The sequence below is a fragment of the Microbacterium azadirachtae genome (assembly GCF_000956505.1).
GTDB classification, from domain to species: domain Bacteria; phylum Actinomycetota; class Actinomycetes; order Actinomycetales; family Microbacteriaceae; genus Microbacterium; species Microbacterium azadirachtae_A.
The window spans coordinates 1-112,679 of the sequence record NZ_JYIX01000036.1; the positions used below are offsets into that span (position 1 = coordinate 1).

Genomic DNA, 112,679 nt, shown 5'->3' on the forward strand with positions numbered 1-112,679 from the left:
ACATTCCGAACCCGGAAGCTAAGCCTCACAGCGCCGATGGTACTGCAGGGGGGACCCTGTGGGAGAGTAGGACACCGCCGGACTTCCTTTAACAGAAAGGCCACCCAACGCAGGGTGGCCTTTCTGCGTTAACATGCTCAAACGGAAGGAGTCCCGACATGGCCGAAGATGGCAAGCCCGCGCGCGACCGCAAGGATGATGGCGCGAGGCAGCCTCGACGCTATGTCGACGGCGACCGTTCCGAGCGTTCTTTCCGTAACGACTCCGCGCGTGGAGATCGTCCGCAGCGCAATGACGGCGATCGTCCGCGTCGTGAGGGCGATCGTCCTTATCGCGGGTCTGCCGAGCGCACGGATCGCCCTCGCCGTGAGGGTGACCGTCCGTTCCGGAGCGGAGACGACCGTCCCCGCCGCGATGGTGACCGTCCGTTCCGGAGCGGCGACGATCGCCCTCGTCGTGATGGTGACCGTCCGTTCCGTGGATCGTCGGACCGCACGGATCGTCCCCGCCGCGAAGGCGACCGCCCGTTCCGGAGTGGCGATGACCGTCCGCGTCGTGATGGTGACCGTCCGTACCGCGCTGCTGACGACCGTCCGCGACGCGAGGGTGACCGTCCCTACCGTGGATCTTCGGATCGCACGGATCGTCCCCGCCGGGATGGCGACCGTCCATTCCGGAGCGGAGACGACCGTCCGCGTCGGGATGGCGACCGCCCTTACCGTGGATCGTCGGACCGCACGGACCGCCCCCGTCGCGATGGCGACCGCCCGTTCCGGAGCGGTGACGATCGTCCTCGTCGCGAAGGCGACCGCCCGTTCCGGAGTGGCGATGACCGTCCTCGTCGCGAAGGCGACCGCCCGTTCCGCAGTGGCGATGACCGTCCGCGTCGGGATGGCGATCGTCCTTACCGTGGGTCTTCGGATCGCACGGACCGTCCGCGTCGCGAAGGTGACCGCCCGTACCGTGGTGGCGACGACCGTCCGCGTCGCGAAGGTGACCGCCCGTACCATGGTGGCGACGACCGTCCGCGTCGCGATGGTGACCGTCCGTACCGTGGTGGCGATGACCGTCCGCATCGCGTCAGCGATCGCCCGCGTCGCGACACGTTCGCGGCGGATCGGCCGCGTGATCCCGAGCTTCCGGATGACATCACGGCCCGTGATCTGCATCCTTCTGCGCGCAACGAGCTGAAGACCCTCAGCAAGGAGAACGCCGAGCAGGTCGCGCGTCATCTCGCGATGGCCGCCCAGCTCATCGACGAGGATCCGGAGCTCGCTCATCAGCATGCGCTTGCGGCTTCGCGTCGCGCCGGCCGCGTCGCGGTCGTCCGCGAGTCCGTGGCCATCACCGCCTACGCCATGGGCGACTTCGCCCTGGCGCTGCGTGAGCTTCGCACCTACCGCCGGATCTCCGGGAGCGACGACCAGATCGCGCTGATCGTCGACAGCGAGCGAGGCATGGGACGTCCCGACCGCGCGCTGGAAGAGGCCCGCTCTGTCGATCGGGCGGCGCTGCCGACCGCGACGCGCGTGGCTCTTGCGATCGCGATGTCGGGTGCCCGTCTGGATCGTGGCGAGACCGAACTGGCGCTCGGCGAGCTCGAGATCCCCGAGCTCAACCCCGATCTCGCGTTCGACTGGAGCCCCGCTCTGTTCTCCGCTCGTGCCGCGGTGCTCGAAGACCTCGGTCGCGAGGAGGAGGCGGCGTTCTGGCAGGAGCGCGCGGAAGTGGCTTCTGCAGCGCTGGGCCATGGCGATGACGAGGAACTGATCATCGAGGACGCCTACGAGGACCTGGCCGAAGAGCCGGAGGGCATCGAGATCGCTGAGTCGGAGATCGCCGAGCCGGACAACACCGAGTCGGAGGACGCGGAGAAGTCCGAGTGAGCCTGTTCTCCCGGGACAAGAGCACGCCGCTGACCGATGTCGATGTCGTGCTCGCCGACCTCGACGGCGTCGTGTACGCCGGAGCCGGCGCGATCCCGCACGCGATCGACAGCCTGAAGAAGGTCGAGGCGTCGCGTCGCCTCGGCTACATCACCAACAACGCCTCCCGCACCGATGCCTCGGTGGCGGCGCACCTGACGGAGCTCGGCCTCACGGTCGCTCCCGACGAGGTCGTCACAAGTCCGCAGGCCGCGATGCGTCTCGTCAGCAGCCTGATCCCCGCCGGATCCACGATCCTGGTCGTCGGTGGGGAGGGTCTCGTCGACGAGGTGCACAAGGCAGGGTTCCGGGTGACGCGCAGCGCCGACGACGCTCCCGCAGCCGTCGTTCAGGGATTCGCGCCCGAGGTGGGCTGGACGGATCTGGCCGAGGCCGCGTTCGCCCTGAAGCTCCCCGAGGACGAGGGCGGGATCCCCTGGATCGCGACGAACACCGACTGGACGATTCCGCAGTCGCGGGGCGTCGCCCCCGGCAACGGAACCCTGGTCTCCGCCGTGCACACGGCGATCGGGCGTCTCGCGACCGTCGCAGGCAAGCCCGAGACGCCGATCTTCGAGGAGGCCGTCGCGCGGTTCGGTGCGAAGCACCCGCTGTTCATCGGCGACCGGCTCGACACGGATATCGCCGGGGCGTCCCGCGCGGGCATCGAGTCGGTCCTGGTGCTCACAGGCATCGATCGACCCAAGCACCTTCTCGCCGCCGCGGAGGGATCGCGTCCGACGTACATCCTCGGCGACCTTCGTGAGCTGGATGAGCCGTACCCGCAGACGCAGATCAAGGGTGACACGGTCACGGTACGTGGCGCTTCCGTCCGCGTGGACGGTCCCGACGTCACGATCCTCAGCGAAGGCGATCGGCCGATCGACCTGGTGCGCGCCGGTTCCGCCGCGATCTGGCGCACCGGCCGACAGATCTTCGGCTTCCGTGTGCCGGAGCGCCTGTACGCGGATCCGTTCCACCGGCCGTAATCCGTCGGAACCGCGCCTCTCGCCGTAGGCTGAGCAGGTGAGCGAGAACACGGAACCGGATCCTTCGGACGGGCTCTGGAGTCGGCTGCGCCTGATCGAGGGGCAGCCGCTCGACTCGCGCGCCGCCGCATATCAGGCCCTGCACGACGACCTGGCACGTCGGCTGGAGAGCGCTCCGCGCGACGCGTCCGCGCAGCCGGGTACCGATCGCGGATGACGGCCCGCCTGGACGCCGCTCTCGCGGAACGCGGCCTCGCACGCTCGCGCACACATGCGGCGACCCTCATCGATGGCGGTCTCGTCACGGTCAACGGGAAGCCCGTGGTCAAGGCCTCCACCAAGGTCGAGGACGGCGATGCGATCGATGTGGCCGGCGCCGACCACTACGTCAGCCGCGGCGCGCACAAGCTCATCGCCGCGCTGGACGGATTCGGCCTCGACCCTGCGGGCCGGCTGGCCCTGGACATGGGCGCGTCCACAGGCGGCTTCACCCAGGTGCTCCTCGAGCGCGGGGCGCGTCGCGTGCTCGCGGTGGACGTCGGGCATGATCAGCTCGCCCCGTCGCTACGCCTGGATCCCGCTGTCGTGGCCGTGGAGGGATTCAACGTCCGGCACATGGACGCGGAGATCCTTGCCGCGGCGACGGGGGAGGGCGCTCGGCCGTCGCTCGTGGTCGGTGACCTGTCTTTCATCTCCCTGACGCTCGTGCTTCCCGCGATCGCGACGACGGCGGAGGCGGACGCCGACGTGGTGCTGCTCGTCAAACCGCAGTTCGAAGTGGGCCGCACCGCGGTGCGGGGCGGTCTCGTGACCAACCCCGCGATCCGTGCCGACGCGGTCGCCCGCGTGCTGTGGAGCGCGTGGGATCAGGGGTTCGGCGTGCGCGGTCTCCTCCCGTCGCCGATCCTCGGAACACATGGCAACGCCGAGTACCTGGTGAATCTGCGGGCGGGGGATCGTTCCCGCGGCGGCGGAGGCAATCCGACAGAATGGATGAGCAGGATCGACGAGATGGCAGGAGGCCGATGAACGAGCGCAGGATCCTCGTCGTCGCACATGCGCGCCGGGACGAGACCGTGCAGGCCGCCAGACGCGTCGTCACGGCCCTCCGCGTCGCCGGCGCCTGGCCCGTCCTCTCGGCGGACGACCGTGCGGACCTGACGGCGGAGGACGAGTTCTTCGCCGACGTCGATGTGCTGGGAACGGACATCCCGGTCGAGGACATCGAGCTCGCCATCGTGCTCGGCGGCGATGGCACCATCCTGCGCGCGGCGGAGCTCGTCCGCGAAGGGACGGCGCCGATCCTCGGCATCAACATGGGGCATGTGGGCTTCCTCGCCGAGATCGAGCGCGACGACATGGACGCCGCGGTGGCGCGCGTCATCGATCGCGACTACTCCGTGGAGGAGCGCATGGCGCTCGCCGTGCGGGTCAAGGACGCCGACGGCTCCGTCGTCTACAGCACGTGGGCGCTGAACGAGGCGACGGTCGAGAAGGCCAGCCGCGAGCGCATGATCGAGGTGGTCGTCGAGATCGACGGGCGCCCGCTGACGAGCTTCGGCTGCGACGGCATGGTGGTGTCCACGCCCACCGGCGCGACCGCCTACAACTTCTCCGCGGGCGGACCGGTGATCTGGCCGGGTGTCGAAGCCATCGCCGTGGTGCCGTTGTCGGCCCATGCCCTGTTCGCCCGGCCGCTCGTGGTCGCGCCGGGCGCTCCCGTCGCGATCGAGCTGCTGGACCGCAACGACGGCACCGCGATCCTCTGGTGCGACGGGCGGCGCTCGCACGAGCTTCCGCGCGGCGCGAGAGTCATCGTGCGGCGCTCCTCGCGCCCCGTGCGCCTCGCGCGGCTGCACCCGAGCGTGTTCACCGACCGGCTGGTGCGCAAGTTCCAGCTGCCGGTCTCGGGCTGGCGGGGGGCCGAAGCATGATCGAGGAGATGCGCCTGCGCGACCTCGGCGTCATCGCGGAGGCCGTCCTGCCGATCGGCCCTGGGTTCACCGCGATCACCGGCGAGACCGGTGCCGGCAAGACCATGGTCGTCACGGGTCTCGGACTCCTGCTGGGGGCGAGGGCGGACTCCGGCGCCGTGCGCGCCGGTGCCGCACAGGCCTCGGTCGCGGGCGTGTGGATCGTGCCGAGCGCGGGATCCGTCGCCGACACCGTCGCCGACGTGGGCGGTGAGCTCGAGCCCTACGACGACGAGCGCGGCGAGCTGTACGTCTCCCGCACGCTCACTGCCGAGGGGCGCAGCCGTGCGAGCGTCGGCGGACGGGCCGCCCCGGCCGGCGTGCTGGCCGACCTCGCAGACGACCTGGTCGTCGTGCACGGACAGTCCGAGCAGCTGCGCCTGCGGTCCGCGGCCGCGCAGCGCGAGGCCCTCGACCGCTTCGGCGGTTCCACCATCGCGCTCCTGCGTGCCGACTACGAGGGCGCATGGGAGCGCTGGCGCGCCCTGTCCGCTCAGCTCGAGGAGATCAGCGGCAACCAGGAACGGCGCCGGCGAGAGGCCGACGACCTGCGTGAGGCGCTGGGGCTCATCGAGGCGACCGATCCGCAGCCGGGGGAGGACGACGCTCTCACCGAGCGCGCCGAGCGCCTCGCGAACGCCGAGGAGCTGCGCCAGTCCGCGGCGATCGCCCGGGCGGCGCTCTCCGATGAGGACGGCGACAACGACGTCACGACGCTTGCCGCAGAGGCACGGCGCGCCCTGGAGCGCGCGGGCGACCCGGAGCTGACGGCGATCGCCGAGAGCATCGCGGAGATCGGCTACCGCGCCACCGACATCGCCGCGCAACTGAGCGGCTATCTCGCCGATCTCGACGAGTCCGGACCGCACGAGCTGGCCGCCGTCGAGGAGCGCCGAGCGGCTCTCGCCGCCCTCGTGCGCGCCCACGGCACGCTCGACGCCGCTCTCGAGCTCTGGAACACCGGATCCGCGCGCCTCGCCGAGCTGGATGACGACTCCGACCACATCGAACGACTCAATATCGAACTCGATGCCGCACGCGCGACTCTGGACGAGGCCGCCGCCGCACTCACCGCCATCCGCACCGAGGCAGCGGGCCGGCTCAGCACCGCGGTCACGGAGGAGCTGCACGCCCTCGCGATGCCGGATGCCCGCCTGGTCGTCGCGGTCACAGAGGGGGCCGAGAGCGCCTACGGGCGCGATAACGTCGCGATCCTCCTCGCTCCGCATCCGGGCGCAGATCCGCGATCCGTCGCGAAGGGCGCGTCGGGCGGTGAGCTGTCGCGGGTGATGCTCGCGATCGAGGTCGTCATCGCAGGCACGGATCCGGTCCCGACCTTTGTCTTCGACGAGGTCGACGCCGGCATCGGTGGCGCGGCGGCGATCGAGGTCGGGCGGCGGCTCGCCCGCCTGGCACGCACCTCCCAGGTGATCGCCGTCACGCACCTCGCCCAGGTGGCCGCGTTCGCGAACAACCACCTCAGCGTCGTGAAGGCGAACGACGGGCAGGTCACCGCGTCCAGTGTCCGCCGCCTCGCGGGGGAGGAGCGCGAGGCCGAGATGGCGCGGCTGCTCTCCGGGCTCGCCGATTCCGGCGCGGCCCTCGAGCACGCTCGCGAGCTGCTCGCCCTGCGCGAGGACTGAGCCGGGCCGAGCCGGGCGGCTCAGCGCAGGTCGCGGACCGAATCGCGCACGATGAGCGGCATCGGGATCCGCTCATGGGCGAGTTCTCGCTCACCGACGAGCATCTCGATGCCGCGACGCGCCATCTCCTCATAAGGCAGGCGAGCGGTCGTGAGACCTGGTCGCTGGAAGCCCGCGAGCTCCTCGTCGTCGAAGGAGATCACCGACACGTCGCGTCCCACCTGAAGGCCGCGCTCGGCCATGGCCTGGTAGACGCCGAAGGCGACGTTGTCGTTGCCGGCGATGATCGCGGTGCGGTCGGGGTGCGCGTCGAGCAGGTGGTGCAGGTGCGTGTAGCCGACGTCGGGGGTCCAGCCCTCGACCTGCTCGCGGACCACGTCCGCTCCCGCGCGGGCGAGCACAGCCTCGATGCCTGCGAAGCGTTCCCCGATCGTGGCGGAGCGGCGCAGATCGCCCGCGACGTGGGGGATGGTGCCGATGATGCCGATGCGGTGGTGCCCGCGAGCGAGGAGATGCTCCGCGACGGCGGCGCCTGCCGCCTGCTCATCGGGGAGGACGCTCGGATGCCCGGCTGCGGAGCGGCCGTTGACGAGCACGACCGGGATGTCGTTGCGGATCTTCGGAACGTCGATCACCCGTGCCGCCATGAGACCGATGATCAGTCCGTCGACCCGGCGGTCGGTCATCTCCTGGACGGCGTCCCCGAGGTCATCGCTGCCGCCGGTCTCGGTCATGAGGATGGTGCGACCCCGTGCGCGAGCGGCGTCGAGCACGCCGCGGATCATCCCCGACGCGTACCGGGTGATCGTCACCTGGTCCGAGATGAAGCCGATCGTCCCGGTCTTGCCGAGGCGCAGGCTCTGCGCGGCAGGATTGGGGCGGTAACCGAGCTCGGCGGCGGCCGCGCGTACCCGCTCGGCCGCGTCCGCGGACAGCCGGGATCCCGGCCTGTCGTTCAGGATCATGCTGACGGCGGACTTGGACATCCCCGAACGTGCGGCGACATCCGACAGCGTGGGCCGTCGCCCGGTGCGTGTCTCCGGCATCGTGCCTCCCGTTCCGTCGCCGCGGTGTGCGATCCGACGTCCCCTCCACGATAGCGAGCGGTTCGCGCCCTGCGCGCACCTGCTGAATTAATTCAGCAAAACTCTTGCACCGACCTCGCACGCATTGTTAGCATGCCGTTGCTGAATCAATTCAGCACCAAAGCAGAGGAGCAACGACGTGGTTGACATCTCACGACGGGCAATGCTCGGAGCGCTCGGGCTGGGCATCGTCGGCACGGCGATCTCCTGGCCCCGGCTCACCGGCGCAGACATCCCGGGACGGGGCAGCGACGCCCTGACGGTGGCGCTGCTCGGAACGGCGCAGGACGCGGCCGCCAGGCAGGGCCTGGTCGACGGCTTCCAGCGCCGGCATCCGGATATCCCTGTGCGGATCGTCGCGATCCAAGGCACCGACTGGGGCGACTACTTCGCGAAGATCCTGACCATGGTCGCGGCCGGTACCTCGCCCGACGTCGTGACGGTCGCGACCGAGGGCGCTCAGCTGTTCGCCTCGCGGATGGCGCACCCCCTCGACTCCTACGTGCGCCGCGACGCCGCGGAGATGAAGGGCTACTTCGACGACGTTCATCCGTCGCTCGTCGAGTCCTTCCTCTACCAGGGGAGCCTGTTCCAGCTGCCGGACAACTTCAATGCCGCCAACGTGTACTACAGCACCAAAGCGCTCGGCCGGGCGGGCCTCGACCGCCCGGCGGACGACTGGAGCGTCGACGACTTCTTCCGCGTGGCGCAGGCGATGAAGAAGTCTGGGCAGCCGCCCTTCCTGCCCTATTTCTGGAACAACCGGCTCTGGGGCGGTGTCGTGCCCTGGCTGTACATCAACGACGCCAGCATTCTCACCGAGGAGAAGGCCACCGGCGGCGACTGGTTCTGGAAGCAGTTCTACCCGGACGAGAAGCCGCGCGGTGGTGGCTTCCTGTGGCAGAACGCGGATGCCCTCAACGACCGCACGATCGAGAGCTTCGAAGTGCTGCAGCGCATGGTCTCCGAGGGTCTCGCGGCCAACCCGGCGCAGGGCGGCGGCAATGAGCTCGTCGCGCTGTTCTCCCGCGGATCCGTGGGGATGACCCCTGCGGGCGGCTTCTGGGTGAAGGGGCTCAAGGAAGCCGGATTCGCGAACGACGACTACGACGTCTCGTTCTTCCCGAAGATGCGCAGCCAGCGCCATCAGTTCGGCGCCGCCGGCTACGCGATCATGGAGACCTCGCGTCGCAAAGACGAGGCTTGGGAGTGGCTTAAGTACTGTGTGTCGGTCGAAGGGATGCGCATCGCGCATCCGCAGCCGGACTCCTCGCTCACCCGCCGCTCCCTCAACGACGAGCTCTACGGCGCAGGTGTCGGGCCCGCGCACTGGAAGGTGTTCTACGACACCCTCGACCGGTTCCCGACCACCGGCCCGATCCCCGCCCCGCCGCAGCAGGCCGCGGTCGAGCAGGCCCTCATCAAGAACGTCGTCGGCACCATCACCAACGGCCGCAGCGGAGTCCGCGCGGGTCTGGAGACGATGCAGCGCGACCTCGAACTCGCCCTGAAGGGACGCTGATGTCCACGACCGCCCCCACCACTGCACCCACGACGTCCGCGATCACGGCACCGGGAGCCGCACGCCCCGGAGCCCCCAAACGCGGGGGTGGACGCGCCCTCATCGCCGTGTTCCTCGCCCCCACCGTCATCGGCCTCGGACTCTTCAGCTTCCTGCCGATCATCGCCTCTGTGGTCCTCGCCTTCTTCCGCTGGGACATCATCACGCCGCCCGAGTTCGTCGGGGTCGACAACTTCGTGCGGGCCGCCACCAACCCGACGATCCGGGTGTCGTTCCTGAACACGATCGGCTTCGTGATCGTCGCGGTGGCGCTCCAGCTCGCGGTCGCGCTGCTGCTCGCGGTGCTCGTGCAATCGAAGATGCCGCGCTGGCTGCGCGGATTCTTCCGCTCCACGCTGTTCTTCCCGCTGATCCTCTCCGCCGCCTCGGTCTCGCTCGTCATGGCCTACCTGTTCAACCAGGAGTTCGGCCTGGTGAACCAGTTCCTCGGGCTCCTCGGCATCGACAAGGTCGGCTGGCTCACGACAGGCCTCGGTGCGAAGGTCGTCGTGCTCCTCGTCTACGTGTGGCAGAACTTCGGCTTCACCTTCCTGCTCTTCCTCGGCGGTCTCGCCGCAGTGCCGCAGGAGGTCTACGAGGCATCCTCGATCGACGGCGCGACCGGATGGGCGCAGTTCCGGCAGATCACGCTGCCGCTGATCAGCCCCACGATGCTGGTGGCCACGGTCATGGCGATCATCAACGCCCTGCAGATCTTCGACCAGCCGTACGTGCTCACGCGCGGCGGCCCCGGGGACGACACGCGCACCGCGGTCATGGTCATCTACGAGTCGGCCTTCCGCCAGCTCGACTTCGGCGGCGCATCCGCGATCGGCATCGTCCTGACGCTGCTGATCATGCTCGTCACGGGCATCCAGTTCCAGCTCAGCAAGCGTTTCGTCTTCTACGGGTGAGGTCAGACATGTCGACTCAAGCAGTTCTCCCACGCGGACGCGGGTTCGCCCTCGGCCGCCTCGGCACCTTCGTGATCCTGGTCGCCGCCGCGGCGTTGACCCTCGGCCCTGTGGTCTGGACTGTGATCACGGCGCTCACGCCCACCGACGCCGTCACCCACACGACCTCGTTCGGCTTCTCTGCCTTCACCGACGTGTTCGCGAAGATCCCGGTGTGGCTGTACATCTGGAACAGCGTGCTGGTGACGCTCCTCATCGCCGCAGGGCAGATGCTCAGCGCGGCGATGGCCGGCTACGTGTTCGCCCGCTACGAGTTCCGCGCCAAGAAGCTCCTGTTCGGGATGATCCTGGCGACGATGATGGTGCCGCTGCAGGTGATCATCGTGCCCGTGTTCATGCTCGTGCGCGGCATGGGCCTCGCGGACACGCTCCTGGCGCTCATCATCCCCGCGCTGCCGACCGCGTTCGGCACGTTCCTGATGCGTCAGTACTTCATGGGCTTGCCCGCAGAACTCGGCGAGGCGGCGCAGCTCGACGGCGCGGGACCGTGGCGCACGTTCTTCCGCGTCTATCTGCCCCTGGCGACCCCGGGTCTCGCGATCGTGGGGATCCTCGCGTTCAACTACCACTGGAACGAGTTCTTCCGCCCGCTCATCCTGACCATCAGCGAGCAGAACTTCACACTGCCGCTCGGACTCGTCACGCTGCAGGGCAATCTCGGCACCGGAAGCGTCTCCACGGTGCTCGCCGGTGTCGTCATCTCGATGATCCCCGCGCTGATCGTGTTCATCTTCGGGCAGAAGCCGCTGCGCGAGGGGCTGACCGCCGGATCCGGGAAATGAGTTCGATGCACTTCCGTCCCGCACGCAACTGGATGAACGACCCGAACGGGCTCGTGTTCCACGACGGCCGGTATCGCCTCTACTTCCAGTACAACCCCGAGGGCGCGACCCACGGCTTCATGAGCTGGGGCCATGCGTCCAGTACCGATCTCGTGCGGTGGGAGGAGCATCCGGTCGCGATCCGCTACACGGAGGAGCATGAGATCTTCTCGGGTTCCGTCGTGCTCGACGAGCCCGACACCAGCGGGCTGGGCGCGCCGGAGAAGTCGCCCCTCGTGGCGGTGTTCACGCTCGCCGACCAGGTCGGACGCCATCAGGCGCAGGGCATCGCATCGAGTCTCGACGGCGGCCTGACCTGGCGGCTGTACGACGGCAACCCCGTGCTCGACCGCGGCTCGGCCGATTTCCGGGACCCGAAGGTTTTCCGCTACAGCGGGCCGGCGGGCGCGTACTGGGTGATGGTCGCGGTCGAGGCGGTCGAGCGCCGTGTCCTGCTGTATCGCTCGGACGACCTGAAGACGTGGACGTACCTGTCGGACTACGGACCGCGCGGGGCGACGGGCGGCGTGTGGGAGTGCCCCGACCTGTTCCCGCTCGCGGTCGACGGTGATCCGTCCGAGGTGCGCTGGGTGCTGCTGATCAGCCTCAACCCGGGTGGGATCGCCGGCGGATCCGGGACGCAGTACGTGATCGGCTCCTTCGACGGGGTGCGGTTCACCCCGGACGAGCCGATGCCTCCGGCGGTGCCGCTCGAGGCGTGCGACTGGGTGGACCACGGACGGGACTGCTACGCCGGGGTCACGTTCTCCGGCCTTCCTGACGACGAGCGGATCCTCATCGCCTGGATGAGCAACTGGGATTACGCGGGCCGTCTGCCCGTCGATGCCGAGACCCCGCAGCGCGGCGCGATGACGCTCGCGCGCCGGCTCACCCTGGTCCGCACCGAGGGACGGGTGCGCCTTCGCCAGGAGCCGATCGGGCCGCAGACGACCACGATCGCCGAGCTCGCGGATGTGCGTGCGGGCGCGCCCTCGACGCTGATCGAGGAGCTGTCTGAGCGGTGCCGTATCGAGCTGAGCGTCCGCCTCGACGGCGCGGACGGATTCGCGCTGGACCTGGGCGGCGCCGCGATCCTGGACTACTCGGCGGACAGCGGGTCGTTGCGCCTGGATCGGCGCCCCGCCGCCGGCGCGATGCCGGACGGATTCGGCAGTATCGAGGAGGTGCGCCTCGGTGCGCGCGAGCGCGTCGAGCTGGTCATCTGGCTGGACCGCGACTCGATCGAGGTGTTCGCATCCGGCGGCACGTGCACGATCACCGACCTGCTGCCGGAGCGCGACGGCGCCGGCGCTTCGATCGCGGGGCGAGGCGGTAGCGTTCTCATCGAGCGATTCGTAGTGGGCGCCGTGAGCGCGACAGAGGTGAAGGGGCGGACGGCGTGACGGACCAGATCCAGGTGATCGGCGAGGCCCTCGTCGACGTCGTCGAGGGCGGCGAGACGCACCCAGGGGGATCCCCGATGAACATCGCGGTCGGGCTCTCTCGGCTGGGGCATCCCACGACCCTGCACGCGCGGATCGGCGCCGACGCCTACGGCGACCTGATCCGCGCGCACCTGGACGAGGCGGGCGTGACGCTCGGGCCCGGCACTCTCGTCACGGGCTCCACGTCGACGGCGATCGCGCGCGTGGACGCCGAGGGCAAGGCCAGCTACGAGTTCGACATCGACTGGGACATCCCCGCGCCGGACGTGACCGGCGCCCGCCTGGTGCACACCGGGTCGATCGGCGCGCTGCGGGAACCGGGCGCGTCGGCGGTCCGAGCGGCGCTGGGATCTGCCGGGGGCGGGACGCTCCTGACGCTCGATCCCAACATCCGCCCCGACGTGATCGGCACGCGCGACGAGGTGCTGCGTCGAGTCGCCGACCTCGCGGCGCTGTGCCACGTGGTCAAGCTGAGCGACGAGGACGCGGCCTGGCTCGCCCCGGACGCGACGCTCGAGGAGGTCCTCGCCGACCTCGCCGCGCACGGTGCGCGGTTCGTCGTCGTCACGCGCGGATCCGAGGGGTGCCTGGCGCTGGTGGACGGCGCGTGGTTCTCCCTGCCGGCACGGCCGGTCGTCGTCGCGGACACGATCGGCGCGGGCGATGCGTTCATGTCCGGGCTGCTGCACGCTCTGCTGCGCGATGGGACGGACCGTCTGCTCGTGGCGGGGGAGCCTCTGCCGGACGACGCGGTGCTCGCGGCCCTGGAGACGGCCCTCACCAGCGCTGCGCTGACCGTGGCCCGCGCGGGAGCCAACCCTCCGGCGTCGGCGGAACTGGAAGAGGCGCTCCGCGCGTCGCGAGAGTGACGCAGGGCGATCGCGCTGATAGGATTAAAGCCCGTGATGCAGAACTCAGCCGCGCGGACAGACAACGACACCACCAAGCACATCTTCGTGACGGGCGGTGTCGTTTCCTCGTTGGGCAAGGGCCTGACGGCAGCCAGCCTCGGCAACCTGCTCACCGCCCGGGGACTGCGCGTGGTGATGCAGAAGCTGGATCCGTATCTGAACGTGGATCCCGGCACCATGAACCCGTTCCAGCACGGCGAGGTCTTCGTCACGGACGACGGCGCCGAGACCGACCTCGACATCGGGCACTACGAGCGCTTCCTCGACATCGAGCTCAGCCAGGCCGCGAACGTCACCACCGGTCAGATCTACTCGCAGGTCATCGCCAAGGAGCGCCGCGGCGAGTACCTCGGCGACACCGTGCAGGTCATCCCGCACATCACGGATGAGATCAAGCGCCGCATGCGCCTGCAGGCCGACGAGACGCCCCGCCCCGACGTCATCATCACCGAGATCGGCGGCACGGTCGGAGACATCGAGTCGCAGCCGTTCATCGAGTCGGCGCGTCAGATCCGCCACGAGCTCGGCCGCAAGAACGTGTTCTTCGTGCACGTGTCGCTGGTGCCGTTCATGGGCGCCTCCGGCGAGCAGAAGACCAAGCCGACGCAGCACTCCGTCGCGACCCTGCGCTCGATCGGCATCCAGCCGGACGCCCTCGTGCTGCGCAGCGACCGCCCCGTCACCGAGTCCAACAAGCGCAAGATCGCGCTCATGTGCGACGTCGACGAGGACGCGGTCGTGAACGCGATCGACGTGCCCAGCATCTACGACATCCCGACGATGCTGCACGACCAGCGCCTGGACGACTACATCGTCGACGTGCTCGGTCTGGACAAGGCCGCCGACGTGGACTGGTCGCGCTGGCAGAAGGTCCTGCAGGCCGTGCACAACCCGAAGCACGAGGTCACGATCGGCCTCGTCGGCAAGTACATCGACCTGCCCGACGCCTACCTCTCGGTCACCGAAGCCCTCAAGGCCGGTGGCTTCGCGCACGAGGTCGCCGTCAAGATCCGCTGGATCCCGTCGGACTCCTGCGAGACGCCCGAGGGAGCGGCCAAGGCGCTGAGTGACGTCGACGGCATCTGCGTGCCGGGCGGCTTCGGCATCCGCGGCATCGAGGGCAAGCTGGGCGCTCTCCGGTTCGCGCGCGAGCAGGGCATCCCCACCCTCGGCCTGTGCCTCGGGCTGCAGTGCATGGTGATCGAGTACGCGCGCAACGTCGCCGACATCTCCGGCGCGTCGTCGAGCGAGTTCGACCCCGACACCGCGGAGCCGGTCATCGCGACCATGGCCGAGCAGGTCGAGATCCTCGACGGCGGCGACCTGGGCGGCACCATGCGCCTGGGGCTGTACAAGGCGGCGCTCGGCGAGGGGTCGCTCGCGGCCGAGCTCTACGGCGCGTCCGAGGCGTCAGAGCGCCACCGCCACCGGTACGAGGTGAACAACGCCTACCGCGGCCGTCTCGCCGATGCCGGGCTCTCGTTCTCCGGTCTCAACCCCGAACTCGACCTCGTCGAGTACGTCGAGCTGCCGCGCGAGGTGCACCCGTTCTACATCGCCACCCAGGCGCACCCCGAGCTGCGCTCGCGCCCGACCGACCCGCACCCGCTGTTCCGCGGTCTCGTGGGAGCCGCGATCGAGCGGCACCGCTCCAGCGAGCTGTTCGACGACGAGGACTGACGTGACCGACTCCACCACCGCGCCGCGCGACGAGGCGTTCGACCCCGAGGTGCTCTCCAGCGCCGAGGTGTATCGCGGCGCGGTGTGGGGGATCCGCGAGGACCACGTCCGCTACGGGGACGGCGAGATCGTGCGTCAGTACATCGCCCACTCCGGCGCGGCCGCGGTCGTCGCGATGGACGAGGACGGCCGTGTGCTGCTGATCCAGCAGTACCGGCATCCCATCAGGCAGCGCGACTGGGAGCTGCCCGCGGGGTTGCTCGACGTGGCGGGGGAGGACCCGATGGACGCCGCGCGGCGGGAGCTCGCCGAGGAGGCGGATCTCGTCGCGAGCGCCTGGGAGCCGCTGATCTCGACCTACACGACGCCCGGCAGCAACTCGGAGATCGTCCACATCTATCTCGCGACCGGACTGAGTCCCGCTGACGCGGCCTTCGCGCGGACGGATGAGGAGGCCGACATCCGCCTCGCCTGGGTGCCGCTGTCCGAGGCCGCCGACGGCGTGCTGGCCGGGCGGCTGCGCAACGGGATCCTCGCCGCCGGGGTGCTCGCGGCCGAACGGCGCCTGTCGCCGACGGGGCGGCAGGGCCGCGGGGCCTGAGGTGCAGCTCGACCGCGCGCTCGACGCGTACCTCCGGCACGTGACGATCGAGCGAGGGCTGGCCGATCACACCCTCTCCGCCTATCGCCGCGACCTCGGCGGGTACGTGGCGTGGCTGGGGGAGCAGGGCATCGCCGACACCGACGCGATCTCCGCGGAGATCGTTGCCGCATTCGCCGCCGAGCGGGCGGGCGCCGAGCCGCCGCCCGCCGCGTCGAGCCTCGCGCGACTGCAGTCCTCGGTGCGCGGCTGGCATCGCTTCCTCGCCAGAGAGGGCATCGCCGAGGCCGATCCGAGCGCGCGGCTGCGTCCGCCGAAGCAGCCGCAGCGCCTGCCGAAGGCGCTCACGATCGATCAGGTCGAGCACCTGCTCGGTGCGCCGTCCGCCGAGGATCCGATCGGGATCAGGGATCGGGCGCTCCTCGAGCTGCTGTACGCCACGGGCGCCCGCGTCTCGGAAGCGGTATCGCTCGACGTCGACGACCTCGCGCACGGTGACGTGCTGCGGCTGCGCGGAAAGGGATCCAAGGAGCGCATCGTCCCCGTGGGGTCTTACGCGCGCGCGGCGGTCGACGCCTACCTCACCCGGGTGCGTCCCGCGCTCGCGGCGAAGGGGCACGCGTCGGCGAGGCTCTTCCTGGGAGCGCGCGGCGCACCGCTCAGCAGGCAGAGCGCGTGGCTGATCATCCGCGCGGCCGCCGAAGGAGCGAAGATCACGGCGGAGGTGTCTCCGCACACGCTGAGGCACTCCTTCGCGACGCATCTGCTGCAGGGCGGCGCGGATGTCCGCGTCGTGCAGGAGCTGCTGGGACACGCGTCGGTCGCGACCACCCAGATCTACACGCACGTCTCGGTGGACACGCTGCGCGACGTCTACGCGACCGCGCATCCTCGGGCGCGTTGACGGTGGTTATCTCTCCCGAGGAGGCACTGGGCGGATTCGACCTGTAGGGTCTGGCGAAAAGGGTTTCTCGAAAACTGAAGGAGCAACGATGCCGACCGTCGAGTCTCGTCTTCCCCTCGCCCTCGCGATCGTGGCGCTGTCGACGATCGCGTTGACCGCCTGCGCGCAGGGTGGAGGAAGCCTGAAGCCGGAGGATTCTCCGCTGTCCGAGTACCTGAGCGCGGGCTACGACCGCGACGCCTCTCCGAAGGAGCAGGAGCGCCGGGCCAAGGAGCAGCAGAAGAAGCAGGAGGCGCTGACCGCGGAGTGCATGGCGAAGGAGGGCTTCGAGTACAAGCCGTTCACCGGCAACATGTCGTTCGCCTCGTCCGAAGACGTGAAGTGGGAACCGGAGGAGCGGTCCTGGGTCGAGAAATACGGGTACGGCGCCGTCGACAATCCGATGTCGCAGCAGATGAAGGGCAAGGAGCCCGAGCAGCCGGTCGAGGATCCGAACCAGGAGTATCAGCAGAGCCTCTCCGAAGCGGAGCGACAGGCCTATCAGGAGACCCTCTACGGAAAGATGGCGGATCCCGACCCGCAGGAGGACGGACCCGTCGAGTGGAAGTGGGAGGACGCCGGCTGCCAGGGGTGGGCGCAGCACGAGGTGTCCGCCGATCAGCCGTGGCAGAGCGACGAGTTCAAGCCGCTCGTGGACCGCATTCAGAAGTTCTACGAGAAGATGCAGGACGGTTCGGAGCTGAAGAAGCTCGACGGGGCCTGGGCCGCGTGCATGGGCGATGCCGGTGAGAGCGGATTCCGCAAGCAGCAGGAGGCTCAGCAGTCGATCTACGACGCGATGAACAAGCTGTACGAGCAGCAGGCTCCGATGGATCCGGAGCAGGACCCCAGCGCGTATCAGGATCCCGCAGACAGCGCGGAGATGAAGAAGCTCGGCGAGACGGAGCGCGCGCTGGCGCTCAAGGATCTCACCTGCCGGGAGAAGACCTCGTACCGTGACGCGCAGCTGAAGATCCAGTTCGCGAGCGAGGAGAAATTCGTCGCGGACAACAAGAAGGAACTCGAGGCGTTCAAGGTGGCGGGGGAGAAGGCTCTGGCGCAGGAGAAGAAGAAGTAGTGCCGGGCGACACGGAGGATGCGGGCTTCGACGTTCTCGTCGCAGAGGGGGAGGAGGCGCCGCGCACCGGCACCTCGCAGGTGGCCGGCTGGGGGCGCGTGTTCCGGCGCAATCGTGCGCTCTGGATCGGCGCCGTGGTGGCGCTCGCCGCGCTCATCGGCGGGCTTCTCGTCGGGACGTTCGTGCTGGCGCCAGCCAGTGCCGGCGGAAAAGCGCCCAAACCCGGCCTGATCACGGCGCCGGTCGAGTTCGGACCGTTGAGCAATGACGTGACGTTGCGTGCCGACGTCGGCTACGCGGATGCCGTGGACGTCACGATCGATACCAGCACCGTCTCCGGGGCGGCGGTCGTCACAGGGCAGGTCCCCGCAGAGGGGGCGAACCTCTCGTCGCTGTCGATCGCTCTCGAGGTCGTCGGACGACCCGTGATCGTGCTGCCGGGTGAGCTGCCGGCCTACCGGAGCCTGCGCCATGGCGTCTCGGGCCCCGACGTGCTGCAGCTCAAGCAGGCGCTGTCCGCCGTGGGGATCGATCCGGGGGACATGGCCTCGAACATCCTCGACGAGGATGCGACGGCCGCCATCGCCCAGCTCTACGCACAGGCCGGCTACCCTGCACCGAGTCCGGGCGAGGGCGTCGAGGAGTCCTATCGTGGGGCGCAGGAGTCGGTGCGCTCGGCCGAGACGGCACTGCGCAGCGCACGTCGGCAGCTCGAGGCCGCCGCGCAGACGCCGGATGCGGACCAGGGTGCTCTCGAGGACGCCGTCGACGCCGCGCGGAGCCAGCTCGGCTCCGCGGAGAACACAGCCGAGCGCGCGCGTCTGCAGACGCTGCCGTACCTGCCGTCGAGCGAGGTGCTGTTCCTCACGGCGCTGCCCCGACGGGTCGACGCGGTGAAGGCCAAGCGCGGGAGCGTGCTGCAGGGGACGGCGATGACCGTGTCGGGGGCGACCGTCCGCCTGACCGGGAGCGCGGCGGAAGCCGATGCGCGCCTGCTCAAGGCCGGTACCACCGGCACCTTCTCCCTTCCGGACGGCACCGCGCACACGGCGACCATCACCGAGGTCACGAACGCCCCCGCCGCCGGTGGCGCGGGATCTCCCGGGGGCAAGGGCGGCACGAAACCGGCGGCCGGAGGACGCTGGCAGGTGCTGTTCGAGCCCCAGCCGCTCACGCCGGAACAGGTGGCGGCGCTGCAGGGCTCGAATGTGCGGGTGTCCGTCGCGGTCGGCGCCACGGAGGGCGATGTGCTCTCCGTCCCGCTCGCCGCACTGACTGCGGGGCCGGGCGGGGAGAGCCGGGTGCAGGTCGTGGAGTCGGATCCGCGCGAGGGCGACAGCGCGAAGACCCGCACGGTCGTCGTGAAGACCGGGCTGGCGGCCCGCGGCGCGGTCGAGGTCACCGCGGTCGAGGGGAAGCTGGAGAAGGGCGACCTCGTGGTGGTCGGCCGATGACGCTGATCGAGCTTCGCGACGTCACGCGGTCGTTTCCGGGACCGCCGGAGGTGCAGGCGCTGAAGGGCGTCTCGCTGACCGTCGAGCCGGGCGACTACCTCTCGATCGTCGGCCCCTCGGGATCCGGCAAATCCACGATGCTGAACATCCTCGGACTGCTGGACCGTCCCAGCGTCGGGACGTATCGACTCGCCGGATCCCTCACCGGGGACCTCGGCGAGGATGAACGGGCCGCGATGAGAGCGAGGTTCATCGGCTTCGTGTTCCAGTCCTTCCACCTGATGGCGCGTCGTTCGGTGCTGCAGAACGTACTCATGCCGATGCTCTACAGCGGCGTGCCGCGCGCGGAGCGCGAGGAACGGGCCGTCGCGGCGCTGGAACGCGTCGGGCTCGGCGCCCGGATGTCGTTCCTGCCGACCGAGCTCTCCGGCGGGGAACGGCAGCGCGTCGCGGTCGCGCGCGCGGTGGTCTCCGGGCCGCAGCTCCTGCTCGCGGACGAGCCGACGGGCAACCTCGACCAGCACACCACCGGCGAGGTGATGCGGCTGTTCGAAGACCTCGGCGAGGATGGGCTCACGCTCGTCGTGATCACCCACGACGCCGAGGTCGCGCAGCGTGCGCGGCGGTGCATCCGGATCGCGGACGGGCGGGTGAGCGAGCGATGATCCCTCCGGTGCCGCGGGCGGACCGCTTCACGGTGCAGGATCTCGTGGCCGAGGCCACGAGCGACCTGGGATCCCGGCCGGCGCGCCTGCTGGCGACGATCCTGGGCACCGTGCTCGGGATCGGCGCCCTGGTCGCGACCGTCGGCTTCGCGCAGACGGCCTCGGCCCAGATCGCGCGGCAGTTCGACACCGCCGCCGGCACCCAGATGGTGGTGTCTCCCGCGCAGGCTCAGACCGGCGGCTCGCAGAGCAAGAGCGTGGCGACAGGGCGCATCCCGTGGGACGGCGCGGAGCGCGTCGATCGCCTGGCGGGTGTTCTCGCCTCCGCGCTCATCGCCGAGGTGGCGCTGGGGGATTCGGATTCGATCACGGCCGTGCCGGTGAACGACCCCTCGGCGGCGCCGGTCTCCTCGCCGGCTCTGTTCGCCGCATCGGCGGGGCTCCCGGATGCGCTCGAGGCCAGGGTCGTCTCGGGCCGGTTCTTCGATGATGGGCACGACGCGAGGGGAGACCGGGTCGCCGTGCTCGGGGACGAGGCGGCGAAGCGGCTGGGGATCGCCGAGGTCGGCGCCCGGCCCTCACTGTTCATCGACGGGGTCGCCTATGCGGTCATCGGCGTGCTGGGCTCGATGCAGCGGTCGGATCTCGCCGATGCCGTGCTGATCCCCGTGGGGACGGCGCGGAGCGACTTCCGCCTGGCGGCGCCCAGCGAACTCGACATCAGGATCGTGCCGGGAGCAGGCCCCCAGCTCGCCAAGCAGGCGGTCGTCGCGCTTCAGCCCGATGCCCCGGACGGACTGCAGGCGCAGGCGCCGTCCGGCAGGGGAGATCTCAGCCGCAACGTGCAGGGCGACGTCAACCTGGTGCTCCTGCTGCTCGGCGGCGTGGTCCTGCTCGCGGGCGGCTTCGGCATCGCGAACGTGACCCTGCTGGGGGTCATGGAGCGCACAGGCGAGATCGGGTTGCGCCGGGCGCTCGGGGCGACCAGCCGGCAGGTCGGGCGGCAGTTCCTCGTCGAGTCCCTGGTGATCGGGCTGGTGGGCGGCGTGATCGGCGCGGCGGTCGGCGTCAACGCCGTCGTGCTCGTCGCGGCGCTGCAGGGCTGGGCGCCGGTCGTGGATCCGCTGATCGCGATCGCCGGAGTCGGCGTCGGGGTGTTGGTCGGCGCGCTGTCGGGCTGGTATCCCGCGCGGCGGGCATCGCGCATCGAGCCGGTGGAGGCGCTGCGCGGCTAATGGTTTGAAGTCAGACCATTGACAGTTGAGGGGCGGGGCAGTCAGAATCGCTGCACACGCTCCCTCCACTGAAAGCAGGCAGCATTCCATGAGCGAAACGACAAAGGCGCCGGACTCGCACCCGATCGACGACGACGCCGCAGCCCTGGCCGCCCTGGGCTACAAACAGGAACTGCATCGGGGGATGTCGGGGTTCAGCAACTTCGCCGTCTCCTTCTCGATCATCTCGATCCTCGCGGGGTGCATCACCTCCTACGCCATCGCCCTGAACTCGGGCGGCCCTTCGGCGATCACGATCGGCTGGCCGGTCGTCGGCGTCTTCGTGCTCATGGTCGCCCTCGCCATGGCGGAGGTCTGCTCGAAGTATCCGACCGCCGGCGGTCTGTACTTCTGGGCCGGCCGCCTCGCCAAGCGGAACAAGCGCCAGTGGGCGTGGACCGTGGGGTGGTTCAACTTCCTCGGCGAGGTGGCGGTGACCGCGGCCATCGACTTCGGCGCGGCGACCACGATGATGGCGTTCGCGAACCTCGTCTGGGGCATCGAGCCGACGCCGCAGACCACCTTCGCCCTCTTCGTCGTGCTGATCGTGGTGCACGGGCTGCTGAACACCTTCGGCGTCAACATCGTGAGCCTGCTCTCGAACGTGTCCGCCTGGTGGCACATCGTCGGCGTGCTCGTCATCGTCGGCGCCCTGTGGATCATGCCCACCCAGCACCAGGACGTGGGGTGGACCTTCACGCACTGGTACAACGGCACCGGCTGGTCGTTCGGTCCGTACGTGTTCCTCATGGGTCTGCTCATGGCGCAGTACACGTACACCGGCTACGACGCCTCCGCCCACGTCGCCGAGGAGACCAAGAACGCCTCGATCGCTGCGCCCAGGGGCATCGTGATGAGCGTCGTGATCTCGATCATCGGCGGCTGGATCCTGCTCTTCTCGATCACGGCGGCCATCCAGGACGGCAGCGACAAGGGGATCCAGGGTCTGCTCGGATCCGGGACGGGCCTGCCTCCCGCGCAGATCTTCCTGGACGCGCTGAACAACCCGACGATGGCGAAGTTCCTGCTGTTCATCGTCTGCGGCGCGCAGTTCTTCTGCGGCATGGCCTCGGTCACGGCGAACTCCCGGATGAGCTACGCCTTCTCGCGGGACAACGCGATCCCGGGATCGCGGATCTGGGCGAAGGTCAACAAGCGCACCGGCACGCCGACCAACTCGATCTGGCTGTGCGTCGTGCTGTCGATCATCCTGACCACGCCGGCACTGTTCAACACCACCGCCTACCTGGCAGTGACGTCGGTGGCGGTCATCGGCCTCTACATCGCCTACGTGACACCGGTGTTCCTGCGCCGACTGGACAAGGGCTTCGTCCCCGGACCTTGGAACCTGGGCAGATGGAGCGCGATCGTCGGCTGGATCGCCGTCGTCTGGGTGGTGCTCATCATCATCCTGTTCGTGCTCCCGCCGGTGAACCCGATCACGATCGACACGTTCAACTACGCGCCCGTCGCGGTCGTCGTGGTCGCCCTCCTCTCGATCGTGCTGTGGTTCGCGTACGGCAAGCGCGACTTCATGGCGTCCAGCGTCGAGGCCGAGCATCTCACCATGTCGCCGGACAAGCTCCTGGAGGAATGATCACGATATGACCGACGCGATGGACTCTCCTCTGGTGGATGCGGCGCTGCATCCGGTCCGCGGCCACATGGCCTTCGAGAGCTGCGTGGAGCAGCTCGGATCGGCCATCAGGCTCGGGATCTTCCGGGTGGGGACGAAGCTGCCCGGCGAGCGCGAGCTCGCAGAGAAGCTCAGCGTCTCCCGCGCCACCCTGAGAGAGGCCATCAGCGCCCTCCGTGCCGCCGGGCTCGTCACGACGACCCGGGGGCGCGGAGGGGGCACCGTCGTCCTGCCGGCCGCAGAGCGGTGGCCGGCCGACCAGACCCCGCCGCGCCGTGCGGAGATCGACGACGTGATCGTGTTCCGCTCCGTCATCGAGCCGGGCGCCGCCTACCGGGCGGCGCAGACTCCGCTGGACGAGGCGCAGCGCACGCTCCTCACCGACAGCCTCGCCGACCTCGCCGCCGCCGAGACGCCTGCCGACTACCGGCAGGCGGACGCCCGGCTGCACCTCGCCATCGCGACGGTCTGCGGATCCGACGAACTGTCCCGCTCCTGCAGTGCGGTGCAGGTGCGGATCCATCAGCTGCTCGCCGAGATCCCCTTCCTCAAGACCAACATCGACCATTCCGAGACCGAGCACCGCGCGATCGTCGCCGCCATTCTGGCCGGCGCCGCCGACCGGGCCCGCGACATCATGACCGCGCACTGCGACGCCACCGCCGCACTCCTCAAGGGACTTCTGAAATGACCCGCAACCCACTCGACCTCCCCGCTCGCAACGACCGCATGCTCACCGTCGACCAGCTGCGCGGGCGCATCCTCGACGGCTCGCTCGACACCGTGATCCTCGCGTTCACCGACATGCAGGGGAGACTGCAGGGCAAGCTCCTGCACGCGCGCTTCTTCCTCGACTCGGTGCTCGGCCACGGCACCGAGGGATGCAACTACCTGCTCGCGGTCGACGTCGAGATGAACACGGTCGACGGCTATGCGCACGCGTCGTGGGCGGACGGCTACGGCGACATGGAGTTCGTGCTGGACCTCGCGACGATCCGTCTCCTGCCGCACCGGCCGGGAACCGTGATGATCCAGTGCGACCTCGCGGGGACCAACGGAGTCTCCGTGCGGGTCTCGCCGCGGGAGATCCTGCGCGCGCAGACAGAGCGCGCCGCCTCCCACGGCTGGAAGGCGCTCGCCGGGACCGAGCTCGAGTTCGTGATCTTCAACACCCCCTACGACCAGGCCTGGGACACCGGCTATCGCGACCTGGAGCCGGCCAACCGCTACAACATCGACTACTCGATCCTCGGATCCACGCTCGTCGAGCCGCTGCTGCGCGAGATCCGCAACACGATGTACGCCTCGGGGCTCAACGTGGAGTCGGCGAAGGGGGAGTGCAACTTCGGTCAGCACGAGATCGCCTTCCTCTACGACGAGGTCATCGCCACGGCGGACAACCACACGTACTACAAGACCGCCTCGAAGGACATCGCGCGGCAGCACGGACAGTCGATCACCTTCATGGCGAAGCCGAACCAGCGCGAGGGGAACTCCTGCCACGTGCACATGTCGCTGCGCGGCAAGGACGACGACGCCCTGGTGTTCTGGGACGCGGAGCGCGGGGCCCGCACGGCGCTGTACGACCACTTCATCGCCGGCGTGCTCGCGACCATGCGCGACTTCACGCTCTTCTACGCCCCCAACATCAACTCGTACAAGCGGTTCGTGAAGGGATCCTTCGCGCCGACCGCGGTGGCCTGGGGCATCGACAACCGCACGAGCTCGGTGCGCCTGGTCGGACAGGGCAAGGGAGCACGCATGGAGAACCGCCTGCCCGGCGGGGACATGAACCCGTACCTGGGACTCGCCGCCATGCTCGCAGGCGGTCTATACGGCATCGAGCACGAGCTGACGCTGGAGCCGGAGACGAAGGGCAACGCGTACGAGTCCGGCGCCCCGACGGTGCCGTCCACGATGCACGAGGCGCGCGAGACGCTCGCGCAGTCCGCCATCGCGAACGAGGTCTTCGGCGAGGACGTGGTGCGCCACTACGTCAACTACGCCGACGTCGAGATCGCGGCCTTCGACGCGGCGGTGACCGATTGGGAGCTGCGCCGCGGCTTCGAGCGGCTGTGAACGGGTTCATCGGAGATTTCGAAAGGCTGAGCGCATGAGGATCCCTTCTTCCCGCCACGGCGCCGCCGGCGTCTTCACCGTCCTGAACCCCGCGACCGGACAGCCGGTGGGGGAGGTCGGACTCGCGGACCTCGCCGAGACCGACGCGGCCATCGATCGGGCCCACCGCGCCTACCCCGCGTGGCGGGCGATCGCTCCCGGCGATCGCGCCCGGCTGCTGCGGTCGTTCGCGAGCGTCGTCGAGGCGCACATCGACGAGCTCGCCGCCCTCGAGGTCGCGAACGCCGGCCACACGATCGGCAATGCGCGCTGGGAGGCCGGCAACGTCCGTGACGTGCTGAACTACTACAGCGCGAGCCCCGAGCGGCATTTCGGCAAGCAGATCCCCGTGGCAGGCGGGATCGACGTCACGTTCCACGAACCGCTCGGTGTCGTCGGCATCATCGTGCCGTGGAACTTCCCGATGCCGATCGCCGGCTGGGGGTTCGCTCCCGCGCTCGCCGCAGGCAACACGGTGGTGCTCAAGCCCGCCGAGCTCACCCCGCTGACCGCGATGCGCCTCGGTGAGCTCGCCCTGGAGGCCGGACTCCCGGAGGGCGTCTTCACGGTCATCACCGGCAAGGGCAGCGTGGTGGGGGACCGCTTCGTCACGAATCCGCTCGTGCGCAAGGTGTGCTTCACCGGATCCACCGAGGTGGGCAAGGGGATCATGCGCGGCTGCGCCGATCAGATCAAGCGCGTGACGCTCGAACTCGGCGGCAAGAACGCGAACATCGTGTTCGACGACGCGGACCTCGAGGCGGCGGCCGCGGCGGCCCCGGGCGGAGGACTCGACAACGCGGGCCAGGACTGCTGCGCCCGCTCCAGGATCCTCGTGCAGGAGAACGTGTACGACCGGTTCCTCGAGCTGCTTCAGCCCGCGGTCGAGGCGTTCCGGGTCAAGGATCCGTCCGCGGAGGATGCGGAGATGGGGCCGATGGTCTCGGCGCGGCAGCGCGACGCGGTCGCGGCGCACCTGGACGGCGCCGACATCGCGTTCCGCGGACAGAGCGCCGCGGGCGCGGACTGGGACGGGGGGTTCTGGCTCGCCCCCGCGGTCGTGCTGCCGCGGAGCGCGAGCGATCCGGTGTGGGCGCAGGAGCTCTTCGGCCCGGTGCTCGCCGTGATGCCGTTCCGCGACGAGGCCGACGCGATCGCGAAGGCCAACGACACCGAGTACGGGCTCTCCGGATCCATCTTCAGCCGCGATGTCGGCCGCGCCCTGCGCGTCGCCCGCGGCGTCGAGAGCGGCAATCTCTCGATCAACTCGCACTCGTCCGTGCGCTACTGGACCCCCTTCGGCGGGTTCAAGCAGTCGGGGCTCGGGCGCGAGCTCGGGCCGGACGCACCGGACTCCTTCTCCGAGGTGAAGAACGTGTTCATCTCCACGACGTACTGAACCAAGACGTACGGAACCAAGACGTACGGATCCAAAACGTACGGATCCAAAACGTACTGAACCCTCCCCACACAGCGAAAGGCAACACAGGAATGGGAAAGCTCGAAGGCAAGGTCGGCGTCATCACCGGCGGCTGCAGCGGTATCGGACTGGCGACGGCGAAGAAGTTCGTGGCGGAGGGGGCGAAGGTCGTGATCGGCGACCTCGATGAGGCGAACGGCCCCCGCATCGCGGAGGAGCTCGGCGGGGTGTTCGTGTCCGTGAACGTCACGGATCAGGCCCAGGTGGAGAACCTCTTCAAGGTCGCGCACGACACCTACGGTCGCATCGACATCGCCTTCAACAACGCCGGGATCTCGCCGGCGTCGGACGACTCGATCCTCAAGACCGGGATCGACGCGTGGAACCTGGTGCAGGACGTCAACCTCACCAGCGTCTACTACTGCTGCAAGGCCGTGCTGCCGTACATGCTCGAGCAGGGGAGCGGATCCATCATCAACACGGCCTCGTTCGTGGCGATCATGGGCGCGGCGACCTCGCAGATCTCCTATACGGCGTCCAAGGGCGGCGTGCTCGCGATGACGCGCGAACTCGGCGTGCAGTTCGCCCGCAAGGGCATCCGCGTCAACGCGCTCTGCCCCGGTCCGGTGAACACCCCGCTGCTGCAGGAGCTCTTCGCGAAGGACCCCGAGCGCGCCGCGCGCCGGCTCGTGCACGTCCCGATGGGGCGCTTCGCCGAGCCGGAGGAGATCGCGAACGCGGTGGCGTTCCTCGGCAGCGACGAGTCGAGCTTCATCACGGCGATGGACTTCCTCGTCGACGGCGGCCTCTCGAACGCGTACGTGACGCCGCTGGATTCGGACTTTGACTGAGCAGCGCCCTGTCGTCGGGCTCACGACCTACCGCCAGGAGGCCTCTTGGGGCACCTGGCGGCAGGTCGAGGCCGACCTCCTGCCGAGCGACTATGCGCGCTCGATCGAGCGGGCCGGCGGCGTGCCGATGCTGCTGCCGCCTGTGGCGGCTCCGGGGGCGGCGGGCGATGTGCTCGCGCGCGTGGACGGGCTCCTCATCGCGGGCGGAGCGGACGTGAACCCCGCCCGCTACGGGCAGGAACCCGACCCGAGCGTGGTGCGCTGGTACGACGATCGTGACGCGTGGGAGCTCGCGCTGCTCGCCGAAGCGGAGCGGATCCGTCTGCCTCTCCTCGGGATCTGCCGCGGAATGCAGCTCATGGCGGTCGCGGCCGGGGGGACACTCGTGCAGCATCTTCCCGACGTGGTCGGCCACGACCAGCACGGGGGAGGACCGACGTCCTACGGCTCGGCCTCGGTGCGCGTCGATGCAGAGGGACGGGTCGCGGGGCTGGTGGCGCCCGAGATCGCGGTCCCCGTGCACCACCACCAGGCGGTCGCGCAGCATCCCGGTTACCGCCCTGTCGCGCACGACGCGGACGGCGTGCTGCAGGCCATGGAGGCCGAGGGGGATCGGTTCGCCGTCGGCGTGCAGTGGCATCCGGAGACCGATGACGATCCCGGTCTGTTCGACGGGCTGGTCGCGGCGGCACGCGAGCGCGCCGCCGCGCGCCGCTAGTCCGCGAAGACTCCGGCGACGGCATCGGCGATCTCGCGATCGCGTCGGGCTCCCGCGATGCCGTCGCGCTCGGCTCCGCTGATCAGGAACGCGAACGAGTAGCCGTGGTCGGGATCGGCGAAACCGAGCTGCCCGCCGAATCCGGGGTGGCCGAAGGTGCGCGCCGAGGTGCACGTTCCGTGGTGGCGCACGGGAAGACGGAGCCCGAGCGCGGGCAGCTCCGCGTAGGGTACGCCGTCGCCCGCGATCGTCAGACATCCGACCGTCCTGTTCGCAGGGGCGCCACCGCGTCCCTCATCGGCCAGGACGTTGCGGCTCTCCCGCGTCGCGCTGTTCAGGACGTCGTCGTCCCACAGCGCGGGGCGACCGTGCAGGAGCGCCTGGTAGAAGAGCGCCAGCGAGGATGCGTCGGAGATCACCCCTCCGCCGGGCACGCCCGCCGCGATGAGGGCAGGATCCCGCCCGATCCCGAGGGCGAGGGCGTTCACCGCGTCCAGCTGGGCGGAGGTGAGCGGCTGACCGAGCGTCGCCTCCGCGAACGCGAGGTCATACGCCCCCACCAGCTCGGCCGGCTCGATGCCGTGCTGCGCAGAGAGAGGCACCCCGAGCTGCATGCGATCGAGCCCCAGGGGATCGAGGATGAAGTGGCGCAGGGCTTCGCGATGGTCGAGTCCCGTCGTGCGTCGCACGATCTCCGCGAGCACCCAATGGGCGGAGACGGGGTGATAGGCGTAGGCCGTGCCCGGCGCGGTCTCGAGGGATGCCGCGGCGAGCTCTGCTGCGCGACGTGCCGGGTCGATCGCGCTGTCGCGGGCCGGCCAGCAGGACGGGATGCCCGCCGTGAACAGGAGCAGCTGCTCGATCGTCACGTCGTGCTTCCCGCCCGCGGCGAACTCCGGCCACAGATCGGCGACGCGGGAACCGAGATCGAGCGTCCCTGCGCTCGAGAGATGCAGGATGAGCGAGGCGAAGACGGGCTTGCTCGCCGAGAAGATGCAGAAACGCGAGTCCGCGTCGGCGTGACCCAGGGCGCCCGCGTGCACGACGCCGCCGTTCATGGCCAACGCGTACTGCGCGGCAGGGGCTCCGCTCTCCTCGACCACGCGGGCGAGGGTGGCATCGAGCTCGGAGATTCTCTTCTCGGTGATCACCATGCGGTGCTCCTTTCGGATCGGCTGCGGATCGCGGCGGTGCGCACATGGGTGCCGGCGCCGACGTGTTCGGGGGCGGCGCCGGGGAGGTCCAGCAGCGCGCGGGTGCCGACCGGCACCTGCACCTCGACGGTGAGGACGCCGTCGGCCGCCCGCCAGGACACGGCGATCCGCCCGTGCGGACTCAGGTGTGCCGTGGCGCCCTCGGTGAGGTCCTCGTGCGGCCTCGGCGCGACGACGAACTCCGACCAACCAGGGGCGGTGCGACGGAGGCCGCCGATGTGCTGATGCATCCAGTCCGCCACCGCTCCGAATGCATAGTGATTGAACGACGTCATCTCGCCGGGATGGATGCGTCCGTCGGGCAGCATGCTGTCCCAGCGCTCCCAGATCGTGGTCGCTCCCATCCGAACGGCGTACAGCCAGGACGGGGCTTCGGTCTGGCGCAGCAGGGAATACGCGTCGTCGTGCGCTCCGACCGCGCTCAGCGCGTGGAGCACGACCGGGGTGCCGACGAAGCCGGTGCCGATCCGATGGCCGTCTGCGCGCACGAGCCGCACCAGTTCGGCTCCTGCCCGCGCCCGCAGGCGGCTCGGGAGCAGATCGAAGTGGAGCGCCAGTGCATACGCGGTCTGCGAGGGGTGCAGAAGCAGCCCTGATCGGTCGTCGAGGAAGCGCCGCCGGAGCGCCCTGACCACCTCATCGGCCAGGGCGGCCCAACGGCGTGCGTCCTCGTGCCGTCCCAGCACCTCTGCGGCCTCGGCGAGGAGCCGGGCCGAACGGGCGAAGTAGGCCGTCGCGACGAAGGCGGGGTCGGTGCGCCCGGCGGCCGGGTCATCCGCGGGCGCGCTCGGGTCGAGCCAGTCGCCGAACTGGAAGCCGGTGTCCCACACCCGCTCAGCACCGGCGAGCCGCTGCACCTGTTCGCCCCATGCGCACATGCTCGGATACTGGCGTTCCAGGAGTCCCGCGTCCGCGGTGGCCTCGTAGAGCGCCATCGGCACGATCACGGCCGCGTCGCCCCAGACCGCGGCCGGCTGCGGATCGAGCCCTGGCAGGTGCCGCACGTGGTCGGGGATCGGCAGTTCCGGCACGAAGTACGGAACCGTGCCATCCTCCTTCTGCTCCGCGGAGAGGTCTTCGAGCCAGGAACCGAGCAGGCCGGCGCAGTCGTAGAGATAGGTCGCGGTGGGTGCGAACACCGCGATGTCACCCGTCCAACCGAGGCGCTCGTCGCGCTGGGGGCAGTCCGTGGGGATGTCCACGAAGTTGCCGCGCATGGCCCACACGACGTTCTCGTGCAGCCGGTTCAGCAGCGGATCGGAGCAGGAGAACCACCCGGTCCTCGTCATGTCGGAGTGGACCACGACGGCTTCTAGCGCCTCGGCATCCGGTCCCTCGCCCGGCCAGCCCGTCACTTCGACGTACCGGAAGCCGTGGTAGGTGAAGCGGGGCTCCCAGGTGGTGGCGCCGCGGCCGTCGAGCACGAGAGAGTCCTCCGCCGACGCCGTGCGCAGCGGACGCGTCCCCAGTTCCCCGTCCTCGAGGACCTCGGCGTGACGCAGCCCGATGCGCGTGCCGGCCGGTCCGTCGACCTGCACCCGGACCCAGCCCACGAGATTCTGTCCGAAGTCCACGAGGGTCCGCCCTGCCGGGGACGTCCAGATCCGCCGGGCGGGGAGCGTCTCCGTGGCCCGGACGGGGGGTGCGCTGGGAGCGACCAGGCGTGCGGAAGGGGCCTCGTGCACCGTCACCGGCCGCCAGCCGTCGGCGGAGGTCCAGTCCACATCGAGGCGCGCGTCCCAGGTCTCGCCGTCGTAGAGCCCTGCGGTGCGGACGGGACCCGAGCGCCATTCCCAGGAACCGTCGGTGCCGTGCACTTCGCGGCGGCCGTCCGAGAAGTCGAGCTCGAGCTGAGCGAGGAATCCGATCCGGGAGCCGTACACCTCTTCGCGGGCGATCAGCGGAAAGCCCAGTCTGCCGCGGTACCAGCCGTCGGCGAGGAGCGCGCCGATCGTCAGACGGCCCTCCCGTGCGTAGCGGGTCAGGTCGTGGGTCCGGTAGCGCAGCCGGTGGTGGTAGCTCTGCCACCCGGGCTCCAGGAGGGCGTCGTCGATGGGCGCCCCGTCGACGGTCACGGTGTAGAGGCCGTGGGCGCTCGAGCGCAGCCGGGCGCGGACGACCTCGCCGTCGACCTCGTAGATGCGCCGCACGACGGGAGGGGGCTCGGTCGAGGACGTGGTCGGAGCGCCGACGAAGGATCCGACCCATTCGGCCGCTTCGAGCAGGCCCACCTCCACGAACGACGGCGGGCTCCATCCCGAGACCGTGCCGTCGTCGAAGACGACGCGCACCTGGAGGGAGCGGCGCTCGCCCGAAGTCAGGTCCTGCGCCGGCCACGGCTCCAGGACACCGGCAGAGCCGGCGAGCACGAAGACCGCCTCCTCCCCGGCATCCGCCACACGCAGCTCGCACGAGACGGCCGCAGCTCGGTCGGGGCGGATCGGCCGCGTCCAGGACAGTCGAGGCCGGCGCTCGCCGATGCCCAGCACGTTCGGTCCGAGGTGCTCGAAGCCGACGGGCGACGGCGCGAGATCGTCGCGGACCCGCGCGGTCATCCCTTCACCCCGCCTTCGGTGAGCCCGGCGAGGACGCGGCGCTGGGCGACCAGGTAGACGACGATGAGGGGCAGGCTGGTCATGATCACATGCGCGAACACGAGGTTCCAGTTCAGCGTGGTGGTCGACGCCGATGCGAACGAGAACAGCGTGAGGGGCAGGGTCGCGTTCGCAGAGGTCTTCAGCAGGAGCAGCGCGAAGAAGAAGTCGTTCCACACCTGGATCACCAGGAGCACGCCGCCCACGAACAGCGTCGGCCGCAGCAGCGGCAGCATCACGGAGACGAAGATGCGCAGGCGGTGGGCGCCGTCGATCGCGGCAGCCTCCTCGAGCTCGACCGGGATGCTGCGCACGAAGCCCGTCGTCAGGAAGACGATCAGCCCCATCCTGGTGCCCATCATCATGAGGGCGTATCCGGCGATCGACCCGTCCAGGTGAAGGGTGGAGAGCAGGAAGAGCGTCGGGATCACCGCGGGAGGCAGAAGGATCGAGAGCGAGGTGATGTAGAAGAAGACCTGGAACGAGCGACGGGTGCTGCGCGCATAGCCCCAGGCGGCCATGGCCCCCATCAGCAGGACGACGACGATCGTCGGCACGGCCACGAGTGCGCTGTTGCGCAGACCGACGAGATAGTGCCCCTTCGTGAAGACCGCGGCGTAGTTCTCCACGAGAGCCCACTGCTCGGGCAGCGCGAGAGACAGGTCCGCCGCCTCCGCCGGCGACTTGAACGAGTTCACCACGAGGAGCCAGAACGGGATCACGATCCACGGAACCGCGAAGAGCGAGATCGCGGTGTATTTCAGGACGCGGCGGAGCCGGATCATGCGATCTCCCGTCGACGGAGCCAGGCCACCAGGGGCAGGGCGATCAGCACCACCAGGATCGTGACGGTCAGGCTCAGCGTGCTCGCCGTCCCGAAGTACGACTGCCCGAACTGCTGCTGGACGGCCACGTTGAGAGTCTGCGTCGAGACGCCGGGACCGCCGGAGGTCGTCGACGCGATGATGTCGTACGCGCTCAGGGCTCCGATCAGCGTCGTGACCACGTTGAAGGTGAAGGCCGGTGCGAGAAGCGGGAACACGATGCGCCAGAACCGCTGCGACGGAGAGGCGCCGTCGATCTCCGCAGCCTCGAGCAGGGACGCGGGGATGCTGTTGAGCCCTGCGATGTACACGAGAGTCGCGATACCGGACCATTTCCAGGCGTCGATGAAGGCGACCGTGACGAGAGCGGCGACCGGATCGCCGAGCCAGGCGAGGTCGAACCCGGGGACGAACACGCCGATCGCATCGTTGAGCGCCCCGTTCGGTGCGACGATCGCGCGCCAGATGTATCCGGCGGCGAGGGGCGAGATGAGCACCGGCAAGAAGAACAGCGAGCGGAAGAAGGCGTTGGCGCGCGTCGTCTCGCGCAGTGCGTTGGCGAGGGAGAGCGCCACGACGTTCTGGATCACCATCGCGATGACGGCGTACACCAGCGTGATGATGATCGCGTTGCTCAGAGTTCCGGATCGCCACAGCAGGATCCAGTTGGCGAATCCGGTGAAGCGGATGTCGTTCGAATAGCCGCTCCAGGACGAGAACGCGAACGGCAGGTTCAGCACGAACGGGATGAGGAAGAACAGCACGACCAGGACGAGAGAGGGGAGTGCGAACCACATCCAGCCTGCTCGGCGGCGAGTGCTGCCCGCCGCCGAGCGGGGCGCCGAGGCGATCACCATCCGGGCAGACCAGCCGCCGTCGACGCCTGCTCGACCGCGGCCTGCACGGTGCGGGCGGCGTCCTCCGGCGTCGTCTGGCGGGCCAGGAGCTTGGAGGTCTCGGTCGCCAGCGCGCCGAATCCCGCGACATTCGAGTTGAAGGCGATGCTGGAGTCGCCTTGATAGGCCGACTGGTAGCTCAGCTGGAGCTCGGAGAAGCCCTTCGGCGTCTTCGCGGTGTCGATCACGGGGAACGAATTCCCGTTGTCGACGAGCTTCTGGTAGCCCGCCCCCGTCGCGTACTCGATGAAGGAGAGCGCGGCCTTCTCCTTGGCGGCGTCGCCGGTCTTGGGTGCGTAGTAGGTGCCCAGAGGTCCGCCCGCCCAGGAGGCCACAGGCGACGACGACGACACGGGGACGAAGCCGACGGCCGCCGAGAGGGCGTCAGGGGATCCGCCGGCATCGGCGAGGAGCGACGCATAGGTGTCGGAGTGCAGCGCGGTCATCGCCGCCTTGCCCTCGAGGACCGCCTTCAGGCCGTCCTCGAACGTCGCGGAGGTGGCGTCCGCATTGAAGCAGCCGCGGTCACGGAGTCCGGCGTACGCCGTCAGGCCCGCGAGGAACGGGCTGCCCGCGGCGTCCAGCGCCTCCTTGTTGCCTCCGATGGCCGCGCCGTACTCGTTGCCGGAGTTGTGGTCGGCGACGTAGAGCAGGGGCAGGACCTGGGTAGGCCACACGCTCCCGCCGGATTCCCAGATCGGTGCCACTCCAGCCGGCTTCAGCGCCGTGCAGAGCGTACTGAGATCGTCGAAGCTCCGTGGCGGCTGGAGGCCGTGATCGGCGAGCACGGCCTTGTTGTAGTAGATCCCGAAGACCGAAGGGAAGCCGGTGACGGCCGCGTACACCGTGCCGTCCAGGGATCCCATGGAGGCGTACAGGTCTCCCGATGCCTTGACGAACTCCATCTGGGTCAGGTCCTGCATGTTCTTCGCAGGATTGAGCGTGAGCAGGTTGGCGACGGTCGGATGGAACTCGAGCAGGTCGGGTCGATCTCCGGTGGCCCACTTGGTGAGGATGGTCGTCTCGAACGAGTCGGAGGGGACGTCCACCAGCTCGATCGCGATGCCCGTCTTGGCTTCGAAATCCTTGTACAGCTGGAGGAGGGCGGGGGAGTCCGCGGAGTTGTGCCACATCGTCAGCGATGTCGGCTCCGTGCCGCCGTCAGCGGGCGCGGTGCACCCGGCGAGCACGAGGGAGGCGCCGGCGGCTACGGCCCCGGCGAGCAGTACGCGAGTCTTCATTGGTCACTCCGTTGGGTCCAGCGGTCGGGTTTCAAAGATTGACTAGAACGTTCTTCTAGACCGTTCTAGTGGCATAATCTAGGGAAGCCGCCGACTCGCTGTCAAGCATTCGATCCATCGAGTACCGGGGAGGATGAAGAGGGAGCATGACCGACACCAAGCCCGCTGAGCGCAGGCCGACCATCCGCGACGTCGCCGCGCGGGCCCAGGTCTCCACGGCGAGCGCCTCGCTGGTGCTGCGCAAGGCGCCGGGCATCAGCGATGAGACCCGGCAGCGCGTCGAGGCGGCGATGAAGGAACTCGGGTACCGCCCGATGGCATCGGCGCGAGGGATGCGCGGCAAGACGTTCACGCTCGGCGTGCTCGTCTCCGACATCCAGAACCCGTTCTTCGGCATGCTCCTCGACGGCGTCGCGGCCGCCGTGGCCGGATCCGGCTACGAGCCGCTCGTCGGCCCCGCCGGTCCGACGCGCGCGACGCAGAGCAGGATGCTGGAGGCGATGCGGGACCGGCAGATGGACGGACTCGTGCTCATCGCGCCCCATCTGCGGGAGGACGACCTCGAGGACGTGGCCAGGCACATCCCGACCGTCGTGATCGGTCGCCATGGTCCGGCCGACTCCTTCGACACCGTGGCGGGGGACGACGCCCTGGGCTCGCGTCTCATCGTGGACCATCTGGTGGCGCAGGGGCACCAGCGCATCACGTATGTGACGCACTCCGGACCGGATCCGGATGACCACAGGCGCCCCGAACTCGTCCGAGAGCGCGGGTACCTCGATGCCATGCGCGCCCACGGGCTGGACGAGTTCATCGATGTGGTCCCGGCCGAGTGGAGCCTGGAGGGAGGCAGACGGGCCGGGGAGCTGCTGCGCGGCAGGGACCGACAGCCCACGGCGATCCATGCCGGAGCGGACATCGCGGCCTTCGGCCTCATGGCCGAGCTGTGGACCGACGCCGGCGACCGGAGGCCCGCACTCGTCGGGTACGACAACACGCCCACGGCGGCACTGCCGCCGGTGGGGTTGAGCTCCGTCGACCAGTCGGGCTTCGAGATGGGACGTCGTGCCGCCGAGCTGCTTCTTGAGCGGCTCGACGGGCGCGCCGAGGCCCGCCATCTGGTGACGACACCGCGGCTCGTCGTCCGTGCGTCGTCCCAGCGCGACGCCCGCTGATCCGGCGGTCCGGCGTGTGAGGCCGGGGCCGGAACCTCCTCGGCGGCTATGATCGATCGAGCACGACGAGCAGGAGAAACGTGGCGAAGAAGACGAAGGACGACACCCCGATCGGGCCGACCGGGCGTCCCTACCAGGGCTTCCCCATCCCTGCTCCGCTGAAGGCGCACGGTCCCGCGCGGATCATCGCCCTCTGCAACCAGAAGGGCGGCGTCGGCAAGACCACGACGTCGATCAACCTCGCGGCCGCCTTCGCCGAGTACGGGCGGAAGGTTCTCGCCGTCGACTTCGACCCGCAGGGCGCGCTCTCGGCGGGCCTCGGGATCCCCACCCACGAGATCCCCACGGTCTACGACCTGCTGCTGGACACCAAGCGCGACGTGCATGAGGCGATCGTCCACACGCACGTCGAGGGGCTGGATCTGATCCCCGCGAACATCGACCTGTCGGCCGCCGAGGTGCACCTCGTCAACGAGGTCGCCCGCGAGACGATCCTCTCCCGCGTGCTGCGCCAGGTGGCGGGGGAGTACGACGTCATCCTCATCGACTGCCAGCCCTCGCTGGGCCTGCTCACGGTGAACGCCCTCACGGCGGCGCATGGCGTGCTCATCCCGCTGGAGTGCGAATTCTTCGCCCTGCGCGGTGTCGCGCTGCTCATCGAGACGATCGACAAGGTGCGCGACCGCCTCAACCCCTCGATCACCCTCGACGGCCTGCTCGCCACGATGTACGACGCGCGGACCCTGCACTCCCGCGAGGTGCTGGAGCGCGTGGTCGAGGCGTTCGGCGACGACGTGCTGGAGACCGTGATCGGGCGCACCGTCAAGTTCCCCGACGCCTCGGTGTCGGGCGTGCCGATCACCGAGTTCGCGCCGGAGCATCCCGCCGCACAGGCGTACCTGCGACTGGCCCGGGAGCTGGTCGCTCGTGGCGCCGTCGCCTGACGCGATCCCCGAGGACGCCCCGATCCCTGAACCCGAGTCCGGGTTCCGTGTGTCCCTGTCGAACTTCGACGGGCCGTTCGACCTCCTGCTGAATCTCATCTCGAAGCACGAGATGGACATCACAGAGGTGTCGTTGAGCAGGGTCACCGACGATTTCATCGCGTACCTGCGCGAGCTCGGACCGGATGAGGACCTCGACGAGACGAGCGAGTTCCTCGTCGTCGCGGCGACGCTGCTGGACATGAAGGTCGCAGGGCTCCTGCCGCAGGGGGAGCTCGTGGACGCCGAGTCCGTCGCGCTCCTGGAGGCCAGGGATCTGCTGTTCGCGCGGCTGCTGCAGTACCGGGCGTTCAAGGAGGTGTCGACCTGGTTCGCACGCAGCCTGCAGTACGAGGACCGGCGTCACGCCCGCGCGGTGCGGCTGGACGAGAAGCACCGCGCGCGCACGCCGGAGCTGGTGTGGACGCTCAGCGCGGCCGACTTCGGCACGCTCGCCCTGCTCGCGTTCGCGCCGAAGGAGATCCCCACGGTCGGCCTCGACCACCTGCACGCGCCGCTCGTCAGCATCCGGGAACAGGCCGCGATCGTGGTCACGCTGCTGCGCAGCCGGGAATCCGTGACTTTCCGTGAGATCGTGGCAGGGGCCCTGGAGCCAGGAGTCGTGGTGGCGCGCTTCCTCTCCGTGCTGGAGCTGTACCGGCACGCGGCGCTCTCCTTCGAGCAGCTGGAGCCGCTCGGGGAGCTGACCCTGCGATGGTCGGCCGAGCAGTGGACCGACGAGATGCTGGCGACGTTGGGAGCCGATTATGACCGATGACACCATGACCGATGACGCCGTGACCGTCGAGCAGCCGCTCACGGAGAAGCTCGAGGCGATCCTGCTCATCATCGACGAGCCGCACAGCCTCGTCTCCCTCGCCGCCGCCGTCGGCGCCCCCGTGCCTGCAGTGCGGCAGGCGATCGAGTCCCTCGTCGACGAGTACGACGGCCGGGGGCAGGGCCCGCGGCGCGGCTTCGAGCTGCGCGAGGTCGGCGGAGGCTGGCGGCTCTACGTGCGCGAGGACTACGACGACCTCGTCGCGGAATTCGTCGGCGGGCAGGCTCCGGCACGACTGTCGCAGGCGGCGCTCGAGACCCTCGCGGTGATCGCGTACAAGCAGCCGGTCACCCGCAGCCAGGTCGCCTCGATCCGCGCCGTCAACGTCGACTCCGTGGTGCGCACGCTCGTGGGGCGCGGGCTCATCACCGAACTCTTCCAGGACTCGGAGACCGGTGCGATCAACTACGGCACGACGGACGCGCTGCTGCAGAACCTCGGCATCAACTCGCTCGACGAGCTGCCGCCGATCTCGCCGCTGCTCGACGACGGCTCAGAAGGATTCAGCGAAAGGGCATGATGTCGACCGAAACACCCCCTGCCGGTTTCTCGGAGAACGGCGTGCGCCTGCAGAAGGTGCTCGCGAACGCGGGCGTCGCATCGCGGCGCGTGATCGAGCAGTACATCGTCGAGGGACGGATCCGCGTGAACGGATCCGTCGTCACCGAACTCGGCCGACGGATCGACCCGGAGAACGACCTGGTCGATGTGGACGGCACGGCCGTGCAGCTCGACACCGGCAAGCGCTACGTCATGCTGAACAAGCCCACCGGCGTGGTCTCCTCGATGAAGGACGAGAAGGGGCGCGCGGATCTGCGCCGCTTCACGAAGGACTACGAGGAGCGTCTCTACAACGTCGGGCGCCTGGACGCCGAGACCAGCGGGCTGCTCATCCTCACGAACGACGGCGACCTCGCACACGTGCTCGCACACCCCTCCTTCGGCGTGACCAAGGTCTACATCGCCAAGGTCGAGGGCGTCGTCACCGCGCAGACGATCGCGAAGCTCACGAAGGGCATCGAGCTCGAGGACGGGCTGATCGTCGCCGACAAGGCGCGCCTGCTGGACTCGTCCGCGGGATCCAGCCTCGTCGAGCTCACCCTGCACTCCGGGCGCAATCGCATCGTGCGCCGGATGCTCGCGGCGGTCGGGCATCCCGTCACCGAACTCGTGCGGCGTCAGTTCGGCCCGCTGCACCTGGGAACCCTCCCTGCGGGGAAGTCCAGGGAACTGACTAAAATCGAACTCGGCGCGCTTCTGACCCTGTCGCGCCAGGATTCCCCTGCGGAGGGCGCCTCGGATGCGCCGGCGGCCGACCGGGGAGACGCGCAGGAGAACGAGTGAGCGACACGAGCAGGACGCCGAACGAGCGTGCCGCGCGGCTGTCCGGAACCATCCGGATCGTCGGCGCGGGGCTTCTCGGCGCCAGCATCGGGCACGCCCTGACCGCGAAGGGCGTCGACGTCGCCCTCGCCGACACCTCGCCCGCACAGCTGCGGCTCGCGATCGACTACGGCGCGGGCCGCGCCGCTCGCGAGGACGACGCCCCGTCCCTTGTAGTCGTCGCCGTGCCACCGGACGTGACGGCGGACGTCATCGAGGCAGAGCTGGCGCGGTTCCCGGACGCCGTGATCACCGATGTCGCGAGCGTCAAGCTCGAGCCGCTGCGCGTGCTCCGCGAGCGCGGCGTCGATCTGACCCGGTACATCGGATCCCATCCGCTGGCCGGTCGCGAGCGCGGGGGAGCGATCTCGGCGCGCGCCGACATCTTCATCGGCCGCCCCTGGGTGGTCTGCCGCGACGAGGAGACCCGCGCGGCGGATCTCGCGCTCGTCGAAGGCCTGGCTCTCGACCTCGAGGCGATGCCGCTCGAGATGACTCCGGAGGAGCACGACCGCGCGGTCGCCCTGACCTCGCACGTTCCGCAGGTCGTCGCGAGCCTGCTCGCCGCCCGCCTCGCCGACGCCGAGGACGGCTCGCTCCGCCTCGCCGGACAGGGCGTGCGCGACACCACGCGCATCGCCGCCTCCGCCCCCGAGCTGTGGGTGCAGATCCTCGGCGCGAATGCGGCGCCGGTCGTCTCGGTGCTCGATGCGCTCGCGGCGGAGCTCGCCGAGGTCGCCGACGCGCTCCGGGACCCCGACCGCACCGGATCCCGGCGCACGGTCGCCGAGGCGATCCGGCACGGGAACGAGGGCGTCGAGCGGCTGCCGGGCAAGCACGGCCAGAACCGCCGGTTCGAGTCGTTCGTCGTGATGATCGACGACACCGCCGGCCAGCTCGGCCGCCTCTTCGGCGAGCTCGGCGAGCTCGAGGTGAACGTCGAGGACCTGCGCCTGGAGCACTCGCCCGGCGCGCAGTTCGGCCTGGCGGAGATCAGCGTGACGCCGGCTGCCCTCCGCGGCGCGGTCGAGGGTCTCGAGGCCAGGGGATGGCGGATTGCGAGCATGCCCGATGACTGAGTCGTTCATCGTCGCGATCGACGGCCCTGCCGGATCCGGCAAGTCCAGCGTGTCCAAGGCCGTCGCACGACGCCTCGGCTACGGCTTCCTGGACACGGGCGCCGCGTACCGCGCGCTGGCCTGGCACGTCCTGGACCGCGGCGACGACACCGCCGACGAGGCTGCGGTGCTGGCCGCCGCCGCCGACTTCCCGTTCGCGCAGGGGCTCGACCCCGACGACCGTCTCGTGCACGTCGGAGCGACGGACGTGACGGACGCGATCCGCGAACCGAGGGTATCGGGCGCCGTGAGCGGCGTGGCACGCGTGCCCGCCGTGCGCGAGCAGGTGAACGACGCGTTCCGCCGGATCGCGCGAGAGGCCGAATACCCCGCCGTGGTGGTGGAGGGGCGCGACATCACGACCGTGGTCGCCCCGGACGCCCCCGTGCGGATCCTGCTCACCGCGGCTCCCGAGGTGCGCGCAGCGCGCCGGGCCGCGGAGCTCGACGCGGAGGATGCGGGCGCAGTCGCTGCCGCTCTGCATCACCGCGACGCCAAGGACAGCGCGGTGGTGGACTTCCTCACCGCCGCGGAAGGAGTCGAGGTCGTGGATTCGACCGACCTCGACTTCGAGGAGACCATCGATGCCGTGATCGCGGTGATCGAGCGACGTGCGCCTGGAGCGCAGCGAGGAGCCGACAATGGCTGACGAAGAAGAATACGAGGGCGGCGAAGACCGCCTCGCGGAGAAGCTGGACGCGATGGACGAGGAGCTCGTCGAGTCGCGCGCCGCGACCCTGCGTGCGGGCCTCGAGGACTACGACCTGGACGACGAGGACGCCGAGCTGCTCGCAGGCCTCGTCGAGGGCGAGGACGGGATCCAGTTCCTGCCCGCCCTGCCCGTCGTCGCGATCGTGGGACGGCCGAACGTCGGCAAGTCCGCGCTCGTGAACCGGATCCTGGGCCGTCGCGAGGCCGTCGTGGAGGACACCCCCGGTGTCACGCGCGACCGCGTCACGTACAAGGCGGAGTGGATGGACCGGCGTTTCACGGTGGTCGACACCGGTGGCTGGGAGCCCGACGCGAAGGGCATCGACCGTTCGGTCGCCGCGCAGGCAGAGGTCGCGATCGACCTCTGCGACGTGGTGCTGTTCGTCGTCGACGCGAGGGTCGGGGCCACCTCGACCGACGAGCACGTCGTCAAGCTGCTGCGCAAGAGCGGCAAGCCGGTCTTCCTGGTCGCGAACAAGATCGACGACGCCCGGCAGGAGCCGGAGGCCGCCGCGCTGTGGAACCTGGGTCTCGGCGAGCCGTACCCGGTGTCCGCGATCCACGGTCGCGGTGTCGCAGACTTGCTCGACGCCATCATGGAGAAGCTGCCGGAGGTCTCCGCCGTCGCCAAGGGCGAGATCGGCGGACCCCGCCGCGTAGCGATCCTGGGCCGGCCGAACGTGGGCAAGTCCTCGCTGCTGAACAAGGCCGCGGGGGAGGAGCGCGTCGTCGTCAACGAGCTCGCGGGCACCACTCGCGACCCCGTGGACGAGGTCGTGGAGCTGGGCGGCAAGCTGTGGCGCCTCGTCGACACCGCCGGCATCCGCCGCCGCGTGCACCTGCAGCAGGGTGCGGACTTCTACGCGTCGCTGCGCACGTCGACGGCGCTGGAGAAGGCCGAAGTGGCCGTGGTCGTGCTCGACGTGAGCCAGTCGATCAGCGTGCAGGATCTGAACATCATCGACATGGTGCTGGAGTCGGGCCGCGCGCTCGTGCTCGCGTTCAACAAGTGGGACCGCCTGTTCGACGACGACATGGAGAATCAGGACCGCCGCCGGTACCTGGAGCGAGAGATCGAGCAGGACCTGGCGCACGTCGCCTGGGCCCCGCGCGTGAACATCTCGGCGAAGACCGGCCGCCACCTGGACAAGCTCGTCCCGGCGCTGGAGACCGCGCTGGAGAACTGGGACCGCCGGATCCCGACCGGCAAGTTCAACGCCTTCCTCTCCGAGCTCGTCGCCGCCAACCCGCACCCGCTGCGGGGCGGCAAGCAGCCCAGGATCCTGTTCGGCACGCAGGCGACCACACGTCCGCCGACATTCGTGCTGTTCACGACCGGCTTCCTCGACCCCGGCTATCGCCGGTTCATCCAGCGGCGCCTGCGCGAGCTGTACGCCTTCGAGGGCACCCCGATCGTGATCAACATGCGGGTGCGCGAGCGCCGGCAGCGCTGACGGTCACGGCGCCGACCTCAGGGTCGGCGCCGTTCCTGTTCCGTCAGCCCTGGCGTGCCGCGCGCACCATCGCCGTACGGTCGGGTTCGGTGAACCCGAACTGCCGGTAGAGGCCGTGCGCGTCGCTCGTGAACAGCGTCCAGCGCATGTCGGCGCCAGGGCCGTCATCGATCATGAGCTGCATCATGCGCTTGCCGAGGCCGTGGCCGCGGTGCGCGTGATCCACGTAGACGTCGGCGAGGTAGGCGAACCCGATGCCGTCCGAGACCGCACGAGCGAAACCCACCTGCTCGCCGGTGCCGGCGCGATAGACGCCGACGACGCGCCAGGCGTTCGCGAGCTGGGCCTCGACGTCGGCGCGCGTGCGCCAGCGGCCCCAGTAGACCTCGGTCGAGAGCCAGGTCCACACCGCGTCGGGCTGGATCCGGGAGGGATCGTCGTCCAGTTCGTAGGCATCGTTCATGCACACCATTCTTGCAACGGTGACGGCGTGCAACGATCCGTCGCACGGAGCCACCCATCGACGGCGTGTGAAAGGGTGGAGGGGTGACGATCGTTCCCCCGGAACCCGGTGAACCTCGGCGCCCCCAGGGGCCGCTGAGCAGCGGCGATGCCTGGGTGGTGGCGCCGACGGGGGAGCGGTACTGGGGCCGTTATGGCGCGGCGGGGCTGCTCGCCCACGACCGGGAGCGCGGCGTGCTGCTGCAGCACCGGGTCGCCTGGAGCCACCACGGCGGCACCTGGGCGCTGCCCGGCGGTGCGCTGCACGAGGGCGAGTCTGCCCGTGAGGGCGCGATCCGCGAGGCGCAGGAGGAGGCCGGCGTGCCGGACGGCGCCGTCAGGGCGCAGTTCGAGAGCGTGCTGGACCTCGGGATCTGGAGCTACACGACCGTGGTCGCCGACGTGGTCACGCCGTTCGAGCCCGTGATCAGCGATCCGGAGAGCCTGGCGCTGCAGTGGGTCCCGGTCGACGAGGTGGACCACCGTGCGCTGCACCCCGGCTTCGCCGAGGCGTGGCCCGAGTTGCGTGCGCTGCTGGACGTACGGCCGGTGGTCGTGGTGGACGCCGCGAACGTGGTCGGATCCGTGGCGGACGGCTGGTGGAAGGACCGCGCGGGAGCGACCGCGCGCCTTCGCGACCGGCTGGACGCGTGGGCTCGGCGTGGAGTATCGGCGGAACGGGTCGCGCTGGATTCGACGCGCTGGCATCCGCGGGTGGTCCTCGTCGCCGAAGGCGCGGCGCGGGAGGTCGCAGACCCCGCCGACAGCGCCGATGTGGCATGCGCGGTAGAGATCGTGCGTGCCCCCGCGGCGGGCGACGACGCGATCGTCGACGTCGCGGGCGAGCGCGTGGCGGCGGGCGATCGGGTTTTCGTCGTCACGAGCGACCGCGGCCTGACTGCGCGGATCGAGACGCTGACGGGCGACGGCGGTCCGGCCGAGGTGCAGCCCGTGCGCTGGCTCCTCGATCAGCTCGATGAGGTCCCGCTGCCCGCGGAGTAGCACCGGCAGAACTCAGACGAACATGACGCGTCGTGGCGCACGGTCGTCGTAGGCGCGACCGATCGGACTCGTCCAGCGCAGCGTTCCATCGGGAAGCTGATGCGCTGTCCAGCGATGACCCGCATCGATATCGGGATGCTTGAGCGCGTGATGCCCTGGACAGAAGTCGCTCAGGTTGGTGATCTCGGTCTGCCCGCCCAGAGCGAAGTCCTCGTTGTGATCGATGTCGCAGCGGCGGGCGGGCGTGTGGCATCCCGGGAAGCGGCAGCGCTGATCCCTCGCCCTCAGGAACCGCTTCATCGCGGTGGTCGGCGTGTAGCGGTCGACCTTCGTGACCATTCCGGCGTCATCCAGGAACAGCCGATTCCATCCGCTGGCGCGACGGGCGAGATCCCGGGCGATGTCGGGATGCAGCGGACCGTGTCCATCCAGCTCGGCGAGCCGATCGTCCTCCCCGGCGAGGGTGCTGCCGGCGATGGTCACCTGTACCGTCGCGGTGATCCGATCCAGGCCGGTGCCGAGCGCTTCGGAGGGCGTCGCGGCGAGCAGCAGGTCGATGAAGGTGTCGGCCTCGATCTCGCGACGAGTCCGGCCGTCCGCCGCGACGAACTCGGGCCGGGCGTCGGGCCCGACCGTGGCGGCGACGGCGGTCGCGAGGCTGCGGAGGCGATCCATGATCGCCACGGCGTAGACCTCTGGCAGCACGGCCGTCAGCAGTGCCAGTCCGTCGTCGAGGGGGCGGATCGTGATCTGACGCTCGGACGCCGCCCTGGCGTGGCGCTCCCGGATGCTCTCCCCGGCGAGGGCGGCCGTGATCTGCCGAGCGTGCGGCCGGGTGCGCGCCGGCGTCTCGTGTTCGGCGATCGTGAGGGCGGCGGTTTCGTACACCGCGAGCGTCTCGGCGTCGAGGTTGCCGTTGAGTACCGCCTCGCGAACGGGAGCGGCCGCGGCGACCAGCACGCGGACGTGCTGCGCCGTGATATCACCCTGGCGCAGGGCGCGACGCAGCGCGGGGAAGAACTCGCTCAGAGCCGCTGCATCGTTGAATCCGAGCTCGGCGGCGGTCTTGGAGATGTGCCCGGCGGCCGAGTACTCCGCGATCATCGACCGGCGGATCATGTCGCGGTGCTGGGGGTCGGCGCGGACATCCGCGTCGAAGAGGTCCGCCCTGGCGGCCAGCAGCTCGGAGGCCTCGCCCTCGAGTCGTGCGATCTCAGCCCGCTTCGCCACCCACGCATCCAGCAGCGCGCCGCGAGCTGCGGCGGGAGGGAGCGGGGCTTCGTTCATGCTCCCAGTATAGAACAGAGCTTCGATCACAGGAGGGGGTGTGGAAAACTTTTCTCCCTGATCGCGTGCGAATTCTTGGTCATCGGTCGCTGTGCTCCCCGCCCTGATCGCGCCCGCGCAGCCGGTCGATGTCGCGGCGTTCGCGTTTGGTCGGACGGCCTGCTCCCCGGTCCCGCAGACCGGCGGCGGCCATCGGATCCCGCGGTGGCGTGCGATCCTCGGCGGCGACGGCCGCGAGGGGAGCGCCGACGCGCTTGACCAGCGTCTGGCGGACGATGAGGATCCGATCGAATCCGCTGATCCTGATCCGCAGCTCGTCGCCGATCTTCACGGTCTGCGCGGCCTTGACCCGATCGCCGTTGAGTCGCACGTGGCCGGCGCGGCACGCGGTCGTTGCGGCGGAGCGGGTCTTGAACACCCGCACGGCCCAGAGCCAGCTGTCGATGCGGACGGGACCACGGGCCCAGGGGTCCGTGTTCATGCGAGCGACTCCGTGCCACGTTCGACGGCGTCGGCGCGAGCGTCGGCCGGTGCCGGGCCGTTCTCGCCGCGGCGCAGGGCCAGGAGCGCGCCGGCGACGATCAGCCCTTGCCCGATCGTGTACGTGGCCATGACGGCGGGGCTCGTCCAGCCGGGCATCGCGCCGGGAAGGAACAGGCGGAAAGCCAGGATCGAGTCGCTCGAGAGGAAGAAGACTCCACCCCAGGCGATCATCGTGCGGCAGCGCGCCGAGGTCGCGGCCGTCCCGGCGAGCACGATGCCGTACGCGGCGACCGCCGCGAACAGGGAACCGGTGTGCGGCCCGAGCACCGCGATCATGAGCAGCCACCACAGCACGTAGACGACGGTCCACAGTGGCAGCCGGCGCACGCGCAGGTGGCGGAGGAACAGCAGGATGTAGGCGACGTGCGCGAGGGCGAAGAAGCCCAGCATGAGCGGCAGCTCCGGCACGAACGGGAAGAACAGCCCCGCCTCGTCGCCGAGCCAGGAGAAGAGCAGCGCGATCGCCAGGAGCACAGCAGCGCCCCGCGGCGCCAGAGTCTTCCAGGCGAGCACCACGGGGATCGCGAGCAGGGGCATCAGCAGCGCCTTCGTCGGAACCGCGAGCGGGCTCCGGGTGGCGAGCGCGATCACATGGACCAGGGCGACGACGATGTACGGCGCGAACGGCCACAGGGCGCGAAGTCGGGTGCGGCTCTGCATCCCTCCATCGTAGGAGCGAGAGGACGCCCGGCTCGCCGCGGCATCGGCGGTCACCGCTATCCCGCGAGGTCGAGGCTGACCAGGGGGCGTCCTGACCGCAGCTCGCCGACGACCGAGAACCCCGCGGCGAGGAAGGTCGACAGTGCTCCGTGGAACAGCTCGTTCGGCGACACCTTCACTGCAGCCGTGTCGACGGGGTAGCCCTCGACGACGCGGGCGCCGGACTCGCGGGCGTAGTCGACGGCGGCCGCGAGGAGGGCGGCGTTCAAACCCTGCCCGCGATGGTCGCGTCGCACGGAGAAGCACGTCACCGCCCACACGCCGCCATCCTCGAGCGGTTCCTGCGTGGCGGCCACGATCGCTCGCGTGTAGGCGAGCCTGGCTTGCCCCGGGCGCGGGCCGATGCGGATCCAGCCCGCGGCCTCCCCGTCCCGGTATGCGACGATGCCCGGCGGGGGACCGGTCGTGATCTCCTCCCGGAGGATCCCGACCCGCTGGTCCTTCGTCGTGGCGTTCCAGTCCTTGTTGCGCAGCACCGGCCATACGCACTGGCACGAGGCGCCGTCGCCGCCTCCGGTGAGCGTGCGCTGCACGTCCTCCCACTCCGTGAGCGTCGCTGCCTTCGTCGTGATCGCTGACATGGTCCGACCCTACGCGGCGGTTCGGACAGGGGCGCGGAACCGCGGGACTTCACCCGCCCAGCGCGGTGGTCGGGTCGGTGCGGGCGGCTCGGACGGCGGGGTAGAGGCCGGCGACGGCGCCGATGAGGAGCGTGGCCCCGATCGCGATGGCGAGGGTGACGGGAGGGATGGCGACTGGCCATCCTCTGAGAAGCGCGAAGCCTGCGGTCACCGCCACACCGAGGGCGGCGCCGAGGACTCCGCCCAGTGCCGAGAGCAGCAGCGCCTCGGAGAGGAACTGCGTGCGGATGTGGCCCCGAGTAGCGCCGAGCGCGCGTCGCAGGCCGATCTCGCGGCGGCGTTCCAGCACGGAGATGATCATCGTGTTCGCCACGCCGATGCCGCCGACGAGCAGTGCGACGGAGCCGAGACCGACGAGAAGACCGGTGAACGCCTGGTCCGCGGCCTTCTTCGCGGCGAGGGCATCGGAGGGACGGGACACGGTGACCTGGTCGGGTGTCTGCGGGCTGACGGTCCGACCGAGACGGGTGCGCACCGACTCCACGGCCGCGTCCGATGATCGTTCGTAGACCATGGTCGGGCTTCCGTCGTAGCCGAACTGCGCGTGGGCGATCGGGATGCCGATCAGGGCGGACGTGTCCAGTTCGGGCGCGAGAGGGACGGCCTCGAGAATGCCGACCACCGTGAAGTAGCGGCCGCCGAGCCACACCTGTGCTCCGGGAGAGGCCACTCCCAGTCTTTCGGCCGCCTTCGCGCCCAGCACCACGGCCGGGAAGTTCGCGGTGGCGGCGTTCAGCCATGATCCGGCCGCGAGTCTCGCTCCGGTGGTGCCTGGCAGCCGCAGGTCGGCCGCCCGCACTGTGATTCCGCCGGTCTCGGACGGATCCGTCAGATGGCTGCGATAGACGCTCACGGACAGGTCGCCGTAGCCGCTGGCGCTCTCGACGCCGTCGAGCATCCCGACCTTCGCGATCGTGTCGGGAGGGAGCTTCGTGTCCTGACCGAAGACGCTCTTCCCTGCCTGGGCGGTCAGCAGGTTGGTCCCGAGGCTCGCCAACTGGGCGTTGAGCTTCGCCTGGCTCGATGCGGAGATGCCGACGACGGCGATCATCGCGGCGATCCCGATGGCGATGCCCAGCGCCGACAGGATCGCGCGAGCAGGCCGGGTGCGAAGGCCCACGGTGCCCAGGCGCACGGCGTCCCTCGCGAGCAGTCGCGAGCGGGGACGCGGTGGGGGCGCTGAGGGGTTCGCCGCCGAGGTCGTGGCGAAGTCCGCCGGTGCCGTTGTGATGCTCATGCGACCGACCTGCTCGCCGAATCGGAGAGCACGCGGCCATCGCGGATCGCGATCCGTCGAGGCAGTCGCTCCGCCAGCTCCGCATCGTGGGTGATGACCACGACGGTGGTTCCCCGGGCGTTGATCTCGTGCAGCAGTTCGATGATCCTCGCCCCGGCCATCGAGTCGAGGTTGCCGGTCGGTTCGTCGGCCAGCAGCAGAGGCGGTTCGCCGATCATCGCGCGGGCGATGGCGACGCGCTGCCGCTCTCCGCCGGAGAGCTGGTGCGGACGATGGCCATGCCGATGGCCGAGCCCCACGCGGTCGAGCACGGCGCGCGCCCGCTCCCGCCGCTCCGGTCGCGGGATTCCTGCATAGAGCAGCCCGTCCGCCACATTGTCGAGAGCGGTCACGCCCTCCGCCAGGTGGAATTGCTGGAAGATGAAACCGATTCGATGGGCGCGCAGCGCCGAGAGGGCACGATCCGAGAGGCTCCTCACATCCACTCCTTCGATGAGTGCCGTGCCGGCGGTGGGCCTGTCGAGCGTGCCGATCAGATTGAGGAGGGTCGACTTGCCGGAGCCGCTCGGGCCGACGATCGCGACGAACTCGCCCTCGCGGATGGTCAGGTTCACTCCGGCGCAGGCGAGCGCGGGGGGTTCGCCGTAGCCCCGCTCGACGTCACGGAGCACGATGATGTCGCTCATGATCCTGGCACCACGACTTTCTGTCCTTCGTCGATCCCCGGTCCGGTGATCTCGACGCGCCCTCCGGCGAACAGGCCGGTCGTCACAGGGACGCGTGTGGTCTTGCCGGACCGGGGATCGACGATCTCGACTCCGAAACGGTTCCCGTCGAGCGCCTGGAGGGCTCCGACGGGGACGGAGAGCACGTTCTCGCGCGCCTCCGACGGGAAGTTCACGGTCACGCTCGCCTGCTGCAGGGGGCCGACCGAGGCCGGGTCGGAGAGGGCGACCACCACCGGGATGACCACCGTCTTGCCTGCGCCGCTCTCCTTCTCGGTCGGTACTCCCACCGAGGCGATCGTGCCGTCTGTGGATTTTCCCGACGGCAGATCGATGGTGACCTTGCCGCCGACCGTCGCGAGCTGCTGGTCGGCCAGTTTGAGGTCGACATCCACCTTCTTGTCGAGCGCTGTGACCCCGAGCACGGGTGAGCCAGGGCCGAGCTGCGCGCCGACCGGTGCTTTCACCGCGGCGACCCGGACATCACCGACGGAGAACACGACGCGGCCGAGGTCGATGACGCCGGTCCTCTCCTGACCGGTGGCCTTCTGCCAGGCCCGGATGGCCTCGGCGGTGCGCGCGGTGAACTCCTCGTCCGGTTCGCGGGAGAAGTAGCCGAGTGCGGCAAGGCTGCGCTCGAGCTGTGCGACATCCGGACCGTTCGACATCCCCTCCTCGAAGGCCCGCCACGCCGGGAGATCGCCGTGGAACAGGAACACGGGGACGTTGTCGACGGCGAAGAGCGCCTGGCCGAGGGCGATCTGCGTGCCGGGCGCCGGCAGCGAGGTGATGACTCCGCCGACCCCGCTCATGATGTCTCGGGCGCCCGCGTAGGCGAGAGTGCCGGTCGACTTCGTCGTACCGGTGAGCGTGCCCCGCTCGATCGGCGCTGATTCGACGTGCAGGGTCTTCTTGACGGGCGGCGGGGAGGAAGGCGTCGCGCCGAAGGCATAGGCCCCGGCACCGGCGCCGAGGAGAACAGCCACTCCGGCGGCAGCGCCGACGATCACCCGCCGACGCCGCCGCTTCCTGCGTGCGAGGTCGACCTGGGTCCCCGGTGCGGGCGCCGAATCGTGCTCCGCGGCTTCGGCCGCTGAGGTCGTCTCAGCCATTGGGTCGCGCGCTTCCACCGTCGGCGTCGCCCGCGCCGGGCAGACACTTCTTGAGCACCTCCGGGGGGACGTCCATCGGCATGGCCGCAGTGCTTCCGTTCTTCGGGTCCGGCATGTCGATGCCGTTCTCGCGGAAGCACTTCGCGCTCTTCAGCGCCTCTTCCTGCAGCTGCTCTTCCGTCTTGCCCTCGTCGCCGGGGGCGGCGGGAGGATTGCCGAGCTTCTCCCGGCACTTGGTGCTCGCCTTGTCGAAGGCGGCGGCGTTCGATTGATCGATCGTGACGCCGAGACCGCCCTTGCTGGGATCAGGGAAATCGAGACCCTCGCCGCGCATGCACTGGGCGAACGCGAGTTGCCAGTCGTCGAAGCTCTTGGCTTCGGCTGAGGGCCTCTCGGCTCCGTCGCTGCTCGGCTGGCCGCCGCCTCCGGCGCTGCATCCCGACAGGATGGCGATCGTCAGGGGCACAGCAGCCAGGGCGGCCAGCGCGCCACGCGACCTCTTCGTGAGGAACATGGTCTCTCCTTTCGGAGCAACTCCCGTTGGCGTTGCTCTTCTGGAACCAGTTCAGCGAACTGCCCGTTGTGACGGCGTTAAGGCGCTTCTTTAGGTTTTGCTGACGTCGCGGGCGGGACAAGGGTGAAGGTCACGGTGAGCCCGCCCTTCGGGTTCGCGACGATGGCGAGTCCGGCGCTGTGGACCTCGGCGACGCTGGCGACGATCGCCAGTCCGAGCCCGTGGTGCCGATGCCCGCCCGTGCGGCCCGTGCCGCGCACGAACGGTTCGGTGAGCGAAGCGACGGTGCTCGTCGTCACGACGGGACCCGTATTCGCGACCTGCACCTGCGCGCCGTTCGAGCGATGGCCCGTTGTCAGCCGGAGAGTGCCGTCCTCGATGTTGTGACGGAGGGCGTTCTGGACCAGGTTCGCCACCGCCCGATGCAGGAGCACCGGATCTCCCAGGGCTTCCGCCGGTTCGAGATCCGTCTCCACCCGCACACCGGAGGAGGCGATCTCCTCACGGAGGTCCTGCAGCACGTCCGCCGCGATCCGCGCGAGGTCGATCTTCTCGTTCCGAGTTCCCCTTGCGCCGATCTCAGCGAGGGTGAGCAGCGAATCGACGGTCTCGATGTTGCGCCTGTTCGTCTGATAGACCCGTTCGGCAACCCTCCGAAGCGACTCCGTGTCGAGGTCGGGATCGGCCAGCGCGACTTCCAGCATCGTCTGGTTGGTCGCGAGCGGGGTGCGCAGCTCATGGGAGGCGTTCGCAGCGAACCTGCGGTGGGACTGGAACGCTCCGTCGAGCTTCTCCAGCATGTCGTCGAAGGTGTCGGCGAGGTCGTGCACCTCGTCGCCTGGCCCCCGCATTCCGATGCGGTGATCGAGCGCTCCCGTCGCCGCGAGCTTCGCGGCGGAGTTGATCTCGGTGAGCGGACGCAGCACCCGTCCTGCGATCACCCAGCCGAGGACCGCGCCGATCACGGCGAGCACCACGAGGGCCAGGATCGAGATGGTGAGCAGGGTGTTCAGGATGTCGGAGGCGCTCGTGAGCTCAAGCGCGGCAGTGGAATCGACGCCGGTCGGCAGTGGCGTCGCCGGGGCCGCGTTGAGTGGCGGAGAGGACGGATACGAGGCTTCCAGCGTGTCCGCGGGCAGGATCGCATACGTCGGCACGTAGCGCATGAAGACGTAGATCGTTCCGAGCATCACCGCGCCGCTCGCCGTCAGGAGAGTCGCGTACGTGAGGGTCAGCCGGGCACGGATCGTCATCCGCGGCCGCCACAGAGGCACGCTCCGCGACACGGACCGGTCAGTCACGGGAGCCATCGAACCGGTAGCCGCAGCCCGGCACGGTCTGGATCATCCACGGTTCGCCCAGCTTCTTGCGAAGCGTCGAGATGGTCACCCTGATCGTGTTGGTGAACGGGTCGGCATTCATGTCCCACGCCTTCTCGAGCAGCCGTTCGGCGCTGAGCACCCCGCCGTCCGCCCGCATGAGCAGCTCGAGCACGGCGAACTCCTTCCGACTCAGCCGCACGCGCCTGCCGTTCCTCGTCACCTCGCGCCGGAACGAATCGAGTCGCACTCCGCCGTCGGCAAGGGTCGGGGGTGCGGCCGGCTGATTGCGGCGCTCCAGAGCTCGCAATCGTGCAACGAGCTCGGGGAAGTCGAACGGCTTCGCCACGTAGTCGTCAGCGCCCAGCTCGAACCCCAGGACCTTGTCGTCGAGGGTCCGCGCTGCGGTCAGCATCAGCACGCGCACCTGAGGGTGCTCGGCCACGATGCGCCCGCACACCTGGTCGCCATGCACGCCCGGGATATCCCGGTCGAGAACGATGACGTCGTAGTCGTTGATCGTGACGTACTCCAGAGCGGCGTCGCCGTCGTGCACGACATCGACCGCGATGCCCTCCCGGCGCAGCCCGGTCTGGATCGCGTCGGCGAGAAACGGCTCGTCTTCGACGATCAATACACGCACCGCTCCTCCAAAGTTCGCGCCGGTCGGCTCCTGCAAAGCCAAGCACGGCGACCATAACGTTGGCGTAAAGCACTTCGGCGCGGGGATCCGCCCGGAGACTCAGCGAAGCCTAGCTCCAGTCCACGAGTGCGGAGCGGTAGAAGCCGATGCCGCGGGCGCTCCAGATGCGCGGGTGCAGGGACAGACGATCGCGATACTCATCCCAGACGCCCTCCTCAGCCGGAGACCAGGCGCGCTCCGCGAAGCCGGGGAGCCGGGTGGTCAGCAGCAGCTGCATCTCCTCCGTTTCGGTGATCGTGTCCGCCCACATGGTCGCCTCGACCCCGGCGATGCGTTCCGGTCGCAGTCCTGCGAAAGCCGTCGCCGGATCCCACTCATAGAACTCGCGCAGGGTGCGGGGCGAGTACACGTCGAGACCGAGATGGGGGCGGCGCACGGTCTGCGCCTCGTCGAGCGAGGGCTCGGCATGCGGGGTGTCGAAATAGGCGACCCGCGTGGGGGACACGAGGATACCGGCGCCCTGCTCCTGAGCCCGCGCCAGATCGCCTGCAGCCGTGCCGTAGAAGGGCAGGATCCGTGCCGGCATCCCCGCAGGCAGGGGCTGCCCCGCGGCGGCGAGCGCCTCGAGCTTGTCGAGATCGCCTCCCGGGCCGGCGAAGTCGATCCATACCTGCGCGACGTCGTCGGGGCCGAATCCGGCACGCGATCCCTCCTGGAACGCGATCGGGCGCACATCGAAGTCCCGCACGAGCTGCAGTGCACGGCGGACGAAGACTCCGTACAGGTCGTCCGGCATGCGGAACGCCTCATCGCCGCCGACATGGATCACCGGGCTTGCGGTGATGTCCAGAAGCTGTCGATAGATCTCCCGCAGAAGGTCCCAGAGGCCGTCGGCGTCCGGGTCGGCGTATGCGACGTCGCGCTCGCCGGTGTGCACCAGCACACCCAGGTCGGGGCGCGCGCGGATGAAGGCGGCGCAGTGCCCAGGAAGGTCGATGTCGGGGATGATCTGGATGTGCCGAAGCGCGGCGTGCGCGACGATCGCGGCGAGATCGTCGCGGGTGTATCGCTCGGGAGTCGCTGCCGTGAGCTCGGGATGGCCGTCGACCTCGATCCGCCATGCCTCGTTGTCGACCAGGTGGAGTTGCATCGCGTTGAACTTGTAGAGCGCGAGGAGGTCGATCACCTCGCAGACCTCCGCAACGGAATAGTAGTGCCGCGCGACATCGAGCAGGAGCGACCGCCAGGCGAAGCGAGGCCGGTCCTCGATCTCCACCGCCTCGAGCAGGATCGATCCGTCGGCTCCCGGGGAGGCGAGCGCCAAGAGCTGTCGCAACGTGGTGAGACCGCGGAACGCGCCGACGTCGGTGGCGGCGAGGATCCTGATCCCTTCCGGGCGCACCGTGAGCCGGTACCCCTCGTCGGTGCCCTCGGCGCCGAGTCGCAGACCCGCCGCCGGTTCCTCGCGGGCGCGAGCAGGATCCACGATCGCCTCGATCGCGCCGCCGTCATCGAGGCGCAGGGCAGGGCCGCCGTCGCGGACGAGGTCGTGGAGGAGTGCGGATGCCGCGGCGCGGAGCGAGGAAGGCACGGTGAGTGCGGCGCCGGGGCGCACCTCGTGTCCGTGCGGTCCGCCGGTGCGGAGTGAGGTCGGCTGCGGGATCAGGGCGACGGGCACAGGGGCTCCTCCTGCTCGGGGCTCATATCTTACGCTTGTAAGATAGCAGGAGGTCGCCGGGGCGAAGGGCGACTAGGGCGTTTCGGACGCCTTGTCGGGCAGTGGTGTGAAGCCGGCGAAGACGGTGTCGCGGATGCGCACCCAGTCGCCCCAGAGATCGGCGTTCTCCGGCAGGAGCACCCAGCGCTTGCGCAGTCCGTCCACGACCACCTTGAGCACGGCGATGACGGTCTCCGGGTCTTCGTACTCCTCGCGGGCGAGGGTGAGCCCGAGCCCCCTGGTGTGCGAGTCGATCGCGGCGAAGTAGGCGTGCGCCGGATGTGCGGGCGACATCGCCTCCGCCTCCAGGGTGTCGAAATGCCGGGTCTCCTCGGGGCGCTCGACGTAGTACTGCACCGAGGCATCGGCGAGACGCCGGAGGGTGAGGTGGTCGTCGTCGGCGCGGGCGAGCGCCTGGATCCCGCGGAGGTCCTCTGCGTCGCGCTGTGCGAGGACTTCGTCCATCAGGTCGCGAAGGGTGGGGAAGTGGTGCGTGAGCCCTGGTGCGGACATGTCGCACCAGCGCGCCACCTCGCGCAGGCTGAGGCCGGCGGCGCCTTCCTCCGCGATCCGTCGCCGCGTGATCTCGATGATCTCGGCGCGCCGCGCCTCGACCGTCAGTCGTCGCTTCATCCGTCCCTCTTCCCCTGCGTCCTTCATCCTTGCATCCGTTCAGGACGGTCGCCCGCGGACGCGGACGGGTGGTGGCGTGGCGGCCACGACATCCGCTACCTTTCATGTGGAAGATAAGCCAAGGAGCCCCATGACCAGCCCCCTCCCCGCGACCGACGCCTCCACTGTCGATCGTCCGCCCCGTGCCGGCCTCGTGCTCACCGCGCTGCTCGTCGCCGCGGTCGTCTGCAACATCAACATCGCCGCCGCGACCGTCGCACTTCCCGCGATCGGCGCGAGCTTCGACGCCTCGCAGACCCAGCTCAACCTCGTCGGCCTCGGTGCGGGGCTCGGGCTGGCCATGTCAGTCCTCTACTTCGGAGCCGTCGCCGATCGCTACGGGCGCAAGCAGCTGCTCATGCTCGGGCTCGTGCTCACCATCGTCGCGAGCCTGATGTCGGCACTCGCCCCCTCGGTGGAGTTCCTGATCGTCGCCCGGGTCGCGACCGGGCTCGCGGCGGGCATGGCCTATCCGACCACGCTCTCCCTCATCACGGCGCTCTGGCGGGAGGGCACGGCGCGCACCGGCGCGATCGCGCTCTGGTCGGGCGTGAGCGGCATGGCGAGCGTGGCGGGATCCATCGTCGCCGGCGTGATCCTCACTGTCGCGACCTGGAACGGCGTGTTCCTGCTCAGCGTGCCTGTCGCAGTCATCGGCGTGGTGCTGGTGTGGCTCTTCGTGCCTTCGCACGTCGACGAGTCGAGCGAGCCGGTGGATCATCTCGGCGGGATACTCTCCACGGTCGGCATCGCGGCGTTCGTGCTGGGGATCGGAATCGTCTTCGCGCCGGGCGCGACGGCGACGGGGATCGTGCTGCTGGTCGCGGGAGCGGTGGTCCTCGCCGGATTCGCCCTGCGGCAGCGCACGGCGCGCGCCCCCCTCTACGACCTCGGTGTCGCGCGCCGCCGCCTCTTCTGGGTGCCGGCCGTCGCCGGGACCATCGCCTTCGGTGCGCTCATCGGCGCGATGTTCGTCGGCGAGCAGTTCATGCAGAACATCCTCGGCTACACGCCGCTGCTCGCCGGAGTGGCTGTCATCCCCGCTGCGGTCGGACTGATCATCATGGCGCCGATCTCGGCGCGCGTCGTCACGCGGTCGGGGACCCGGCCGACGATGCTGACGGGCTACGCGCTCGTGTTCGTGGCCTTCGCCACCATGCTGATCTGGCGCGAGGGGACCCCCTATGTCCTCATCGGCGTCGGATTCCTCGCCGTCGGCGCGGGCGCATCGTTCGTGATGACCGCGTCGTCGCGGTCGCTGACCGGGAGCACTCCTGTGCGCCGGGTCGGAATGGCATCGGCGACCTCGGATCTGCAGAACGACCTCGGCGGATCCGTCATGCAGGCGCTGCTCGGGGCCATTCTCGCCGCCGGCTTCTCGGCCCGGTTCCTGGAGCTCATCGACGGCAGCAGCGAAGCGGGGCACGTCAGTACCGAGGTCACCAAGGCGCTGCAGTCGTCCTTCGCCTCCGCCGCTCACGTCGCCGAACAGCATCCGGACCTCTCCGGGGACATCCTCGCGGCGGCGCGGGAGAGCCTGCTCGCCGGGGCATGGGGGGCGTATCTCATCGGCGCCGTCGCGATCGTGCTCGGCGGGCTGATCGTCTGGTTCGGCCTCCCGAAGAAGGAGCACGAGGAGGAGCTGCGGGAGCGCTACCGCGCGGAAGACGCCTGAGGCTCTGCGGTAGGCTGGTCGCGATGGAAACGATCGAGGTCGACAGAGCCTAGCCACCGAACTGCCGGTGGCTTTCGCGCGTGCGGTGATCAGCCGCATCAGTGATCGATCGTTTTTTCGCGCACAGAGTCCGTCTCCTTCCGGGACGTCGACGCTGCGTGGTCCTCACCGGCATGTTCGCATCGCACCGACCTCGGTCTCGGGTGCACGAATGCGAACGCGTGGCCCCGCCCGGGTTCGCATCCGGCGTGACTTCTCACAGCAAGGCACTCGCATCCGCGGTCGGTTGACTTGCCGGCTCCGCCGGCGTTCCCGACACGGAACTGCTTTCGTCGCGCCCTCCGGTGCGCGACGGCAGAGAAGAGAGAACTACGCAATGTCTACGAAATCCGCCATCACCCTGCGTGATCTGACCCTGGAATGGCCGGATGGCACGGTCGCACTCGACCGCGTCAACGGCACGTTCGGCACCGGCCGGACCGGACTGATCGGCCGCAACGGTGCCGGCAAATCCACGCTGCTCCGCCTCATCACGGGTGAGCTGCGCCCCACCTCAGGGCACGTCGACACCAGCGGCGAGGTCGGTCACCTGCCGCAGACGCTCACGCTGCGACAAGACACGACGATCGCGGAGCTGCTCGGCATCCGGTCGATCCTCGACGCGATCACGGCGATCGAGTCCGGCGACGTCGACCAGCGCCATTTCGATGAGATCGGAGACGACTGGGACATCGAGTCCCGCGCGGCGGAGGCACTGGATCAGATCGGGTTCTCGGCCGCCCATCTCGATCGCCGGATCGCCGAGGTCTCCGGGGGAGAGGGGATGCTCATCGCGATCACCGGGCTGCGCATCCGCCGCACCCCGATCACCGTCCTCGATGAGCCCACCAACAATCTCGATCGCCCCACACGCGCGAGACTGGCTGAGCTCGTCGACCAGTGGCCTGGCGCGCTCGTCGTCGTCAGCCACGACCTCGAGCTGCTCGAGCACATGGATGACACCGCCGAGCTGTACAGCGGGAGGCTGGAGACGTTCGGCGGTCCGTACAGCGCGTGGAAAGAGCAGCAGCTGCAGGAGCAGGCCGCCGCGGTGCAGGCCGCACGTTCGGCGCAGCAGACGCTGAAGGTCGAGAAGAAGCAGCGCGTCGAGGCGGAGACGAAGCTGGCGCGCCGCGAGCGGACGGGGAAGAAGACGCAGAAGGACGGCGGCATCCCGAAGATCCTCGCCGGCAACCGCGCGAGCAAGGCGCAGGCGTCGGCGGGCTCGATGCGCTCGACGCTCGACGAAAAGGTGCAGGCCGCGCAGGCTGCGGTCGATGCGGCCGACGCCCGAGTCCGGGATGAGGAGCACATCCACCTCGTTCTGCCGGATCCCGATGTGCCCCGCGGCAGACGGCTCGCCGAACTGGAGGATGAGGGCCGGACGATCGTGATCCAGGGGCCGGAGCGCGTCGCGCTCATCGGCGCGAACGGGTCAGGGAAGTCGACCCTGATCGAACAGCTCCTGGGGCGGACCGAGCCGGTCGCCGGGCGGCCCCATGGCCGACTCGTGACCGAGGTCGTCGGATTCCTTCCGCAGCGTCTGGACGGACTCGACGACGACGCCAGTGCGATCGACAACGTGCAGGCCGTCGCTCCCGGCACGCCGGCCGGAGCCATCCGCAACCAGCTCGCGCGCTTGCTCCTTCGAGGCGACAGCATGGATCGCCCTGTGCGCACGCTCTCCGGCGGCGAGCGGTTCCGTGTCTCGCTCGCTCGGCTGCTTCTCGCCGAGCCGCCCGCCCAGCTGCTGATCCTGGACGAGCCGACCAACAACCTCGACATCTCCAGCGTCGAACAGCTGGCAGAGGCCCTCGATGCGTACCGCGGAGCGCTGCTGATCGTGAGTCACGACTTCGCATTCCTGGAGCGAATCGGCATCGACACGATCATCGAACTCGATGCCGACGGACGGATGCGTCAGCGTCGGGAGCTGGACGACTGAGCGGGGTCTCTCCTGTACCACTGCTCTGATTCCCTTTGTCCGCAGCCCAAGCGGCCGGGGCTTGTGAGCCAGACGACGGCAGTGACGTCCCTCGGTCCGCTCCTCACTGAACGTACGCCCACTGCGATCCAAACGCTGTCTTCAAAGCCGCCACTCCCTGGCCGGCACCTTGCCCGGCACCACGCACACGTGTCGCGAGGTCTCCGGACTGCCCCTGCGAATCGACCCGCCCTGCCTTCTGTTGACGACTTGGTTGCCCACCGGTTGGGCTACGAGTCCAACTCGGACCGTGGCGCCTCGACGTGCGGAGCCAGTTGCAATAATGGGCTGTGCCTTCAGCGCCAGACATCGACTTCGCACGTATCCGAGCGCACGGACAGCCGGCATCCCGTGCGAACGCGTTCGAGGAAATCGCCTCGCTGCTCATCCGCGACGATGTCGTGCAGTGGCCAGAAGGCACGCGCTTTCACAAGTTCGGCAATCCCGATGGTGGTCGAGAAGGAAAGGGGGTCCTCCCCAGCGGCGACGTGTGGGCTTGGCAAGCTAAGTACCTGACATCGTTCGATTCATCAGCCGCGGCCCAGGTGAAGAAGTCCTTCCTGCGCACTCTGGCGACCGAGCCGAAGCTCCGCAGATACTTCGTGACCATGCCCATCGATCTCCCCGCTGGAGACACCGACAGGTCCAAATCTGCCTTCACACTCTGGAGTGAGGAAGTGATCAAATGGGAAACTGCGGCAGCCGAACAGGGGCGGACAGTCACCGTGGAGTTCCTAGGAGCGCACGAGCTGATTGCCGCGCTCACGTTCGACCACAACGCTGGACGGGTGCGCTACTGGTTCGACGCAAGTGTTCTCACGCGGAATCAGCAACAAGCACGAATCGACGACATCGCAGCCAAGCTCGGCCGTCGATATAGCCCTCAGCTTCATGTAGGTGTCGAGGCAGTACAGCTAGTCGACGGCGCAGGACGTACGACGGCTTACATTGCGCGGTGGCGGCAGCTCTTGGCTGATCTGAGGTCGGCTCGCAGATGGTCATGGAGAGCACCTGACGGAGACGAGGACGCGTTTCACGACGCGCTTCTGCGCTGCAACGTCTTGCTGAACGAGGTGGACGCTCTGCTCGGACGGGTCATCGCGCAGATGCGCACCTTCGACGCCGTCGACCTTTCGACTGCGCAAGTGGAATCAGCATTGTCTGCACTCGACAGCTTGCACACGTTGTTGCGTCACCGGTCGCTCACCGATGATGGGTTCTACGTCGGCGAGGCTGGGTCCCTGTACGGGAACGTACGCGACGCCATCGCTGCGCTGGGAAGGGCGCGTCAGCTTTGCGCGTCGCCAGCGACGGCCTCGGCCAGCCGCGGTGAGCTCCTGCTGACGGGGCGCGCGGGCGTAGGTAAGACACATCTCCTCTGCGATGTCTCCAAGAATCGAATCGCCGCAGGACTCCCGACGGTGATGATTCTGGGCCAGGACTTCGACCTGCGGAATCTCCTGACGCAGCTGCCTGAACTCGCGGAGTTGCCCGGGAGCGTCGACGAACTTCTCGCACTTCTCAGCGCCGCTGCTGAAGCCTCCGGGCACAAAGCTCTCCTGATCATCGATGCCATCAATGAGAGCGAGCAGCCGGATCGGTGGAAGGCCGTCCTTCAAGCAATGGTGTCAAAGGCGTCGCGCTATCCCGCAGTCAGCCTCGTGATCTCATGCAGAACAGAGTTCGTCGACGCTGTGGTGGGCGATCATGACCTGCCGGCTGCCGAGCACTTTGGGTTCGAGGAGTCGACCGAGACCGCCGTAAGGCGCTTCGCGGCCGAATACGGACTCGACGTCCCGACCTTCCCCGTGTTCAACCCCGAGTTCGCCAACCCGTTGTTCCTACGATTGACCTGCGAGGCGCTTAGCACGTTGGGCACCGGCCGGTTCACGTTGGGCTCAGCGGGGCTGACGACCGTGTGCGGAGCATTCATCGAAGCAGCGAACGTTCGCCTGTCCGCGGCTGGCCGATGCGACTTCGATCCGCGCACGGACCTCGTGGACGCGGCCATACAGCAGCTTGCGACTATCGAAGGTGACCGCGTTCCACGCGCCGCCGCGAACGAAATTTGCTCAACTCTGCTCCCGAATCGGTCGTGGTCGAAAAGCCTGCTGAAGGGGATGCTCGACGAGGGAGTCCTCGTCGAAGTGGGAACAGATCACGTCAGCTTCGGGTACCAACGCCTCGGCGACGTCGCACGTGGGAAGACCATTGCCGAAATGACACCCACCGCAGTCGCGGAATGGATGCAGTCGCTGGGCAGTCGGCTGTGGGCCGAGCGTGGTGTCCTCGGCGCACTGGCGGTGCTGATGCCCGAACGACACGGCGTGGAGCTGATGGACTGCGCCGACCTCACTAAGCCCGTCCAGTACGACGTGATCGATGCATTCCTCGAGAGCATCTCGCTACGCGATCCAGCCGCAGCAAGTGCAAGGTCCGAGGAATTCGTGCGAGCACTGCTGAATGCAGATCAGCACAGGGACGAGGTGTGGAGGCAACTCTTGCGAGTGGCGTGCATACCGGGCCACCCCCTGAACGCACAGTGGCTTCACGAACACCTCACGTCGCTCGACCTTCCCACCCGTGACACGTCATGGTCCCTATTCCTCATCGGTGCGCTCGACCCAGAAGAGCATTCGCCCATCCGAACTCTCATCGAGTGGGCCTGGCCCACCGACCAGAGCGCCCCGGTACGCACCGACGGCGATACCGTCGAGCTCGCATTGCTTCTGCTGGGATGGTGCACTAGCAGCAACGACCGACGAGTCAGAGACAGCGCCACTAAGGCGCTCGTTGCCCTCGGCGAGCGCGAGGTGGATGCGTTCGCCTCCGCACTTCCTCCCCTGATGAGCGTCGACGACCCTTACATCGTGGAGCGCATGGCCGCAGCAGCGTGCGGGATCGCTCTACGCCACGAGTCCCGAGCGTCGCAACTAGCGGTTCCGCTCGCCGCCTGGGTGGCCCGTGGCTGGCCGCGTCACCTCCTCACCCGCGACTACATTCGCCGAGTGTTCGAGACAGCGAAAGCCCACGGTTGGGATGGCCTCGACGGGCACCCTCCATACGGGGCGCCCTGGCCCTTCCAGACGACATCGCGCGAAGAGATCGAGCAGCTAACCGCGCGGCCGGCCTATAAGTACAGCTCGATCTGGTATTCCCTTACGAACATGGGCGACTTCGGGCGATACATCATCGAACCGGCCCTGCGAACCTTCGTCACGGAGGATCGCAGTACTCTGCAAGCCGCCGTCGAGGAGGCGATCTTCGACCGCGTGCAAGCGCTCGGGTGGACACCCGAATCGTTCGACGAGATCGACAACCGCCTGTCCCGCGGCCGTTCAGGCGCACCGATCGAACGGTTTGGGAAGAAGTATCAGTGGATCGGGTTCCATGAGGTGCTCGGGGCAGTGGCCGACAACCTGCTCCTCGACGAGCGCTGGTCCTCTGGCGACCCCTACCCCTACGCGTACGCCGAGCAACTGATCTGGCGCGACATCGACGTGACGGTGCTCGTCCGCGAACCAAAGCGCGAGTCCCTCGATGTCCACGCTCCGTGGTCTTCGCCAAAGAGGGCAACGTTTCCGCGAGAGGTCGTGGACGACTATCCGGACGATCTTGACGGCGTGCCGGATCCGCTCGATCTACTCGCTGTCACCGCCCCCGACGGCGTGCAATGGCTCACGCTCCTGAGCTTCCCGAGTTGGAAGCAGCAACACACGCCAGAGATAGTCGCACTTCGACCACCCACACGCGACTCGTGGATGCACTTACACGCCTACCTCGTCCCTCTTGGTGCGGCGGACACTTGGTCGGCTTGGGCACAGGACAAGGACTGGTATGGCCGGTGGATGCCGGATTCGGTTGACCTGGCAAACGCTCTGCTAGGCGCGCACCCGACGGCGCCGGAATGGGCGGCCGCCAGTGGGGACATCGACGACTGGAACTCCTACTCCGGTGGCGAGCAACCGGCTGAGCTTCTGCAGAGCGGTGCTTGGTATGCTGGTACAGGGTCCGACAGTGACGCCTCGGCTAACGAGGAAACACGGGCTTTCGTGCCTTCTCGCAAGCTGTTCGAGCTCCTGGAGCTTCGCCCGGGCGTCGATTTCGTGTGGTGCGACAAGGAGGGCGTTGCAGTGTTTGATCCGGCGCCCAGCTCAGGAAGTCCGAACGTGCTTCTGATGCGCCGAGACCTCCTGCACAAGATCCGTGAAGCAGGCCACGACCTGTTCTGGACCGTGCTCGTGGGTCATGAACACTCCACCGCTGGCTATGGCCCCCCAAAGGGCGATTACCGCTGGATCACCGCGAGCGCGTCCTACCGTGTGTCCGAGGATCAGATCGAACTCGTCCACTCGATCGCTAGCTTGTTCAAAGCGGGCCCCGAGCTGGTATCGAATCTCTCGTGGTCGATCAGGACCCGAGAATTCTCGCGCTAAAGAAGAACACTCAGGGCCGGCGCCGATCTACCGTGATGAAACCTATCGGCTTCCCGGCGTGGCGCGAGCGTTCGGCGCCGCTTCCAGCGTTTCTAGCCCATCTGCCTCAACACGCATAGCAAGTCAAGGAGCCGAGGCGCGTCTGCGAGGGGCCGCGATTTCGGCTGCTCTTCGGATGCTCGTGGCAGATGATCGATGACGTGTTGCCGGCTGGGTCGAGGCACTCGAATGCGCGGCCATGTTTGAGGGCACCATCTACCGGTACCGGTACGGGCACCGGTGCGGATCGCGTGGCGTAGCCTCTGGCGGTTACTCGGCGGGGTTCTCCTGTGCTTAGCCTGGATCGGACTGGTGTAGGGGGGCTTTGAGGTGCCCGCGATCGCTGACCTCCTCACCGCAACCTCGCGCTTCAGCCTGCGAGGGTAGTGGGCGATCAAACTGATGGATTGGCGACGACGGGATCAAATCTCACCAACCAAAAGGCGAACAGGCTGGGCCGGACCAACATGACAATCCCGAACCCGTCCACACCTTCTCGCCAATAAAGCACTCGGGAACAACGAAAGGGACCGGCCTTCGGCCGATCCCTTTCGTTGTTCTGGTCGGGCTGACAGGATTTGAACCTGCGACCCCTTGACCCCCAGTCAAGTGCGCTACCAAGCTGCGCCACAGCCCGTTGACCGCACCGGAGCGCGGGCAACTCCACAATCCTAACCGACTCCCGGGGCCACCGCGAACGCGGACGCGCCCGGGCGCGGCGAGGGGCGGCGCCGCACCCGGCGTCAGCATTCACGTCAGCGCCCGTCGCGAATGAACGCGGCCAGCCGTGCACTCATCGCCGCCGGATCCCAGCTGTGCCACGCGCCGGTGAGGCACTCGCTCGTCCCTACGGCCGCTGCCTCGGCGATCGCGTCCGCGGCCTCGGCCATCCCGGGGAAGGTCTCGGTGCCCACCACGGCGAGGACGGGCGCGGTGATCCCGTGCAGTCGGGCGGCGACGCCGTCCTCCTCGATGCCGGCCAGAGCAGTGCCGTCCGGGATCCAGGAGTGGATCAGTGCGGGATACGCCGGCGAGCGCCGCAGCTCGTCGAGCCACTCCGGCGGCATGCCGACCATGTAGGCGGCCACGGCGTCCTGCAAGCGGCCGGCAGCGATGTGCGCCGCGACACCTGCCCACCACGCTGGCGCCCCTTCGGGGAACTGGCCCAGGGGCGCCTCCCACAGGACGAGACCGCCGAGGTGCGCCACCTCGCGTGCGGCGATCATGGCGATCGCGCATCCGGACGAGTGCCCGACGAGCACCACGGGGCCCGGCATCGTCGCGGCGAGCGCGGTGATCGCCGCGAGCTCGCGCTCGAGGGGGATCGGACCCGCAGCGGGGGAGTCGCCGCGCCCGACCCTGTCGTGCATGACGGCTTGCACGCCGCTCTCACCGAGCAAGCGCGCCGTCTCCGTGGTCACGGGGTCGTCGGCGCGCGTGGGACCGGCGCCCTGGATGAACAGCACGCCGGGAGCATCGGCCGGTCCGTAGTGGTCGTAGGTGACGGTGTCGCCTACGGCCGTGGTCAGCGTGCTCATGATGCCCTCCCGTCGAGCCGGATGCGGACCGCATCGCCGGCGGCCTTGCCGATGGTCTTGCGCAGCTCCGCTTTGACGGGGCCCACGTGCGCGCCGTTGCGGGTCGGCATGAGCGTGATCGCCATGGGGTGCCCGTCGATGGCTCCGGTGACCTTGACCGGGTTGCCGGTGCCGAAGATCTCGCGGGAGTCGGGGACGTCGAAGACGGTCCAGGATCCGGTCTCGGGGGCGATCCGCAGAGTCGCGTCGAACTCCACGGGGATGTCGGGTTGGGTCAGCATCGCATTCCTCCAGTTATTAGACTCATTGGTCTTGTTTGGACAATAGACTCTTCGGTATGATTTCGGCAAGGGGGTGAGCGGATGCGACCGAGTTCGAAGCTCAAACGCGAAGCCGCGCTGGACGCCGCGGAGAAGCAGTTCCTGGCGACCGGATACGAGTCGGTGACGATGGAGTCGATCGCCCACGAGTCAGGGGTCGCGAAACAGACGCTCTACAGCTACTTCGGCAGCAAGAGAGCGCTGTTCCTCGAACTCGTCACGACGAGCACGACCGGCGCCAGAGGGGCGGCCTTCGCCGCATCTCCCGGCATGGACGAGACAGCGGATCCGCGCGAGCTGCTGCGCGAGCGTCTGATCGTCCAACTCGCGCAGGTCCTGGATCCCCGGGTGCTCGCCCTCCGTCGCCTTGTGATCGGCGAGCTCACGCGATCTCCTGAACTGGCCGAGGCGATGTACCGCAACGGCCCGGCGTACGCGATCGAGGTCCTCGCCGACCTTCTCGCGGGCATCGCGGCGACAGGCGCGCTGGACATCGCGGACCCGGTAGTGGCCGCGACGCAGTTGAACTGGCTCGTCATGGGGGAGCCGATCAACCGGGCGATGCTGCTCGGCGACGACGCGATCCTCACTCGTGCCGAAGTCGAGAAGCACGTCGAGGATGCCGTCGAAGTGTTCTTCCGCGCATACACGGTCAAGGGCTCATCGCAGAGCTGAGAGGGTTGTCGCGGCTCGTGTTCTCCGTCAGGCTCGGGGCATGTGGATCTCCGGAGTCCTGCCTCCCGATGCTCCCGACCCGAGGATCAAAGGCGCGGAGATGGTGCGCGCACTCCCATTCGCGATCTACGGCCTGGTGCCGCAGCCGTCGCTCGAGGACCTGAACAGCTTCGGGGTCATGGCCGCGCGCGGAAGTGACGGAACGACCCAGACGACGGTTGCCCTCAACTACACGCTGTGGCGCAACCCGAACGACCACGACGACCCGGCGAACCTCGCCGAACTCGATGAGGTCACCCGCGAGTCCCTTGACCAGGATTCTCCCTGGCCGCGTCCCCGATGGCTCATCGAGCAGGTCGAACGCATGCGATACCCCATGCTCTGGGAGGTGGTCCGCACGACGTGGACGCGCGTTCCCGACGAGTACCAGTCGCTCCCGAACCAGCTCGTGCAGCACGTGAACCACATCCTGATGAACCGCTTCCGCGCGGAGCTCGGCATCCCCGACGGCCCGCCGAGCGGCCCGCCGGGAGGCGAGCCCTGGCACGCGCGGCTGTCGGCGGTGAATCCGATGGCGCACCTCGAGGTCGACGGCCACGAGGTCGATGCCGTCGAGATCGACACGGATCCTTTCGTGTACGGGATCGGAGCTCAGCTCTCGGGCGAGATCGTGGTGACGGTCGTGATCCCGCGCGCGGACCTGCCCCTGATCCGGCTTGCGCTCGCCACCCGCGCCCACCGGGAGTCGCCGTCGGCCCCGGCCTGAACGGCCTCCTCACTCTTCCACCAGCCCCGGCCCGGTGGGACCATGGATCATGGCGACGGATGCCGGCGATGGCGCCACCGACGCGGCACTCGCGCGTCGGCTGCAGATCCTCGCGACCGAGCACTGGGGGCTGCTCGCTGCGCGCAGTACGGCGCAGAGCGAAGTGCTCACCCGCATCACGATCCACCTCACCCTCGTCTCCGCAGGGCTGGTCACGATCGGGCTCCTCGGTCAGGCCTCGCATTTCGCCGACTGGTTCCCGCCGGCGGCGCTCGGAATTCTCGGATTCCTCTCTGCGGTCGGCCTGCTGACGCTGATGCGCGTGCTCGCGGTCTCAGAGGAGGACTTCATGTACGTGACCGCGATGAACCGTATCCGCGGCGCCTACGCGGAGGTGGACCCGGAGGTCGCCGAGTACTTCCTCGCCTCGACGCACGACGACGAACTGGGCATGCGGGTGACGTACTCGTTCTTCCGGCACCGGAGCGGCGCCGAGCAGGTGCTGGGCTCATCGATGATGCTGAGCATCCTCGTGAACGCGACCGTGACGGGGATGTTCGTGGGTGGGTTCTGCGCGACGATCGGCGTGCCGGTGGCGGCGGCGGTCGTCGTCGGTGTGCTGATAGGTCTCGGCATCGTGGCGGGGGCCGTCTGGTCTGCGGCCCGTCGCTTCATGGCGGCCTGGCGCACCTATGTCCCGCGGAGCCCCAGCGAGGGTCCGCCGCCCTACTGGGGCCCCTGGACGCGGGGCGACGCCGCCTGATACCGCCGCACCACCGACAGGCATAGTGTTCTCGCATGACCGACGTCGCACTGATCACCGGAACCTCCTCGGGCATGGGCCTGCATGCCGCTGTCGAACTCGCCCGCCGCGGGTTGCACGTCGTCGCGACGATGCGCGATGTGGGCCGTGCCGCACCTCTGCGCGAGGCCGCGGCTGCCGCCGGCGTCGAGATCGACGTGCGCGCGCTCGACGTCGTCGACCATGCCGCCGCGGCACGCCTGGTCGCCGAGATCGAGGCCGAGCTGGGCGGGATCCACGTCCTCGTCAACAACGCGGGGCAGGGGAGCGTCGCCACCGCGGAGCAGCTGAGCATGCAGCAGATCCAGGATCAGCTGGACATCAACTACCTGGCGCCGGTCAACCTGACCAAGCTCGTGCTTCCCGGCATGCGCGAGCGCGGCAACGGCCGGATCCTGACCGTCACGAGCGTCGGCGGAACCGTCGGCCAGCCCTTCGCGGACGCCTACTGCGGAGCGAAGTTCGCGGTGGAGGGGTTCATGCAGTCGCTCGCGGTGGTCGCCGAGCGCTTCGGAATCCGCGTCGGCGTGATCGAGCCTGCGGCGGTGGCGAGCTCGTTCGTCGCGAACGTGGTCCGACCGGAGGAGGGCGGCCCCTATGCATCGCTCCTCAACGCTTACGTGAGCCGCACCGCCGGCGCCTTCGCGAACGCCCAGACGGCGGAGTCCGCCGGAGCGGCGATCGCGGCGGCGGTGATGGCGGACGAATACCGCTTCCGCCGGCAGAGCTCCGAAGGCGCGACGGCCTTCGTGGGCGTCTCGCTCGCCGACCTCGACGGCGAGCGCGTGCTGGGCTTCACCCGGCCCTGGATCGCGGCCGGCTGACGGCGCGGCCAGGCCGCTCGTTCAGCGTGCCTTCGCGACCACGTCGAGGATCGCCCTGGTCACGATCGCGGGGTTGTCGAGCGGGATGTCGTGACCGCTGTGCGTCTCGGTGATGTGCACGGCGCCAGGGACGAGGTGGGCCTGGTAGTCCTGCGAGACCTCCTGCGCCCGGTCGACCGCGGCGCCGAGGTCGCTCGGGGTTCCCGGCGACAGCTGCCCGGAGTCGATCATCGCCTGCCACTGCGGCGCGAGGAGCCGATCGGCCGACAGCACTGTGAGCGGCATGGGCCGGATCGGCGGCGCGGTGCGGAGCTGCGCGTTCACTGCGTCCGTGTCGAGGCGCTCGATCCCGGGGTATGCGGTGATGTCCTCGGCGGGCACCTGCTGGGACGTCTGCAGCTGCGCATACTGCTCGGGCGACATCGCGTCGGCGACCGCCTCGGAGAGCGCGTCGACCAGCACCATCCCGTCCACCTGATCGGGGTAGGTCGAGGCGTACAGCCGCGCGATGCAGCCGCCGTACGAATGGCCGACCAGCACGAACGGGCCGTGCACGTCTGCAGCGGCGAGGAGCGCGTGCAGGTCGGCGACCGCGGAGCGCTCGCTGGAGGGCTGGGGGATCGGATCCGAACGGCCGAACGCGTTCCCCTCCCGCACGGTGCCCGGACGGTCGTAGGAGCACACCGGTGCGCTCTCACCGACGCCCTGCATCACCGTGGTCGGCTTCGTGTCCGTGCGGTTCCAGTAGTCCGCGGCGGCGCGCAGCCCGCCGAGCAGGAGAACGGTCGCCGGTCCGTTCCCACGGCACTCGAGATAGATCCTGCGTCCGCCGCCGACGTCGAAGAGGCCCTCGATCGGGGCCCGCGGCGTCACGGTGGCGGTGGGCGTCGAGATCGGCCCCGGTCGGTCTCCGCCGGCGGAGCACGCCGTCAGCAGAAGCGCGACAACGGCCAGCGCCCCGAGGCCGCGCCCGCGGAAGCGGACTCGCGGAGCGGGATTGCTGCCCATGACGACGTCCCCTCGTCCAGCCCCCGTACGCCGCATTCTGGCACCCGCGGGTCATGCTGTCGATGCGCCTCGGCAGCCGGAGCGAGGCCCACAGGGACAGGACTCGATAGGGTGGCGCGGTGATGAGCGCTCAGGATCAGGGTGACGCGGTGCGGATCGCGAAACCCGCGGGCCCGCCGTGGCGCGAGCCCGGCATGCCCGCGCTGCTGGCGATGACGACGTTCGCCTTCGCGGGATTCGCGGTCATGCTGCCGGTCGCGCCCATGCATATGGTCGCGCTCGGCGGGGACGAGCTTCTCGCCGGGCTCGTCAACGCGGTGCTCATGGCTGCCACGATCCTCACCCAGCTCGTCGTGGAACGAATGCGCTCGTGGATGGGCTGGCGGGTCAGCCTGGCGCTCGCCTGCCTGCTGCTCGGTCTGCCGGCGCTCGGCGAGATCTTCGCGACGACGCCGGGACAGGTCCTGGCCCTGGCGGCCGTGCGCGGGATCGGGTTCGGCATCGTCACGGTGAGCGGGTCCTCCGCGGTCGGCGCGCTGTTCCCACCCGAGCGGCGCGGGCGCGCGATCGGCGCCTACGGGCTTGCGGTCGCCGGCGCCCAGCTCGTGCTCACCCCGATCTCGCCCTGGATCGCCGATCAGGCGGGGCTTCCGGTCGCGCTGGCCGTCGCGGCGCTGCCGCTCCTGGGGATCCCGTTCGCGCTCGCCGCGGGCGCCTCGATCGCAAAGCATGCGCGCGCCGCGGCGGCCGCCGCCATCGCGAACGGCGCCGCAGCCGCGCCTGTTGCGCACGAGAGCCCGCGCGAGGCACGCCATGCGCTCACCCGGCTCTGGCCGCCCATCCTGGCGCTCACCGCGGTCACGTGCGCGGGCGGCGCCATCACCACGTTCACGCCGCAATTCGTGCCCGATGCGGTGCTCACCGTCGTCGCCCTGTTCCTCTACACCGCCGCCGCCGCGTTCGCGCGCTGGGCGGTCGGGGGTCCCGCCGACCGGGTCGGCGCGGAGCGGTTCGTCCTGCCCGGGCTCGCGATCGCGGCGCTCGGCCTCGGAGCCATCGCCACCGGCATCTCGGGGCTCGTCGGGTCCGCAAGCCCGATCCTGCTCATCGGCGGCGCGATCCTCGTCGGCACGGCGTTCGGCACCATGCAGAACGTGACCCTGGTGCGCGCGTTCGAGGTCGCGGGGGAGCACGCGAAGGGCGTCGCCAGCACCGCGTGGAACGTCGCCTTCGACGCAGGAACGGGAATCGGCGCGCTCGCGATCGGCGCCCTCGCGGCAGGGACGTCCTTCACGCTGTCGTTCGTCGCGCTCACCTTGCTGTGCCTCGTCGTCGCGGCGGTGCTGGCCGTCGTCCGCAGGGCGACGCGACCCGCCTGACGCTGAGCTCCGGCGATCCAGCTCGACGCGCCGCGTGAACGGAGAAGGCCCCGGCGGATCCGCTGATCCTCCGGGGCCTTCTCCGTCCGCGCTCACATGCCGGGGACGGCCTGCGCCTCGTGGACCTCGATGCTGCAACCGCCGGGCATGCTCAGGTGCGGGTGCACCTTGGCGAGCTCGAGGGCGGCGTCGGCGCTCTCGGCCTCGATGATCGTGTAGCCGGCCACTTCGTTGGTGCTCGGCGTGACGCCCTGCGGGGTGACGCGCACGCCTCCGGCCAGCGGGGTGCCGAAGTCGACCATGCCCGGACCCACCTTCTCGGCCCACTGCATCCAGGCGCCCATCATCTGCTGAACCTCTTCGGGGCTCGGGGGCGTGGCCTCGGCGGGCGTCTGCGGGGCGTGGTAAACGAGGACGAACTTGGTCATGATGGATTCCTTTCGGGTGGTGGTGGTCAGTACAGGACGGCGATCGACTGCAGGCAGCCGATCCAGCCCTCGGCGTGGCGGTCGGCGTCGGCCTGATCCACGAGCTTGGTGTGCACGATCGAGACGGCGGTGCCGTCGCCGACCGAGGTGAACGTCACCTCGACGAGCGTGTCGTTGTCGGATCCCTCCCAGAGCCAGGTGAACAGGAGCCGGTTCGGGCGGTCCACCTCGACATAGGTGCCGCCGACCGCGTGCAGATCGCCATTCGGATCCAGCATCTCCAGGCGGTACGCGCCTCCGACTCTGGCATCGACGCTCGCGACCGTCGGGCCGAACTCGAGCGACGGCCGATGCCAGGCGCTGAGATGCTCAGCGGTGGTCCAGAGCTCCCACATGGTCTCGATGTCGAGGGGGAAGGTGCGTGCGACGTTCGCGGTGAACACGGATCAGTTCCTGCCTTCTTCGTTCTTGCGGTGGAGGGACTCGATGTACTGCTGCAGCGAGTCGAGCTGGGTGTTCCAGTAGTCGGTCATGGCCACGATCCAGTCGCGCGTCGAGTCGAGCACCTCGGGATTGGCCTGGGCGCTCGTCGCCCTGCCCTGCTTGACCCGGGTGATCAACCTGGCGCGCTCGAGTGTCGTGAGGTGCTTGTTCAGCGCTTGCGGCGAGAGGTCCAGCCGCTCGGCGAGCTCCGTCATGGCCTCGGGGCGATCGGGGCTCGCCACCTCGTGCAGCACCGCACGGCGGACCGGGTGCGCGAGCGCGCCGAAGACCGCGTCCAGCTCCGGTTCGGAGAGCGGACGGTGCGGAGCCGCACTCGATTGATAAACCATGTGGTTTATCGTAGGTCATCGGCTGTGCGCCGCCGGACCGTCCTCGAAACTCACAGTCGGCCCATAGCTTCGCGGGACCAAATCCGGCTCGTCCCTCGTTCTCTCTGATGACGCCGCAGCCAGCGGCGGCAGCAGAGGAGCATCACGATGAACCCCACCGACTACCGCAGGACCACCGAGGCGCTGAACGCGCTCACCGCGCACCAGTACACGGTGACGCAGGAGGGCGGCACCGAGCCGCCGTTCCGCAACGCGTACTGGGACAACCACGATCCGGGCATCTATGTCGACGTGGTCTCCGGCCAGCCGCTGTTCTCGTCCACGGACAAGTTCGACAGCGGAACCGGCTGGCCGAGCTTCACCCGGCCGATCGACCCCGACGCCGTCACCACGACGACGGATCGCACCTTCGGGATGGTCCGCACCGAGGCCATCTCCGCCGGAGCCGGCAGCCACCTCGGCCACGTGTTCGACGACGGCCCGCGGGCCGCCGGCGGACTGAGATACTGCATGAACTCGGCCGCGCTGCGCTTCATCCCGGCCGCCGCGCTCGAGGAGCAGGGCTACGGCGCGTACCGTGGACTGTTCGAGACCACCACCCCGCAGAATCCAGAGGAGAACGCATCATGACCAGCGGACCCGCCGACACCGGATCCATCGCCCAGGTTCCCGGCGCCGAGACCGCCGTCCTCGCCGGCGGCTGCTTCTGGGGGATGGAAGATCTCATCCGCCGTCAGCCCGGTGTGCTCGGTACGCGCGTCGGCTACACCGGCGGCAGCAACGACCACGCCACCTACCGGAACCACCCGGGCCATGCGGAGGCCGTTGAGATCGTCTTCGATCCGTCGAAGACCACCTACCGCGACATCCTCGCGTTCTTCTTCCAGATCCACGACCCGTCGACCATGAACCGCCAGGGCAACGACATCGGAACGAGCTACCGCTCGGCGATCTTCCCGCTCAGCACCGAGCAGGAGCAGGTCGCCCGCGACACGATCGCCGACGTCGACGCCTCGGGCCTGTGGCCCGGCAAGGCGGTCACCACGATCGAGCAGGAGGGCCCGTTCTGGGAGGCCGAGCCCGAGCACCAGGACTACCTGGAGCGCTACCCGGACGGCTATACCTGCCACTTCCCGCGCGCGGGCTGGGTGCTGCCGCGCCGGAACGAGGCGGTCGCGCCGTAGAGACACTCGCCTTCGGGCCCGTCGGATACCTCCGGCGGGCCCGAAGTCGTCCCGGTTTGCCGTCGAGCCTCACCGGGCCGCAGGATGGAGCGGTGCGAGTGAGCGGAACCGAAGCGTGAGAGAGGTCTCCCGCCGCGGGATGACGCTGTCCCTCGCGCTCAGCGCTGTGGCGGGATACGTCGACGCCGTCGGGTTCATTGAGACCGGAGGATTCTTCGTCTCGTTCATGAGCGGGAATTCCACCCAGGCGGGCGTGGAGGTCTGGACCGACGGCCCTGGGCGTGCGCTGCTCCCGCTCGCGCTCGTCGGGGCCTTCGTGATCGGCGTCGCCGCAGGCGGCGTCGTCGTCGGCGCGCACGCACGGCGGCGCAGCGCCGTGGTCGCCGGCAGTGCGGTCGCCGTCGCCGCGAGCGCGCTCGTCGGATTCGCGCTGCCGCACGCCGAATGGCGGTTCGCTCTGCTGGCCTGCGCGATGGGTGCCCTCAACACCCTGTACCTCGCCGACGGGAGGGCGCGGATCGCGATCACCTACGCCACGGGCACGCTCGTGAGTCTCGGCCTCGCGCTCGCGGACCTGGTCACCGGCCGGTCCTCGACCGCCTGGCGGCGTCCGCTGCTGCTCTGGGCCGCGCTCGCGGCGGGTGCCGTGGCCGGTGCGGCGGCGCATCGATGGCTGGGCGGAGGCGCGCTGCTCGCCGCAGGCGTCATCCTCGCCGCCCTCGCGGTGGCGATCGGCGCAGGAACTCGGCGCGGGGCCGCTGCCGAGCCGTCCTGAACGCCCGCCCCGGTCAGCCGGCGCGGCCTTCGCGGTCCGCTCTGGCGCGGAGGATCCGATCCTGCCAGTCCGCCGGGACGCGCTCGGCCGGGCCCGGCACGGTCTGGTCCTCCGGATGGCTCCGCGGCGGGGCGAGCTCCGGGCCGTCGGTCATCTGCGCCGTGCGGTAATCCCAGAACCAGTCCTCACCCGGTTCGTAGCTCTGGATGAACCGGTGGCCCGTCTCGGTGAAGTGCGCCGTGGCGTGCTGCCCGAGCGAGTCGTCGCAGCATCCGACATGTCCGCACTCCGCGCAGCGGCGCAGATGGAACCACCAGCCTCCGTCGCGCTCGCAGTCGGCGCATCCCGGCCCTGAGGGCGGTCGCCGCGTATCGGTTCCCTGGATCATCTGCCACCTCCTGGCGTCGAACGACGGATCACGTCGATCAGCGGATCAGATCGCCCTCGGCATTGCGCGGGCGTACCGGATGCTCGCTGAGGATCGAGATCCGGTTGAACATGTTGATCGTCAGTGTGACCCATTCCGCCGCGGCGAAGATCTCATCGCCGAGCAGTCCGCGTGACGCGGCGAGGTCAGCCTTGGCCTCCTCGCCGAGCGGCATGCGGGTGGCGGCCTCGGCGATCGCCAGCATCGCCTTCTCGCGCTCCGTGTACAGCGAGGATTCGCGCCAGGCCGGGAGCACGTCCAGCTGCTGCTGCGTGATGCCCGCGGCACGGGCCTCGCGCATGTGCAGGTCGAGGCAGAACGCGCAGGCGTTGAGCTGGGAGGCGCGCACCTTGATGAACTCGGCCTCGGCGGTGCTGAGGCCGCGTGCGGCGGTGGCCGCGGACACCGCTTCGGAGTACGCGGAGGCGGCCTTCCAGGCCTCGGGGATCGCCTTGTCCAGGTAGGGGCGCATGCTGTTCCTCTCGAGCGCGTTCTGTTCGACGAGTTCAACGTACCGCGGCGTGCGCTGTTCCCAGGGCGCGGTCCGCAACGATGCCGGGCTCGACGTAGGATCCGAACATGCCCGCCTATTTCGAGCGCATCGACGCGTCCTCCTTCCGTCCGACCTCGGCCGTCGAGGGGGCATGGAGCACGGAGGAGCAGCACATCGCGCCGTCGCTGGGGCTCATCGCGCACGCGGTCGAGAAGGAGCACGCCGAGCGCCGTGGCGGGGATCTGCAACTCGGACGGATCTCGTACGACATCCTCGGCACGATCCCGATCGAGCGCGTGGACCTCGACATCCGGATCCTCCGCCCCGGGCGCACGATCGAGCTCGTCGAAGCGGTGCTGAGCCAGGCCGGCCGGGCGGCTGTGATCGCCAGGGCCTGGTTCATGCAGACCGCGGACACCCGGGCGCTGGCCGGCAGCGCGCTACCGGCGATGCCGGGTCGCGATGAGCTCGATCCTTGGGCGATGGGCGATCACTGGCCCGGCGGCGCCGTGCGCAGTGTGGACTTCCATCGCGGGCAGCGGCAGCCGGGGCACGCGTGGGGCTGGCTGCGGCCGCGAGTCCCGCTGCTGGAGGGGGAGCGGATCGGGCCGATCGCGCGGCTGCTCGGCATGGTCGACTTCGCCAACGGGCTGACGCTGCGCCTGGCTCCGACCGAAGTCGCGTTCCCGAACGTCGATCTCACCTGTCACCTGTTCGCGGTTCCCGCAGGCGAATGGATCGGTTTCGACACCACGGTCTCGATCGGCCCGACCGGGCTCGGGCTCACGGACACGGTGCTGCACGACGAACGCGGACCGGTGGGGACGGTGCAGCAGATCCTCACCGTGCGACCCCTGCACCCTTGAGGCGACCGGGTCGGGAACAGGTCAGGGCAGGAGGCCGGCGGTGCGGGCCAGCGTCACGGCTTCGGTCCGCCGGTGGGCGCCGAGCTTGCGCATCGCCGCGCGCAGGTAGCTCTTCACCGTCTCTGCGCCGAGATCGAGGCGCGCGCCGATCTCGGCGTTGGTGCAGCCGATCGCGACCAGGGCCAGCACGTCGATCTCGCGAGCGGTCAGCGCGGGCCGCTCGCGGGCGGGCTCGGTCGCGGTGAGTCGGGCGGCGATGTCGTCGATGCGGCGGCGCAGCCCTTCGTCTCCGACGCTGCCGGCCAGGGCCCGCAGTTCCGCGTGGGCGATCCGCACCTCCTCCCATTCCGGACGTGTCGGCCCCGTGCGAGCCTCGCGCATGAGCGCTGCCGTCTCCACGGCGCGCAGCCGCCGGACGGTCGCCTCGGACACCGCGATCTCGAACGCCAGCCGCTGCGCGGACTGCTGCATCGCGTCGAGCGTGCGCGCGCCGAGCTGCGCCGAAGTCCGCAGGGCGCCGTACAGCACAGCGCGCACCGAGCCGTCGACGACCACCGGCGCTCCCACGATCGAACGCAGCCGCTCCTGCGACACCGGCCCGTCGTACTGGTGGCTGATGCCGTCGTCGTGGAGGTAGTCCGTGACGGTCTGGATCCGCGCACCGGCGAGCACACGGCCGCCGAGCCCGTTGCCGGAGCGGATCACCAGCCCGTCCAGCACGGAGGTCAGGCACCCGGCGGTCGCGGTGATCGGGTACAGCCGTCCGCTCCGATCCACCGCGCCGGCGAAGGCGACGGGCAGCCCGGTGTCGCGCCGCACCGTGGCGACGGCCGTCTTCAGCGAAGGCTCCACATCGACTCCTTGCGTCGATCACACTGTGCCACCACCGGCCGCACGGGTCCACCCCCGTTCGGGGGTGCCGATCGGGACAGCAGCACCGGATCCTGTGCTCATGCGCAATGAAGCACAGATCTCGTACTCGTCCGGAATCGCATCCACCCCTCTGCTCGGGCAGACCATCGGTGAGATGCTCGATCGGATCGCCGACCTGCATCCCGACCGGGAGGCGCTCGTGGAGTCCGCCAGCGGGCGGCGCTGGACCTTCGCCCAGCTGCGCGGCGAGATCGACCGACTGGCGCTCGGCCTGCGCGCCAGAGGTGTCGAGAAGGGCGACCGCGTCGGCATCTGGTCGCCGAATTGCGCCGAGTGGGTGCTGACGCAGTATGCGACCGCGCGCCTCGGGGCGATCCTGGTCAACATCAATCCGGCCTATCGGACGAGCGAGGTCGAGTACGTGATCGGGCAGTCCGGGTTGCGGCTCATGGTGAGTGCAGCCTCGTTCCGGACCACGGACTATGCGGCGATGCTCGCGGAGGTCGGGTTCGACGACGTGCTGTTCATCGGGACGCCCGCCTGGGACGAGACGCTCGCCGTCGGCGCGGCAGCGGATCCGGCGGCGCTCGCCGCGAGCGCCGCCGCTCTGACCTTCGACCAGCCCATCAACATCCAGTACACGTCGGGCACGACCGGATTCCCCAAGGGCGCCACGCTTTCGCACCACAACATCCTCAACAACGGCTTCTTCGTGGGGGAGGGCGTGCACTACACCGAGGAGGACCGCGTGTGCGTGCCGGTGCCGCTGTACCACTGCTTCGGCATGGTGATGGGGGTGCTCGGCGCGCATTCGCACGGCGCGTGCGTCGTGCTGCCCGCGCCGGTCTTCGATCCCGAGAAGACGCTCGAGGCCGTGCACGCCGAACGCTGCACGTCGCTGTACGGCGTGCCGACGATGTTCATCGCCGAGCTCGCGCACCCGCGCTTCGCCGAGTTCGATCTGACGTCGCTCCGCACCGGGATCATGGCCGGATCCCCGTGCCCCGTCGAGGTCATGGAACGGGTTGTCGCCGAGATGCACATGCCGGAGGTGGCGATCTGCTACGGCATGACGGAGACCTCCCCGGTGTCCACGATGACCTCGCGCGAGGACGATCTCGCCGCGCGCACGCAGACCATCGGCGCCGTCATGCCGTTCATCGAGGTGAAGGTCGTCGACGAGGACGGACTCGTCGTTCCGCGCGGGATGCCGGGGGAGTTCTGCACGCGCGGGTACTCGGTCATGCTCGGCTACTGGAACGAACCGGACAAGACCATGGAGGCGATCGACGCCGGACGCTGGATGCACACCGGCGACATCGCGACCATGGACCTGGACGGTCGGCTCAACATCGTCGGCCGGATCAAGGACATGATCCTGCGCGGTGGCGAGAACATCTACCCGCGCGAGATCGAGGAGTTCCTCTACCGCCACCCCGACGTCGGCGACGTGCAGGTGATCGGCGTGCCCGACGCGAAGTACGGCGAGGAGGTCATGGCCTGGATCGTGATGCGGCCCGACGCGGAGCCGCTCACGGCGGACGCCGTCCGGGAGTTCGCCACAGGCCGGCTCGCGCACTTCAAGATCCCGAGGTATGTGCACCTCGTCGACGCGTTCCCGATGACCGTGACCGGTAAGGTGCGCAAGGTCGAGATGCGCGAGATGGCCGTGGAGATCCTGGGGCTGTAGCGGGATCGAAACCGTCCTCTAGGATCGGGCCGTGGCGACGTGGGATCAGGTGGGCAGGCGAAGGCCCGTCGTGCTCCCGCCACGGATCTTCTTTGCTCTGCGCCGTCTCTCGCCCTGGGTGATGCTCCTCGGAATGAGCGCCTGGGGCGTCCTCCTGATGCTCCTGACTCCTGTACTCGGCGTTTCTCACCCTCAGGAGGTCTGGGGAATCGAGCTCCCGATCGCCCTGGCCGCGATCGGACTCTGGCTGATCGTGACGCTGCTCCTGCTCTGCGCTCGCCCCGGCTCCGTGCTCGCTCACCAAGACGATCCGGACAGGAGTCGAATCGTGATCGTCCGGGGGCCGGGCGATCGGTGGCGTGTTCTGTTCGCTTTCTCAGCCCCGGTCTGTGGATTGCTCGGAGTAGCGCTCTTGGGCAGCGTGGCGGAGACCATCGATTCGTTCGTGCGCGATGAGCCGCTCCCGCTCTGGAAGATTGCCGCGTATGGCGGGATGCTGCTCGTCGGCGCCACGGCGATCATCCCGGCGATGCGAGTCTTTCTCCATGGAATCGAGTTGATGCCGGAGCGAGTGGTCGCAGGCGGCTACTTCCGCACGCGCGCATTCGATCGAGCGGACATCCGGAAGGTCCGTATCACCGACGTGCCCTGGTGGTCGTCTCTGATGTTCACCGCAGTCAAGATGGACGTGCTGAACACCCTGGCGATCGTGCGGACGGACGGGACTCAGGTCATACTCCCCGCGAGCAACTGCCGTTTCGAGGACCTGCACCCCGCCCGCGATGTCATTCAGGCCTGGATCGACCGTTCGGGAAGCCGGTGAGTCAGGCGGGCGCCACCGGCTGGCGCAGGATCGTACGGCGCTTCTCCGGAGCCACCCGACGGGCGTCGCTCAGGTAGATCTCGTGGTGCAGGCCCGCCAGGCGCAGACCCTGCTCCGGGATCATCTCGTCGTGCAGGCGCTCGAGGAGCGGTGCCTCGTCGTCGAAGGAGCCGACGTGCAGCGTCTGCATGCAGAGCCCCTCCGACAGGGACAGTATCCGCAGGTCGTCGAGCCGCGGCGGCGTCTTCTTCGCACGGACGGTCGCGACCACGGCGTCCGCGAACGCATCGTCGATCCACTCCGGGACGAGGATCAGCATCGTCCAGTCCCAGCGCGACTTGTCGCGCGCCGTCGTGAACGCGTCCATGTCCTCCGCCCACCACAGCCCCTCCAGTGGCGGGACGACGTAGTCCCTGTCGAGCTCGCGCTTGCTGGCGAACTTCAGCGCGTAGGCGACCGGGTACAGCGTCTCGAGGGCCTCGGCGTAGGCGGGAGCCGAGTTCGGATCGCCGTGCCCGTCGATCGCGAGGTAGCGGTTCGCGGGCAGGTCGACGAGGCGGAACTCGCCGGTGCGCGCACGGTAGCCGTCCAGGCTCTTGGTGAGGTCGATCTTGGTCCCCGTCGTCATGGGTCCATTCCAGCACGGGGGTCCGACACCGGATCCGGAGCCGACACCTCAGGAACAGGCATACCGTTGAGGGTGGGCGCGAAAGCTGCGCCCATGGCAACGACAGAGAGAAGCACGATGAGCACCCCGGGTCTGGAGAACGACGTCACCGAGAAGTTCAAGGGGGCGTTCCGGCATCACCCCGCCGGCGTCGCACTGGTGACGGGGATCGCCCCGGACGGTCCCGTGGGACTCACGCTGTCGAGCGTCGCCTCGGTGAGCGCCGACCCCGCCGTGCTCGTCTTCTCCGTCACGCGCGCGACCGGCAGCGCGGGAGGGATCCTCGCGGCGCCCAGTGCGCTCGTGCACTTCCTCGTCGCGGGGCAGGAGCCCATCGCCGATGCGTTCGCCCGGACGGGCCAGCCGCGCTTCACCGCTGAGCAGGGGTTCCAGACGCTGCCCACGGGCGAGCCGTTCCTCCCGTCGGCCCGGATCGCGGTGCGCGGCACCATCCGCGAGACGCACCCGGTCGGGCCCTCGGCGCTCGTGCTGCTCGATGTGCTCGATGTGCTCGAGGGCACTCCCGGGGCGCCTCTGCTCTACGTCGACCGCCACTACGACAGCCTGGTCTCCTCGGCGGCGGCGGTCGAAGTCCCGCGGGGCTGAGCGCCGAACCACGTCCGGACGGCTTGCCAGCCGGACCGTTCTGAACGAAGGTGGAGCCATGTCCGTGACCCTGATCCTTCCGCTTTCCGCGCCGCTGGGCGTCGGGCGCATCGTCGCCGTGGACGAGGAGTCCCGCGCGGTGCGCATCCGGGACCTGACCACGGGCGTCGTCTACCGCGTGCCGGGATCCGTCCTTCCCGAGCTCGGAGCGCTGCCCTGGCGCGGCCGCGTGGAGGCGTGCAGCGTGCTGGCGACCGAGGAGGGCGTGGTCACCGAGCTCGTGCTCGACGCGGTGCCGGGTGGCGCCGTCGACCTCCGCGGAGCCGCGGTCGCGCTCGAAGGCGCTGAGGAGGCGGCTGCCGCGGCCAAGGCCCAGGCCGCGATCTGGGGCGGTACGGATCGTCCTCCGCAGGAGGAGCAGCCGCGCTTCTGGTGAGCGCCTGCGCACGTCACTGGAAATCCCTGGAGTGATGCGCCACGCCCACCTGCAGCGACTCGAACGCGTCGGCCAGCAGGTTGGTGACGCCTTCGGGGGAGCGCTCCAGGATGCCGCGCACGATCAATGCGGGTGACTCACGGGCGATCCGGCGGTAGCGCAGCCACACCCCCTGCGTGCAGATGACGTTCACCAGGCCGTGCTCGTCCTCGAGGTTGAGGAAGGTCACGCCGCCCGCCGTGGACGGACGCTGCCGGTGGGTCACGAGGCCCGCCGTCTCGACCCGGCGGCCGTTCTCGTGCGTGCGCAGTGCGGAGGAGGTCAGCACCCCGCGCGCATCCAACCCCGGGCGGAAGTGGGCGAGCGGGTGGTCGTCGGTGGACACCCCGGTCGCCCAGAGGTCGGCGGTGAGGATCTCATAGCTGGTCTGGTCGCCGAACAGGGGAGGCTGCACCGCGACGACTGTGTCCGGCAGATAGCGGGCGCGGTCCTCCGCGGCGGATCCGGCGAGCCAGATCGCCTCCCTGCGCTGCAGCCCGAGGGAGTCGAACGCCCCGGCGGTGGCGAGGGCCTCCACCTGGGCGGCGGTGAGGTCGGTGCGGCGCACGAGGTCGTTCAGATCCCGGTACGGGCCGCGCGCATCGCGTTCGGCGACGATCCGCTCCGCCGTCTTCTCGCCGATCCCGGTGACGCCGGCGAGCCCGAGACGGACGGCGTAACGGCCGTCCCTGCGGTGCGCGGCGGTCTCGTCCGCGGCTTTCGGATCGAACGGATCAGGGTCCGTGCCGGGAGGGCGGGCCGGGAGCTGATGCGTGCATGACTCCCGTCCGGTGCGCCCGGTCGCCGCCGGATCCACCGGCTCCAGGGTCTCCGTCGCCCCGGAGAGCCGGATGTCGGGCCGGTGCACCTCGACCCCGTGCCGACGGGCGTCGCCGGTGAGCGTCGCTGCGGAGTAGAACCCCATGGGCTGGGAGCGCAGGAGTCCGGCGAGGAACGCGGCGGGGTAGTGCAGCTTGAGCCAGGAGCTCGCGTAGACGAGCAGCGCGAACGAGAGGGAGTGGGACTCCGCGAAGCCGAAGTCGGAGAAGGCCTGGATCTGCGCGTAGATGCGATCCGCGGTCTCCCCGTCCAGCCCGTGCCGGTGCATGCCCGTGTACAGGCTCTCCCGGATGCTGTCGATCTTCTCCAGACCCCGTTTGGATCCCATCGCACGGCGCAGCGTGTCGGCCTCGTCGGCGGTGCAGTCGCCGAGCGTGGTCGCCATCTGGATGAGCTGCTCCTGGAAGACCGGGATGCCCAGCGTGCGACTCAGCACCGGCTCCAGCTTCGGATGCGCGTAGGTGACCTTCTCCTGGCCGAGCTTGCGGCGTACGAAGGGGTGCACCGCCCCGCCCTGGATGGGGCCGGGACGGATGAGGGCGATCTGGATCGCGAGCTCGTAGAACTCCCTCGGCTGGAGGCGAGGGAGCAGCCCCATCTGCGCGCGGGACTCGACCTGGAACACCCCGATCGTGTCGGCGCGGCAGAGCATGTCGTAGACCGCGGGCTCCTCCTTCGGCAGGGAGTCCAGCGTCCACTCCTCGCCGGTGGCCTCGCGCACCAGGTCGAAGCAGTGCCGCAGGGCGGAGAGCATCCCGAGCCCGAGCAGGTCGAACTTCACCAGCCCCATCCAGGCCGCGGCGTCCTTGTCCCACTGGATGACGGTGCGCTTCTCCATCCGGGCGTGCTCGACGGGAACGACCTCGCCGACCGGGCGCCGGGTGAGCACCATGCCGCCGGAGTGGATCCCCAGGTGGCGGGGCGCGCGCAGCAGCTCATCGGCGTAGGCGACCACCTGCTCCGGGATGTCGTGGTCTGGAACGGGGCTCAGATCCAGCCCCCAGCGCTCCACCTGACGCGACCAGGCGTCCTGCTGGCCCGGGGAGTGCCCGAGCGCGCGGGCCATGTCGCGCACCGCGTTCTTCGGGCGGTACTGGATGACGTTCGCGACCTGCGCGGCGTTCTCCCGCCCGTAGCTCTCGTAGACCCACTGGATGATCTCCTCGCGCCGCCCCGAGTCGAAGTCGACGTCGATGTCCGGCTCCTCGGTGCGGGTCGTGGCGAGGAAGCGCTCGAAGGGCAGGCCGTAGAGGATCGGATCCACCGCGGTGATGCCGAGCAGATAGCAGACCACGCTCGCGGCGGCGGATCCGCGTCCCTGGCACAGGATCCCGCGGTCCTTCGCCTCCTTCACGATCCCGTGCACGATGAGGAAGTAGCCCGGGAAGTCCTTCTCCTCGATCACGTTCAGCTCCCGCTCGATGCGGCTTCTTCCCTCGGCGGTGAGCTCCTTGGGGGTGTGCTCCGGATACCTCTCCGGCACCGCCGCCCAGACCAGCGCCCGCAGGTGGCTCATCGGGGTCTCGCCCGCGGGGACGCTCATCGTGGGCAGGGCCGGCTTGGCGCGGCGCAGCGGGAAGGCGCAGGCCTCGGCGATCTCGAGCCCCGCCGCGATCGCCCCCGGATAGCGGGCGAAGCGCGCCGTCATCTCCGCCCCGGAGCGCAGGTGCGCGGTGCCGTGCGCGGGCAGCCAGCCCTCGAGCTCCCGCATGCTGCGGGTGGCGCGCACGGCGGCGATCGCCTCGGCGAGCTCCGCCCGCTCCGGCGCCGCGTAGTGCACGTTGTTCGTCGCGACCATGGGCAGGCCGTACCGGAGCGCGAGGGCGGCGAGGGCGTCGTTGCGCCGGCTGTCGAGCGGATCGCCGTGGTCGATGAGCTCGACGGCGACCCGGTCCGTGCCGAACAGGTCGACGAGGGTGAGCAGCGCCCGCTCCGCGCCCTCCGGCCCCTCCCGTTCGAGGGCGCTGCGGACGCCGCCCTTGCGGCAGCCGGTGAGGATCGTCCAATGCCCCTCGGCGCGGTTCGCCAGCGACTCGATCTCGTAGAACGGCCGCCCCTTCTCGCCCCCGCGCAGCTGCGCTTCGGTGATCGCGGCGGAGAGGCGGTGGTAGCCCTCCTCGCCACGGGCCAGCACGAGCAGGTGCTCGCCGAGCGGATCCGGGAGGCCCCGGCGCTCCGGGGGCGGCAGGAGCCCGGAGCGACCTCGTGCGCCGGGACCGTTCGCATCGGGGCCGGGGAGCGACAGCTCCGCCCCGAACACGGTCTGCAGCGGCGGCCCTGCGGGCTCGGCGTCGGCGTCTTCCCCTCTCTCCGCCTTCGTCTTCTTCTCCGCGTTCGCCAGGGACTCCGCGGCCTCGGCGAAGTTCGCGGCACCGTAGAAGCCGTCGTGGTCGGTGATCGCGAGGGCGGTGAGCCCGAGTCGCTGCGCCTCGGCGATGAGGGCCTCGGGGGAGGATGCGCCGTCGAGGAAGGAGTACGAGGAATGGGCGTGCAGCTCGGCGTAGGGGACCGCGTTCTTCGGTCGCTCGATCCCCTCCATCCGGATGGGCGGGCGCTTGTGCATGCGGGAGGGCGCGTCCACCGCGATCTGCTGATGCAGCGGACCGGCACCGTCCGGGGCTTCGCCGTCTGGGGCGCGGTCGCGGGGTGCTCTGCCGCTGAGGGTGCGCTCCAGTGCGGTCCAGGACATGTCCGGGTTGTGGAAGCCCATCAGTGGTACCTCCCTTCGGCCAGCCAGTGTCCGCCACCGGCTCCGGCTCCGCCGGTGGTGATGTGCAGCACCAGCCAGGCCCGCTCCTGCTCGTCCACGAGCTGCAGGCGCTCGCCGCGGAACGCGCCCGCCGGATCCCCGCGCCGGTCCCGCACCGGCCAGGGGCCCGCCCAGGAGAGCACCGCGCAGTCGTCGACGGCCGCCGGCTCGGCGGTGAGCAGCCCGCGACCGTCGATCTCGACAGTGCTGCCATCGGCCGCGGTCACCGCGATCGGCCGCGGTGGAGCGAACACCTCGGCCGGCAGCGGATCCGGCAGCTGTCCCGGCCAGGGCTGATCCGCGGGCCGGGTCGGCACGACCCGTTCGCCCCAGGGGGTGAGCTGCTGCCGGTCGGAGACGAGGCGCCCGCCGGCCACGACCGCGGTGACCACGCCCTCGTGGCCGAGCAGGGTCTGCACACGGGAGACGGCGTGGTGCAGCCGCTCGTCGGTGCCTGATCCGAACAGTCCTGGCTGATGGTGCGCGGCGTCGTCGACGGCGATGGGGGCGATCCGCACCCGGACGATGCCCCTGAATCGGTGCGCCTCGTCGTCGTCGCCGGAAGCGGCGGTCTCGGCGGCCAGCGACTCCAGCTGCCAGCGAACGCGGTCGACCAGGTCGGAGGCCTCGAAACAGGTGGGATGCAGCCAGGTGCGCGAGGTGACCTGCTCGTCGTCGTCCGTGAGATCGATCCGCACCTCGGTGCACACCAGCGAGGCCTTCGCGAGGGCGAGGATCACAGCATCCGCGCTCTGCCGGACGGCGAACGCGATCTGGTCGGACTGCCCGAGGGGCGACTCGAACTCGATCTCCGAGACGAGCTCCGGATCCGGCGGGCGGGGCACGACGGGACGGGAGTCCGCGCCCGCGGCCAGGGCGTGCAGGCGCGCGCCGTGCTCGCCGAAGCGCGCCCGCAGCCGTTCCGCCCCGAGAGCGGTGAGCTCGCCGAGGGTGCGCACGCCGAGGCGGAGCAGCAGCGCGGTCACCTCCGGATCCTGCAGAGCTTGCACGGGCAGCGGGGCGAGGAAGGCGGCGGAGGCGCCTGCGTCGACCACGAGCACCGGATCCGCGCCGCGCGCCGCGAGCTCGGCCGTGAACGGCCCGTCCGCGATCCCGATCCGCACTTCGGGGTGCCCCTCCTCGGCGAGCCGGACGTGCAGGGCGCGCGCGGCCTCGCCCTCCCCGCCGTGGAAGCGCGCGACGCCGCGGGCGCGGAGCAGTGCGAGCCCCGGCCGGAGCAGCTGCGCTCCGGGAGCCTGCTCCTCGATCAGGCGCAGGACGGGCAGGAACGCCCGTTCGTCCCTGCCCGGATCCGCGGGCAGGATGCGCAGGTTCGGCAGCAGCCCCTGCGCCTCCCTGCGACGCTGCCCGACGCGGACGCCCTGGGCGCGCGCCGCCGCGCTGCAGGCGACCACTCTGTTCGCATGCAGGACCGCCGCTGGTTCGCCCGCCTCGGCGCCGAGGGCCGCGCGCAGCGGCCAGTCCGGGAACCACAGCACGATCACCCGGGTCGGTTCCTGCACCGCGGGGCTCATCCCGCCACCGCCAGGAGCGCCGGCGCGTCGGCGAGCGGACGCGGGGCGGCGTGCAGGGACGGGAGCGGGACGAGGCGGGGCGCCGCCGGGGCGACGGCCTCGACCATGCCGTGGGCGCCCGGCAGCCGCACCCGCACGCTCTGCGGCGCGGGGGAGCGCCGGGTGCGTGCGGTGACCGTCACCTCGCACTCCTCCAGCGCGCCCCAGCCGGATCCCAGTCCTCGCCAGTGCGGATCGTGCACCCGGAGGGATCCCTCGCTCTGCGGCCAGGCGGCGGAGGCGCCCGATGCCCCGGCGACGACCAGCAGTGTGCAGCCGCGATCGCGGAGCCGGGCGCTCAGCCGGCTCAGCTCCGCATCCCGCACGGAGGACGAGGGACGGATCGCGATGAGCGGGATCACCTCGCTCAGCGCGGAGACGACGGAGAGCCAGCGCGGCCCTGGAGCGGGGACGAGGAGGAGGCGGTCCAGATCCACACCGTGCCCGGCCAGCGCCTCGACGCCCAGGGTGGGCATGCCGACGGCGGCGCACCACGCGCCGGTGCGCGAGGCGCCGGCGAGCAGCGCCCCGATGAGGCCGGGGGAGGGGGAGAGGTCGTACGTCGTGCCGACCTGCAGGCCCCCTTCGGGGAGGATCGGCTCGAGGGGCGGGGGCACCGGGATCAGCGGCAGGTCGCTCCGGCGGCGCTGCATGCGCGTGATCTCGCGGCGCAGACGCAGCACGTCCTCGGCGCGGGTGTCGGCGTCGGGGACGATCATGGAAGCGAGCGTCATCCCCATGACCTCCATTCTCGAATATCTCTTCTAATACTGCAACTGCAAAGAAGACGATAACTCGTACATCCGACATGGAGGAGAGGGGGCTCAGATGACGGGGCCGGCCTCCTGGCGCACGTCCTCATGGAGGTGCAGGATGCGCAGCGTGCCGTCCGTCCGGTGCTGCAGCACGGCGGTGTTGCGCGACAGCTCGGGAGAGACCGCGACGCCGTGGGCGTCCGTCCCGTCCACCCGCAGCCACCAGGTCGCGACGAGGACACCGCCGACCTCGCGCACGCGGAGATCCTCGACGGTCAGCGAGGTCTCCGTCCAGGCCGGCGCGCTCGGCTCCGCCGCGATCTCGGTGCGGCGACCGCGGAGCGCGGCGAGCTCCTCGAGCCCCGTCACCAGGGCGTCGGAGGCGGAGTCGAAGATCGTCACGTCCTCCGCGAGGCGGGCATCGATCGCCGAGGGAGCGCCGCGCAGATAGTCGTCGTACATCCCCGTCAGCAGGCGGTGCACGTCCTCGTGGGGCAGGGGGCGAGAGGTCGGATCCATCGCGCGAGGCTATCAGTCCGCGCGACGGGTCCCGCCCGTCACGCCGTTGACCCTCGCCGACCGCGGGAGTAGACAGGAGGTTCCCACGGCGCGGTGCGGAGGAGATCCCATGCGAGTGACAGTGGCGATGCAGTCCCTGATCCGGACGATCGGGAAGACCAAGGGGCTCGATCCCGCGGCGGAGAAGCTGAGCGGCTGGGTCGAAACGGCCACGCGCTCCACGCCCGTGAAGAACGCGCTCTCCGGATCCTGGCTGGGGCATCAGGTCCATCCGATGCTCACGGACCTGCCGATCGGGGCGTGGGGCGCGGCCACGGTGCTCGATCTGACCGGGGCGGATCCGGCGGCGTCGCGGCGTCTCGTCGGCCTCGGCATCCTCGCCTCCGCGCCGACGGCGGCCGCGGGCGCCTCCGACTGGTCGTCCCTGTACGGCCCCGCGAAACGGGTCGGCCTGATCCACGCCGCCGCGAACGCGACGGCCTCCGTCCTGCAGATCACCTCCTGGCTGGTGCGGCGCCGCGGGCACCACGGCGCCGGCGCCGCGCTCAGCCTGCTGGGGTTGAGCCTCACCCTCGGCTCGTCGTACCTCGGCGGGCACCTCTCGTTCGTGCGCGGCACCGGCGTGAACCACACGGCGTTCCAGGGCACGGTGCGACGCTGGACGGACGTGGGGGCGGACGCCGATCTCGTCGAAGGCGCCCGGTCGCGGGTCATGGTCGGCGAGGTCCCCGTGCTGCTCATCCGGGCAGGCAGCGCCCTGCATGCGATCTCCGCCGTCTGCAGCCACCAGGGCGGCCCGCTCGACGAGGGGAAGCTCGGCGCGGACGGCTGCGTCACCTGTCCGTGGCACGGCAGCAGGTTCCGCATCGAGGACGGCTCGGTGCAGCGAGGGCCGGCGAGCGTGCCGCAGCCGCGCTGGGAGGCGAAGGTCGAGGACGGGCGGATCCTGCTCCGTTCGGCCTGACCGCGCCCGACGGCCGAGTCCGGTTATCCACACCCCGCTCACGACGGTCGCGCCGATCTCCTAGCGTCGGGGCATGGATCCTGCTGCGGTGGTCGTCGTGCTGGCGCACCTCGTCCTGCTCGGGATCGGGATCCGGCTGATCGCCGTGGACATCGCCACGCACCGGCTCCCGGACCGGATCGTGCTGCCGACGCTCGGGGGAGCGCTCCTGCTCGCGCTTGCCGACGCCGTGTTCGCGGGCGGAGGTGCGAGACTGCTCGGAGCGCTGTGGGGGATGCTGATCCTCGGCGGCTTCTATGCGCTGCTCCGGGCGCTGAGCCGCGAGGGCATGGGCGGCGGCGATGTGAAGCTCGGCGCGCTCATCGGGCTGGTGCTGGGCTGGCACGGCTGGCAGGCGCTCCTGGTGGGCGCGGCGTCCGCGTTCGTGCTGGGCGCCGCGCACGCGCTCTGGCTCATTGCGCTGCGCCGTGCGACCGGCTCGACGCACCTCGCGTTCGGCCCGTGGATGATCGTCGGCAGTGCGCTCGGCGTCGCGGCCGCGTGACGAGCCCGCGCGACGAACCGTCACGGAGGGGACCGTGCGAGGAACGCCGTATCGGGATCGCGTCCTGCGCGCGGGCGGGGGATTAGGGTGAGCACATGGCACTCGCACGGCTTCACGGCGGCCCGCTGGACGGGCAGATCCTCCCCCTCGCCGCGGAGGACGACAAGCTGATCCTCCCTTACAGCGAGACCCAGGTGGTCTACAACCGCCGGGGCGAGCCGAAGAACACCGGCCCGCACGACGGACCCACCGAGGTGGAGTACTGGTACGAGGAGTCCCTCGAGGACATCGTCCCGTCCGATGACTGAACCGTCGCGCACGCTCGAGGTCGAGCGCAAGTACGACGTCGACGGCAACACTCCGCTGCCCGCCTGGGACGCGATCCCCGGCGTCGATGCGGTGACGGAGGGCGAGCCCCGCGCTCTGGACGCCCGGTACTTCGACACCGCCGAGGGCGATCTCGCGCGGGCGGGCGTGGCGCTGCGGCGCCGCACCGGCGGTCCGGACGAGGGGTGGCACGTGAAGGGCCCGCGCAACCGCAACGGGCGCCTCGAGCTGGGCTGGCCGCTCGGCGAGGGCGATGACGAGCTGCCGTCTGCGGTCGCCGAGATCGTCGCGCAGTGGACGACGCGTCCGGTCTTCCCGCTCGCCCGCATCGAGAACGCCCGCACCGCCTACCTGCTCACCGGGCCGGGCGGGGTGGTGGCCGAGTTCGTGGACGATCACGTCCGCGGCACGGATCTGCGCCGCGGCGGTCAGCGGGAATGGCGCGAGTGGGAGATGGAGCTGGGGCCGGCGGCCCCGGCGGACGATGCGGGGCGCGACGCCTTCTTCCGGGCGGTCGAGCAGGCGGTCGTCGCGGCCGGCGGCCGGGAGTCGCTCTCGGGATCGAAGCTCGGGCGCGCACTCGGATTCTGAGCGGTCCGGATCCGCAAGCCCCTTCCTGCCACGCGGGCGGCATGCTTGAGTGGCACCATGAGCAGCCCGGTGATGCTGAGGTCCCTGCAGACGGTGGTGCCGGACACGATCCTGCATCAGGACGAGGTGCGCGACGTGTTCGCCGCGCAGCCGGGGCTCTCCCGGCTGGCGCGGCGGATCGTCACCGCCTCGTTCGACGGATCCGGCATCGACACCCGCCGCACCGTGCTCGACGAGCTCACGTGGACGGCGACCGACGCGGAGCCGGTGTTCTTCGACCGCGCGACGGGGGAGCTGCTGTCCCCGGCCACCGGCGTCCGCAACGACGTCTACGTCCGCGAGGCCGGCCGGCTGTTCATCGCCGCGGCGCGCGCCGCGCTCGAGGCTGACCCTGAGGTCGGGCCCGCCGATGTCACGCACGTCGTCACGGTCTCCTGCACGGGCTTCCATGCCCCGGGGCCGGAGTACGAGATCGTGCGCGCGCTGGGCCTCTCCGATTCCGTGCAGCGCTACCACCTCGGTTTCATGGGCTGCTACGCCTCGATGCCGGCATTGCGTGCGGCCAGTCAGTTCTGCGTCGCGGATCCGAATGCCGTGGTGCTGGTGGTCAGCGTCGAGCTCTGCACGCTGCATCTGCGCTCCTCGGAGGATCCGGACGTGATCGTCGCCTCCTCGCTGTTCGCCGACGGTGCGGCGGCAGGCATCGTCACGGCACGCCCGTCCGCCGCCCCGGGGCTGCGCCTCGACCGCTTCCACACCGCGATCGCCCCGCAGGGTCGGAATGACATGGCGTGGACGATCGGCGACCACGGCTTCGAGATGACCCTCTCCACCGCGGTGCCCCAGATCATCGGCGAGACCATCGTCGATGCGCTCCGCCCGCTCTATGTCGGGGAGCTCGGCGCGCCCTTCGAGGACGGCAGGATCGGCGAGGAGGTGCGGCACTGGGCGATCCATCCCGGTGGTCGCAGCATCCTCGACCGGGTGCAGGACCGGCTCGCGCTCAGCGATGCGCAGCTGCACCCCGCCCGCGAGACGCTGCGGCGGCACGGGAACATGTCCAGTGCGACGATCCTGTTCGTGCTGCGGCGCATCCTGGAGGAGGAGGGCGCGCGCGACGGCGAACGCGTGTCCGCGATGGCGTTCGGGCCCGGCCTGACCGCGGAGAGCGCGCTGATGACGGTCGTCGGCGCGGAGGGCGATGGGCGCTGACCTGTCCGCCCGCGCCGTCGACGTGCGCGAGTTGATGGACGACCCCGCCGCCGATCCGCAGACGCTGGAGCGCACCTACCGGCGCTTCGGCGCGGTGAACGCCGTGGTCTCCCGCCCCGGCGCACTGTACCGGGGCGACATCAGGCCCCGGGCGAGGGCGGGCCTGGTGCGGATCCTGGACGTGGGGGCCGGCGGGGGAGACCTCTGCCGCGCGCTCGCCGCGCGGCTCGGCCGCGACGGACTCCCGGCCGAGATCATCGCGCTCGACGCGGACGAACGCGCCACGGCCTGGGCCGCCGCGCACGACGGCCGGGCGGGGGTGATCTATCGGTGCGCGCTCGTCGCCGATCTGGTCCGGGCGGGCGAGGTCTACGACATCGTGCTGTCCAACCACATGCTGCACCACCTCGGTGCGGCCGAGCTGCAGGACATGCTCGCCGATACCGCGCGCCTCGCGGGACCGTCGGGACTCGTGGTGCATCGCGACATCGCGCGCAGCCGCACCGCCTACGCCCTGTTCGCGATGGGGACGTGGCCGTTCGCCGGAAACCTGCTGGCAGGATCCTTCATCCGCGCCGACGGGCTGACCAGTATCCGCCGGTCGTACACGGCCGCGGAGCTCGCCGCCGTCGCGCCGGCGGGGTGGACCGTGCGGCGCGGGCTGCCCTCCCGCCTCGAGCTGCGCCGGGAGCCGGGCGATGAGCGATCCTGAGCAGCTGCTGGTCAGCACCACGGTGCTCGACCACGACGTCGTGATCGTCGGCGCTGGCCCGGTCGGGATGCTGCTGGCCTGCCTGCTCGCCCAGGACGGCATCGACGTCGTGGTCTGCGAACGCCGCAGGGACGAGGATCCGCGCAGCCGCGCGATCGGAATACACGCGCCGGGCCTGGAGATGCTCGATCGCGCAGGGGTGGGAGCAGCGGCGCGGGCGGCATCGCTCGCGCTCGAGGGCGGCGACGTGCTCAGCCGAGGCCGCGTCCTCGCGTCGCTCGACTTCTCCGCGCACCGGCCCGTGCGCGTGCTCCCGCAGCAGCGGACGCACGCTCTGCTGCGGGAGCGGCTGCAGACGCTGTCCGCGGGCGCTCTGCATCCTGGCTGCAGCGTGCGCGCGGTCAGGGACGAGGGGGAGTTCGTGCGGCTCGCCGTGGACCGGCCCGCCGGTCGGCAGGAGGTCACCGCCGCCTTCGTGGTGCTCGCGGACGGCGTGCACAGCACTCTGCGCCGGGAGCTCGGCTTCGAATGGCGCCGTCGCCCCGGCCGCGCCGCGTACACGATGGCCGATGTCCCCGACCCCGCGGCCGGGGTGCGCGCCCAGCTGCACTGCGAACCCGGGGGGATCGTCGAGGCGTTCCCGCTGCCCGGCGGCATGCGGCGCTGGGTGCTGCGGGGCGGCGGCCTGCACTCCGGGGCGGAGTTCCGTATCGCGATCGCGGAGCGGATCGGGCGGGAACCGGCGATCGGCGACGAGGTCCGGCCGACGGGCTTCGTCGCGGCCCAGCATCTGAGCCGGACCGTCGCCCGAGGCCGGGTGGCGCTGCTCGGCGACGCCGCGCACGAGATCAGCCCGATCGGCGGGCAGGGCATGAACCTGGGCTGGGTGAACGCCGGCCGGCTGGCCGCGGCGCTGCGCACGGCCCTGGTCGAGGGTGACCGGGATCTCGGCGGCTACGCGCACGGGGCTCTGCGCGCCGCTCGCGCCGCGCAGAGGCGGAGCGCGTTCTACATGACCATGGGCGCTCCGGCGCAGGGCGTTCCGCTCGCCACACGCGAGACGCTCATCCGGGTCCTGGGCTCGGGGCCGCTCCGTTCCTGGGCCTCCGGACTGGTGACGATGCGGGGCTTCTGACTGCATACGGGGCGGACGACAGAGGGCCGGCCACGCACCTGGCGTGACCGGCCCTCGGTCCGATCGGATCCGATCAGAGGTTGATCATGTGTCCCGCGAGTCCGTGGAACGCCTCCTGCAGCGCCTCCGACAGGGTCGGGTGCGTGTGCACGTTGCGGGCGGCCTCGAGAGCGGTCAGGTCCCACTTCTGCGCGAGGGTCAGCTCGGGGAGGAGCTCGGACACGTCGGGGCCGATCAGGTGGCCGCCGATGAGCTCGAGGTGCTCGGCGTCGGCGATGAGCTTGACGAAGCCCACCGGCTCGCCCAGGCCGTTGGCCTTGCCGTTCGCGCTGAACGGGAACTTCGCGACCTTGATCTCGCGGCCCTCGGCCCTGGCCTGCTCCTCGGTGAGGCCGAAGCTGGCGACCTGCGGCTGGCAGAACGTGGCGCGCGGCATCATCCGGTAGTCGCCCAGCGTCATGGTCTCGGCCTTGCCGATGGTCTCGGCGGCGACGACGGCCTGAGCCTCGGCGACGTGCGCGAGCTGCAGCTTGGCGGTGACGTCGCCGATCGCGTAGATGCCCTCGACGTTGGTGCGCATGTGGTCGTCGATGTCGATCGCGCCGCGGTCGGTGAGCGCGACGCCGGTGTTCTCCAGGCCGTAGCCGTTCACGTTCGGGGCGAAGCCGACGGACATGAGGACCTTGCCGGCCGTGATCTCGCCGGGCTGACCGTCGCGCGTCTCGTACGTGACGTGCACGGAGGAGCCGTTGTCGGTGACGGTCTTGACCGCGGTCGAGGTGAGGATCTCGACGCCGAGCTTCTTGTACTGCTTCTGGATCTCCTTGGAGACCTCGACGTCCTCGTTGGGCAGCGCCCGGTCGAGGAACTCGATGATGGTGACTTTGACGCCGTAGTTCGTCAGCACGTAGCCGAACTCCATGCCGATCGCGCCGGCTCCGACGATGACGATCGATTCGGGAAGGTCACGGCTGAGGATCTGCTCCTCGAAGGTGACGACGTTGTCGCTCAGCTGCACGCCCGGCAGCAGGCGGACGGTGGATCCGGTGGCGATGATGGCGTTGTCGAACGTGACCTCTTCGGTCGTGCCGTCGGACTTCGCCACGGAGATGGCCTTCGGGGATGTGAAGGTGCCGCGGCCGTCGTACTCGACGACCTTGTTCTTCTTCATCAGGAAGTGGATGCCCTTGACGTGGGTGTCGGCCACCTTGCGGCTGCGGTCGAACGCGGCGCCGAAGTCGAAGTGCACGTCGCCCGAGATGCCGAAGAACTCGGCCTTGTGGGTGAACGTGTGCGCGATCTCCGCGTTCTTCAGGAGCGACTTGGAGGGGATGCAGCCCACGTTGAGGCACACACCGCCCCAGTACTTCTCCTCGATGATCGCGGTGGAAAGACCGAGCTGGGCGCTGCGGACGGCGGCGACGTAACCGCCGGGGCCAGCGCCGAGGATGACGACGTCGTAGTGTGGCATGCTCCCAGCCTATCGCCCGCGCAGACGACCCCGGGCGGGCGATGCCGCGCGGATCCGGCTCCCGGGCGCCGCGTGCTTCCGATAGGCTGGAACGCCAGAGGAGGGGGAGAACAGTGACTGAGAACGACGTTCCCGAAGGCGCCGTCCGCCGCGGAGGCGAGCCCATGCACGACACCACGCAGACGTTCGGCCACGACTCCGACCTGTCGTTCGTCCCGTTCGGCGCGGAGCTGACGGAGGTCGAGCAGGCGGCGATCGCCGCGCTGCCCTCCGGTTCTGCGCTGCTGCTGGTCCGCTCCGGCGCGCTCGCCGGCGCCCGGTACCTGCTCGACACGGCGGTGACCACGGTCGGACGCCATCCCGAGGCGGATATCTTCTTCGACGATGTGACGGTCTCCCGTCGCCACGCCGAGGTCATCCGCACCGGCACGGCCTTCGAGGTCGTCGATCAGCGCTCGCTGAACGGAACCTACGTCAACGGCGAGCGGGTCGACCGCAGCGTGCTGCGCAACGGCTATGAGGTGCGCGTCGGCAAGTTCCGGCTGAACTTCTTCGCGTCGCCCATGGATCTCGCGCAGGCGAACGACTGATGGCGGCATCCGCCGCCGAGCGTTCCGCCCCTTCCGGGCTGCTGAGCATCGGCCAGGTGCTCGCGCGCCTCACGCCGGAGTTCCCCGATGTGAGAGCCTCCAAGCTCCGCTTCCTGGAGGAGAAGGGCATCGTGAACCCGGTGCGCACCGCCTCCGGGTACCGCAAGTTCTCCGCAGCCGATCTGGAGCGGATCCGCATCGCGTTGACGCTGCAGCGCGACCAGTACCTGCCGCTCAAGGTCATCCGCGAGCACCTCGACGCGCTCGAGGAATCCGGCGGTGCACCGGAGCTGCCCGCGTCGATCGTGAAGGGGCCGCGCCGGTATCGCCGCGACGAGCTCGTCCACGCCGCGGGTGCGTCGCACGCACTGCTCGGCGATGCGGTGTCGAGCGGCATGCTGCCGGCGGCCGAGACCTACCCCGAGTCGGCGGTGTCGCTGCTGCGCGCGCTGGCGGCCCTGGACGGCCACGGCATCGGGCCGCGTCACCTGCGGCCGCTGCGTCAGAGCGCCGAGCGCGACATCGCCCTGGTGCAGTCGGCGCTGTCCGCGCTGCTGCGCCGCACCGACACCCCGTCGCGGGCACGGGCCAGCGAGATGGCTCCAGAACTGGCGTCCCGCCTCGACGAGGTGCGTTCGCTCCTCGTCAAGGACGGCATCGGCCGACTGCTGTCGTAACGAACTGATTGCGACACACCCCCGACTCGGGGCGGATGTCGTTGTCGGGGATGCCGCGCTGTTCTAGCGTGGAGTCATCGACTTTCAGGTAGTGGTTGAAGGATGCTGTTCCTTCAGGATGGGGAGGATGCGATGAGCGCCGAGGAACGGGGCGATGCACCGTCGTTCGGAGACGATCTCCTCTTCACCGACGGGCTTCCCGCGATGGACGACGAGGTCGGCTACCGCGGGGCCGTGGCGGCCCGTGCGGCCGGCATCACCTACCGCCAGCTGGACTACTGGGCGCGGACCGAGCTGGTCGTCCCGACGGTCCGCGGGGCGAGCGGATCCGGATCCCAGCGTCTCTACGGCTTCCGCGACATCCTCGTGCTCAAGCTCGTCAAGGAGCTGCTGAACACGGGCATCTCGCTGCAGCAGATCCGCACCGCCGTCGACCAGCTCCGGGCTGCAGGCATCCGCGACCTCGCGGGCACCACGCTCATGAGCGACGGCGCGTCGGTCTACCTGTGCACCTCGAATGACGAGGTGATCGACCTGCTCAGCCGCGGCCAGGGCGTCTTCGGCATCGCGGTGGGCAAGGTGTTCCACGAGGTCGAGGCCACTCTCGTCGAGTTCGACGCCCTCGCGCCGGAGCCGATGGACGATCTCGCCGCACGTCGCTCGCGTCGCACCGCCTGACCGCGCAGCGCCGCAACGGAAAGAGCCGGCCCCTCGGGGACCGGCTCTCGTCGTATCAGGACTCTTCCGAGTCGCTGAGTCTGCTCAGACGCGGGTGTCGTCGGGCAGCGCGATGCGCCCGGTGCGGATCACCCGGTCCAGCAGCGTGTCGAAGTCGGCGGCGAGCTCCTGCGCGGAGTCGCCGGGCCAGATGTGCAGCGGCTTCGCAGCGCCCTGGGCCTGCTGCAGCGAAGTGCGCTCCGGCAGCTGCGGCGAGAGCACGAGCGGACCGAACATGTCGCGCAGCTCCTTGATGCGGAACTGGTGCTCGATGGACTGCGGGCGCACGCGGTTGACCACGATGCCGAGCGGCTGCAGCCGGGGGGAGAGGCCGCGGCGGATCTCCTCGATCGCACGCAGGGCGCGGTCAGCGGCGGCGACGGAGAACAGACCGGGCTCGGTCACGACCATGACGCGGTCGCTCGCGGCCCACGCGGTGCGCGTGAGCGCATTCAGCGACGGGGCGCAGTCGATCAGGACGAGGTCGTAGTCGGCCTCGACGGCGGCCAGCGCCTCCTCGAGCTTCCACACGTCGCGCACGCTCGGGTGCGGGCCGTCGAAGTTGATCGCGGACGGGCTGCCGATGAGCACGTCGATCGTCCCCGGGTGCACCTTCGCCCAGCCCGAGGACGTGATCGCCTGTCGGACCACTTTCTCCTTCGGGTTCGCCAGGACATCGGCGACGTTGAGACGCCCTGCGACCTGGATGTCCATGCCGGTGGAGACGTCGGACTGCGGGTCGAGGTCGACCACCAGGGTCCGGACGCCGCGGGCGAACGCCGCCGAGGCGAGGCCGAGGGTCACGGTGGTCTTGCCGACACCGCCCTTGAGGGAACTGACGCTGAGTACGTGCACGGAGACCACGTTACCTTCCTCTAGGCTGAGGAAACACTCAGCCCCCCGATGCGCGTCGCTGCGCAACCAGTGTTCGAGGTGCCATGTTCCAGAAGATCCTTGTGGCCAATCGTGGAGAGATCGCGATCCGGGCCTTCAGAGCCGCGTTCGAGGTAGGGGCGAGGACCGTCGCGGTCTTCCCCTGGGAGGATCGCGGATCCATCCACCGCCAGAAGGCCGACGAGTCGTATCAGATCGGCGAGGTGGGGCACCCGGTGCGGGCCTACCTCGACGTGGAGGAGATCATCCGCGTGGCACGGGAGTGCGGCGCGGATGCGATCTACCCCGGCTACGGCTTCCTCTCCGAGAACCCGGAGCTGGCTGCGCGCGCGGCCGAGAACGGGATCACCTTCATCGGGCCGCCGGCGCACGTGCTGGAGATGGCCGGCAACAAGGTGACGGCCAAGCAGCACGCGGTCGCCGCGGGCGTGCCCGTGCTGCGCTCGACCGACGCCTCGGATGACGTGGACGAGCTGGTCGCCCAGGCCGAGGGGATCGGATTCCCGATCTTCGTCAAGGCCGTCGCCGGAGGCGGCGGTCGCGGCATGCGCCGGGTGGCGTCGCTCGGCGAGCTGGCACCCGCACTGGCCGAGGCCATGCGCGAGGCCGGGAGCGCGTTCGGCGATGCCCGCGTCTTCCTCGAGCAGGCCGTGCAGCGGCCGCGGCACATCGAGGTCCAGGTGCTCGCGGACGGCACCGGTCACACCGTGCACCTGTTCGAGCGCGACTGCTCGGTGCAGCGCCGTCACCAGAAGGTGGTCGAGATCGCTCCCGCGCCGAACCTCGACGAGGGGATCCGCAAGGCCCTGCACGGCTATGCCATCGCCTTCGCGAAGTCCATCGGCTACCAGAACGCCGGCACGGTCGAGTTCCTCCTGGAGACGGCAGGAGAGCGGGCCGGCGAGGTCGTCTTCATCGAGATGAACCCGCGGATCCAGGTCGAGCACACGGTGACGGAGGAGGTCACAGACGTCGACCTCGTGCAGTCGCAGATCCGGATCGCGGCCGGCGAGACGCTCGCCGACCTCGGCCTGGAGCAGGACAGCATCCAGCTGCGCGGCGCCGCACTGCAGTGCCGCATCACGACGGAGGATCCGGCTCAGGGCTTCCGCCCCGACACCGGCCGGATCACGACCTATCGCTCGCCCGGCGGCGCCGGCATCCGCCTCGATGGCGGCACCACGGCGGCCGGCTCGCAGATCAGCCCACACTTCGACTCGATGCTGGCGAAGCTCACCTGCCGCGGCCGGGATTTCCCGGCGGCCGTGGCGCGTGCGAAGCGCGCCCTCGCCGAATTCCGGATCCGCGGCGTGGCCACGAACATCCCGTTCCTGCGCGCCGTGCTCGACGACCCCGCTTTCGTCTCCGGCGACGTGTCGACGCTGTTCATCGAGGAGCGGCCGGAGCTGCTCACCAGCAACCCCTCGAGGGACCGGGCGACGCGGCTGCTGAACTGGCTCGGCGACGTCACGGTGAACAAGCCGTACGGCGACAAGCCGCTGTCGCCCTCGCCTGGCAGCAAGCTCCCCAAGATCGACCTCAGCGTCGAGCCGCCCGCCGGAGCCCGCGAGCGCCTGCTCCGCCTCGGGCCCGACGGGTTCGCCCGCGCGCTCCGCGAGCAGACCGCACTGGCCGTGACCGAGACGACGTACCGCGATGCGCACCAGTCGCTGCTGGCCACGCGCGTGCGCACCAGGGACCTGGTGCGCGTGGGCCCGCACGCGGCGCGCATGACGCCGCAGCTGCTCTCGATCGAAGCATGGGGCGGCGCGACCTACGACGTCGCACTGCGCTTCCTCGCCGAGGACCCGTGGGAGCGCCTGGAGGCGCTGCGGGCGGCGATTCCGAACATCCCGCTGCAGATGCTGCTGCGGGGGCGCAACACGGTCGGATACACGCCGCGGCCCGTCGAGGTCACGAACGCGTTCGTGCGCGAGGCGGCGTCGAGCGGGGTGGACATCTTCCGCATCTTCGACGCGCTCAACGACGTGTCGCAGATGCGTCCCGCGATCGACGCGGTGCGGGAGACCGGCACCGCCGTCGCCGAGGTGGCGCTCTGCTACACCGGCGACCTGCTCGACCCCGCGGAGCAGCTCTACACGCTGGACTACTACCTGCGGCTCGCCGAGCAGATCGTGGAGAGCGGCGCGCACATCCTCGCGATCAAGGACATGGCGGGCCTCCTCCGGCCCGCGGCCGCCGCGCGCCTCGTGTCCGCGCTGCGCGAGCGGTTCGACCTTCCTGTCCAGGTGCACACGCACGACACCGCGGGCGGGCAGCTCGCAACCCTGTTGGCGGCCAGCGCGGCCGGCGCCGACGCAGTCGATGCCGCCGCCGCACCGATGTCCGGCACGACGAGCCAGCCGTCGCTGTCCGCCCTCGTGGCGGCTCTCGCCCACACCGAGCGCGACACCGGGCTCGACCTGCAGGCGATCGGCGACCTCGAGCCGTACTGGGAGGGCGTTCGTCAGCTCTACCGTCCCTTCGAGTCCGGACTGCCAGCGCCCACCGGACGCGTGTACCACCACGAGATCCCGGGCGGACAGCTGTCGAACCTGCGTCAGCAGGCGATCGCGCTGGGTCTCGCGGACGATTTCGAGCGCATCGAGGACATGTACGCCGCGGCGGACCGGATCCTCGGCCGGATCCCCAAGGTGACGCCGTCCTCGAAGGTGGTCGGCGATCTGGCGCTCGCGCTCGTGGCCGCCGGCGCGGATCCTGCGGACTTCGAGCAGAACCCGCAGAACTACGACATCCCCGATTCGGTGGTCGGCTTCATGGCCGGCGAGCTGGGCGACCTGCCCGGCGGATGGCCGGAGCCGTTCCGCACGAAGGTGCTGGCAGGGCGCCAGGTGTCGATCGACATCGTCCCGATCTCCGCGGACGAACAGCGTGCACTCGACGGCGAGAGCCTCGAGCGCCGGCAGACGCTGAACCGCCTGCTCTTCCCCGGACCGGCTGCCGAGTTCGAGCGCAACCGCGCCGCCTTCGGCGACCTGTCGGCCCTCGGCACGCCGGACTACCTCTATGGCCTCGTGCCGGGTGAGGAGCACGTCGCGGAGATCGATCCGGGGGTGCAGCTCTACGTCGGGCTCGAGGCGATCGGCGAAGCGGACGAGAAGGGCATCCGCACCGTGATGACCACGCTGAACGGCCAGCTCCGTCCCGTGTTCGTGCGGGATCGCTCCCTCAAAGTCGACATTCGTGAGGTGGAGAAGGCCGACACCTCGAAGCCCGGTCAGGTGGCGGCGCCGTTCTCGGGCGTGGTGACCATGAAGGCCGAGGTCGGCGGTGCCGTGCGCGCCGGGGAGCCCATCGCCTCGATCGAGGCGATGAAGATGGAAGCGGCGATCACCGCACCGGTCGACGGTGTCGTGGAGCGCGTCGCGATCGGCGCCACGCAGCAGGTCGACGCCGGCGATCTCCTGGTCGTGATCCGCCCGTCGCACACCGACTGAACGCAGCGGTGAGGAGCGGAGGACGGCCCGTGCAGGGCGTCCTCCGCCTCGGCCCGCCGCGTCGGCGTGCGGCGATGTGCACTAACCTTGTGCGTTGTGATGCGCGCCGATAGGGCGTATCACGGGGGAGAAGCATCATGAGCACAGAACGCAGGAATACACAGAGTGAGGATCCCGAGGAATCCCTCGGAATCCTCGACAGCACTGGGGCCATCGGTACCGTCGGCATCGGGCTGCTCGGCGACGCCACCGCGCAGGTGCCCGTCGCCCTGCCCGTCGCGGACGACGACGATCTCGTCGACGACGACGTCACCGACGGGGAGGCCTTCGCCGACCTCGTCCTCGACGCCGACCCTGCCGCACTCGTCCGCGAGGGCGACGGCATCGGACGGATCCATCTGGGTGCGGGCTTCTCGGACATCGTGATCGAGATCCCGGCGGCCGCCGCCGAGGACGTCGTGGTCGCCGAGCTCGTCGAGGACGGCGCGACCACGGATCACGAGGTCGAGGCCGAAGCCGCGGGCGACGACGAGATTCCCATCGAGCCGGCGCAGGAGGCGGCGGTTCCCGACGAGCCCATCGAGTCCGAGGACGCGATCGACGACTCTGCTGACGAGGAGCACGCCGCGGAAGCGGCGTTCGTCGACGAGGACCCCGCGGGCGAGCTGCCTTCCGACGAGGTTCCTGCTGACGAGGACCCCGTGGACGAGGCGCCTGCTGCTGAGGTGCCTGCTGACGAGGACCCCGTGGACGAGGCGCCTGCTGACGAGGTGCCTGTCGACGAGGACCCCGTGGACGAGGACCCTGTGGACGAAGTTCCGGCGGATGAGGCCGATGCGGCCTCTGCCGGCGACGTGTCAGAGGACGCCGAGGACCTGACCGAGGATCCGGCCGCCGACTCCGCGCGTGAAGACGTCGAGGTCGCGCAGGACTCCGGCCGGGTCGCGATCGACGCGCCCGACCGGGCAGAGCCGGTGACGGCTGCCGTCGCCGAGTCGATGGTGCTCCGCGCCGTCGACGTGGCGGCGCCTGCGCCCGTGCGAGAGCTCGAGGTGACCACCGTGACCTTCGCCGCGGCTGAGGAGGAGACCATGACCGCCGACCACGCGCGCACGCCCGACCCCGAGCTCACCTCGCGCCGGCTGGACCAGCTCGGCGACCGGGAGCGGGAGAGCGCGGACCTGCTCACCGCCGACCGGCTGCTGGACGCGAGCAGGCTCGTGGGCCCCGAGCCCGAAGGGCTCTGGAGCCACCTGCTCTACACGGTCTCCGGACGCCGCATCAATCTCGGAGACGGCAAGCGCGCGCAGCAGCGCAAGGCGCTGAGCGCACGCATCGCCGCACCGCTGTCGGGATCGGCCCGCTTCGTCCCCGTGCTGAGCCGCAAGGGCGGCGTCGGCAAGACGACGGTGACGGCGCTGCTCGGAATGGCGCTCGCCGACTCGCGCGAGGACAGGGTCATCGCGGTCGACGCGAACCCCGACCGTGGCACGCTCGCCGACCGCATCGCCCGCACCAACAGCAAGACGGTGCGCGATCTGGTCCGGATCCACGACCAGGTCACCGGCTACCACGACATCTCCGCCGTCGTCTCGCGCGATGCCACCCGCCTCGACGTCCTGGCCTCGGACGCGGATCCGCGTGTCTCGGAGGCGTTCAACGACGAGGACTACGACCAGGTCGCCTCGGTCGCGGCGCACTACTACTCGCTCGTGCTCACCGATACCGGCACCGGCATCGTGCACTCGGTGATGGGCGCGACCCTGGACCGTGCGGACACGATCGTGATCGTCGCCGGCCTCAGCGTCGACGAGGCGCGGCTCGCGTCCGAAACGCTCACGTGGCTGGAGACCAACGGCTACGCGGACAAGGTGCGCGAGGCCGTCGTGGTGCTCAACCAGTCGACACCCGGCTCGCCCATGGTGCGCCTGGGGGAGCTGGAGGCACACTTCCGCACCCGCGTGGCGCACGTCGTGCGCATCCCGTACGACGCCCGGATCGCGGCCGGCAGCGCCATCACGTTCGCCGCTCTGCAGCCCGAGACCCGTCAGGCGGCGCGTGAGCTGGCCGCGATCGTGGTCGAGGGCCTGAGGGAGCAGGCGGCCTGATGGCGGTCCGCGAGATCCGGCTCTTCGGAGACCCCGTGCTGCGCACCGTGTGCGCGGAGATCGTCACGATCGACGACGGCGTGCGCGCCCTCGTCGCCGACCTCGTCGACAGCGTCGAGCTTCCCGGTCGCGCCGGGGTCGCCGCCCCGCAGATCGGCGTGGCGCTGCGCGCCTTCAGCTACAACATCGACGGCGACATCGGCTATGTGCTGAATCCCGTGCTGGTCGAGGTGCGCGGCGAGCCCGTGCCGACCGGAGAAGGGTGCCTGTCGGTGCCCGGCCTCTGGCACGACGCGCTGCGCCACCCGTGGGCGCGCGTGGAGGGCATCGACCTCGACGGCGAGCCCGTGGTGCTGGAGGGGGAGGGGCTGCTGGCCCAGGCCCTGCAGCACGAGACCGACCACCTCGACGGCAAGGTCTATCTCTCCCGGCTCGCCCCGGAGACCCGCAAGGCCGCCATGCGCGAAGTGCGCGAGAGCGCCTGGTTCTGATAGGACCGAGTCGAATCCCAGATGACATGAGGAAGGGCCCCGGGGAATCCCGGGGCCCTTCCTCATGTCATGGCGTCAGCCCAGCGGCACCGTCGTGGTCGCGGTGCTCTCGTCGTAGATCGCGGCGACCTGCGGCGCGAAGTCCTTCATGATCACGTTGCGCTTGATCGAGAGCTTGGGCGTGAGGTGCCCGCTCGCCTCGGTCCACTCGGAGGGCAGGATCGCGAACTTGCGGATCGACTCCGCGCGCGACACGCGGGTGTTGGCCACGTCGATCGCGCGCTGTACCTCGGCGCGCACCGCGTCGTTCGTGGCGGCGTCGGCGAGCGACAGATCCGCCGGGAGCCCGTTGTTGGCCAGCCACGACGGCAGCATCTCGGGGTCGAGCGTGACGAGCGCCGCGATGAACGGCTTCTGATCGCCGACGACGACCACCTGGCCGACGATCGGGTTGGCGCGGATCGGGTCCTCGAGCGCGGCGGGGGAGACGTTCTTGCCGCCCGCGGTGACGATGATCTCCTTCTTGCGGCCCGTGATCGTCAAGAACCCCTCGTCGTCGAACGAGCCGAGGTCGCCGGTGCAGAACCAGCCGTCGCGGAACGCGGCCTCGGTCGCCTCCGGGTTGTTCCAGTACTCCTTGAAGACGTTGATGCCGCGCACTTCGATCTCGCCGTCGTCCGCGAGACGGATGCCCACTCCGGGCAGCGCAGGCCCGACCGTGCCGATCTTCGACTTGTCCGCCAGGTTCACCGTGGCAGGGGCGGTGGTCTCGGTGAGGCCGTAGCCCTCCAGGATGACAACGCCGAGGCTGTGGAAGAAGTGGCCGAGGCGTGCGCCGAGCGGCGCGGATCCGGAGATCGCGTACTGGATGTTGCCGCCCATCGCCTCGCGCAGCTTCGCGTAGACGAGCCTGTCGAACAGGGCGAACTTGATCTTCATGCCGAGCGGGATCTTCGCGCCCTCCTCGACGAGGCGGGAGTGCTCGATCGCGGTCGCCGCGGCGGCGCGGAAGATCTTGCCCTTGCCGCCGGCCTCGGCCTTCTGCTCGGCCGAGTTGTAGACCTTCTCGAACACGCGCGGCACGGCCAGGAGGAAGGTGGGCTTGAAGGATCCGAGCGCCGGGAGCAGTTGCTTGGTGTCGGGCTGGTGGCCCGTGCGCACGCCGGCGTGGATGTCGAGGATCGAGATGAACCGCGCGAACACGTGCGCGGTCGTGATGAACAGCACGGTCGAGGCGCCCTGGATGGAGACCACATCGTCGAGCGACTTCGCCGCGTTGCGGGCGAGCTCGACGAAGTTGCTGTGGGTGAGCACGCAGCCCTTGGGGCGGCCGGTCGAGCCGGACGTGTAGATGAGCGTGGCGATGTCGGCGGCGTTCGCGATGACGCGGCGGCGCTCGACCTCCTCGTCCGGGATCTCGACGCCCTGCGCCGTGAGCTGGGCGATCGCTCCGAGGTGCATCTGCCAGACGTCGCGGACGAGCGGGAGGTCGCCGCGCACCTCGTCGAAGCGGGTGAAGTGCTCGGGGGACTCGACCATGAGCGAGATCGCCCCGGAGTCCTCCATGATCCACTGGATCTGCGAGGGGGAGCTGGTCTCGTAGATCGGAACCATGACCGCGCCGGCGTAGAACAGCGCGAAGTCGACCAGGGTCCACTCGTAGGTGGTGCGGGCCAGGAAGCCGACCTTCTCGCCGGGCTGGATCCCCGCGGCGACGAACCCCTTCGCGAGGGCGATCACCGCGGTGCGGAAGTCCGCGGCCGTGATGTCGCGCCATCCCGCGCCGTCGGGCACGGAGAACAGCGCGAGATTCGGGGTCTTCTGCACCCGCTGCTCGAGGAGGTCGGTGATGTTGTCCTCGGGTGCGGCTTTCACGATCGCGGGGACTTCGAACTGGACCACGGCAACTCCTTCGGGGCCGGACGGGTACATGCTTCCCAGGAGTCTATGCCATGGGGCGCCTGGGGACAGGGCATCGCGCGTGAGATTCAGTCGCACCATCTGTGAAACTGCGTCGCAAGGGCGAACGGGGCTCTCGTCCTGTTCGCGGCGTCGGGATAGACTGCGGGCGATGATCTACTGGTTCATGAAGTACATCGCCATCGGGCCGCTGGTGAAGGCGATCTTCCGCCCGTGGGTCGTGGGCCGTCAGCATGTGCCCGTCACCGGCGCCGCGATCATGGCGAGCAACCATCTGTCGTTCTCCGACTCGATCTTCCTGCCGCTCATGCTGGACCGGAAGATGTCCTTCCTCGCCAAGAGCGATTACTTCACGGGCAAAGGGCTCAAGGGCTGGGCCACCCGCATGTTCATGAAGGGCACGGGGCAGCTGCCCATCGACCGCTCCGGCGGCAAGGCCTCCGAGGCCTCGCTCAACACCGGCCTGGGCGTCCTCGGGCGCGGCGATCTGCTCGGCATCTATCCCGAGGGCACGCGCAGCCCCGACGGCACGCTCTACCGCGGACGGACCGGCATCGCGCGGATGGCGCTGGAGGCGAAGGTCCCGGTGATCCCGGTGGTGATGGTCGACACCGACGTCGCGATGCCGACAGGGCAGCGCATTCCGAACATCATGCGGGTGGGGATCGTGATCGGCGAACCCCTCGACTTCTCCCGCTACGCGGGCATGGAGAACGACCGCTACATCCTGCGCTCGGTGACCGACGAGATCATGGTCGCGCTGCAGCGCCTGGGGGAGCAGCGCTACGAGGACGTCTACGCCTCCACGGTCAAGGAGCGCCTGGCCTCCCAGGCGTCCTAGGGCGCCTGGGCGCCGAGGCTTCATAGAGCGATCCGCCCCCTTTCCGGCACCCTAGGATGGGGGGATGCCTCAGCCTCTCGATCTCGACTCGTGGCGCGCCCTCCCGATCAAGCAGCAGCCGCAGTGGCCTGACGCCGAGCGCGTCGCCGAGGTCTCCTCGCAGATCGCCGCGCTGCCTCCGCTGGTGTTCGCCGGTGAGGTGGACAACCTCCGCGAGCGTCTCGCCCGCGCCGCCTCCGGGCAGGCGTTCCTGCTCCAGGGCGGGGACTGCGCCGAGACCTTCGCCGGCGCCACCGCCGACCAGATCCGCAACCGCATCAAGACGGTCCTGCAGATGGCGGTCGTGCTGACCTATGGCGCATCGATGCCGGTGGTGAAGATGGGGCGCATGGCGGGGCAGTTCGCCAAGCCGCGCTCGAGCGACACCGAGACCCGCGGCGATGTGACCCTTCCCGCCTACCGCGGCGACATCGTCAACGGCTACGACTTCACCGAGGGCTCCCGCGAGGCGAACCCCTCGCGTCTGCTGCAGGGGTACCACACGGCCGCCTCGACGCTGAACCTCATCCGCGCCTTCACCCAGGGCGGCTTCGCGGATCTCCGCGAGGTGCACTCCTGGAACAAGGGGTTCGCGCAGAACCCCGCGAACCAGCGCTACGAGCGCATGGCCGCGGAGATCGACCGCGCCATCAAGTTCATGGAGGCCGCCGGCGCCGACTTCGACGAGCTCAAGCGCGTCGAGTTCTTCACCGGGCACGAGGGCCTGCTGATGGACTACGAGCGCCCCATGACCCGCATCGACTCGCGGACGCTCACGCCGTACAACACCGCGGCGCACTTCCTCTGGATCGGCGAGCGCACCCGTGAACTCGACGGCGCGCACGTCGACTACTTCTCGAAGATCCGCAACCCGATCGGCGTCAAGCTCGGCCCCAGCACGACGACCGACACGGCGCTCGCGCTCATCGACAAGCTCGACCCGAACCGCGAGCCGGGCAGGCTCACCTTCATCACGCGCATGGGGGCGGGCAAGATCCGCGAGGCGCTGCCCCCGCTGCTGGAGGCCGTGAAGGACTCCGGGGCGCAGCCGCTGTGGGTCACCGACCCCATGCACGGCAACGGCATCACCACGCCGACCGGCTACAAGACCCGACGCTTCGACGACGTGGTCGACGAGGTGCGCGGCTTCTTCGAGGCGCACCGCGCTGTCGGGACCTTCCCCGGCGGCATCCACGTCGAGCTCACCGGCGACGATGTCACCGAGTGCCTGGGCGGATCCGAGCAGATCGACGAGGAGGGTCTGGCGACCCGCTACGAGTCGCTGTGCGACCCGCGCCTCAACCACATGCAGTCGCTCGAGCTCGCGTTCCTCGTCGCCGAGGAGCTCGAGAAGCGCTGACGTCTCGCTGACACGAAGGCCCGGTACCGCGCAGCGCTGCCGGGCCTTCGTCGTATCCGGGAGCGCAAACGGCTCACCGCGATGCAGACGCTCGGATCAGCCGGAGACCTTGACCCGGATCGTCGAGTTCTTCTCCACGCTGTCGCCGGCCTTCGGATCCGTCCCGGTCACCTGGAACAGGCTCCACGCGATCTCGGGCACGCTGGTCTGCGGGTTCAGGCCCGCATTCGTGAGGGCCTGCATCGCCTCGGCGAGGTTCTTGCCGACGACGTCGGGCACCGTGACGGGCTCTGGGCCCTTCGAGACGTTCAGCACGATCGTGTCGCCGGGGCGCCAGTTGCCGCCGCCCTCACGGTCGCCGATGCCGATCACGCGGCCCTTCGGCACGCTGTCGCTGTAGGAGGCAGCGGAGCTGGAGTCGGCGTTGAGCTGCACGGCCTTGAGCTTGCTCGTGGCATCGTCCACGGTCAGGCCGGTCACGTCCGGCACGGGGCCCAGCGACACCAGGAGGCGAATCTGGTCGCCCTCGAAGACGGTGCAGCCCTCGCCGCACTCGTGGACGTCGCCTCCCGCGCGCGGGGTGACCTCGGCGTTGATCACGAGTCCGCTGTCCGCGCCGGAGAAGAGCGGCACGGAGTCCTGCAGGGTCAGGTGGAAATCTACGAGCGCTTGCTTCGCCTGCTGCTCGGTCATGCCGTCGAGCTTGGGGATGTCGTGCTTGGCGGGACCCGCCGAGATCAGCACGGTGACCTTGGCCTTCTTGTCCAGACGGGAGCCTGCACCGGGATCCGTGCGGATCGCCTGGCCCTGAGGCACCTTGAGGGAGTTCTCACTGCCCTGGACGGGAGTGAGACCCTCCTTCGTGATCGTGGCCGCGGCGACCTCCCAGGTCTTGCCCGCGACATCCGGCACGGAGAGCTTGGAGCCCGGACCGGATCCGAACCACCAGCCCGCTCCGCCGGCCAGGACGGCCAGGAGCAGCACGAGCACGAGCAGCAGCGCCCCGCGGGAGCGCCGGTGCGCGGTGCGGCGGCGCAGCAGCGTCGCGTTGTCGAGAGGGGCGTCGGCAGTGGGCGCCGGCGCGGTCGCCGTGGGGATGCCCGGCAGCACCAGGGTCTGATCTCCGGTGTCGCGCATCGGCACGACCGTGGTCTTCGCGGTGGTCGGCGTGGGGGTGACGCCCAGCTCGCGCTCGATCACGCGCAGCCGCTCGAGCATCTCCTGCGCGTCGTCCGGGCGCTCGTCCGGCGACTTCTCGGTCGCCCACAGCACGAGCTCGTCGAGCTGCTCCGGCACGCCGGGATTGCGCACGCTCGGTCGCGGGACGGAGTCGGTGGCGTGCTGGAACGCGATCTGCATAGGCTGCTCGCCCTTGTACGGCTGCTCGCCGACGAGCATCTCGTAGAGCATGATGCCGAGCGCGTAGATGTCGCTGCGGGCGTCCGCGGTGCCGCGGGTGACGAGCTCCGGCGCGAGATAGGCGATCGTGCCCATCAGCTGGGCGCCGGAGGCGGTGTTCGCGGTGGTCGCGCGGGCCAGGCCGAAGTCGCCGATCTTGATCCGGCCGTCCTCGGCCAGCAGCACGTTCTCGGGCTTGACGTCGCGGTGCACGATGCCGGCGCGATGCGCGGCGGCGAGGCCGGAGAGCACGGCATCCATGATCGTGATGGTCTGCGGGACCGTGAGGCGGCGCTGCTCGCGCATGAGCTCGCGCAGCGTGATGCCGGGCAGGTACTCCATCACGAGGTAGGCGAGCTCGCCGTCCTGACCCTGGTCGAAGACGTTGACGACGTGCGGATCGGCGAGGCGGGCGGCCGCGCGCGCCTCCTGGATGAAGCGGCTCTGGAACACCGAGTCGTCGCTGAGGTGGCCGTGCATGACCTTCAGTGCGATGCGGCGCTCGAGGCGCAGATCCGTGGCGACGTACACCGTCGCCATGCCGCCACGCGCGATCCGGGCGCGGACGCGATAGCGACCGTCGACGAGCCGCCCGATGAGGGGGTCGGCTTGTTGGCTGGTCGTCACGGCAAGAGTCTATGGAGAACTCGCTGAGAGCCCGGGGAACGGCTCGCGTGCGAGCGCTTTTCCGTTCTCCGCGAGCGGATCCCGCGGCGGTTCAGCCGAGCGCCGCGAGCCAGCCGTCCGCCTGCGGCTCCCACAGCCCGTAGCGGGCGGGGAAGGCGGAGATCTGCACGTCCTGCGCGGCCTCGCTGAAGCCGAGGCCCTCCCAGCCGGGGATGTCGAGCAGCCCGTTGGTGTGCGGCGTGCCCACGTAGAAGGCCCTGATCGCGTAGTCCGCGTCCGCGATCTGCTCCGGCGTGCCCCAGCCGGTGCTGGGACGCTGCTGGAACAGCCCGATCGAATCGCGGTCCCCGGACGCCGTGTTCACGAGGCCGGACTCGACCATCGCGGTGGCCAGGGCGATCGCGATGCCGCGGTCGCTCACGCCCAGCTCCCGGCCGACCTGGATGATGTGCTGCGCGTTGGCGGTCTGCACATCGCTCAGCACGACCTGGGGGGCCGTGTACGTGTCCGGTGCGGGCTGGGGCGCGACGTCGGCCAGCGCCGGCGCCGGAACGGGCGCGGGTGCCGGCGCCGGCGCGGAGAAGCGCAGCGTCTGGCCGGGGTAGATGATCGAGTTGGGGGAGAGGGCGTTCGCCGCATAGAGGTCCGCGAGCGTGATCCCGTGCTCGTGCGCGATCGACCAGAGCGTGTCGCCGGCGACCACGTCGTAGCCGGTGCCGGCGGTGTCGGACGCCGGAGCGGGGGCTGCTGCCTCCGCGGGCGCGGCGGCAGCAGCAGGCTCGGGGGCTGACCCGCCGAGGGCGAGCAGCTGGCCGGGATAGATGATCGAATCGGATCCGAGTCCGTTCGCCGCATACAGCGCGGCGACGCTGGTGTCGTGGGCGCGCGCGATGTCCCAGAGCGTGTCGCCGTCCTGCACGGTGTAGTGCGCCGGCGGCGCGGTCTCGGTCGGCACGATCCGCGCGGCCAGCGCGGCCGCGACCGCTCCGGTCGGGAGCGCGGTCATCGGAACGCGCACGGGAGTGTGCGCCTGCGCGGGCGCGGCCGCGAGCGCGGTCGCCACAGTGGTCAGCAGCACGGTCGGCACCGCGAGGCAGAGCGCGCGGCGCGAACTCGTCGTGGTCGTCATGGATCCCCCGATTCTGACGTCTGACGCCGAGCGCGTCCTTGCGCGTCGGCCCTACGACGCTGTCACGGATGAGTATTCAAGTCAACAGAAGTGAAGAATGTGAAAGATGTGGTCAGGCGTGGAATCGCGGGCGGTGATCACCGGTCCCCTCAGGGGATGAGAACATTGCTGGGTGTCTGAAACGGAAACGGCGGCCCAGGCGGCCGAATGGCTGACCCTGCCCGAGCTCGTCGAGATCCTGGGCGAGACGCTCGGGCGCGTGCGCCGGCTGTTCGATGAGCAGTACCTCATCGGGTCGCGCCGCAACGGCCCGCTCGCCGTTCCTGCGGTCTTCCTCAAGGACGACCAGCCGCTCGGATCCCTGCGCGGCACGATCATCGTGCTCAAGGACGCCGGGTTCAGCGACGACGAGGCCATCGACTGGCTGCTCGCCGAGGAGGAGTCGATGGGCCGTGCGCCGATCGCCGCTCTGCGCGAGGGCCACAAGAGCGAGGTGCGCCGGATCGCCAGGGCCCTGGCCTGATCCGGCCTCAGGCCGTGCGCTGCGTCGCGTCGCGCGCGAGCCCGCGCAGCAGGTCGAGCGCGCCGGCATCGAGCGGGGCGCCCTGCAGCGCAGCCTCTCCGGCTTCGGCGTACTCCGTGATGAGCTGCTCCATGCGGGTCAGCGCGCCGGATTCGACGATGATCTCCTGCAGGCTCGCGATCTGATCCGCGGTGAGGTGCGGGTCGCCGAGCAGCTCGTCGACGATGCGCCGCCCCTGCGGGGCCAGCGCCTGGCGGGTCCAGGCGATGAGCAGCGTGCGCTTGCCCTCGCGCAGATCGTCGCCCGCCGGCTTGCCGGTGACCTTCTCGTCGCCGAACACCCCGAGCACGTCGTCGCGCAGCTGGAACGCCATCCCGAGCGGGTGGCCGAACGCGCGCAGCGCGGTCTGCTGCGCCCCATCGGCGCCGGCGATCGCCGCCCCGATCAGCAGCGGCTGCTCGACGCTGTACCGCGCGGCCTTGAGAGAGACGACGCGCAGGGCGCGCTCCGCGTGGCCGTCGTCGACGTTGACGCTCCAGGCCGATTCCTCGGCGATGTCCAGGAACTGACCGATCGTGACGTCGCGCCGCATCCTGGCGTACTCCGCGCGGACGGCATCGGCATGCGGGCTCGCCGCGATGCCCGCCTCCAGCAGGTCGTCGCTCCAGGCCACCAGCAGGTCGCCGAGCAGCACGGCGGCGGCGCGACCGAAGTCCACGGCGCTCCCGCTCCATCCCTGCCCGACGTGCGCCGCCTCGAGAGCCCGATGCGCGGAGGGCCGGCCCCGGCGAGTGTCGGAGTTGTCGATCAGATCGTCGTGCACGAGGGCGGCGGACTGGAACACCTCGAGCGCGGCGCATGCGTCCCAGAGGGCGGCCGGCTCGACGTCGATCTCGTCGAGTCCTGCGACCGATGCCCATCCCGCGTGGCAGAACCTGGCGCGCAGTCGCTTGCCTCCGCGGAGGGTCGCCTCGGCGGACGAGACGAAGGCGGAGGCATCCGGACCGTAGGTCGCGGTCTCCTCGCGCATCCGGGCGACGAAGGCGTCGAGACGGGCGGAGACCTGATCGATCACAGCGGAGGAGGATGCCACCGGATCAGCCTACCCAGCACGGTCACGACCCGGTCGCGAGCGCGTTCTGCAACGTGATGCCCAACTCCCAGCCGAATCCCTACCCCGGTGCATCCCGGCGCGCGTAGACTGTGGGGAAGACCACCCGAGGGGGACGAAATGCCACTCTCCGAACAGGAGCAGCGTCTGCTCGATGAGATGGAGCGCCATCTCATGCAGAATGACGCCGACGTCGTTTCCGCGCATGCAGGAGACCGCGCGCTCAGCTATCGCAATCTCATCTACGGAGCCGTGCTGCTGCTGGCCGGCGTCGGCGGCCTGATCGTGGGCGTCGTGGTCGGCAACATCGCCGGGATCATCATCGGCGTCGTCGCTTTCGCGGCCATGCTCGGCGGACTCATGCTGGCCCTCACGCCGGTGCACCAGAGCGGCGGTCGCGACGGGGGATCCGCCACGAAGGCGAAAGAGCCGTCTCCGTCGTTCATGGATCGCATGAACGACCGGTGGGATCGCCGCCACGAGGAGCGCTGACCTCCTCGCTCAGACTTCCTGAGGGCCCGGACGCTGCGGCGTCCGGGCCCTCCGTCGTTCCCCGGACCCGTCCGCCCCCGGGATCCTCCCTTTCGCCCCACGAATCCCTCCACTGCCCTCCACAGGCCCCTGTTCCGCATGATTCCGCGGAACAGGGGCCTTCGTCGTCCCGGGCGACATGCCCCTCCGGACACGAATAGGTATCGAAATGGAGGGATGTGGAGTAAAGTGGAGGAAACGGCGGCGAAAGGGGGATAGGCGCATGTTGCTCGGCACGCATTCCCCCAAGCTCGACGACAAGGGCCGCGTCATCCTCCCCGCCAAATTCCGTGAGGATCTGGCCGGCGGCATCGTCGTCACCCGCGGTCAGGACCGCTGCCTGTACGTGTTCAGCACGGCCGAGTTCGAGAGCGTGCACGAGCGCATCCGCCAGGCGCCGCTCGCGAACAAGGAGGCG

107 protein-coding genes, 1 tRNA gene and 1 rRNA gene (1 of these 109 running past the window's edge) are annotated in these 112,679 nt (G+C 69.8%); 68 read left to right on the top strand and 41 right to left on the bottom strand.

Annotation, left to right across the window (positions count from 1 at the left end; genetic code table 11):
* A 5S ribosomal RNA gene (rrf, locus tag RS86_RS19905) occupies window positions 1-83 on the top strand; the annotation flags it as partial.
* A 54-nt stretch (window positions 84-137) separates the two neighbouring features.
* Here rrf and RS86_RS21150 read toward each other — a convergent pair.
* Entirely contained in the window at window positions 138-1,286 is a 1,149-nt protein-coding gene (locus RS86_RS21150) for a hypothetical protein (protein ID WP_152642148.1), read from the bottom strand.
* On the opposite strand from RS86_RS21150, the gene RS86_RS11325 reads away from it, so the two are divergent.
* From RS86_RS11325 to recN, 6 genes are read left to right on the top strand one after another with little or no spacing between them, the layout of a single operon-like run.
* Window positions 1,239-1,886, top strand: a complete 648-nt coding sequence (locus RS86_RS11325; RefSeq protein ID WP_235281768.1) for a hypothetical protein — start codon at window positions 1,239-1,241, stop codon at window positions 1,884-1,886. The genes RS86_RS21150 and RS86_RS11325 overlap by 48 nt on opposite strands.
* Complete coding sequence (locus RS86_RS11330; RefSeq protein WP_045272376.1) at window positions 1,883-2,914, top strand: HAD-IIA family hydrolase; 1,032 nt, start codon at window positions 1,883-1,885, stop codon at window positions 2,912-2,914. The genes RS86_RS11325 and RS86_RS11330 overlap by 4 nt, the downstream gene beginning before the upstream one ends.
* Before the next feature lie 37 nt (window positions 2,915-2,951).
* Entirely contained in the window at window positions 2,952-3,131 is a 180-nt protein-coding gene (locus RS86_RS11335; protein WP_045272377.1) for a hypothetical protein, read from the top strand.
* Window positions 3,128-3,943: a TlyA family RNA methyltransferase gene (locus RS86_RS11340; RefSeq protein ID WP_045272378.1), complete on the top strand. Its 816-nt coding sequence runs from the start codon at window positions 3,128-3,130 to the stop codon at window positions 3,941-3,943. Before RS86_RS11335 ends, RS86_RS11340 begins: the two co-directional genes overlap by 4 nt.
* Entirely contained in the window at window positions 3,940-4,848 is a 909-nt protein-coding gene (locus RS86_RS11345) for an NAD kinase (RefSeq protein ID WP_045272379.1), read from the top strand. Before RS86_RS11340 ends, RS86_RS11345 begins: the two co-directional genes overlap by 4 nt.
* Entirely contained in the window at window positions 4,845-6,530 is a 1,686-nt protein-coding gene (gene recN / locus RS86_RS11350) for a DNA repair protein RecN (RefSeq protein WP_045272380.1), read from the top strand. The genes RS86_RS11345 and recN overlap by 4 nt, the downstream gene beginning before the upstream one ends.
* A 20-nt stretch (window positions 6,531-6,550) precedes the next feature.
* On the opposite strand, the gene RS86_RS11355 is transcribed toward recN, so the two are convergent.
* Window positions 6,551-7,576: a LacI family DNA-binding transcriptional regulator gene (locus RS86_RS11355; protein ID WP_045272381.1), complete on the bottom strand. Its 1,026-nt coding sequence runs from the start codon at window positions 7,574-7,576 to the stop codon at window positions 6,551-6,553.
* Between the two features lie 178 nt (window positions 7,577-7,754).
* Between RS86_RS11355 and RS86_RS11360 the strand changes: the two genes are divergently transcribed.
* The 18 genes from RS86_RS11360 to RS86_RS11445 all read left to right on the top strand — a co-directional run bounded on the left by RS86_RS11360 (window position 7,755) and on the right by RS86_RS11445 (window position 27,765).
* Complete coding sequence (locus RS86_RS11360) at window positions 7,755-9,137, top strand: extracellular solute-binding protein (RefSeq protein ID WP_052680219.1); 1,383 nt, start codon at window positions 7,755-7,757, stop codon at window positions 9,135-9,137.
* Window positions 9,137-10,090 (top strand): carbohydrate ABC transporter permease, encoded by a 954-nt coding sequence (locus tag RS86_RS11365; protein ID WP_082076743.1) that lies wholly within the window; start codon window positions 9,137-9,139, stop codon window positions 10,088-10,090. Before RS86_RS11360 ends, RS86_RS11365 begins: the two co-directional genes overlap by 1 nt.
* 8 nt (window positions 10,091-10,098) lie before the next feature.
* Complete coding sequence (locus RS86_RS11370; protein ID WP_045272383.1) at window positions 10,099-10,932, top strand: carbohydrate ABC transporter permease; 834 nt, start codon at window positions 10,099-10,101, stop codon at window positions 10,930-10,932.
* Entirely contained in the window at window positions 10,929-12,374 is a 1,446-nt protein-coding gene (locus RS86_RS11375) for a glycoside hydrolase family 32 protein (RefSeq protein ID WP_045272384.1), read from the top strand. Before RS86_RS11370 ends, RS86_RS11375 begins: the two co-directional genes overlap by 4 nt.
* Window positions 12,371-13,285 (top strand): carbohydrate kinase family protein, encoded by a 915-nt coding sequence (locus tag RS86_RS11380; protein WP_045272385.1) that lies wholly within the window; start codon window positions 12,371-12,373, stop codon window positions 13,283-13,285. The genes RS86_RS11375 and RS86_RS11380 overlap by 4 nt, the downstream gene beginning before the upstream one ends.
* A 36-nt stretch (window positions 13,286-13,321) precedes the next feature.
* Window positions 13,322-15,007: a CTP synthase gene (locus tag RS86_RS11385; protein ID WP_045272386.1), complete on the top strand. Its 1,686-nt coding sequence runs from the start codon at window positions 13,322-13,324 to the stop codon at window positions 15,005-15,007.
* 1 nt (window position 15,008) lies between these two features.
* Window positions 15,009-15,608, top strand: coding sequence for an NUDIX domain-containing protein (locus RS86_RS11390; RefSeq protein WP_045272387.1), 600 nt, complete (start codon window positions 15,009-15,011; stop codon window positions 15,606-15,608).
* Window position 15,609: 1 nt separating this feature from the next.
* On the top strand, window positions 15,610-16,512 hold the full coding sequence (gene xerD, locus RS86_RS11395; RefSeq protein ID WP_045272388.1) for a site-specific tyrosine recombinase XerD: 903 nt from the start codon (window positions 15,610-15,612) through the stop codon (window positions 16,510-16,512).
* Between the two features lie 88 nt (window positions 16,513-16,600).
* A complete protein-coding gene (locus RS86_RS11400; protein ID WP_045272389.1) occupies window positions 16,601-17,629 on the top strand; it encodes a hypothetical protein in 1,029 nt (342 codons plus the stop codon).
* The gene (locus tag RS86_RS11405; protein WP_052680220.1) at window positions 17,629-19,083 is read left to right on the top strand and encodes a hypothetical protein; all 1,455 of its coding nucleotides are present in this window, start codon (window positions 17,629-17,631) and stop codon (window positions 19,081-19,083) included. Before RS86_RS11400 ends, RS86_RS11405 begins: the two co-directional genes overlap by 1 nt.
* The gene (locus RS86_RS11410; RefSeq protein WP_045272390.1) at window positions 19,080-19,748 is read left to right on the top strand and encodes an ABC transporter ATP-binding protein; all 669 of its coding nucleotides are present in this window, start codon (window positions 19,080-19,082) and stop codon (window positions 19,746-19,748) included. The genes RS86_RS11405 and RS86_RS11410 overlap by 4 nt, the downstream gene beginning before the upstream one ends.
* Window positions 19,745-20,983, top strand: a complete 1,239-nt coding sequence (locus tag RS86_RS11415) for an ABC transporter permease (protein ID WP_045272391.1) — start codon at window positions 19,745-19,747, stop codon at window positions 20,981-20,983. Before RS86_RS11410 ends, RS86_RS11415 begins: the two co-directional genes overlap by 4 nt.
* A gap of 88 nt (window positions 20,984-21,071) precedes the next feature.
* Window positions 21,072-22,619 carry an amino acid permease gene (locus tag RS86_RS11420; RefSeq protein ID WP_045272392.1) on the top strand — a complete coding sequence of 516 codons (1,548 nt, stop codon included), beginning with the start codon at window positions 21,072-21,074 and terminating at the stop codon, window positions 22,617-22,619.
* Window positions 22,620-22,626: 7 nt separating this feature from the next.
* Complete coding sequence (locus RS86_RS11425; protein ID WP_052680221.1) at window positions 22,627-23,349, top strand: FadR/GntR family transcriptional regulator; 723 nt, start codon at window positions 22,627-22,629, stop codon at window positions 23,347-23,349.
* Entirely contained in the window at window positions 23,346-24,737 is a 1,392-nt protein-coding gene (locus RS86_RS11430; protein ID WP_045272393.1) for a glutamine synthetase family protein, read from the top strand. Before RS86_RS11425 ends, RS86_RS11430 begins: the two co-directional genes overlap by 4 nt.
* A 34-nt stretch (window positions 24,738-24,771) precedes the next feature.
* The gene (locus RS86_RS11435) at window positions 24,772-26,175 is read left to right on the top strand and encodes an aldehyde dehydrogenase family protein (RefSeq protein WP_045272394.1); all 1,404 of its coding nucleotides are present in this window, start codon (window positions 24,772-24,774) and stop codon (window positions 26,173-26,175) included.
* A gap of 92 nt (window positions 26,176-26,267) precedes the next feature.
* The gene (locus tag RS86_RS11440) at window positions 26,268-27,047 is read left to right on the top strand and encodes a 3-oxoacyl-ACP reductase (RefSeq protein WP_045272395.1); all 780 of its coding nucleotides are present in this window, start codon (window positions 26,268-26,270) and stop codon (window positions 27,045-27,047) included.
* The gene (locus tag RS86_RS11445; protein ID WP_052680222.1) at window positions 27,040-27,765 is read left to right on the top strand and encodes a gamma-glutamyl-gamma-aminobutyrate hydrolase family protein; all 726 of its coding nucleotides are present in this window, start codon (window positions 27,040-27,042) and stop codon (window positions 27,763-27,765) included. Before RS86_RS11440 ends, RS86_RS11445 begins: the two co-directional genes overlap by 8 nt.
* Here RS86_RS11445 and RS86_RS11450 read toward each other — a convergent pair.
* Genes RS86_RS11450 through RS86_RS11470 form a run of 5 tightly spaced genes read right to left on the bottom strand, consistent with a single transcriptional unit; the run spans window position 27,762 to window position 34,534 of the window.
* Window positions 27,762-28,919 (bottom strand): serine hydrolase domain-containing protein, encoded by a 1,158-nt coding sequence (locus RS86_RS11450; RefSeq protein ID WP_045272397.1) that lies wholly within the window; start codon window positions 28,917-28,919, stop codon window positions 27,762-27,764. The two genes, RS86_RS11445 and RS86_RS11450, sit on opposite strands and share 4 nt — an antisense overlap.
* Window positions 28,913-31,534 carry an alpha-L-rhamnosidase gene (locus RS86_RS11455; RefSeq protein ID WP_045272398.1) on the bottom strand — a complete coding sequence of 874 codons (2,622 nt, stop codon included), beginning with the start codon at window positions 31,532-31,534 and terminating at the stop codon, window positions 28,913-28,915. The genes RS86_RS11450 and RS86_RS11455 overlap by 7 nt, the downstream gene beginning before the upstream one ends.
* On the bottom strand, window positions 31,531-32,358 hold the full coding sequence (locus RS86_RS11460; RefSeq protein ID WP_045272399.1) for a carbohydrate ABC transporter permease: 828 nt from the start codon (window positions 32,356-32,358) through the stop codon (window positions 31,531-31,533). Before RS86_RS11460 ends, RS86_RS11455 begins: the two co-directional genes overlap by 4 nt.
* Window positions 32,355-33,194 carry a carbohydrate ABC transporter permease gene (locus tag RS86_RS11465; protein ID WP_200892801.1) on the bottom strand — a complete coding sequence of 280 codons (840 nt, stop codon included), beginning with the start codon at window positions 33,192-33,194 and terminating at the stop codon, window positions 32,355-32,357. The genes RS86_RS11460 and RS86_RS11465 overlap by 4 nt, the downstream gene beginning before the upstream one ends.
* Before the next feature lie 53 nt (window positions 33,195-33,247).
* The gene (locus RS86_RS11470) at window positions 33,248-34,534 is read right to left on the bottom strand and encodes an ABC transporter substrate-binding protein (RefSeq protein WP_045272401.1); all 1,287 of its coding nucleotides are present in this window, start codon (window positions 34,532-34,534) and stop codon (window positions 33,248-33,250) included.
* 146 nt (window positions 34,535-34,680) lie between these two features.
* Between RS86_RS11470 and RS86_RS11475 the strand changes: the two genes are divergently transcribed.
* From RS86_RS11475 to der, 8 genes are all read left to right on the top strand, one after another.
* Window positions 34,681-35,709, top strand: coding sequence for a LacI family DNA-binding transcriptional regulator (locus RS86_RS11475; RefSeq protein WP_045272402.1), 1,029 nt, complete (start codon window positions 34,681-34,683; stop codon window positions 35,707-35,709).
* An 80-nt stretch (window positions 35,710-35,789) separates the two neighbouring features.
* A complete protein-coding gene (locus RS86_RS11480) occupies window positions 35,790-36,653 on the top strand; it encodes a ParA family protein (protein ID WP_045272403.1) in 864 nt (287 codons plus the stop codon).
* Window positions 36,637-37,470: a segregation and condensation protein A gene (locus RS86_RS11485; protein WP_045272404.1), complete on the top strand. Its 834-nt coding sequence runs from the start codon at window positions 36,637-36,639 to the stop codon at window positions 37,468-37,470. The genes RS86_RS11480 and RS86_RS11485 overlap by 17 nt, the downstream gene beginning before the upstream one ends.
* The gene (gene scpB, locus RS86_RS11490) at window positions 37,460-38,050 is read left to right on the top strand and encodes an SMC-Scp complex subunit ScpB (protein ID WP_200892802.1); all 591 of its coding nucleotides are present in this window, start codon (window positions 37,460-37,462) and stop codon (window positions 38,048-38,050) included. The genes RS86_RS11485 and scpB overlap by 11 nt, the downstream gene beginning before the upstream one ends.
* Window positions 38,047-38,874: a pseudouridine synthase gene (locus RS86_RS11495; RefSeq protein ID WP_235281760.1), complete on the top strand. Its 828-nt coding sequence runs from the start codon at window positions 38,047-38,049 to the stop codon at window positions 38,872-38,874. Before scpB ends, RS86_RS11495 begins: the two co-directional genes overlap by 4 nt.
* On the top strand, window positions 38,871-39,992 hold the full coding sequence (locus tag RS86_RS11500) for a prephenate dehydrogenase (protein ID WP_045272406.1): 1,122 nt from the start codon (window positions 38,871-38,873) through the stop codon (window positions 39,990-39,992). The genes RS86_RS11495 and RS86_RS11500 overlap by 4 nt, the downstream gene beginning before the upstream one ends.
* Window positions 39,985-40,680 (top strand): (d)CMP kinase, encoded by a 696-nt coding sequence (cmk, locus tag RS86_RS11505; RefSeq protein WP_045272407.1) that lies wholly within the window; start codon window positions 39,985-39,987, stop codon window positions 40,678-40,680. The genes RS86_RS11500 and cmk overlap by 8 nt, the downstream gene beginning before the upstream one ends.
* Window positions 40,673-42,196 (top strand): ribosome biogenesis GTPase Der, encoded by a 1,524-nt coding sequence (der, locus tag RS86_RS11510; protein ID WP_045272408.1) that lies wholly within the window; start codon window positions 40,673-40,675, stop codon window positions 42,194-42,196. Before cmk ends, der begins: the two co-directional genes overlap by 8 nt.
* Before the next feature lie 43 nt (window positions 42,197-42,239).
* Here the strand turns inward: der and RS86_RS11515 are convergent, their stop codons facing one another.
* Window positions 42,240-42,659, bottom strand: a complete 420-nt coding sequence (locus RS86_RS11515; RefSeq protein ID WP_082076744.1) for a GNAT family N-acetyltransferase — start codon at window positions 42,657-42,659, stop codon at window positions 42,240-42,242.
* Window positions 42,660-42,742: 83 nt separating this feature from the next.
* On the opposite strand from RS86_RS11515, the gene RS86_RS11520 reads away from it, so the two are divergent.
* A complete protein-coding gene (locus tag RS86_RS11520) occupies window positions 42,743-43,699 on the top strand; it encodes an NUDIX domain-containing protein (RefSeq protein ID WP_045272410.1) in 957 nt (318 codons plus the stop codon).
* Between the two features lie 12 nt (window positions 43,700-43,711).
* On the opposite strand, the gene RS86_RS11525 is transcribed toward RS86_RS11520, so the two are convergent.
* The 12 genes from RS86_RS11525 to RS86_RS11580 form a co-directional block, all read right to left on the bottom strand.
* A complete protein-coding gene (locus tag RS86_RS11525; protein WP_045272411.1) occupies window positions 43,712-44,986 on the bottom strand; it encodes an HNH endonuclease signature motif containing protein in 1,275 nt (424 codons plus the stop codon).
* A 79-nt stretch (window positions 44,987-45,065) separates the two neighbouring features.
* A complete protein-coding gene (locus RS86_RS11530) occupies window positions 45,066-45,467 on the bottom strand; it encodes an RNA-binding S4 domain-containing protein (RefSeq protein WP_045272412.1) in 402 nt (133 codons plus the stop codon).
* Window positions 45,464-46,189: a lysoplasmalogenase family protein gene (locus RS86_RS11535; RefSeq protein WP_045272413.1), complete on the bottom strand. Its 726-nt coding sequence runs from the start codon at window positions 46,187-46,189 to the stop codon at window positions 45,464-45,466. The genes RS86_RS11530 and RS86_RS11535 overlap by 4 nt, the downstream gene beginning before the upstream one ends.
* Before the next feature lie 56 nt (window positions 46,190-46,245).
* Window positions 46,246-46,830 carry a GNAT family N-acetyltransferase gene (locus RS86_RS11540; protein ID WP_045272414.1) on the bottom strand — a complete coding sequence of 195 codons (585 nt, stop codon included), beginning with the start codon at window positions 46,828-46,830 and terminating at the stop codon, window positions 46,246-46,248.
* Window positions 46,831-46,879: 49 nt separating this feature from the next.
* Window positions 46,880-48,127: an ABC transporter permease gene (locus RS86_RS11545; protein WP_082076745.1), complete on the bottom strand. Its 1,248-nt coding sequence runs from the start codon at window positions 48,125-48,127 to the stop codon at window positions 46,880-46,882.
* On the bottom strand, window positions 48,124-48,813 hold the full coding sequence (locus RS86_RS11550) for an ABC transporter ATP-binding protein (protein ID WP_045272415.1): 690 nt from the start codon (window positions 48,811-48,813) through the stop codon (window positions 48,124-48,126). Before RS86_RS11550 ends, RS86_RS11545 begins: the two co-directional genes overlap by 4 nt.
* Window positions 48,810-49,964 carry an efflux RND transporter periplasmic adaptor subunit gene (locus tag RS86_RS11555; protein WP_045272416.1) on the bottom strand — a complete coding sequence of 385 codons (1,155 nt, stop codon included), beginning with the start codon at window positions 49,962-49,964 and terminating at the stop codon, window positions 48,810-48,812. Before RS86_RS11555 ends, RS86_RS11550 begins: the two co-directional genes overlap by 4 nt.
* A complete protein-coding gene (locus tag RS86_RS11560) occupies window positions 49,957-50,478 on the bottom strand; it encodes a hypothetical protein (RefSeq protein ID WP_045272417.1) in 522 nt (173 codons plus the stop codon). The genes RS86_RS11555 and RS86_RS11560 overlap by 8 nt, the downstream gene beginning before the upstream one ends.
* Window positions 50,479-50,555: 77 nt before the next feature.
* Window positions 50,556-51,731, bottom strand: a complete 1,176-nt coding sequence (locus RS86_RS11565; RefSeq protein WP_052680223.1) for a HAMP domain-containing sensor histidine kinase — start codon at window positions 51,729-51,731, stop codon at window positions 50,556-50,558.
* Window positions 51,732-51,771: 40 nt separating this feature from the next.
* Window positions 51,772-52,440: a response regulator transcription factor gene (locus RS86_RS11570; protein WP_045272419.1), complete on the bottom strand. Its 669-nt coding sequence runs from the start codon at window positions 52,438-52,440 to the stop codon at window positions 51,772-51,774.
* Window positions 52,441-52,549: 109 nt separating this feature from the next.
* Window positions 52,550-54,118, bottom strand: a complete 1,569-nt coding sequence (locus RS86_RS11575) for a family 20 glycosylhydrolase (RefSeq protein WP_052680224.1) — start codon at window positions 54,116-54,118, stop codon at window positions 52,550-52,552.
* 72 nt (window positions 54,119-54,190) lie between these two features.
* Window positions 54,191-54,790, bottom strand: coding sequence for a TetR/AcrR family transcriptional regulator (locus RS86_RS11580; RefSeq protein ID WP_160299687.1), 600 nt, complete (start codon window positions 54,788-54,790; stop codon window positions 54,191-54,193).
* Between the two features lie 130 nt (window positions 54,791-54,920).
* On the opposite strand from RS86_RS11580, the gene RS86_RS11585 reads away from it, so the two are divergent.
* From RS86_RS11585 to RS86_RS11595, 3 genes are all read left to right on the top strand, one after another.
* Window positions 54,921-56,504, top strand: coding sequence for an MFS transporter (locus tag RS86_RS11585; protein ID WP_045272421.1), 1,584 nt, complete (start codon window positions 54,921-54,923; stop codon window positions 56,502-56,504).
* A 376-nt stretch (window positions 56,505-56,880) separates the two neighbouring features.
* Window positions 56,881-58,488, top strand: coding sequence for an ABC-F family ATP-binding cassette domain-containing protein (locus tag RS86_RS11590; protein WP_045272422.1), 1,608 nt, complete (start codon window positions 56,881-56,883; stop codon window positions 58,486-58,488).
* A gap of 329 nt (window positions 58,489-58,817) precedes the next feature.
* Entirely contained in the window at window positions 58,818-62,963 is a 4,146-nt protein-coding gene (locus tag RS86_RS11595) for a hypothetical protein (protein ID WP_152642149.1), read from the top strand.
* Window positions 62,964-63,562: 599 nt separating this feature from the next.
* On the opposite strand, the gene RS86_RS11600 is transcribed toward RS86_RS11595, so the two are convergent.
* The 3 genes from RS86_RS11600 to RS86_RS11610 all read right to left on the bottom strand — a co-directional run bounded on the left by RS86_RS11600 (window position 63,563) and on the right by RS86_RS11610 (window position 64,821).
* Window positions 63,563-63,639, bottom strand: a tRNA-Pro gene (locus RS86_RS11600).
* A 118-nt stretch (window positions 63,640-63,757) separates the two neighbouring features.
* On the bottom strand, window positions 63,758-64,540 hold the full coding sequence (locus tag RS86_RS11605) for an alpha/beta fold hydrolase (protein ID WP_045272424.1): 783 nt from the start codon (window positions 64,538-64,540) through the stop codon (window positions 63,758-63,760).
* Complete coding sequence (locus RS86_RS11610) at window positions 64,537-64,821, bottom strand: DUF1905 domain-containing protein (protein ID WP_045272425.1); 285 nt, start codon at window positions 64,819-64,821, stop codon at window positions 64,537-64,539. The genes RS86_RS11605 and RS86_RS11610 overlap by 4 nt, the downstream gene beginning before the upstream one ends.
* An 81-nt stretch (window positions 64,822-64,902) precedes the next feature.
* On the opposite strand from RS86_RS11610, the gene RS86_RS11615 reads away from it, so the two are divergent.
* Genes RS86_RS11615 through RS86_RS11630 form a run of 4 tightly spaced genes read left to right on the top strand, consistent with a single transcriptional unit; the run spans window position 64,903 to window position 67,927 of the window.
* On the top strand, window positions 64,903-65,535 hold the full coding sequence (locus tag RS86_RS11615) for a TetR/AcrR family transcriptional regulator (RefSeq protein WP_045272426.1): 633 nt from the start codon (window positions 64,903-64,905) through the stop codon (window positions 65,533-65,535).
* A gap of 40 nt (window positions 65,536-65,575) precedes the next feature.
* Window positions 65,576-66,301, top strand: a complete 726-nt coding sequence (locus RS86_RS11620) for a hypothetical protein (RefSeq protein WP_045272427.1) — start codon at window positions 65,576-65,578, stop codon at window positions 66,299-66,301.
* Window positions 66,302-66,350: 49 nt separating this feature from the next.
* Window positions 66,351-67,064 carry a hypothetical protein gene (locus RS86_RS11625; protein ID WP_045272428.1) on the top strand — a complete coding sequence of 238 codons (714 nt, stop codon included), beginning with the start codon at window positions 66,351-66,353 and terminating at the stop codon, window positions 67,062-67,064.
* Window positions 67,065-67,099: 35 nt separating this feature from the next.
* On the top strand, window positions 67,100-67,927 hold the full coding sequence (locus RS86_RS11630; RefSeq protein WP_045272429.1) for an SDR family NAD(P)-dependent oxidoreductase: 828 nt from the start codon (window positions 67,100-67,102) through the stop codon (window positions 67,925-67,927).
* A gap of 21 nt (window positions 67,928-67,948) precedes the next feature.
* On the opposite strand, the gene RS86_RS11635 is transcribed toward RS86_RS11630, so the two are convergent.
* Window positions 67,949-68,935 (bottom strand): alpha/beta fold hydrolase, encoded by a 987-nt coding sequence (locus RS86_RS11635; protein WP_052680225.1) that lies wholly within the window; start codon window positions 68,933-68,935, stop codon window positions 67,949-67,951.
* A 122-nt stretch (window positions 68,936-69,057) separates the two neighbouring features.
* Here RS86_RS11635 and RS86_RS11640 point away from each other — a divergent pair, with 122 nt between their 5' ends.
* Complete coding sequence (locus RS86_RS11640; protein WP_152642150.1) at window positions 69,058-70,314, top strand: MFS transporter; 1,257 nt, start codon at window positions 69,058-69,060, stop codon at window positions 70,312-70,314.
* 92 nt (window positions 70,315-70,406) lie between these two features.
* Here RS86_RS11640 and RS86_RS19910 read toward each other — a convergent pair whose 3' ends face one another.
* The 3 genes from RS86_RS19910 to RS86_RS11655 are packed head-to-tail and all read right to left on the bottom strand — an operon-like array spanning window position 70,407 to window position 71,575.
* Complete coding sequence (locus tag RS86_RS19910; RefSeq protein ID WP_052680226.1) at window positions 70,407-70,742, bottom strand: YciI family protein; 336 nt, start codon at window positions 70,740-70,742, stop codon at window positions 70,407-70,409.
* 26 nt (window positions 70,743-70,768) lie between these two features.
* Window positions 70,769-71,185, bottom strand: a complete 417-nt coding sequence (locus RS86_RS11650) for an SRPBCC family protein (RefSeq protein ID WP_052680227.1) — start codon at window positions 71,183-71,185, stop codon at window positions 70,769-70,771.
* A gap of 3 nt (window positions 71,186-71,188) precedes the next feature.
* A complete protein-coding gene (locus RS86_RS11655) occupies window positions 71,189-71,575 on the bottom strand; it encodes an ArsR/SmtB family transcription factor (RefSeq protein ID WP_045272430.1) in 387 nt (128 codons plus the stop codon).
* Window positions 71,576-71,722: 147 nt separating this feature from the next.
* Here RS86_RS11655 and msrB point away from each other — a divergent pair, with 147 nt between their 5' ends.
* The 3 genes from msrB to RS86_RS11670 all read left to right on the top strand — a co-directional run bounded on the left by msrB (window position 71,723) and on the right by RS86_RS11670 (window position 73,534).
* Window positions 71,723-72,205, top strand: coding sequence for a peptide-methionine (R)-S-oxide reductase MsrB (gene msrB / locus RS86_RS11660; RefSeq protein ID WP_045272431.1), 483 nt, complete (start codon window positions 71,723-71,725; stop codon window positions 72,203-72,205).
* A complete protein-coding gene (gene msrA, locus RS86_RS11665; RefSeq protein WP_045272432.1) occupies window positions 72,202-72,759 on the top strand; it encodes a peptide-methionine (S)-S-oxide reductase MsrA in 558 nt (185 codons plus the stop codon). Before msrB ends, msrA begins: the two co-directional genes overlap by 4 nt.
* Before the next feature lie 115 nt (window positions 72,760-72,874).
* Entirely contained in the window at window positions 72,875-73,534 is a 660-nt protein-coding gene (locus RS86_RS11670) for a YoaK family protein (RefSeq protein ID WP_052680228.1), read from the top strand.
* Window positions 73,535-73,547: 13 nt separating this feature from the next.
* Here RS86_RS11670 and RS86_RS11675 read toward each other — a convergent pair whose 3' ends face one another.
* A complete protein-coding gene (locus tag RS86_RS11675; RefSeq protein WP_045272434.1) occupies window positions 73,548-73,922 on the bottom strand; it encodes a UBP-type zinc finger domain-containing protein in 375 nt (124 codons plus the stop codon).
* Window positions 73,923-73,959: 37 nt separating this feature from the next.
* Window positions 73,960-74,433, bottom strand: coding sequence for a carboxymuconolactone decarboxylase family protein (locus RS86_RS11680; RefSeq protein WP_045272435.1), 474 nt, complete (start codon window positions 74,431-74,433; stop codon window positions 73,960-73,962).
* A 107-nt stretch (window positions 74,434-74,540) separates the two neighbouring features.
* Between RS86_RS11680 and RS86_RS11685 the strand changes: the two genes are divergently transcribed.
* Complete coding sequence (locus RS86_RS11685) at window positions 74,541-75,320, top strand: thioesterase family protein (RefSeq protein ID WP_045272436.1); 780 nt, start codon at window positions 74,541-74,543, stop codon at window positions 75,318-75,320.
* Window positions 75,321-75,341: 21 nt separating this feature from the next.
* Here the strand turns inward: RS86_RS11685 and RS86_RS11690 are convergent, their stop codons facing one another.
* Window positions 75,342-76,172 (bottom strand): helix-turn-helix transcriptional regulator, encoded by an 831-nt coding sequence (locus tag RS86_RS11690; RefSeq protein WP_045272437.1) that lies wholly within the window; start codon window positions 76,170-76,172, stop codon window positions 75,342-75,344.
* 100 nt (window positions 76,173-76,272) lie between these two features.
* Here RS86_RS11690 and RS86_RS11695 point away from each other — a divergent pair, with 100 nt between their 5' ends.
* Window positions 76,273-77,883 carry an AMP-binding protein gene (locus RS86_RS11695; RefSeq protein WP_045272438.1) on the top strand — a complete coding sequence of 537 codons (1,611 nt, stop codon included), beginning with the start codon at window positions 76,273-76,275 and terminating at the stop codon, window positions 77,881-77,883.
* A 31-nt stretch (window positions 77,884-77,914) separates the two neighbouring features.
* Window positions 77,915-78,706 (top strand): PH domain-containing protein, encoded by a 792-nt coding sequence (locus RS86_RS11700; protein WP_045272439.1) that lies wholly within the window; start codon window positions 77,915-77,917, stop codon window positions 78,704-78,706.
* A 1-nt stretch (window position 78,707) separates the two neighbouring features.
* Here RS86_RS11700 and RS86_RS11705 read toward each other — a convergent pair whose 3' ends face one another.
* Window positions 78,708-79,334: a GyrI-like domain-containing protein gene (locus RS86_RS11705; RefSeq protein WP_045272440.1), complete on the bottom strand. Its 627-nt coding sequence runs from the start codon at window positions 79,332-79,334 to the stop codon at window positions 78,708-78,710.
* Window positions 79,335-79,451: 117 nt separating this feature from the next.
* On the opposite strand from RS86_RS11705, the gene RS86_RS11710 reads away from it, so the two are divergent.
* Window positions 79,452-79,979 carry a flavin reductase family protein gene (locus RS86_RS11710; protein ID WP_045272441.1) on the top strand — a complete coding sequence of 176 codons (528 nt, stop codon included), beginning with the start codon at window positions 79,452-79,454 and terminating at the stop codon, window positions 79,977-79,979.
* Window positions 79,980-80,037: 58 nt separating this feature from the next.
* Window positions 80,038-80,415: a hypothetical protein gene (locus RS86_RS11715; RefSeq protein ID WP_052680229.1), complete on the top strand. Its 378-nt coding sequence runs from the start codon at window positions 80,038-80,040 to the stop codon at window positions 80,413-80,415.
* Between the two features lie 13 nt (window positions 80,416-80,428).
* On the opposite strand, the gene RS86_RS11720 is transcribed toward RS86_RS11715, so the two are convergent.
* The 4 genes from RS86_RS11720 to RS86_RS11735 form a co-directional block, all read right to left on the bottom strand.
* Window positions 80,429-84,004 carry an error-prone DNA polymerase gene (locus RS86_RS11720; RefSeq protein WP_045272442.1) on the bottom strand — a complete coding sequence of 1,192 codons (3,576 nt, stop codon included), beginning with the start codon at window positions 84,002-84,004 and terminating at the stop codon, window positions 80,429-80,431.
* Window positions 84,004-85,566, bottom strand: coding sequence for a DNA polymerase Y family protein (locus RS86_RS11725; protein WP_327037102.1), 1,563 nt, complete (start codon window positions 85,564-85,566; stop codon window positions 84,004-84,006). The genes RS86_RS11720 and RS86_RS11725 overlap by 1 nt, the downstream gene beginning before the upstream one ends.
* Before the next feature lie 8 nt (window positions 85,567-85,574).
* Complete coding sequence (locus RS86_RS11730) at window positions 85,575-86,351, bottom strand: hypothetical protein (RefSeq protein WP_152642151.1); 777 nt, start codon at window positions 86,349-86,351, stop codon at window positions 85,575-85,577.
* 90 nt (window positions 86,352-86,441) lie between these two features.
* Window positions 86,442-86,891, bottom strand: coding sequence for a nuclear transport factor 2 family protein (locus tag RS86_RS11735; protein WP_045272444.1), 450 nt, complete (start codon window positions 86,889-86,891; stop codon window positions 86,442-86,444).
* Window positions 86,892-87,000: 109 nt separating this feature from the next.
* Here RS86_RS11735 and RS86_RS11740 point away from each other — a divergent pair, with 109 nt between their 5' ends.
* From RS86_RS11740 to RS86_RS11770, 7 genes are all read left to right on the top strand, one after another.
* Complete coding sequence (locus RS86_RS11740; protein ID WP_052680231.1) at window positions 87,001-87,855, top strand: Rieske 2Fe-2S domain-containing protein; 855 nt, start codon at window positions 87,001-87,003, stop codon at window positions 87,853-87,855.
* A 73-nt stretch (window positions 87,856-87,928) separates the two neighbouring features.
* Window positions 87,929-88,399 carry a prepilin peptidase gene (locus RS86_RS11745; RefSeq protein WP_045272446.1) on the top strand — a complete coding sequence of 157 codons (471 nt, stop codon included), beginning with the start codon at window positions 87,929-87,931 and terminating at the stop codon, window positions 88,397-88,399.
* 95 nt (window positions 88,400-88,494) lie between these two features.
* Window positions 88,495-88,707 carry a hypothetical protein gene (locus tag RS86_RS11750; protein ID WP_045272447.1) on the top strand — a complete coding sequence of 71 codons (213 nt, stop codon included), beginning with the start codon at window positions 88,495-88,497 and terminating at the stop codon, window positions 88,705-88,707.
* Window positions 88,700-89,317, top strand: a complete 618-nt coding sequence (locus RS86_RS11755; RefSeq protein WP_045272448.1) for a CYTH domain-containing protein — start codon at window positions 88,700-88,702, stop codon at window positions 89,315-89,317. The genes RS86_RS11750 and RS86_RS11755 overlap by 8 nt, the downstream gene beginning before the upstream one ends.
* A 57-nt stretch (window positions 89,318-89,374) precedes the next feature.
* Window positions 89,375-90,529 (top strand): type III polyketide synthase, encoded by a 1,155-nt coding sequence (locus tag RS86_RS11760; protein WP_235281761.1) that lies wholly within the window; start codon window positions 89,375-89,377, stop codon window positions 90,527-90,529.
* The gene (locus RS86_RS11765) at window positions 90,519-91,241 is read left to right on the top strand and encodes a methyltransferase domain-containing protein (RefSeq protein ID WP_045272450.1); all 723 of its coding nucleotides are present in this window, start codon (window positions 90,519-90,521) and stop codon (window positions 91,239-91,241) included. The genes RS86_RS11760 and RS86_RS11765 overlap by 11 nt, the downstream gene beginning before the upstream one ends.
* Window positions 91,228-92,376 carry an FAD-dependent oxidoreductase gene (locus RS86_RS11770; RefSeq protein ID WP_052680232.1) on the top strand — a complete coding sequence of 383 codons (1,149 nt, stop codon included), beginning with the start codon at window positions 91,228-91,230 and terminating at the stop codon, window positions 92,374-92,376. The genes RS86_RS11765 and RS86_RS11770 overlap by 14 nt, the downstream gene beginning before the upstream one ends.
* Window positions 92,377-92,449: 73 nt before the next feature.
* Here the strand turns inward: RS86_RS11770 and lpdA are convergent, their stop codons facing one another.
* On the bottom strand, window positions 92,450-93,847 hold the full coding sequence (gene lpdA, locus RS86_RS11775; protein ID WP_045272451.1) for a dihydrolipoyl dehydrogenase: 1,398 nt from the start codon (window positions 93,845-93,847) through the stop codon (window positions 92,450-92,452).
* Window positions 93,848-94,011: 164 nt separating this feature from the next.
* Between lpdA and RS86_RS11780 the strand changes: the two genes are divergently transcribed.
* The 3 genes from RS86_RS11780 to RS86_RS11790 all read left to right on the top strand — a co-directional run bounded on the left by RS86_RS11780 (window position 94,012) and on the right by RS86_RS11790 (window position 95,792).
* Entirely contained in the window at window positions 94,012-94,437 is a 426-nt protein-coding gene (locus tag RS86_RS11780) for an FHA domain-containing protein (protein WP_082076761.1), read from the top strand.
* Window positions 94,437-95,114, top strand: a complete 678-nt coding sequence (locus RS86_RS11785; protein ID WP_045272453.1) for a MerR family transcriptional regulator — start codon at window positions 94,437-94,439, stop codon at window positions 95,112-95,114. Before RS86_RS11780 ends, RS86_RS11785 begins: the two co-directional genes overlap by 1 nt.
* A gap of 132 nt (window positions 95,115-95,246) precedes the next feature.
* A complete protein-coding gene (locus tag RS86_RS11790; RefSeq protein WP_045272640.1) occupies window positions 95,247-95,792 on the top strand; it encodes a MerR family transcriptional regulator in 546 nt (181 codons plus the stop codon).
* An 84-nt stretch (window positions 95,793-95,876) separates the two neighbouring features.
* On the opposite strand, the gene RS86_RS11795 is transcribed toward RS86_RS11790, so the two are convergent.
* The gene (locus RS86_RS11795; protein WP_045272641.1) at window positions 95,877-96,686 is read right to left on the bottom strand and encodes a ParA family protein; all 810 of its coding nucleotides are present in this window, start codon (window positions 96,684-96,686) and stop codon (window positions 95,877-95,879) included.
* 83 nt (window positions 96,687-96,769) lie between these two features.
* Here RS86_RS11795 and RS86_RS11800 point away from each other — a divergent pair, with 83 nt between their 5' ends.
* The 3 genes from RS86_RS11800 (at window position 96,770) to RS86_RS11810 (ending at window position 102,782) form a co-directional block, all read left to right on the top strand.
* Window positions 96,770-100,183 carry a pyruvate carboxylase gene (locus tag RS86_RS11800; RefSeq protein WP_045272454.1) on the top strand — a complete coding sequence of 1,138 codons (3,414 nt, stop codon included), beginning with the start codon at window positions 96,770-96,772 and terminating at the stop codon, window positions 100,181-100,183.
* Between the two features lie 137 nt (window positions 100,184-100,320).
* Complete coding sequence (locus RS86_RS11805) at window positions 100,321-102,291, top strand: MinD/ParA family ATP-binding protein (protein ID WP_052680233.1); 1,971 nt, start codon at window positions 100,321-100,323, stop codon at window positions 102,289-102,291.
* Window positions 102,291-102,782, top strand: a complete 492-nt coding sequence (locus RS86_RS11810) for a peptide deformylase (RefSeq protein WP_045272455.1) — start codon at window positions 102,291-102,293, stop codon at window positions 102,780-102,782. The genes RS86_RS11805 and RS86_RS11810 overlap by 1 nt, the downstream gene beginning before the upstream one ends.
* 75 nt (window positions 102,783-102,857) lie before the next feature.
* On the opposite strand, the gene RS86_RS11815 is transcribed toward RS86_RS11810, so the two are convergent.
* Window positions 102,858-104,684: an AMP-dependent synthetase/ligase gene (locus RS86_RS11815; protein WP_200892803.1), complete on the bottom strand. Its 1,827-nt coding sequence runs from the start codon at window positions 104,682-104,684 to the stop codon at window positions 102,858-102,860.
* A gap of 169 nt (window positions 104,685-104,853) precedes the next feature.
* Here RS86_RS11815 and RS86_RS11820 point away from each other — a divergent pair, with 169 nt between their 5' ends.
* Together RS86_RS11820 and RS86_RS11825 are read left to right on the top strand one after the other, a co-directional pair.
* Complete coding sequence (locus RS86_RS11820) at window positions 104,854-105,543, top strand: lysophospholipid acyltransferase family protein (RefSeq protein WP_045272457.1); 690 nt, start codon at window positions 104,854-104,856, stop codon at window positions 105,541-105,543.
* 64 nt (window positions 105,544-105,607) lie between these two features.
* The gene (locus tag RS86_RS11825; protein WP_045272458.1) at window positions 105,608-106,942 is read left to right on the top strand and encodes a class II 3-deoxy-7-phosphoheptulonate synthase; all 1,335 of its coding nucleotides are present in this window, start codon (window positions 105,608-105,610) and stop codon (window positions 106,940-106,942) included.
* Window positions 106,943-107,038: 96 nt separating this feature from the next.
* On the opposite strand, the gene pknB is transcribed toward RS86_RS11825, so the two are convergent.
* Complete coding sequence (pknB, locus tag RS86_RS11830; protein ID WP_045272459.1) at window positions 107,039-108,967, bottom strand: Stk1 family PASTA domain-containing Ser/Thr kinase; 1,929 nt, start codon at window positions 108,965-108,967, stop codon at window positions 107,039-107,041.
* A gap of 91 nt (window positions 108,968-109,058) precedes the next feature.
* Complete coding sequence (locus RS86_RS11835; RefSeq protein ID WP_045272460.1) at window positions 109,059-110,096, bottom strand: LysM peptidoglycan-binding domain-containing protein; 1,038 nt, start codon at window positions 110,094-110,096, stop codon at window positions 109,059-109,061.
* Window positions 110,097-110,268: 172 nt separating this feature from the next.
* On the opposite strand from RS86_RS11835, the gene RS86_RS11840 reads away from it, so the two are divergent.
* A complete protein-coding gene (locus RS86_RS11840) occupies window positions 110,269-110,619 on the top strand; it encodes an Rv2175c family DNA-binding protein (protein WP_045272461.1) in 351 nt (116 codons plus the stop codon).
* Between the two features lie 7 nt (window positions 110,620-110,626).
* Here RS86_RS11840 and RS86_RS11845 read toward each other — a convergent pair whose 3' ends face one another.
* Window positions 110,627-111,712: a polyprenyl synthetase family protein gene (locus tag RS86_RS11845; RefSeq protein WP_045272462.1), complete on the bottom strand. Its 1,086-nt coding sequence runs from the start codon at window positions 111,710-111,712 to the stop codon at window positions 110,627-110,629.
* 138 nt (window positions 111,713-111,850) lie between these two features.
* Between RS86_RS11845 and RS86_RS11850 the strand changes: the two genes are divergently transcribed.
* Window positions 111,851-112,222, top strand: coding sequence for a DUF3040 domain-containing protein (locus RS86_RS11850; RefSeq protein ID WP_045272463.1), 372 nt, complete (start codon window positions 111,851-111,853; stop codon window positions 112,220-112,222).
* A gap of 262 nt (window positions 112,223-112,484) precedes the next feature.
* Window positions 112,485-112,679: the beginning of a division/cell wall cluster transcriptional repressor MraZ gene (gene mraZ / locus RS86_RS11855; protein ID WP_045272464.1), read on the top strand. It continues 237 nt past the right edge of the window; 195 of the gene's 432 nt are visible here — the first part of the coding sequence; the start codon lies at window positions 112,485-112,487; the stop codon falls past the right edge of the window.

What these genes read in the sequence shown, in the direction of transcription:
- RS86_RS11325 (WP_235281768.1), top strand. Translation starts at nt 1,239, where the DNA reads ATGGCCGCCCAGCTCATCGACGAGGATCCGGAGCTCGCTCATCAGCAT.
- RS86_RS21150 (WP_152642148.1), bottom strand. Translation starts at nt 1,286, where the DNA reads ATGCTGATGAGCGAGCTCCGGATCCTCGTCGATGAGCTGGGCGGCCAT.
- RS86_RS11340 (WP_045272378.1), top strand. Translation starts at nt 3,128, where the DNA reads ATGACGGCCCGCCTGGACGCCGCTCTCGCGGAACGCGGCCTCGCACGC.
- RS86_RS11345 (WP_045272379.1), top strand. Translation starts at nt 3,940, where the DNA reads ATGAACGAGCGCAGGATCCTCGTCGTCGCACATGCGCGCCGGGACGAG.
- recN (WP_045272380.1), top strand. Translation starts at nt 4,845, where the DNA reads ATGATCGAGGAGATGCGCCTGCGCGACCTCGGCGTCATCGCGGAGGCC.
- RS86_RS11355 (WP_045272381.1), bottom strand. Translation starts at nt 7,576, where the DNA reads ATGCCGGAGACACGCACCGGGCGACGGCCCACGCTGTCGGATGTCGCC.
- RS86_RS11365 (WP_082076743.1), top strand. Translation starts at nt 9,137, where the DNA reads ATGTCCACGACCGCCCCCACCACTGCACCCACGACGTCCGCGATCACG.
- RS86_RS11370 (WP_045272383.1), top strand. Translation starts at nt 10,099, where the DNA reads ATGTCGACTCAAGCAGTTCTCCCACGCGGACGCGGGTTCGCCCTCGGC.
- RS86_RS11375 (WP_045272384.1), top strand. Translation starts at nt 10,929, where the DNA reads ATGAGTTCGATGCACTTCCGTCCCGCACGCAACTGGATGAACGACCCG.
- RS86_RS11385 (WP_045272386.1), top strand. Translation starts at nt 13,322, where the DNA reads ATGCAGAACTCAGCCGCGCGGACAGACAACGACACCACCAAGCACATC.
- RS86_RS11400 (WP_045272389.1), top strand. Translation starts at nt 16,601, where the DNA reads ATGCCGACCGTCGAGTCTCGTCTTCCCCTCGCCCTCGCGATCGTGGCG.
- RS86_RS11410 (WP_045272390.1), top strand. Translation starts at nt 19,080, where the DNA reads ATGACGCTGATCGAGCTTCGCGACGTCACGCGGTCGTTTCCGGGACCG.
- RS86_RS11415 (WP_045272391.1), top strand. Translation starts at nt 19,745, where the DNA reads ATGATCCCTCCGGTGCCGCGGGCGGACCGCTTCACGGTGCAGGATCTC.
- RS86_RS11420 (WP_045272392.1), top strand. Translation starts at nt 21,072, where the DNA reads ATGAGCGAAACGACAAAGGCGCCGGACTCGCACCCGATCGACGACGAC.
- RS86_RS11425 (WP_052680221.1), top strand. Translation starts at nt 22,627, where the DNA reads ATGACCGACGCGATGGACTCTCCTCTGGTGGATGCGGCGCTGCATCCG.
- RS86_RS11430 (WP_045272393.1), top strand. Translation starts at nt 23,346, where the DNA reads ATGACCCGCAACCCACTCGACCTCCCCGCTCGCAACGACCGCATGCTC.
- RS86_RS11435 (WP_045272394.1), top strand. Translation starts at nt 24,772, where the DNA reads ATGAGGATCCCTTCTTCCCGCCACGGCGCCGCCGGCGTCTTCACCGTC.
- RS86_RS11440 (WP_045272395.1), top strand. Translation starts at nt 26,268, where the DNA reads ATGGGAAAGCTCGAAGGCAAGGTCGGCGTCATCACCGGCGGCTGCAGC.
- RS86_RS11450 (WP_045272397.1), bottom strand. Translation starts at nt 28,919, where the DNA reads ATGGTGATCACCGAGAAGAGAATCTCCGAGCTCGATGCCACCCTCGCC.
- RS86_RS11455 (WP_045272398.1), bottom strand. Translation starts at nt 31,534, where the DNA reads ATGACCGCGCGGGTCCGCGACGATCTCGCGCCGTCGCCCGTCGGCTTC.
- RS86_RS11460 (WP_045272399.1), bottom strand. Translation starts at nt 32,358, where the DNA reads ATGATCCGGCTCCGCCGCGTCCTGAAATACACCGCGATCTCGCTCTTC.
- RS86_RS11465 (WP_200892801.1), bottom strand. Translation starts at nt 33,194, where the DNA reads ATGTGGTTCGCACTCCCCTCTCTCGTCCTGGTCGTGCTGTTCTTCCTC.
- RS86_RS11470 (WP_045272401.1), bottom strand. Translation starts at nt 34,534, where the DNA reads ATGAAGACTCGCGTACTGCTCGCCGGGGCCGTAGCCGCCGGCGCCTCC.
- RS86_RS11475 (WP_045272402.1), top strand. Translation starts at nt 34,681, where the DNA reads ATGACCGACACCAAGCCCGCTGAGCGCAGGCCGACCATCCGCGACGTC.
- scpB (WP_200892802.1), top strand. Translation starts at nt 37,460, where the DNA reads ATGACCGATGACACCATGACCGATGACGCCGTGACCGTCGAGCAGCCG.
- RS86_RS11495 (WP_235281760.1), top strand. Translation starts at nt 38,047, where the DNA reads ATGATGTCGACCGAAACACCCCCTGCCGGTTTCTCGGAGAACGGCGTG.
- cmk (WP_045272407.1), top strand. Translation starts at nt 39,985, where the DNA reads ATGACTGAGTCGTTCATCGTCGCGATCGACGGCCCTGCCGGATCCGGC.
- der (WP_045272408.1), top strand. Translation starts at nt 40,673, where the DNA reads ATGGCTGACGAAGAAGAATACGAGGGCGGCGAAGACCGCCTCGCGGAG.
- RS86_RS11515 (WP_082076744.1), bottom strand. Translation starts at nt 42,659, where the DNA reads ATGAACGATGCCTACGAACTGGACGACGATCCCTCCCGGATCCAGCCC.
- RS86_RS11525 (WP_045272411.1), bottom strand. Translation starts at nt 44,986, where the DNA reads ATGAACGAAGCCCCGCTCCCTCCCGCCGCAGCTCGCGGCGCGCTGCTG.
- RS86_RS11530 (WP_045272412.1), bottom strand. Translation starts at nt 45,467, where the DNA reads ATGAACACGGACCCCTGGGCCCGTGGTCCCGTCCGCATCGACAGCTGG.
- RS86_RS11535 (WP_045272413.1), bottom strand. Translation starts at nt 46,189, where the DNA reads ATGCAGAGCCGCACCCGACTTCGCGCCCTGTGGCCGTTCGCGCCGTAC.
- RS86_RS11540 (WP_045272414.1), bottom strand. Translation starts at nt 46,830, where the DNA reads ATGTCAGCGATCACGACGAAGGCAGCGACGCTCACGGAGTGGGAGGAC.
- RS86_RS11545 (WP_082076745.1), bottom strand. Translation starts at nt 48,127, where the DNA reads ATGAGCATCACAACGGCACCGGCGGACTTCGCCACGACCTCGGCGGCG.
- RS86_RS11550 (WP_045272415.1), bottom strand. Translation starts at nt 48,813, where the DNA reads ATGAGCGACATCATCGTGCTCCGTGACGTCGAGCGGGGCTACGGCGAA.
- RS86_RS11555 (WP_045272416.1), bottom strand. Translation starts at nt 49,964, where the DNA reads ATGGCTGAGACGACCTCAGCGGCCGAAGCCGCGGAGCACGATTCGGCG.
- RS86_RS11560 (WP_045272417.1), bottom strand. Translation starts at nt 50,478, where the DNA reads ATGTTCCTCACGAAGAGGTCGCGTGGCGCGCTGGCCGCCCTGGCTGCT.
- RS86_RS11565 (WP_052680223.1), bottom strand. Translation starts at nt 51,731, where the DNA reads ATGACGATCCGTGCCCGGCTGACCCTCACGTACGCGACTCTCCTGACG.
- RS86_RS11580 (WP_160299687.1), bottom strand. Translation starts at nt 54,790, where the DNA reads ATGAAGCGACGACTGACGGTCGAGGCGCGGCGCGCCGAGATCATCGAG.
- RS86_RS11585 (WP_045272421.1), top strand. Translation starts at nt 54,921, where the DNA reads ATGACCAGCCCCCTCCCCGCGACCGACGCCTCCACTGTCGATCGTCCG.
- RS86_RS11590 (WP_045272422.1), top strand. Translation starts at nt 56,881, where the DNA reads ATGTCTACGAAATCCGCCATCACCCTGCGTGATCTGACCCTGGAATGG.
- RS86_RS11605 (WP_045272424.1), bottom strand. Translation starts at nt 64,540, where the DNA reads ATGAGCACGCTGACCACGGCCGTAGGCGACACCGTCACCTACGACCAC.
- RS86_RS11610 (WP_045272425.1), bottom strand. Translation starts at nt 64,821, where the DNA reads ATGCTGACCCAACCCGACATCCCCGTGGAGTTCGACGCGACTCTGCGG.
- RS86_RS11615 (WP_045272426.1), top strand. Translation starts at nt 64,903, where the DNA reads ATGCGACCGAGTTCGAAGCTCAAACGCGAAGCCGCGCTGGACGCCGCG.
- RS86_RS11620 (WP_045272427.1), top strand. Translation starts at nt 65,576, where the DNA reads ATGTGGATCTCCGGAGTCCTGCCTCCCGATGCTCCCGACCCGAGGATC.
- RS86_RS11625 (WP_045272428.1), top strand. Translation starts at nt 66,351, where the DNA reads ATGGCGACGGATGCCGGCGATGGCGCCACCGACGCGGCACTCGCGCGT.
- RS86_RS11630 (WP_045272429.1), top strand. Translation starts at nt 67,100, where the DNA reads ATGACCGACGTCGCACTGATCACCGGAACCTCCTCGGGCATGGGCCTG.
- RS86_RS11635 (WP_052680225.1), bottom strand. Translation starts at nt 68,935, where the DNA reads ATGGGCAGCAATCCCGCTCCGCGAGTCCGCTTCCGCGGGCGCGGCCTC.
- RS86_RS11640 (WP_152642150.1), top strand. Translation starts at nt 69,058, where the DNA reads ATGAGCGCTCAGGATCAGGGTGACGCGGTGCGGATCGCGAAACCCGCG.
- RS86_RS19910 (WP_052680226.1), bottom strand. Translation starts at nt 70,742, where the DNA reads ATGACCAAGTTCGTCCTCGTTTACCACGCCCCGCAGACGCCCGCCGAG.
- RS86_RS11655 (WP_045272430.1), bottom strand. Translation starts at nt 71,575, where the DNA reads ATGGTTTATCAATCGAGTGCGGCTCCGCACCGTCCGCTCTCCGAACCG.
- msrB (WP_045272431.1), top strand. Translation starts at nt 71,723, where the DNA reads ATGAACCCCACCGACTACCGCAGGACCACCGAGGCGCTGAACGCGCTC.
- msrA (WP_045272432.1), top strand. Translation starts at nt 72,202, where the DNA reads ATGACCAGCGGACCCGCCGACACCGGATCCATCGCCCAGGTTCCCGGC.
- RS86_RS11675 (WP_045272434.1), bottom strand. Translation starts at nt 73,922, where the DNA reads ATGATCCAGGGAACCGATACGCGGCGACCGCCCTCAGGGCCGGGATGC.
- RS86_RS11680 (WP_045272435.1), bottom strand. Translation starts at nt 74,433, where the DNA reads ATGCGCCCCTACCTGGACAAGGCGATCCCCGAGGCCTGGAAGGCCGCC.
- RS86_RS11685 (WP_045272436.1), top strand. Translation starts at nt 74,541, where the DNA reads ATGCCCGCCTATTTCGAGCGCATCGACGCGTCCTCCTTCCGTCCGACC.
- RS86_RS11695 (WP_045272438.1), top strand. Translation starts at nt 76,273, where the DNA reads ATGCGCAATGAAGCACAGATCTCGTACTCGTCCGGAATCGCATCCACC.
- RS86_RS11705 (WP_045272440.1), bottom strand. Translation starts at nt 79,334, where the DNA reads ATGACGACGGGGACCAAGATCGACCTCACCAAGAGCCTGGACGGCTAC.
- RS86_RS11710 (WP_045272441.1), top strand. Translation starts at nt 79,452, where the DNA reads ATGAGCACCCCGGGTCTGGAGAACGACGTCACCGAGAAGTTCAAGGGG.
- RS86_RS11715 (WP_052680229.1), top strand. Translation starts at nt 80,038, where the DNA reads ATGTCCGTGACCCTGATCCTTCCGCTTTCCGCGCCGCTGGGCGTCGGG.
- RS86_RS11720 (WP_045272442.1), bottom strand. Translation starts at nt 84,004, where the DNA reads ATGGGCTTCCACAACCCGGACATGTCCTGGACCGCACTGGAGCGCACC.
- RS86_RS11730 (WP_152642151.1), bottom strand. Translation starts at nt 86,351, where the DNA reads ATGACGCTCGCTTCCATGATCGTCCCCGACGCCGACACCCGCGCCGAG.
- RS86_RS11735 (WP_045272444.1), bottom strand. Translation starts at nt 86,891, where the DNA reads ATGGATCCGACCTCTCGCCCCCTGCCCCACGAGGACGTGCACCGCCTG.
- RS86_RS11740 (WP_052680231.1), top strand. Translation starts at nt 87,001, where the DNA reads ATGCGAGTGACAGTGGCGATGCAGTCCCTGATCCGGACGATCGGGAAG.
- RS86_RS11745 (WP_045272446.1), top strand. Translation starts at nt 87,929, where the DNA reads ATGGATCCTGCTGCGGTGGTCGTCGTGCTGGCGCACCTCGTCCTGCTC.
- RS86_RS11750 (WP_045272447.1), top strand. Translation starts at nt 88,495, where the DNA reads ATGGCACTCGCACGGCTTCACGGCGGCCCGCTGGACGGGCAGATCCTC.
- RS86_RS11755 (WP_045272448.1), top strand. Translation starts at nt 88,700, where the DNA reads ATGACTGAACCGTCGCGCACGCTCGAGGTCGAGCGCAAGTACGACGTC.
- RS86_RS11760 (WP_235281761.1), top strand. Translation starts at nt 89,375, where the DNA reads ATGAGCAGCCCGGTGATGCTGAGGTCCCTGCAGACGGTGGTGCCGGAC.
- RS86_RS11765 (WP_045272450.1), top strand. Translation starts at nt 90,519, where the DNA reads ATGGGCGCTGACCTGTCCGCCCGCGCCGTCGACGTGCGCGAGTTGATG.
- RS86_RS11770 (WP_052680232.1), top strand. Translation starts at nt 91,228, where the DNA reads ATGAGCGATCCTGAGCAGCTGCTGGTCAGCACCACGGTGCTCGACCAC.
- lpdA (WP_045272451.1), bottom strand. Translation starts at nt 93,847, where the DNA reads ATGCCACACTACGACGTCGTCATCCTCGGCGCTGGCCCCGGCGGTTAC.
- RS86_RS11780 (WP_082076761.1), top strand. Translation starts at nt 94,012, where the DNA reads ATGCACGACACCACGCAGACGTTCGGCCACGACTCCGACCTGTCGTTC.
- RS86_RS11785 (WP_045272453.1), top strand. Translation starts at nt 94,437, where the DNA reads ATGGCGGCATCCGCCGCCGAGCGTTCCGCCCCTTCCGGGCTGCTGAGC.
- RS86_RS11790 (WP_045272640.1), top strand. Translation starts at nt 95,247, where the DNA reads ATGAGCGCCGAGGAACGGGGCGATGCACCGTCGTTCGGAGACGATCTC.
- RS86_RS11800 (WP_045272454.1), top strand. Translation starts at nt 96,770, where the DNA reads ATGTTCCAGAAGATCCTTGTGGCCAATCGTGGAGAGATCGCGATCCGG.
- RS86_RS11805 (WP_052680233.1), top strand. Translation starts at nt 100,321, where the DNA reads ATGAGCACAGAACGCAGGAATACACAGAGTGAGGATCCCGAGGAATCC.
- RS86_RS11810 (WP_045272455.1), top strand. Translation starts at nt 102,291, where the DNA reads ATGGCGGTCCGCGAGATCCGGCTCTTCGGAGACCCCGTGCTGCGCACC.
- RS86_RS11820 (WP_045272457.1), top strand. Translation starts at nt 104,854, where the DNA reads ATGATCTACTGGTTCATGAAGTACATCGCCATCGGGCCGCTGGTGAAG.
- RS86_RS11825 (WP_045272458.1), top strand. Translation starts at nt 105,608, where the DNA reads ATGCCTCAGCCTCTCGATCTCGACTCGTGGCGCGCCCTCCCGATCAAG.
- RS86_RS11835 (WP_045272460.1), bottom strand. Translation starts at nt 110,096, where the DNA reads ATGACGACCACGACGAGTTCGCGCCGCGCGCTCTGCCTCGCGGTGCCG.
- RS86_RS11850 (WP_045272463.1), top strand. Translation starts at nt 111,851, where the DNA reads ATGCCACTCTCCGAACAGGAGCAGCGTCTGCTCGATGAGATGGAGCGC.